The following is a 115,343-nucleotide window of genomic DNA, read 5'->3' as shown; positions in this document are numbered from 1 at the left end:
TCCATGTCGACCTTCGACCAGTCGGCCACCTGCTTGACCTGGGCATAGTCGGCATCGGGCAGCCAGTTGGCCTTGGCTTCGGCGGGCAGGTCGAGGTCGCCGAGCACCCAGCGGATCGGGCGCGCACCGAACTTGGCGAACAGAACCTGACCCTCGTCCGACAGCACGTAGTCGATCAGAAGCTTGGCGACGTTCATCTTGGCGAGGTTGTAGCGGTTGAGCATCAGGGCGGACGGTGCATAGACCGAAACGCCGGGAATGACGACCTGGGCGTTGATGCCCTTCTTCTTCAGCGCGTCGGCGGCGGCGATGCAGTTGAAGTCGTACTTCATCTGGATCGGTGCTTCGCCGCGCTCGAGCGTCTGGGCGTTCTGCGAGGCGGTGGTGTACTGCGGGGCCATCCGCCTGGCGAATTCGACGCCGGGCAAAAGGTCGGTGTCGCTGCCGCCATGGGCAAAGGCCCAGGCGAGGAAGATGGCGATGTCGGTGCCGCCGCCGCCGGCCGCGTTCACCGCGCCAACCTTGCCGGTATATTCCGGCTTCAGCAGGTCGTCCCAGGTCTTGGGTACATTCTTGATGACATCGGCGTTGACGACCATGGCCGGGACGCCGGTGAAGGTGGCGACCCAGCCGCCCTTCTCACCTTTGAGGCCGACCGGCAGCTTGGCGGCGTTCGGCGGCATGTAGTCCGGTACCACGCCCTGGGCTTCGGCAACCTTGCCGAACAGGATGCCGATGTCGGCGGCGATCGCCACGGCATTGTTCTTCTCAGCGTCGAACTTGGTGATCTCTTCGAGCGAACTCATGTCGGTGTCGGCATGTTCGGGGGCAAAGCCATGGGCCTTGCCCAGCGACTGGATGATCTCGCCGTAGTTTGCCCAGCTGTCCGGCATGCCGTAGGTGTTGAACAGCTTGCCCTCTTCCTTGGCCTTTTCGAGGTCCGGGGCAGCGGCCCAGTCGGCCATGTCTGCGGCAAACGAGAGGCCCGGAAGGCCGAGCGAGGCGAGGGCCGCCAGATAGCTGCCGGTTTTCAGCAGGTTGCGGCGCGACAGCGCGGTGGAATTGAGGATCGAATCCATCTTGGTGCTCTTTCGGCAATGGGTTGGCCGGACGCGAAGGCGCGTGCCGGTAATGCGGCTTGGTTTGACTGGGGCGGACGTCCCGGTCATTGGCCACGCGCTCTGCGGGAAAAATCCGATCTGCGCCGGCTGGCCGGCGACTTTCCTAGCCACACTTCGTTGCGGGTGAGCGATGCTTTGATGATCGTTTTGTGAAATCGCCTGCACGCGGCAGATCCCGCGACGCGACGCGCTCAACGCACCGCTCCGTCGATGCGGAGGCGAGATCGCGACCGGCGCAAGACCTCCCTTGACCTTGACGCCCAAGTCGGTGAAACAGGTTGCCGCGCGGGCGTGGCGAAACTGGTAGACGCAAGAGACTTAAAATCTCTCGGCCTCGGCTGTGCGGGTTCGATCCCCGCCGCCCGCACCAAGGCTCCCGATATTCCACTGCCATGGCAAGCTCTACCTCCTGAAAATACTGAATTGAACCAATGGTCTACGTCTCTTGTTTGGACGCAGGAAGTCACCGGTTGCGGCATCCGCTGCTGAACGCAACACGTCAACGGGCGTAACCACGACGTATCACACGAAATTCCGCTGGCAGGTTGGCAGGGCTGATCACGGGTCTGACATTCTGCCTCGCACCCGCGACCATGGAACGCTATGGGGGCGCAGCTTCGTCGACTGGCTGCTGCGGATCGACGGAACAGACAAAGCCTCCGCTGTCATGGTGTGAAATTTCGGCCATCGGGAGGCTGCAAATTCAGCCCGCCGGTGAGCCTGGGGTGGCGATTGCCGAGTAGGGATGGATATCCGGTTCGGAGAACTGTTCGGTTTCAGCCGTTCTCCGAATCTGGCTGCTTTTAGCTCTGGCCGAGATTGGTCCGCTGCGACGTGTCAGTTTGCACGCGAATACAAGTGTCATGCACGCAACGGCATTTACTCCAGTCCGCTCGGCGCGCTACTCTGCCGTATGGGTATTCGCGCCTGTGACCCGCCTTGGCCATGGCGTGCTTTTGCTGGCGCCCGCAACGGGTCCACTCTCGGGAGATGATCGTGTCCAAGGTCGGTGAAATGAACATTCTTTCCCAGGCGCTCTGTCCGTCGGAAGCGGTCATCCGCGTCGAGCGCTATCCGGCGACGTCGCGCATTCTTCACTGGATCGTGGCGTCGCTCGTTCTTGCGACCTGGCCGCTCGGCTTGTTCATCCAGTTCACCAAGAAGGAAGTGTCGCTGGATTTCTACATGGTCCACGAGAGTTTTGGCTTCCTGGTGCTGTGGCTGATGCTGCTGCGTGTTGGCAACAAGCTCATCGCAAGACCGCCGCACCCGCAGGGGCCGGCGATCGAGCGGTTCGCGGCGTCCGCCGTCCACGGCCTGCTCTATGTGTTCCTGATCGTCATGCCGGTCAGCGGGTTCCTCGCCACCAACGCGCATGGCTTTCCGCTGGTCTGGTTCGGCCTCGTGCCGGTCTGGAGCCCGCTCGACAAGGCGCCCGACATCGCCGGGACGCTTTCGGCGATCCATGGCTGGAGCGCGTGGATCCTTTTGCTACTATTTGCGTTGCATATCGGAGCCGTGCTGCTTCATCATGTGATCAAGCGTGACAACACGCTCTACCGGATACTTTAAGGCCGACGATGCGCAGCATGGAGATCACCGAGACGACGTGGGAGCGGCTGCTGGCCCTTAGCCGCGGAGCCGCCGACATTGCGGCCTCCGATGCCGCCTATGGCCTCTATTCGCCGATCGCCGGCGCGCGCGGGCAGTTCGTGCTGGCGCAGGTGGGGCAATCGCTCTGCGGGCGCATCGCGACACCTGCGGGTGATGCGCGCGTTATCTCCGGGCCAGACGGCCTTGCGCATCTTCATCGATGCCGGGCGCTGGTCGATGCCGTCATCGTCGGCGTGGGAACGGTCAGGGCCGACGATCCGAAGCTCTCTGTCAGGATGGTCAAGGGGCCGGCGCCGGTGCGCGTGGTGGTGGACTGTCACGCGGTCCTGGAGGGTGATGAAAGCCTGTTTCATGATGGCGGGGCGCCCGTGATCGTGTTCCGCGGCGCGAATGCCAGGGGTAGGGCGCTGCCGACGGCGGAGGTGATCGATCTTGAGCCCAAGGCCTGCGGGCTCGACCCGCAGGACATTCTCGATGCGCTGGCAAGACGGAACCTTTTGCGGGTTCTGGTCGAAGGCGGCGCGCGCACGATCGCGCGGTTCATCGATGCAGGCCTCGTCGACCGGCTGCATGTCGCCATTTCCCCGATCATCATCGGGTCCGGGCCGAGCGGGATCATCCTGTCGCCGATCGAGCGGCTCGCCGGCGCGCATCGCCCGGTGACCGAAGTCTACAGTCTGGGCAGCGACATCCTGTTCGACTGCCGGCTGGAGCGGGGCCGTGCCTCAGACCGGCAGGGCCAGGAGGTCCGTGTGGCCAACCAGGCATGAGCTGCCCGGTTCGCCGATCGCCGAAAGACGGTATTCCAGCCAGCCGGCGACGGTTTCCTCGGACAGTTCGGACATCTCCAGAAGCGGACGGCGCAGGCCGTTCAGCAGCTCGACCTGCAGGGCTGTCGAACCGGCGTCCATCCGCCATGGGCTCTCGCCGATCCTGACGCCGAAACCGCGTGCCGCGAACTGGCGGGCGAGGCAGGCCGTGACGTCGGGGCCGAGCGCCGGGCCGAACCCCTTGTCGGTGCGCTGATGCCGGTTGAACAGGTCCACCATCGGTTCGTCGAGCGGGTGGGGCAGCGTCCAGCGCATGATCCCGTCATAGTTCAGCGCCGCGTAGAGGCCGCGGCGCGCCGATGCGAGCCGGTCGGCAATGGCTTCGCAGAAGCGCTCCGAACACAGATCGAACAGCGCGGACGCGGTGACGACATCAACGCCTTCCAGTGGCAGGCCGTCGATGTCGTTGAGATCGTGCCGGCGAAACCCGACCCTGCCGTTCGCGCCGATCCGGCGCTCCGCTTCTTCCAGCAGGAGGGGGTCGTAGTCGAGCAGCTGCCAGTATACCGCGCCGGGCAGTCGACCACCAAGGCTGCGCCAGGTCGAACCCGTGCCGCAGCCGATGTCGAGAATGCGCGCCTCCTGCCTGCCGGCGAGATAGTGCGCCAGGTCGTCCACCAGTCCAGCATGGCGGGCCGCCTGATCGGCGGGCTCGCGCAGTGCCAGCCAGTCCTTGTCGAAGCCGCTCATCGAAGGGCCCCCAATGCGGTCGAGATGATGCCGGACGTCATTGCCCAGCCCGGCAATTTCGCGCCCGCGCACCTTGCCGCTTCGGCCTTCGTGCGACGCAGGGTCTCGTCAGTCAGAAGGCTATGCAGGGCTTGGGCGAAGGCGCCGACGTCATCGACAGGCACCAGTAGGCCGGCCTCGTCCGGAACGACGTCGGGCACGGCGCCTGTCCGGCAGGCGACGATCGGCAGTCCCTGCGAAAGGGCTTCGGCGAAAACCATTCCATAACCCTCGAAGCGGCTGGCGAGCGCGAAGATGTCGGCGCCCGCGAGGAGCGCGCGCGGATCGTCGCATTCGCCGGCAAGCGAAATCCGGGCAGCAAGCCCAAGGGCTTCGACCTGCCGGCGCAGAAGCGTGGCTGTCGCAGGATTGAGGGTTTGGCTACCGACGATCGTCGCCCGCCACGGCAGGTGCTCCACCTCTTTCAACGCGGCGATGAGGACGTCGTGACCCTTGCGCGGTGTCAGCGTGCCGATGGAGAGGATGTGCGGCGGATCGCCGGTGCCGGCGGCGATGGGCGCTGGATCGGTGCCCGGAATGGCGACCGTGATCCGGCGCGGAGGCACCCCGTAATGGGCATCCAGCTCGCGCGCCGTCATCGGCGAGGTGACGATGACATGCCTGGCGAAGGACAGCGCTCGGCGCTCGCAGGCGTGGAACCGGCCCTGCTCGTGCATATCGAGGCCGGTCTCGAGCGCCAGCGGATGATGGACGAGGGCGACGATGCACAGGCGGCGGGCCTCGCGCTTGGCCCATTCGTCCAGCACGCCGAAGGCAAGGCCGTCGATGACAACAAGGGCGCCATCCGGCAGTGCCGACAGCAGGCGTTCGGCCTCGCGCTTCACCTCGGGGGCCGGGGCGGGAAAGCCTTCGCCCAGCGGCAGCCGTTCGATCGACCAGCCGATTTCGGAGAGGCCGGCGATCACCCGGCGATCATAGGCATAACCGCCCGTGTTGAGGTTAAGGTCGCCGGGATAGGCGAAGGTGACGCTGAGGCTCAAAGGTCGGCCTCGTACCAGCCGCGGGCGGCGTGGGACTCGTGGAGCGTCACCTTCAGCCGACAGATGCGGTGGCTGCCCGGTCCGAGCTTCTTGTCGGCGACCGCGCGCGCGAGCGCGTCGAAGATATGCTTGGCGATCACCTCCGTCGTCGTGATTTTTCCAGTGAAAATGGAGAGTTCATCGAGATTCTGGTAGTTGAGCGGCTTCAGCACCTCGCCAAGCACGGTGGTCGCCGCCCCGATGTCGACGGCCAGGCCGTCCTCGTCGACATCGCGGGTGAAAAAGGCGGCATCGACCACGAAGGTTGCACCATGCATCCCCTGGGCGGGACCGAAAACGGGGCGGGGCAGGCTGTGGGCGATCATGATGTGATCACGGACTTCAACGGCGAACATGGGCTCTCACTCTTTAACGTTGGTCTTGGTAGCGGATACGATGACAAAGGGTTTGTGGATCGGCGAGGATGGCCGGGTAGGCGCTCTCAAGCTCGGCGAAGCGGGTCTCTCCGGAGATCAAGGCGTCGAGGCGGTCGTCGCGCAGCAGGTCGAGGGCCTTGGCAAGCCGCCTCGCATAGGTCCAGCGCGCGCGCCGCGACGGCGGCACGGACCCCACCTGGGAACTGACGATGGACAGCCGCCTCGCATGAAAGGCGCCGCCGAGCGGCAGGCTGACGGCTCTGTCTCCGTGCCAGCTCGCCTCGACGATGCGCGCCTCCTGCCCGGCCAGTTCGATGGCCCGGGCGAGAGCTTCGGCCGAACCGGACGCGTTGACGGCCACGTCGAATTCGCCACTCACCTCGTCGGGCGCGGCAAAGGCAAGGCCGAGACGTGTGGCCAGGATCTGCCTTGCCGGGTTTCGCTCGATGAGCAGGACTTCGGTTCCCACGATCCGTGACGCGAGATAGGCGACAAGGGCACCAACGACGCCCGCGCCAAACACGGCGACCCGATCACCCGGCAGGATGCGGGCGTCCCAGACGATGTTCAGCGCCGTCTCCATATTGGCGGCCAGTACGGCGCGGGCCGGTGGTAGTCCGTCGGGCAGCACGGTCACGGCGGCCTGGCTGACGTTGAAAAAATCCTGATGCGGATGAAGGCAGAACACGGATTTGCCGACAAGGGTGGCGCAGCCTGCCTCGATCTGTCCGACGGCCGAATAGCCGTACTTGACCGGAAAGGGGAATTCGCCGCCCATATGGGGGCCGCGCATGCGATCGAATTCGCTCGAAGGAACGCGGCCGTTGAAGACGAGGTTCTCGGTGCCGCGGCTGATGCCGCTGAACAGCATGCGCACCAGCACCTCGCCCTCGACAACGGGCGGAATGGTCTCGTCGCGCAATTCGCAGGTGCCGGCGGCCGGAAACCATAGGGCGCGGGCATTCCCGACGCCTGCATTTCCTGTTGCCCTGGTGTCCAGATTCATTCGTCTTCTCCTTGGCGGCCAAGATGCCTCGAATTCCCAGATTGCGCCACGGGGTTCTCGCCGACCGGTTTGTTCCGGTATCACGGTTGATCGCGCCACGCCGCAAGGAGCGATTGCGCGGGCGTGCAAATTTCTTGTCATTCCGTGCGGGGAGCCGGGTTTGGCATGGCGGTTGGTCGGAAAATCCTGCAGACGAAGGCCAATTTGAATGATCCGGCTTGGGCTTCCACACGTAAGGCTGCTTGCGGAACATTTGGGAGAATCGCAATGACTTCGTCTGTCGACCACGGTTTTCAGTTTGCCACGCCTGCGATGCAGGTGGAACGCGCAGTCGCCGAATTGCGATTCGGCCGGCCAGTCATCGTCGGGGAGGGGGCGCACCGGCTTGCCGTTCTGGCGCTCGATAGCGTGGCACCCTCCGTCTACGATCAATTCGCCGCCGCCGTTGAAGGCAGGCATTCGCTCCTCCTGACCTCGCACCGGGCGGCGCGACTGTTGCCGGGAGCATGCGGCGACATTTCGGTCCCGCTCGACGGGGTCTCGTTTGCCGAGGCGTCGCGCCTCGCCTACGGACTTGAGGTGCCAGCGCCGGAGTGCTGGCGAAATGCCGATCCGTTGACGACGTTATCCGCAGAACTCGCGCGACATGCACTGCTTCTGCCCGCCATGGTGTGCGCCGAGATCGATGGCTTCGAAAGCCGCTTCGCCGCCTGCTGCCGCCTTGAAAGCTCGCTCCTTGCGACCGCCGGCGCAGCGCGGCAGAGATTCAATATCGTCGTGCGCACCCGCGTTCCGCTTCGCGATCTCGGCAATGCTGAGTTCGTCGTTTTTCGCGGCGGTCTGGCGCAGAAGGATCAGGTTGCCATCGTGGTCGGCCAACCCGATTTCTCCGCCGCGGTGCCGATCCGCATCCACTCCTCGTGCATCACCGGCGATCTCTGTGGCTCGCTTAAGTGCGATTGCGGCGACCAATTGCGCAGCGGTCTTGCAGAGATGAAGGCGATGGGTGGGGGCGTGCTCCTCTATCTCGACCAGGAGGGGCGCGGTACCGGCATCGGCGCGAAGATGCGAGCCTACGGATACCAGCATCTCGGGCTGGACACGATCGATGCCGATGCCGAACTCGGCTATGGCAGCGACCACCGCCGCTACGAGGCGGCGATCGCGATGCTGCGCCTGCTCGGCATAGCCAAAGTCGTGATATTTACCAATAATCCGTCCAAGATCGCCGCCCTTTCCGAGGGCGGTGTCGAGGTGGATAGCCGCGTTCCGCTCACGGGCGAGACAACGGTCGAGAACGCCCGCTATCTGTTGACCAAGAAGGCGCGTGCCGGCCATATGCTGGACATCGAGGCCCTTCTTGCCGCGGAGTAGGTGAACCATGCTGTCGAAGGAACCATCAGTCGCGCAGGCGGCCGTCGCGGGCGGGGGAGTATCCCCGGCGCTAAGGGCCAGCGCGCTGATCGTTCTCGGCAGCATTTTCGCCGTAGCACTTGTCGGCTATGGGCTGGCGGCCGTCCACCTGTCGCTCGGCCGCGACGCGATCGTCGCGGCGTCGGTCCTGCTGCTGTTCATCTTCGCGCTCGTCGTCAACGGATTGCATCACCACGGATTCGAGCGCTTCGGCTTCGCCAACGCGGTCACCGCCGTTCGTGCCGCAATCGTCAGCATGATCGCCGCAGCGGTCTTTTTTCCGGGCGTGCCGGGGGGTGTCGAAAGCGCGCCCTGGGCATTCGTCGCCCTCGTACTGGTGGCCCTCGCGCTCGATGGCGTCGATGGCTATCTGGCACGCTTCTATCAACATGAGTCCGTGCTCGGTGCGCGTTTTGACATGGAAATCGATGCGCTGCTGATCCTCTGTCTGTCAACCGCTGCATTCCTGCTCGGCAAAGCAGGGCCATGGGTCCTGCTGATCGGTCTGATGCGCTACGGCTTCGTGATGGCGCAATATGTGGCGCCGCGCCTGAAGGCGCCGCTACCGCCGTCATTCAGGCGCAAACTCGTCTGCGTGGTGCAGGTTGCAGCGATGTGCCTGGTGCTTGTGCCGGGCATCGTGCCGCCTGTTTCGTCAGGGCTCTCGGCCATTGCGCTCTTGCTGCTTGCCTATTCCTTTGCAGTCGATTGCCTCTACCTCCTTCGCCAGGCGGAGGCCGACCAATGAGCGCCACAGACAGCGTCGACACTGCGATCGGTGTCGCCCGCTCGCTGCTGATCTATTATGGCCAGCCATGGCGTCGGCGGCAGCTCAGGCGCTTCTACGGTGGACTGATCGCGCCCGGAGACCTCGTTTTCGACATCGGCGCCCATGTCGGCAGCCGCAGCAGGACGCTGCTTTCGCTCGGCGCCGCGGTCGTGGCGGTCGAACCGCAGCCGGTTTTCGCCGATATCATCGATATGCATCTGGCCCAACGACTGAAGGGTTTCGAGCGGGTGGCGGTCGGCGCCAGCGAAGGCGAGGCGGTGCTCCGTATTTCAAGCCGCCATCCCACGGTCACGACCATATCCGACCGCTTCATCGAGGGCGTCAGCCATGCCGCTGGATTTGAGAACGTGGTCTGGGACAGGGAAATCCGGCTGCCGATGACGACGCTCGACCGGCTGATCGACAAATACGGACTTCCGGCCTTCTGCAAGATCGACGTCGAAGGGGCCGAGAGCGATATATTGCGGGGTCTGTCCCGGCCGATCGGGCTCATCGCGTTCGAATATATTCCCGCCTTGCCCGAGATTGCCCGCGAGGCGATCGACCGGCTCCGGCATCTCGGCAATTATCGTTTCAATCGGGTCGTCGGTGAGAAACATCGCTTCGTCGATGCCGAGTGGACCGATGCCGATGCCGTTTTGCGCGACCTCGCAGCGCTGACGCCCGAAAGCCGATCCGGCGACATTTACGCCCGGTTGAAGCCGTGAGCCGCGCTCCGGCCCTATTTGCCGCGGCGCAGCCCGCCGAGCAGGGAACCGGCCAGGACCACCAAGCCGGGCAGGGCGGTGCCCGCGAGCGAGAACATGCCATACAGCAGGCTCGCGGCGAGGCCTTCAGCGCCGCTGAAACCGAAGAGCGGCCAGAGAGCGGCGGCGGCGGCTTCCCGCGTTCCCCAACCGCCGATGCCGATGGGGACCAGCATGGTCAGCAGGCAGAGCGGCACCGCGGTGACCGCCGCAATCGGCGGCAGCGTCGCGCCGACCGCATCGGACGCAATCAGGAACGTCAGGACATAACTGGCGACGATGAGGGCGCTGAGCCCTGCCTGCACGGCGAGCGCCCCGTCCTTCCAGAATGCGGCCTTGAGGTCGGGGCCAAATTGGCCAAGCCAAGCCCGGAGCGGCGCGCCGAACCATGCGACCGCGCCACCGATCATCGCAACAAGGGCCACCACGATCCAGATCGCGGGCGCAAGATCGACCGGCAGCCGCCCGGGAAGCAGGATCGGCCATGCCATCAGTCCGAGGCATGTCAGCAGGAAAAAGGCGAATTGACCGGACAGGCGCTCCAGCACGACAGCGGTCGCCGCCCGCTTCCATCCGCCGGAATTCCTGTGGCTGGTGCGGTAGACGCGCGTGGCATCGCCGGCGATGCCGCCCGGCAGGGTCTGGTTCAGGACACTGCCGAGATAGTATTCGCGGACCGCGATCGGAACCGCTATAGGATGACCGAGCCGGGCGGCGGTGAAGCGCCAACGCAGCGCGGACAGCACGATCTGCACCTGGACCACCAGCACGGCCGCCAGAATGTATCCCGGTGGCACCCGGCCGAGCGCTTCGATCACACCCGCGGGATCAACCGCGAAAAGGACGACCGCCAGGAGCAGGAGGCCGGCGCCGATGGTGAATGCCTTCAGCTTGCGCATCGCGGTCTCATTTTGCGGCGATCGTTCAAAACCATAGTCCAGTCTGTAGGAAGGAGAGCCGCGTGACGCAATACGGATCGCAGGATGGACGCCGGCATGTCTGCGGATGGAAGGCCGTCCTGTCTGTCCTGGTCTTTGCCGTCATCGGCCTTGCCGCCTGCACGATGCCGGACGATCCGGGCGCCTTCCATGCTTCGGCCTTTCTGCACCTGCCGGTCGAGGTTCCGCTGGTCGCGCTCGCCTTGCTGCTGCTGCCGAGGCGGATGGCTGTCGCCGTCGCGCTTCTTGCCACGGCCATCGCCTTTTGTCTTCTGTTTCTCAAACTCGCGGATATCGGCGTGATCTCCGCCTTCCAGCGGCGCTTCAATCCCTATCTCGACATGAAGATGCTGCTCGACGGCTGGAATCTGCTCTCCGGGGCGGTCGGCACGCTTGGCGCGGTTGCCGTGATCGGCTTGGCTGTGGGAGCCCTGGCCGGGCTGATTGGCGCATTCTGGTGGGCCTGCATTCGGATGACCCGGTTTGGTCGGCAGGCCCGTCGAGCAGCCGTCGCCGGCTCTGCGATCATCCTCGCCCTTGGTCTGGGCCTGCTGGCGACCGGCTCGCAGGCTGGGCTGGGGGATATCGCCGGTTTGCGGGTGGCTCCCTATCTCGGTGAGCGACTTTCCCTCGTGATCCGCTCGGTCGCCGAGATCAGGGCCTTCGAAGGAGAACTCGCAGCCGATACGGCACATGTCGGCGGCGACGATCTCTTCGCCCGCATCAGGGGACGCGACGTGATCCTCGTCTTCGTCGAATCCTACGGGCGAAACGCCATCGAGGATCCGCGCTATGGTGGACTGATCAAGCCGCGCCTCAACAGCGTCGAACGGCAGTTGCAGGCGGCCGGTTTCTCTGCTGCCAGCGGCTGGACACGCTCCCCGACCGTCGGGGGCCTCAGCTGGCTTGCCCACGGCACGCTGTTGTCGGGCCTGTGGGTCGACAGCCAGGCGCGCTACGACCTTTTGATGGACAGCGACCGGGCGAGCCTCAACCGGCTCTTTCGCGAGGCGGGATGGCGGACCGCCGCGGTCATGCCCGCCATCACCATGGATTGGCCGGAGGCCGCCTATTTCGGATATGATCAGATTCTCGCGGCGAAAGATCTCGGCTATCTCGGCAAGCCCTTCAACTGGGTGACCATGCCGGATCAGTATACGCTCCTGGCCTTCGAACGTCTCGCCCGTGGACCGGCCGGCAATGACGGCAAGCCCGTGATGGCCGAGATCGCCCTTATTTCCAGCCATGCGCCATGGACGCCGGTGCCGAAGCTGATCGATTGGGGGGCTGTGGGTGACGGCACTGTTTTCAACGACCAGGCCGAAAGCGGCGACTCGCCGCAGGTGGTCTGGGCCGATCATGATCGCGTCCGCCGACAATATGTCGAGACCATTGACTACACCCTGGAGACGCTGGGGGACTACATCGCCCGTTTCGGCCGCGACGCCGTCTTCGTTGTTCTCGGCGATCACCAGCCTGCCGCCCTCGTCACCGGGCCAGATGCCTCGCGCGCGGTCCCGATCCATATCGTCAGCAGGGATGCCGCGCTCGTTGAAGGTTTCCGATCGGATGGCTTTGCGATGGGCATGACCCCGGACCCGCAAGCCCCGGAGCCATCGATGGACAGCATGCGCGCGCGCCTGATCAGCCATTTCAGCGCGCCGTGAGGCGGAGCTGCGGCGGACGGCGCCTGACAATGGCCGACTGAACCGCATCGACTTTTGCGGATGACGTTTCGATTGGTAGTGCGGCTACCGGAGTTCGCACCGCTGGTGCTCCCGATAGTCGGTACGCACCAGCCTCGCGCTATTTTTCCTTCACCGTGAAGGTCTGTTCGAACGAGGTGAAGTGGCTGCTGACATTGTCGTTGATCGTGTATTTCAGCACATAATCGCCGGGTTCGGCACCGGTGATGTCGAGCGTCAGGTGGGTGAAGATCTCCTGGTTGCGCTTGAGGCCGGTGAAGGTGAACTCGCCGAACTTCTTCTGGCTGGCGAGAACCTTGCCGCCGGCTTCGGAGATCTCGAAATCGACGCTGAAACTGGATTCTTCCAGCCCGTCGCCCATCGGCTTCCAGTTGAGCCCGATCAGTTCGACATAGGTGATCAGCACCTCGCCCGGCTTGAATACCGCATCCGGCTTGGCCGCATAGGCGCCGTAGGCCTTCGGCTTTTCGGTGACGAACAGCGCCTTGCCGACGCTGAACGGCAGCGTCATGGAAAAGGCGCCGAAGGCGTCGCGGATCGTGTCATAGGCGCCAACCGCATCGCCTGCGGCGGCCTTGCTTTCCGCCTCGCGGGCCGCATCGAGAAGCGGACCGGCCCTGGCCGCGGTTGCAGCGGATACGGCCGCCAATGCGGCGGCGAGAAGTGCTGCGGTTATCCGTTTGCCCATGATTGCGGCCCGTCCCTGCATCGCGTCCCCCTTTTCAGCCCTTATGAGCACACTCTGAAAAATTGGGGAGAGTCGTCAAGCGGTCTCGTCAGGTCCGCCAGAAAATCGGCATCAGCAGCACGAGCACCGAGAGGACTTCGAGGCGGCCGAGCAGCATCATCAGCGACAGGAGATAGAGCGCCGGCTCGTTGAGCGTCGAGAAGTTGCCGACCGGGCCGATGATGGGGCCGATGCCGGGGCCGACGTTGGAAAGGCACGTCACGACGGCCGACATGGCTGTCTCGATGTCGTAGCCGAAGAGGGTCATGGCGATGCTTCCGAGCACCCACAGGAAGACATAGGCGGAGAAGAACAGAAAGACGACGCGGACCGTCTCCTGATCGACCGTCTGTTTGCCGTAGCGCACCGAATAGACGGCGTTCGGGTAGATCAGGCGTTTCAGCCCCGTGTTGATGACGCTGAAGATGATGACGAAGCGATAGGCCTTGATGCCGCCGGCGGTCGAACCGGAGCATCCGCCGAGGAAGGTGGCAAACAGCGCCGCCATGGTCGCGAAGGGTCCCCACAGCGTGTAGTCGATGCTGGTGAAGCCGGCTGTGGAAATGAGCGATGTGAAGTTGAAGAAGCTGTGCGCCAGGGCGTCGTCCAGCGCCGTGCCGTTGCGAAGATGGTGATAGACGGCGACGGACATGGCGATTGCCGTGAGATAGGCGAGGAACACGCCGATCTGCGGATCGCGCAGGGCATCCAGCCGGCCGCGCACGACGAAGACGATCAGGATCGAGAACGGCAGGCAAGAGATCGTCATGAAGAAGGTCGAGACCCACAGCAGCGTATTGCTCTGAAAGAAGCCGAAGGATGCGTCGTGCGTCGAATAGCCCGCCGTGGCAACGGTGGTCATGGCGTGGTTGATGGCGTCGAAATGCCCCATCCCGGCAAAGTCATAGGCTACGGTCGCGGATAGGGTGATGCCCACATAAATTGCGATGAAAGCACGCGTAAACGTGGCGAGCCGGGCAAACGGCTTGTCGTTGGTGTCGGACGATTCCATCTTGAAGAAGGACATGCCGCCGACGCGCAGGAAGGGCAGGACGAAGAGCCCGAGCGCGACGATGCCGATACCGCCGAGCCAGCACAGCAGGGAACGCCACATCAACAGTCCGGGCGGCATATGGTCCAGCCCGACGATGACTGTCGAGCCGGTGGTGGTGATGCCGGAAATCGATTCGAACAATGCCTGGGCGAAGGTGAGGCTGGATTGGGAAAACATGAACGGAATTGCACCGACGACGGAAAAGACCGCCCACAGCACGTTGACCAGCAGGAAGCCGAGCCGCTTGCTGAAGGTGGGTGGTGGCCCGCGCGTTGCCATGGCCGCCATCAGCGACAGTCCGCCGACCATGAAGGCGCAGGTGGCGAAGACCCGCCAGTCAGAGTGACCGTAATAAAGGTCGACCATGGCCGGGACGAGCATTGCTGTCGAAAGATAAAGACCGCAGAGAGCGGCGATATAGACGACCGAACGGAGGAGGCTGGCGTTCAAGGAAATGTCCCGGTTTGTTTACCGCGCAAAGAAGCTTTGTCTCCGCCACGTCTCTATGCCATAGCGGGAGCGAGATCAAAATTCAACGGATGGACGACGTGACGAAGATGGACGTAGAGGCTGCGGTCGATGCTCTGCGGGAGCTTTTCCCCGCGACCCCGCTGCAGCTCAACGAACATCTGAGCGCCCGCTACGGCGCGCAAGTCTACCTCAAACGCGAGGACCTGACGCCGGTCCGCTCCTACAAGATCCGCGGCGCCTTCAACTTCCTGCGCAAGGTCGTCGCCGACGGGACGGGGGAAAAGACCTTCGTCTGCGCCTCGGCCGGCAATCATGCCCAGGGTTTTGCCTTCGCCTGCCGCCATTTCGGCGTGCAGGGCGTGGTCTTCATGCCGGTGACGACGCCGCAGCAGAAGATCGACAAGACCCGCACCTTCGGCGGCGAATTCATCACCATCCGCCTGTTCGGCGACATTTTCGACCAGTGCTATGCGGCGGCTCGCGAGCATGTCGAGGCGATCGGCGGCTTCATGGTGCCGCCCTTCGATCATGCCGACATCATCGAGGGGCAGGCGACCGTGGCGGCCGAGATCGTCGACCAGTTGCCGGAGGGCGTGACGCCCGATCTCGTCGTGGTCCCCGTCGGCGGTGGCGGTCTGTCCGCCGGTCTCACCGGCTATCTCGCCGACCGGCTGCCGCCGCAAGCTTTCCTGTTTGCCGAACCGGCCGGCGCGCCGAGCCTGAAGAAAAGCCTCGAGGCCGGCCAGATCGTGACGCTGCCCAAGGTCGACAATTTCATCGACGGCGCCGCCGTCGCCCGCATCGGCGATCTCAATTTCGCGGCGCTGAAGCATTTTTCCGCAGACCAGGTGATGATCATCGCGGAAAACGCCGTCTGCGTGACGATCACCGAGATGCTGAACGTCGAGGGCGTGGTGCTGGAGCCGGCGGGGGCGCTGTCGATCGCGGCGCTCGACCGGCTGGGCCGGGACAATCTTGAGGGCAAGACGGTGGTCGCCGTGGTCAGCGGCGGCAATTTCGACTTCGAGCGGCTGCCGGACGTCAAGGAGCGCGCCATGCGCCATGCCGGCCTGAAGAAATATTTCATCCTGCGCCTGCCGCAGCGCCCGGGTGCGCTCCGCGACTTCCTCAACCTGCTCGGCCCCGACGACGATATCGCCCGCTTCGAATACCTGAAGAAGTCGGCGCGCAATTTCGGCTCGATCCTGATCGGCATCGAGACGCGGGACCGCAAGAGCTTCGCCGATCTCTTCGGCCGGTTCGAGGCCGCCGGCCTCGGTTACGAGGACATCACCGAAAACGAGATCCTCGCCAACCTGATCATCTGATCGGGCCGGCGCCGGAAGCCTCCGCCCATTCGCGGGCGTTTTCGATCCGGTTGGTCCACACCAGGCCGGGAAAATTCCTCGGCACGTCCTTCCACTCTTCGAGACTGTCGATCCCGGCCGAGCCCGGGTCGTCCTTGCCGTAGGGCCCGAGCAGGATGACGTCCGTTCCGGCCGCCTGCATGCGCTCGACGAAACGCACCGGCCAGCCCCACAGAAGCGGCGCATAATTGACCGGCACCGGCAGCAGCCGGTTGCGGCAGCTCGCCGGCACATGGCCCGACCAGCCGGTGGCGAGATAGGACAGCAGGCACTCCTTGGCCGACGTCCTGGTATAGCCGCGAAGGGCGGGCAGGGCGTTGAGCGTCTCGTCCGTCGGGCGACCGCCGCCATAGACCCCGAAGACGGTGGCAAGCGCCTTCGGATCGCGCGAAAGCCGGGCTGCGAGTTCCGTGCCTTCCTCGGCGCGTTCGCTCTTGAAGTTGACAAGGAAGCGCTTGTCCGGGAAGGCCTGGAACACCTGGTCGAGTTCCGGCATCAGGCCGACGCCCTTGCCGCGGAAGGGGAAGGTCTGGCCGCCGTCGGCGGTGTAGCCGTAACCGATGTCGGCCTTGGTCAGTTCGGCAAAGGGCGTGTTTTCGGTGACCCCGGCAAGGTCGGTTCGGCAGTCGAGGGTCCAGTCGTGGAATACGGCGAACTTGCCGTCCGGCGTCAGGTGCACGTCGAGCTCGACCACGGCGGCGCCGGCGGAAAAGGCGGCCTGCATCGAGGCCAACGTGTTTTCGAGATAGGGATGCGAGGGCGGCCCGATTCGGGTCGCGGTGCAGGTTTCGTTGTCGAGCCCGGTGCGGTCGTAGACCTGATGCTGGCCGCGATGGGCGATCACCCGCGGTCCGCTGCCCTCGGGAAAGCGGCTGAACAGGCTGGTGTTCATCAGCCAGACGATGGCGGCGAAGACGACCAGGGCGACGAGGATGCGGCGGATCATGAGCTCTCCCTTTTTGCCGCGGAGGGTGAGGGGCGATTGGGTCATTTCCGCGACCGAATGGCGGCAGGGGCTTCTGTCTTCGGCGCGCCTGTGCTAGGCAGGCGCCATGTCCATCTTGTCCAGCCTCTTCTCGCTCTTTTCCGGCGGCGCCAAGCCGCAGAAGGCTTCCGCCGGTCCGACGGCCGAGCCGCAGGTCCACCAGGACTGCGTGATCCATGCCAGCCCGATCCGCGAAGGCAGCCAGCTGAGGCTTGCCGGGCGCATCGAAAAGCAGGTGAACGGCGAGACGCTGGAGCGCATCTTCATCCGCGCCGACGTGTTCACCTCGGAACAGGATGCTCTGGAATGCACCTTCCGCAAGGCGCGCCAGATCATCGACCAGAACGGTGCGGCGCTGTTTTCCGACGGCGCCAAGTCGCGCAACGTCTGACGCGCCCGAGAGGCGCGTTGCGCGCCTCTCCCACACGCCCGACATGCTGAAAAGTCCGTTAAAGCGATCACCGATTGTTAAGTGATTTTGGCTTCTATGGTGCAGTGCATAATTTCGGGATTTCCCAGTGTTTCGTTATTTGAGGCGCCTTCGACCGTTTGGGTCCGGATGGCTGCGGCCCTTTGTGGGCGCGGCGGCCTGCCTGTCCCTCCCGGGTGGCGCGCAGGCGGAAGACGCCGCCGCCTTTGCCACGGTGCACAGCGTCGACCTCGTCTGGGTAATGACCGCCGCCGCGCTCGTGATGATGATGCAGGTCGGATTCCTGCTGCTCGAAGCCGGCATGGTGCGCTCGAAGAACTCGATCAACGTTGCCCAGAAGAACCTGCTCGACTTCGTCTTCGGCGTCGTCGCCTTTGCCGCGGTCGGCTTCATGATCGCCTTCGGTGCATCGTCCTGGTTGCCGATCGGCATTGACGGCGACTATTTCCTGCTGCGCTCGCTCGACGAGTGGGAGGCGGGTTTCTTTGTCTTCCAGGTGATGTTCTGCGGCACGGCCGCGACGATCGTCTCAGGCGCCGTGGCCGAGCGCATGAAGCTCGTGGCCTATGTCATCGGCTCGCTGGTGCTGTCGGCGCTGATCTATCCGACCTTCGTCCACTGGGTCTGGGGCGCGGCGCTGGCACCCAATTCCGGCGCCTTCCTCGGCAATCTCGGCTTCGTCGATTTCGCCGGCTCAACCGTGGTGCATTCCACCGGCGGGTGGATTTCGCTTGCCGCCTGCATCGTCATCGGACCGCGCCTCGGGCGCTATGACGAAAACGGGCGTCCGGTGCGGATCGCCGGCCACAGCCCGGTGCTCTCCACCACCGGCGCGCTGCTGCTGTTCTTCGGCTGGATCGGCTTCAATGGCGGCTCCACGCTGCATGCCACGGCCGACGTCGCGCCGATCATCCTCAATACGGTGCTCGCCGGCGGCATCGGCACCTGTGTCGGCTATGTGCTTGGCCATATACAGGACGGCGTGGTGCTGCCGGAGAAGTCGCTGTCGGGCATGCTGGGCGGGCTGGTCGCGGTGACGGCCGGCTGCCACATCCTCGAACCGGGCGGGGCGCTGCTGATCGGCGCGATCGGTGGCCTCGTCGCGATCGCCGGAAACGACCTGCTGGAACGACGACTGAAGATCGACGACGCGGTGGGGGCGATCGGCGTGCACGCCTTTGCCGGTGTCGCCGGCACGCTGCTGCTGGCGCTTCTGGCCCCCGTCGAGCGGCTGCCGGCCGGCTCGCGTTTCGACCAGCTCTATATCCAGGTGTTCGGCGCCGGCCTCAATTTCTACTGGTCCTTCGGGCTCGGTTACCTGTTCTTCGCCGCGCTGGACCGGGTCATGCGCATTCGCGTGGCGGCGGAGGTCGAGGAAATCGGCCTCAACGTCTCGGAGCATGGCAGCCGGCTCGGCGTCGGTCATGTCGAACAGGCCCTCGCCGACCTTGTCGGCGGCACCGCCGATCTGCGGCATCGCCTGCCGGTGGTGGCGGGTGACGAGGCGGAAAAGCTGACCGGCCTGTTCAACCGGCTGATGGACAATATCGCTGCTGAGGAAAAGGCGCGCGAGGAGCTTCGCTCGCTGAAGCGCGACCATGAGGAGGCCGAACGCGTCACCGCGCTCGCCAATGCCACCTTCGAGGCGATCGTCATCCATGACGGCGGCATCATCGTCGACGGCAACCAGCAGCTCGGCGAACTGGCGGGCGTACCGTTGGCGGAGCTGCTCGGGCGCTCCATCTACGATTTCCTCCCCGAGCCGGACATGGCCGTGCTCGACCACGTGGTGACCGGCGGCGCCGACCTCAACCGGGAGATCATGCTGCGGCGCGCCGACGGCGAGCTCGTGCCGATCGAGGCGCGGGGCCGCGAGATCGTCTATCGCGGCAAGTCGATGCGGATCGGTTGCCTGGTCGACCTGCGCGAGCGCAAGCTGGCCGAAAGCCATATCCGCTATCTGGCGCTGCATGATCCGCTGACCGGCCTGCCGAACCGGGCGCTGTTCAACGAGAAGCTGGCGGAGAGCGTGCTGACGGCGCCGATGGGCAGGGGCTGCGCGGTCGTCATGGTCGATCTGGACCATTTCAAGGACATCAACGATGTGCACGGCCATCCGGCGGGCGACGCGGTGATCCGCGAGACGGCGCGCCGGCTGCAGGCGATCCTCGGCCGCCACGATGTGGCGGCGCGGCTCGGCGGCGACGAATTCGCGCTCATCCTGTCGAATGTCAATTTTCACGCCCAGGTCGAGGATATCTGCCGTCGGCTGGTGCAGGCCTTTCGCACCCCCTTCGAGATCGACGGCGGCGAGCGGGTGAAATGCGGGGTCAGCATTGGTGCGGCTGTGTGTCCGGAGCACGCCGAAAGTGCGGAGGAGCTGGTCGGCCGCGCCGACATCGCCCTCTATCATGCGAAGAATTCCGGGCGGAATACCTTCAAGCTGTTCAAGGCCGGCATGAACGAGCTGATCGAGAAGCGGCGTGCGCTGGAAATCGACATGGATGCGGCGCTGGCGGGCAACGAATACGAACTGTTCCTGCAGCCGCGCGTCACGGCACAGACCGCCCGCATCGATTCCTACGAGGCGCTGATCCGCTGGCACCATCCCGAGCGCGGGCTGATCAGCCCGGGCGACTTCATTCCCGTGGCCGAGGTTTCCGGCCGGATCATCGCGCTCGGCGAATGGGTCATTCACGAGGCCTGCCGGATCCTCGCCGAAACGTCGGTCGAGCGCCTGTCGATCAATGTCAGCCCCCTGCAGTTCCGCCATGGCGGCTTCCAGCGCCGGCTCGGCGAGATCGTCCGCGCCGCCGGGATCGATCCGAGCCGGCTGGAGCTGGAGATCACCGAGAACGTGCTGATCGACGACGACCGCCGCGCCCTGCAACTGCTCACCGAACTGAAGCGTGACGGGTTTTCCATCGCGCTTGACGATTTCGGCACCGGCTATTCGTCGCTGAGCTACCTCAGCCGCTACCCCTTCGACGCAATCAAGATCGACCGCAGTTTCGTCAGCAATCTCGGCGAGGACGAGAGCGCGGCGGCGATCGTTCATGCGATCATCGACCTTGGCACCCGACTCGGCATGCGGGTCGTGGCGGAGGGCGTGGAGACCATCGAACAGGCCCTGTTCCTGGCGCGCTCGGGCTGCGACGAATTGCAGGGCTATCTGCTTGGCAAGCCCATGGCACTCAGCGAGATCGCCGAGAAAGTGCCGGCGTCCGTCGCCGCCGTGCTCACCGGCTCCGCCGGTCGGATAGCAGAAATGACAGCGTCTCGGGCAAGGGACAGGGTGGTGGTTTGAAATGACCGAAAGCTGGAACCTCATCCTGTTCGTCTGCGAGGCGGTCCTCTATTTCGCTCTGATGACGGCACTCCTGCATCTTCGCCACCGCATCGGCCTCGGCGTCTTCCTGACGGCACTCGGGGTGATGCACTTCGTCGAGACCTATCTCGCCGCCGTCTTCTACGTGTCGCTGCCCTTCGGTGTGGTGTCGCCCGGCTCCTCGGTGTTCTTCGCCGGCAAGCTGATGATGATCCTGATGCTCTACATCCAGGAAGACGCCTCGACGGTGCGTCAGCCGATCTATGGCCTGTTCCTCGGCAATCTGGTGACGCTGGTGATCGCCCAGCTGCTGATGCTGCACCAGACCGTCGAGCCGGCGCCCGGCCAGGTCGCCGACATGGGCTTCCTCAGCGACATGGGCCTGCTGATGCTCTGGGGCACGACGCTGCTTTACATCGACGCGCTGGGAATCATTCTGCTCTACGAGCGGCTCGGCAAATTCCTGCCGCGCTGGACGATCCTGCGTTTCACGCTGAGCGGCGTCGTGATGCTGAGCTTCGACCAGCTCGGCTTCTTTGCCTTGCTGCGGCATCTCTATGACGCGCCGGCCGCCGTCTTCTGGGGCGGCTGGAAGGCCAAGATGGCGGCAGCCGCACTCTATTCCGGCCTGTTTGCCCTCTACCAATTCGTCTTTCGCGGCAATGGCGCGCTGCATTCGCGCCGGCCGATCGGCGATGTGTTCAGCGACCTGACCTTCCGCGAGCGCTACGAGGACCTTTTGGCGCGCACCGGGCGCGACGTGCTGACCGGCGTCTACGACCGCAGCCGCATGGAAATCGAGGTTCCCCGGCTGGTGCGCGAAGCACTGCGTGCGAATACGCCGATCAGCCTGGTGATCGTCGATGTCGACCACTTCAAGTCGATCAACGACCGGTTCGGACATCTGAGCGGCGACGACCTGCTGCGCGAGATCGCCACGGCCCTGCAGGAGGGGATCGGCGGGGACGACCATCTGTTCCGCTATGGCGGCGAGGAATTCGTCATCCTCCTGCCGCTTGCCGGCCACGAGGAAGCGCTGGAGCGCAGCGGCCAGGTGTGCCGGCACATCAGCGACCGGATCCGCAACATGGCGGGCGAGGCGGTGACCGTGAGCCTCGGCGTGGCCACCGCCCCGGAGGATGGCGGCAGCTTCAACGCCCTCCTGGCCGAAGCCGACGAGCGGCTCTACAAGGCCAAGAATGCCGGCCGCAACCGGGTGGTCGGGCGGCCGGCAGGGAACATTTCTTAGGCGGCGCGGGCCAGTTCACGCGCCTTTTCTTCCGCCGCGGAGATCGCCTTTTCGGCGGCTTCCGGGCCGTAGGCGACGCCTTCGATGCGGATCGTCTCGACGTCGGTGATGCCGAGGAAGGCCAGAACAGACCGCAGATAAGGTTCGGCGAAGTCCAGCGTCGTACCCGGGCCGGAGGAGTAGATGCCGCCCGAAGCGATCACCAGATAGGCCTTCTTGCCGGTGGCAAGACCGACGGGACCGTTTTCGCTGTAGCGGAAGGTCCGGCCGGAGCGGGCGACGTGGTCGATCCAGGATTTGACGATCGACGAAATGCCGAAATTGATGAAGCCGGTCGAAATGATGATCGTGTCGGCGGCGAGCAGTTCGTCAACCGCGGCATCGGAGACGGCGATGGCTTCGGCCTGGGCGGGCGTGCGGTCTTCCGGCTGCAGGCGGATGGCCGAGGAGAAGTCGGCGCCGATATGGGGCAGGGGCTCGCGGGCGAGGCCGCGTTCGACGACGGCGGCGCCCCCGGCCTTGGCGGACAGGTCGTCGGCGAGCTGGCGGGCGATCTTGTTGGAGAGCGAATCGTCGCCGCGCGTGCTGCCGGTTACGAGAAGAATGGAGGACATCGAGGTCACCTCTGGGTGTGGAATGGGCTGTCCGCCTGGGACCCTGGGAGCAGGCCTTAGGCGGTTCCTCACAGATAATCCCGGTTCACTATCGATTGAACTGTGATAATATGGATCGAGTTCATCGATGAAGTGGATAGGTCCATGCTTCCCAACCCGACGCTCGACCAGTTGCAGGTTTTTGTCGCCGTCGCCGAGACGGGCAGTTTTTCCGCCGCCGCCCGCCAGCTCAACCGCGCCCAGTCGGTGATCAGCTACACGATCGGCAATCTCGAGGCGCAGCTACAGCTGAGCCTGCTGGAGCGCAGCGGCTCGCGCCAGCCGATCCTCACCGATGCCGGACGGGCGATCCTCGAGGACGCGCACCGGATGATCTCGGACCTGAACAGCCTGCGGGCCCGCAGCAAGGCGCTGACGCAAGGGCTGGAAGGTGAGGTGAAGCTTGCCGTCAGCGCGATGGTTCCGGACAGGCTTCTGGTGGAGGTCTTGCGCAATTTCCAGGAGAGTTTCCAGACGGTGAGGTTGCGGTTGACGGTCGGCAGCCCCTTTCTCGTCAGCCGCCTGCTTGATCAGGGCGCCATCGACGTGGGGATCGGCGGATCGATGGAGATGTCTGCCGATGCCACCACCAGCGAGCGGATCGGCGTTTCGTTCCTGACGCCGGTGGCCGCCGCCGGTCATCGGCTGGCACAGCTCGGACGGCGTCTTTCGCTTGCGGATGTGCGCGACGAGATCCAGATCGTCGTCGCCGATTCGAATGCGCCGAGCGACGGCAAGGATTTCAACGTCTTCTCGCGTCGCACCTGGCGGGTGAGCGACATGGCGACGAAGAAGCAGCTGATCGCCGGCGGGCTCGGCTGGGGCGGCGTGCCGCTGGCGATGATGCGGGACGAGCTTGCGAGCGGGCAGATCGTCCGGCTCGACGTCGATGCCTACGAGACGCTGGACTATCCGATCTTCGCCGCCTGGCCGGCGGCGAGCCCTCCGGGGCCTGCGGCGAAATGGCTGGTGGAGCGGTTCCGCGACACGCTCGGGCTCTGCCCGACCTCGGTGTCCGATGCCATGCAGATGCTTCATGGCGCGCCGCCGCATGGACCGGAACAGAACCGGCTGACCAGGATAGCCTGAACAGGGCCGGCCGGGACGGGGCGCGTTTGCGTCCCGTCACTTCAGCGGTCCGTCGAGGGGTTCAGAGCACCAATCGGAACTTAGCAAAACCCTCGGCGGCGTCGCCGGCCTCCTCGATTTTGGCGCCCTTGATTGCGGACACATATTGCCGGCCGTTCGGCCCGCTCTCGAAAATCGCCGTCGTGCCGGCCATCGGCGCGAACGACCAGTTGCCGTCGGCCGACGGATTGATCTCGCCCTGATCGACGATGTAGCGCACGATCACGTCGCGATTGGTGTCGGGCGCGACGAAGACCACCTTGTCGGTCGCGATCTCGGGGAACTTGCCGCCGCCGCCGGCGCGGTAGTTGTTGGTGGCGACGACGAATTTCTGCGCCGGGTCGATCGGCTTGCCGTCGAACATCAGGTTGACGATGCGGTTCGCATCCGGGTTCACCGCCTTGCCGTCCTTGTCGAACTTCGCCGGCTGGGAAAGGTCGATCCGGTAGGTTACGCCGTCGATCACGTCGAAGTTGTAGGACGGGAAGTCGGGGTTGATCAGCGGCTGGTCCTTGTTCCCCGGTTTCAGCTGGTTGAACATGCCGGCGGACATTTCCAGCCAGTTCTTGACCTGCTCGCCGGTGATCACCACGGCCTGGACGGTGTTCGGATAGAGGTAGAGGTCGGCGACGTTCTTGATGGCGATGTCGCCGGCCGCGACGTCGGTATAGTAGTCCGCGCCGCCGCGTCCGCCGGCCTTGAAGGGGGCGGCGGCCGAGAGGATCGGCAGGTCCTTGTGCGGGCCGTCCTTCAGCATGTCCTTGATGTACCAGATCTGCGCATTGGAGACGATCTGCAACGACGGGTCGTCGGCGACGAGGGCAAAGTAGGAATAGAGCGGCGCCGAGGTCTTGCCGACCGGGGTGCGGACATAATCCAGGGTCGCCGCATGGTCGTCGGTCACCGAGGCGACGACCTCGGCCTTGTCGGTGACGTCGGCGACGATCTTGCGGTTCTCGTCGCGGTGGTAGATCGGCCGGGCTTCGCAGGTGAAGTCGACGATCGTCCAGCCGTTGCCTTCCTTTTCGATCAAAAGGTCGATCAGGCCCATATGCGAGCCCCAGAAGCCGGCCATGACCGCCGGCTTGCCGAGCAACGTGCCCTTGGCCGCATCGACGCCCTCGATGTCGACGAAATCCTTCGGACCGGGGAAGACCAGATGCTGGTGACCGGTGAAGATCGCATCGATGCCGTCCACGCCGGCGAGATAGAGCGAGGCGTTCTCCATGCGCTCGCTCAGGCCCTTGCCGTCGATGCCGGAGTGAGAAAGGGCAATCACGAGATCGGCGCCTTCCTCCTTCATCACGGGCACCCAGGCGCGGGCCGCCTCGACGATGTCGCGGGTCTGGCCCTTGCCCTCGAGGTTCTTGGCGTCCCACAGCATGATCTGCGGCGGCACGAAGCCGATGAAGCCGACCTTGATCGGGTTCTCGCCGCCGGCGCCGTCCTTGATCATCTTCTCGACGATGACATAGGGCTTGAAGTGCAACTCATCCTGTTTCGGATCGCTGGCGAGCTGGCCCTTGGTCAGGTTGGCGCAGACGATCGGGAAATTCGCCCCGCCGAGCGTGTTGAACATGAAGTCGAGGCCGTAGTTGAACTCGTGATTGCCGAGCGTGCCGCAATCATAACCGAGCACGTTCATCGCCTTGATCACCGGATGCAGGTCGCCGGCCTTCATGCCCTTCTTGTAGGCCATGTAGTCGCCCATCGGATTGCCCTGCAGAAGGTCGCCATTGTCGATGAGCATCGAGTTGCCGGCCTCGGCGCGGATCTGGTCGATGATCGAGGCGGTGCGGGCGATCCCCATCGTGTCGTTCGGCTTGTCGGCATAATAGTCATAGGGCATCACGTTGACGTGGATGTCGGTGGTTTCCATCAGCCGAAGATGCGCCTGGGTGGCATTGCCATTGGCGCGCACGGCGAAGGGATGGAGCGTGATGAGCGCCGTCGTGGCGGCGAAACCGCCGAGAAAGGCGCGGCGGGACATGGGGTGGAGATCGATCAGGGACGACATGGGGGGCTCCTCGGGAAAACGGTCTCGACGCCGAGACTAGGTCCGTTTTTCCAGGAGTGCATCCGTAAAATCACAGGGGTGTGTCGGTCACCCCGGCGGCGCGCCCGGCTGTCCGCCGCGCGTCGGTCATTCGTCGGTGAAGGTGGTGGCCGGTGCTAGCGGGAGAGCACCGGCCTGACTTCCTTGTGGTAGTTGCGGAAATAGGCGGACATCTGCGCCAGCGTATTGCTGTTCTGCTTGATCTGCACGCCGAGATAGCCGCTGCGCGACCAGCGCACGGTGCCCTCGATCAGGCCGATGTCGTCGGTCTGTATCAGCACGTTGCTGCCGGTCGAGGCATGCAGGCGGCCCTTGAGCTCGATGGCGATGCCGGTGCGCGAGACATTGAGGATGCGGCCTTCCGCTTCCTGGTTGAGGTGGCGCACCTTGCCGTTGAGACGGCAGCGGCTTCGCTGCGCCTTTCGTACTTCCATCGCGAGTTTGGACTGCATCGCTTCCCCCGTTCGGTCCGATTTGGCACAGCATGGCGCAAAAGCCTTGCCGCCGGCTCAACCGGAAATGTCAAATGCGAGGGATTGCCGCTTTTTGATGCCGAGGCGGAGTGAAGCCCAGCTCAGAGCCCGACATTGGCGCGTTCGATCACTTCGCGCAGCGCAAAGCTCGAATTGATCTTCACCACATGGGGCAGGGCCGACAGCCAGTCGCGGTGGATGCGCTCGTAATCGGAGAGGTCCTTGGCGGCGACGCGCAGGATGTAGTCGTATTCGCCCGACATCAGGTAGCACACCAGCACATTGGGGCACTTTTTCACCGCGGTCTCGAATTCCGACAGCGTCTTGGCGAACTGGCCGGAGAGCGAGATGTGGACGATGGCGATCATCCTGTAGTCGAGCGCCTTCTGCGACAGGCGCGCGTGATAGCCGCTGATCACCCCCGAGCGCTCGAGCAGATCGTGCCGCCGGGAACAGGCCGAAGGGCTCAGTCCCACCTTCTGGGCGAGCTCCGCATTGGTGATCCGGCCGTTCTGCTGGAGCGCTTTGAGGATGGCAAGATCGATGGTGTCGAGGTCAGACATTCGAAGAACCTTCGAAACGAGATCAATTTTCGCAATAATCAGCGAAAATTGGCGCTGCGCAAGCGGAATTTGCAAGGACATTCACGCCCCGCAAATGCTTGAATTCGCGCCTTGACGCAATGACCGGCGGGAAGCCGGCACGAGAGGAACGAAGATGCGCGTAGGATGCCCCAAGGAGATCAAGAATCATGAATATCGCGTCGGCCTGACGCCCGGCGCGGTGCGCGAATATGTGGCGCATGGTCACGAGGTGCTGGTCGAGACCGGCGCCGGCGCCGGCATCGGTGCCGACGACGGCGCCTACATTGCGGCCGGCGCCAGGATCGCCGCCACGGCCAGGGACGTGTTCGACAAGTCGGACATGATCGTCAAGGTCAAGGAACCGCAGCCGAGCGAATGGGTGCAGCTGCGCGAAGGCCAGATCCTCTATACCTACCTGCATCTCGCGCCCGATCCGGACCAGACCAAAGGACTGGTCGACAGCGGCGTGACCGCCGTCGCCTACGAGACCGTGACCGATGACCGCGGTGGCCTGCCGCTGCTGGCGCCGATGTCGGAAGTCGCCGGCCGGCTTGCCATCCAGGCGGGCGCGACCGCGCTGCAGAAGGCCCATGGCGGCTCGGGCATCCTGCTCGGCGGCGTTCCGGGCGTCCTGCCGGCCCGGGTCGCCGTCATCGGCGGCGGCGTGGTCGGTCTGCATGCCGCCCGCATGGCCGTTGGCCTCGGCGCCGACGTGACGATCATCGACCGCTCGCTGCCGCGCCTTCGCCAGCTCGACGATCTGTTCGCCGGCCGCGTTCACACGGTCTACTCGACCATCGATGCGCTGGAACGCGAAGTCTTCGCCGCCGATCTCGTCATCGGCGCCGTGCTGATCCCGGGTGCGGCCGCACCGAAGCTGGTGACGCGCGAAATGCTGTCCGGCATGAAGGAAGGCTCCGTCATCGTCGACGTGGCGATCGACCAGGGCGGCTGCTTCGAGACCTCGCATGCCACCACGCATTCCGATCCGACCTATGTCGTCGACGGCGTCGTCCACTACTGCGTCGCCAACATGCCGGGCGCGGTTCCGGTCACCTCGGCGCATGCGCTCAACAACGCGACGCTGGTGCACGGTCTGGCGCTTGCCGACCGCGGCCTGCGCGCCATCGCCGAAGACCGCCACCTGCGCAACGGCCTCAACGTCCATCGCGGCCGCATCACCAACAGGCCGGTCGCCGAAGCGCTGGGCTACGAGATGCATGCACCGGAGATCGTGCTCAACGTCGCCTGATCGGCGCCCTGAGGTTCGACCGTCTTTCCGTTGCGTCAGGTCCGTCGGCAATGCACAGACACGGTCGAGGGGCCGGCCTTCTCGAAAGGCCGGCCCCTTTTTTATGGCGGTCGCCGTCAGGCCCGGTCGATCCGGCACTGATAGCAGTTGTTGCGCGCCGAACGCACATGCACATAGGCGATCTCGGGCTTCTCCAGCAGTTCGCGGGCCCGGTCCTCGACCTTCTCCCTGAGGGTGACGGCGCCGGTGCCGTAGACGATGCGGTCGTCATGGCCGTAGCCGCGCAGGATGAAGTCCCGGCTCTGCGTCAGCACCGGCGGCAGGACCTCGCTTGCCTCGTAGCGGGCGCAGGGCTCGGCATGCAGGAAGATCGGCCCGGTTTCGGCATAGGGCTGGAGCGCCGGGAAGGGGCGGTAGGCGAGCGTCAGATAGGCTTCGCCGTCGCCAATGAAATCGAGGCAATGGCGGCAGGGATAGCCGCTGCCCTGCGTCAGGCGGCGTTCCGGGGTGAGCCCGTAGGCATCCGGCGCGCCTGCCCGCAGGGCTTCGGCATCGGCAGTCGGAATGGCGGTGAAGGCGATGGTCGTCATGGCTGTTTCTCCTGTGGACGGCGGACCATCGGACGAAGAAGCGTCGCCAGCCACCCGATTCCGGCCACGGAGAGCCCCGATTCACCCAGAAATGGCCTTATCCCGGCAAATGCCGATAGGCTAACTTTGCTGCGCCTTTGCAGCGGCATCAGGCTTGGGGGGATTGGCATGAGGGTAGTTGTGAAGCGGGTGATTTTGATCGGGCTGGCCGTGATCCTGTCCGGCCCCGTGGCGGTGGCGCGCGCGGCGGAGGACAGCAAGCCGACCCCCGAACAGATCGAGGAGGCACGCACCTTCGTCGTCAACAACGCGATCTTCACGCTGTTCCACGAGGCGGGGCACATGCTGATCGCCGAGTTCGGCCTGCCGGTGCTCGGGCGCGAGGAGGACGCGGTGGATGCGCTGTCGTCGATCCTGCTGCTCGAAGGCGACAGCGAGGAACTCGACGTGGCGATCCAGGATGCGGCCGACGCCTGGTTTCTCACCGACGAAGCCAAGGACGGCGGCCTGACCGACACCGACTTCCTCGACACCCACGCCCTCGACCGCCAGCGCGCCTTCCAGATCGTCTGCATGATGACCGGGGCCGATCCAGAATTCTTCAAGAAATTCGCAGACTCGATCGATTTTCCTCAATCAAGACGTGAAGAATGCGCCTTCGAATACGAGCGCACCAAGAACAGCTGGTTCGGGCTGCTGGAACCTCATTATGTGGGCGAAGGACCCGGCTCCAACATGACCGTCAGCTACGAGCCGACCGGCGACGAGAACATGGACTTCTTCGCCGACGTGCTGAAGGAGGCGGGCGTCTTGGAAAGCATCGCGCAGTCGGTCGGCGCCAAGTACAAGTTCGACGATGGCATCAAGCTGACGGCGAAGAGCTGCGGCGTGCCGAACGCCTTCTGGGACCCGCAGGCGCGCGAGATCACCTATTGCTATGAACTGGCGGTGGAACACATCGTCCTGATCGACGGCTATTTCAAGCGCGAACAGACCGCCGAGAACTGAGGCAATCGAACCGGGCGGCCGCGAGTGCCGCCATTGTGTAAGCGGGAAAAGCCCCGGCGGCGCGATGCGCCGGCCGGGTTCAATGCGTCGGTCTCAGAGGGATGCGCCGTCGCGACGGATCATCTGCAGCAGTTCCGATTCGCTGATCGGATCGACGATCGCCTCGAAGGTCTCGACCGGCGAGAAGCCGAACTGCTGGTAGAGCTGCAGGGCGCGCGGATGGTCGAGCGTGTTGGTCATCACGGTGACCTTCTGCGGATTGAGCTGCCAGGCGGTATAGAGCGCCTGAAGCAGGAACCACTTGCCGATGCCAAGCCCGAGCGCGTGTTCGAACAGGCCGAAATACGACAGCTCGACAACCTCGTCGCTTTCCTGGGACAGTTCGAAGAAGCCGGCCGGAGCGCCGTTCACGTAGAGAACGGAAATCGTCACCTTCGGGCTGTGGATGATGGCCTTCAGCTCGCCGTCGGTCATGCGGATGCGCTGATACCAGTGCCAGCGCGCGCCGACCTGGCGGTGCAGGAAGCGGTAGAAGGGCAGCGGGATCTCGTGCGTGCGCATGATGGCGGTCTGGATGTTGACCGGCACGGCGAGGCTGGTCTTCGGCGGCGCGGTCATTTCGAGCCGCGTGACATGGGCGGTCAGCGGGCCGTGCGCCGTCGTGGGCACGGGCTCGGCCGGACCGGTCACCACCGGCGTGTCATCGCGTCCGCCCCATTCCGACCAAGAGCCGTCATAGAGCGAATTGTCGGTATGGCCGAGCGATTCCAGCGCCAGCGTGACGACGGCGGCGGTCACGCCCGAACCGCAGCTGGTGATGATCGGCTGGCTGAGATCGATGCCGGCCTCGGTGAAGATCGAGCGCAGCGTCGGCAGGTCCTTGAGATGGCCGTTTTCCGACAGCGAGGAGGCGGGCACGCTGCGGGCGCCGGGGATATGGCCGGAGCGCATGCCCTCGCGCGGCTCGGGTTCCTCGCCGGTGAAGCGGCCGGCCGGCCTCGCATCGGCGATCTGGCGCACGCCCTTGTCGGCGATGTCGCGCATTTCGTTGAACGAGGTCACGCGGCTGCGGGCGAAATCGAAATCGAAGGTGACGGGCGCCGGTTCCGGCAGGTCGGTCTGCAGCGGCCGGCCCTCGACCTTCCACGCGTCGATGCCGCCGTCGAGCACATAGACATTGCGGGCGCCCATGACGCGCAGCATCCACCAGGCGCGCGGCGCCGAGAAGAAGCCGGGGCCGTCATAGACGACGATCGTGTCGGTCACGGAAATGCCGAGCAGGCCCATTTCCTCGGCGAACTTCGCCGGCGAAAGCAGCGAATGCGGCAGGCCGGTGGTCTGGTCGGCAATCGCGTCCTGATCGAAGAAGACCGCGCCTGGAATGTGGCCGGAGGCGTATTCGACCGCGCCGTTGCGGTTGTGCGCGGGCAGGTACCAGGATGCGTCGACGATCCTGAACTCCGGTGCGCCGAGCTGTTTCTCCACCCAGTCGGCGGACACGACGAAACGGCTTCTCTCCGCAGGCATGCGCTTCTCCCAATACTCTGTCAGGCTGAGGCCTCCGGGGTGCCGAAACGAATGCGGAACCGACGGTTCTCCTTGCCTTTTTTCTCGATTCTGGCGATGTGAATCGCCCCGACCTCCTGGGTCTCGGAGACATGTGTGCCGCCGCAGGGCTGACTGTCAACGCTCGAATTCTCGCCGATGCACACCAGGCTGACGCGGCCCATGCCGATCGGCGGGCGGACATTCTTGGATTTGACGATGCCCGGATTGGCGGCCAGTTCCTCGTCCGTGATCCACTGGACGAAGATCGGATGGTTCTCGCCGACGAGCCGCATGAGGTCGGCCGTCACCTGATCCTTGTCGATGGTCTCGGCCATGTCGAAGTCGACGCGGCTCTCGTCCTCGCCGACGGCGGCGCCGGTAATGGGGTAGGGGCAGACGACCGACAGCAGGTGGCAGGCGGTGTGCATGCGCATCAGCTTGTAGCGCCGCGGCCAGTCGACGTGCAGCACCAGCGTCTCGCCGGGCTGCGGTACCGCCTGGCCTTCGGCCGGCTGGTGCAGGATGATGTCCTTGGTCTCGCCGTGGCGGGTGAGTGCTATCTCGATCTTCGAGCCGTCGGCACGCTCCAACAGGCCGGTATCGCCCGGCTGGCCGCCGGACGTGGCGTAGAAGCAGGTCTGGTCGAGCTCGATTGATCCGTCTTCGTGGATCCGGGTGACCGTGCCCTCCGCAGTGGCGAGGTAGAAATCGTCGCGGTAGAGGGCAGTGGTCGGCATGGGTCTCACTCGGTCGGTTCGAAGGGCACCGCGTAGTCGGTTTTCTTCTCGATCCAGGCCGGTATCGGCAACTGCTTGGAGCGCAGGAAGTCCGGATTGAAAAGCTTGGACTGGTAGCGGTTGCCGTAGTCGCAAAGCACGGTGACGATGGTATGCCCCGGTCCGAGGTCGCGCGCAAGGCGAATGGCGCCGGCGATGTTGATGCCGGACGAGCCGCCGAGGCACAGGCCCTCGTTTTCCACCAGGTCGAACACGATGTCGAGCGCTTCGGCATCGGGGATCTGGTAGGCGTAGTCGGGCGTGAAGCCTTCGAGATTGGCGGTGATGCGGCCCTGGCCGATGCCCTCGGTGATCGAGGAGCCGGACGATTTCAGTTCGCCGTTCTTGTAGTATTCGTAGAGTGCGGCCCCCTCCGGATCGGCGATGCCGATCTTGACCTCGGCTTTCAGGCGGCGAAGGCCCATGCCGGTGCCGGCCAGCGTGCCGCCGGAGCCCACCGCGCAGATGAAGCCGTCGACCTCGCCGCCGGTCTGGTCGAAAATCTCGCGGGCGGTGGTGGCGATATGGGCGTCACGGTTGACGGTATTGTCGAACTGGTTGGCCCAGATCGCACCGTTCGGCTCGCTCTTGGCCAGTTCGGCAGCAAGCCGACCGGACAGCTTCACGTAATTGTTCGGGTTCTTGTAGGGAACGGCCGGAACCTCGACCAGCTCGGCGCCAAGCAGCCTCAGCGCGTCCTTCTTTTCCTGGCTCTGCGTTTCCGGGATGACGATCACGGTGCGATAGCCGAGCGCCTTGGCGACCAGCGTCAGGCCGATGCCGGTATTGCCCGCGGTACCCTCCACGATCACGCCGCCGGGCCGCAGCAGGCCGCGCCGCTCGGCGTCGCGGATGATGAAGAGGGCTGCGCGATCCTTGACGGACTGGCCCGGATTGAGGAACTCCGCCTTGCCGAGGATGGTGCAGCCGGTCGAATGGGACGCGCCCTTCAGCCGGATGAGCGGCGTGTTGCCGATCGCCTCGAGAACGGATGGATGGAATGTCATCGGATCTGCCTTCTCTTTGCCAGAAGATTAAGCGGCGACTTTTCCGGGCACAAGCGGCCATTGGCAAGGAAACGGTTTTCAACCTTTCGACGGCTGGGGGAAAACCATGCCAGACGTCAGCCCGGGTCGCCGGGCGCGGCTGGTCGATAGCGGCGGCGATGACGGTCCGGCCGGCAAGGACATGCAGGAGCTGTGGTGGTTCAGGCCGCGTCGTCCGGCCGCGGCAGCGCCTGGTAGGCCGCCATGGCCCGGTTGCGGGCGAGCTTGTGGTCGACGATGGGCAGCGGATAGTTGCCGCCGAGCGTCACCCCCGCTTGCGCCAGGACGCCTGGCGGCGCGTCGAACGGCTTGTGAATGAAGCTGGCGTCGAGCCCGGCGAGTTCCGGCACGAAAGTGCGGACGTAATCGCCGTTGACGTCGAATTTCTCGCCCTGGCTCACCGGATTGAAGATGCGGAAGAAGGGGGCGGCGTCGGCGCCCGATCCCGCGACCCATTGCCAGCTTGCCGCGTTCGAGGCCGGATCGGCATCGACCAGCGTGTCGCGGAACCAGCGCTCGCCGGCGCGCCAGTCTAGCATCAGGTCCTTGATCAGGAAGGAGGCGACGATCATGCGCACGCGGTTGTGCATCGTGCCGTGCCGCCAGAGCTGGCGCATGCCGGCATCGACGATCGGATAGCCGGTCTGGCCGCGCTGCCAGCGCTCCAGCCGGTCCGGCGCATCCTGCCAGGGAAAGGCGTCGAAGCGCGGGTTCCAGTTCTTCGTGGCGAGGTCGGGGAAATGGAAGAGCAGGTGATAGGAGAAGTCGCGCCAGGCGAGCTCCTTGCGGAAATGGACGACGTCCTCGGCCGGCACCCGGTCGGTGAGCCCGCGCGTTGCGTGCCAGACGCTGGCGGGCGAGATTTCCCCAAGCGCCAGATGGGGGGAGAGCATGGAGGTGTTGGGCAGGGCCGGAAAGTCGCGGTGCGACTTGTAGCCGGCTATGCCGCAATCGACGAAGCGGATGAGCTTTTCGCGTGCCCCCGCTTCGCCCGGCGTCCAGATGTCGGAGAATTCGGCCGCCCAATCCGGCTTTTCGGGCGTCAGGCGCCAGCTTTCGATCCGGTCGCTGCGCGGCCAGCGATCCGGCGTGGCAAGGCGCTGCGGGGCAGGGACGGGCTCCGGCGGTTCGCCGGAGGCCTCGAGCGCGCGCCAGAAGGGCGTGTAGACCCGGTAGGGGCCACCGGCGCCGGTCTTCAGCCGTGTCGGTTCGTGCAGGAGCTGGCTGGCGAAGCTGCGTACCGTGATCCCGCTGCGGATCAGGTCTTCCTTCAGCGCGCAGTCGACGGCGATGCCGGGCGGATCATAGCGGCGGTTCCAGAATACCCTGTCGGCTTCGGTCTCGGCGATCAGCGCACCAAGGACGGCGTCGGCCGGTCCGCGCTTGAGGATGAGTCGGCTACCGACCCGCTCGAGGGCGTGGTGAAGGGCTTGCAGGGAATGGTGCAGCCACCAGGCCTGTGCGGCACCGAGCGGGCCGTTGCCCGCCTCAGAGGGCTCCAGGATATAGACGGGGATGATCGGCCTGCCGCACTCTGCCGCGCAGGTCAGCGCCGCATTGTCTTCGAGCCGCAGGTCCTTGCGGAACCACAAGATGATGGGTGTGCTCCCGGAATTCGTCATCATACTTCACCATGCTGCATGCGTCTTGAAAGGCCTTACGTTTGAAAGCCCCCTCAGGATCACGTTGCAGCCCGACAAAGTGCATAGGTCAGTCGGCCGAGGAGTGAAAGCCACCCCGGCTCGGGCCGGTCGCGCGCGGCTGGAGAAGAGAATGCCGACGCAGAGAAAAATATCGAAATATCGCAATATTCGCGAGTCCTTCACCTTAGGGAAACCTGACCCGCGCTAGACTTTGCCGAATGGGCATGGCGCCGGGATGCGCCGGGCGGTTGGAATACCCGGGAGGTGAGGATGGTAATCCCCAACATATCCGACGAGTTCATGCGGATCGCGCTCAGGGAGCTCGAGCAGGCCTCGTACCACCACGAACAATGGGCCGAAAAGCTGCACGGCACTCTCATCTGCCGGGCCGTGCCGGAAGAGGCGGACCTGGGGCCCGATGCCCACTGCCGGTGCCGCTTCGGCCAATGGTATTACCAGACCGGATCGATCGCCCTCAAGAACCATCCCGGCTTTCACGAGATCGGCATCGAGCATGAACGCATGCACAAATGTGCGGCACACCTGCTTCGATCGTCAACGGACGGCGGCGTGGTGGCGCGTGCGGATTACGAGCGGTTCGTCGGCGCGCTGAAGCGCATGAACCTCGAAATGTCGAACGTCAGGGACGAGCTTCAGAGAGCCTTGTTCAATCTCGATCCCCTGACGGGAGCGCCGAGCCGCATCGGCATGCTGACCGCCCTTCGCGAGCAGCAGGAATATGTCCGGCGCAGCCATCACTGCGTCGTCGCCATGCTCGATCTCGATCACTTCAAATCGATCAACGACAATTACGGCCACATGGTCGGCGACACGGTTCTGGTCGAGGTCGCGCGCTGGGTCATGGCGCACCTGCGGCCCTACGACAAGATATACCGATACGGCGGCGAGGAATTTCTCATCTGCCTGCCGGAGACCGACGCTGCGACCGGCTACGACATCCTCAACCGCTTCATCGCCGGGATCGCCGCCCTGCCGTTTTCCGTCGAAGGCAAGGATGGATTCCGCGTCACGGCTTCCGTCGGTCTCGCCGATCTCGGCGCGCACATGCCCGTCGAGCGGTCGATCGAACGCGCCGACCGGGCGCTGTACCTCGCCAAGGGGCAGGGGCGGAACCGGGTCGTGCTGTGGGAAGCGTCCATGGACGAAATGCCGGCCGAGCGCGAACGCTCGGCCTAGGCACGGCGCGCGCAGCCTTGCCGTCGGCCATGCCGCGGGGGCTTGCGACGAGAGCAAGCGGCGGCAGGCGCCGCCGCACTTTACTGTTGGAAAGATGAGAACCGCCGGTCGATGCCGCCGTCAGGAGGCGGCGGCGATCTTCGGCGACGGTCTGGTCTCGCCCTTGATCATCTGCATGATCTCGGCGGCACTTTCCCGGACATAGAGGCGGTGGAGTTTTTCGGCGACGGGCGCCGTCGTCAGCAGGCAGGTGTATTTCTCACGCTCGTACCAGCGGAAATCGACGACATTGTCCATGTTCACGAAGAAAGGGAAACCGTCCCCGTCATGAAGCTGGAGCCACATATGAATTTTCTCCTGATCGCAATCAATATCCGGGCTTGATATCAGGCAAAAATGAAGAGCGGGTTTCGCCGGGGCACAAGACCTGACGACGGGCAGGGCAGAATACGAAAAAGGCCCGCGCTTGTTCAGCGCAGGCCTTTGAATGAGATGGCTCCCCGGGCCGGATTCGAACCGGCGACCTGTCGATTAACAGTCGAATGCTCTACCGCTGAGCTACCAGGGAACAGCCGCTTGCGGCGGTGTGAGCGGGGTAATACAAATGCCCGGTCGATTTGCCAAGCGATTTTTCAAAAAAAATGTGACACGCTTGTTTTATCCTGTGGGGATCCCATCTTCTGGCGGATCGAAAAGCGAGCCGGGGCCCGGATTCGCAAGGGATTTGCATGACCACGCCCAAACGCAAACATTATATCGACGCCAAGCGCGGACGCATCGTTCTCGGCCGCTTCGAACTGCCGTTTCCGCGCAGCAAGCTCGGCCGCGTCGCCACCGGTTCCGCGCTGGTCGGCGGCGGACTTCTCGGCTTCCTGCCCGTCCTGGGGTTCTGGATGGTGCCGCTCGGGCTCTTCGTCCTCTCCCATGATCTGGCTTCGGTGCGCAGGCGGCGCCGTCGCCTGGCGATCTGGTGGCGCAAGCGCTATCCGGCGGTCAACCGCGCCGGCAAGCATTGAGGCGGCATCGCGCACGGGGTGCGAGCGCATTCATGGCGCGCCATTCGCAAAAATTAGAGGGCGAAGGCGGCAAGCCCCTTGCGCTCCTTCTCGATCCGTTCTAAACGCCGCCCACCACTCGCTTTTTAAGCATACGGACGGCCTCGTGGCGGAGTGGTTACGCAGAGGACTGCAAATCCTTGCACCCCGGTTCGATTCCGGGCGAGGCCTCCACTCTCCCCCTTCCACAAGACATTCCGGCCCGGCTCAGCGGCCAAAACTGTGCCGATCGCCCTTGATGGCGGTATAGACACAAATTTGGCCGATCCGGCCCGTTGCGTACGCCCGGCGCTCCGCTAAAGCGGCTCCATCATCCCACTGGAGGAGCCCATCCATGCGCCATTTCGCTTCTTTCGCCCTGATTGCCGCCGCCGTTCTTGCGCCTGTTACGGCCAGCGCCGAAAACCTGACCTTCAAGCTGGAGAACAAGACGTCCTACATGATCGTCAAGTTCTACGCGACGCCGGTCGGCGGCAATGGCAAGCGCGTCGAGCTTCTGAACAAGAAGGGCCTGTGGGCCGGCAAGTCGCGCAGCTTTACGCTTGCCGATGACGGCGATGCCTGCGTCTTCACCACCCGCGCGGTGTTCGAGGACGACAGCTTCTACGACGTGACCAACAAGGTCGATTTCTGCGAGTCGGACGTCTACACCATCGAGGAGTGAGGTCGGCGGGCGAAGGGGCAGGGACTCTGCTCGACCTTCGTCGTGGCGATATTCTGTTGCCATCGCCACGACTCTTCTTGAAAGCCGTCCTGTGGCCAATTAAGACAGCTGACACAAACCGGCCGGAAGTGGGACGACTGACATGATGGATTTTGCCGCAGCACGCATCAAGATGGTGGACAACCAGATTCGCACGACCGACGTCACGTCGCACTCGGTGCTGAACGCATTCCTCTCGGTGCCGCGCGAGGCCTTCGTCCCGGCGAACCTGCGTCCGCTCGCCTATATCGACGAGGACATGCAGATCGCGGAAGCCGCCAACGGCCAGCCGGCGCGCTACATCATGGAGCCGTCGCCGCTCGCCAAGCTGTTGCAGCTCGGCGCCATCACCAAGGACGACCTTGTCCTGGAAATCGGCTGCGGCGCCGGCTACACCGCCGCCCTCCTGTCGCAGATCGCCGGGTCGGTGGTCGCCGTCGAATGCGACGAATCGCTGGCCGCCAAGGCGACCGCGACGCTCGCCGACCTCGGCTACGACAATGTCGCCGTCGTCACCGGCGATCTGGAGAAGGGCTATGCGGCCGAAGCGCCCTACGACCTGATCTTCATCAATGGCGCCGTCGAGGAGATCCCGCAGGGCCTGCTCGACCAGCTGCGCGAAGGCGGCCGTCTGGTCGCCGTCGTCGGCTACGGCAATGCGGCCCGCGCCCGCGTCTACATCCGCCACGGCGCCAACGCCTCGTTCACGGAATTCTTCAACGCCGCTCTGAAGCCGCTCCCGGGCTTCCGCAAGGCCGCCGAGTTCGTATTCTGAGCGCTTGAGCCTGCGGCATTTTATCCGGGGACGGCGCTGTCCCCGGAATTGATTTAATCAGTTGCGAATGAAAATGTTGCCGTTGAGCAACGTCCAGGCGGTTTCGCCGGTGCGGATCGGCCTTGCCGTTGCAGCCGAAGCCGCGCCGGGTCATCTAGTATCGGGAAGTGTCAACGCATCCGCATATGCGTTGTTCCAAAGGGCGGACTGCAGTCAAAGCCGAACCGGCCCTATCTAGATGTGGAGTGACTTGTGTCGATCATTCGGAAAACCGTTCTCGCCGCCGCAATCGCGCCCATGCTCATCCTGCTCGCCGGGCAGGCTTCGGCGGAGACGCTGTCCGGCGCCATGGCCAAGGCCTACGAGAACAATCCGGATCTCAATGCGGTCCGCGCGGCGCTGCGCGCCACCGATGAGAACGTCACCATTGCCAAGGCCGGCATGCGGCCGCAGATCTCCGGTTCCGCTTCGGCCAGCAGCATCCGCATCACTGATATCACCGCGCCGCCCAGCCCGGACTTCGGCTACAACACCCAAAGTGTCGGCATTTCGATCACCCAGCAGATTTTCGACGGCTTTCAGGCGCTGAACAATGTCCGCGCTGCCGAGGCCGGCGTTTACGCCAGCCGCGAGAGCCTGCGCGCCCAGGAAATCTCCATCCTGCTCGCCGCCGCCCAGGCCTATGCCGACGTGGCGCGCGACCAGCAGATCGTCGTGATCCGCAAGCAGAACCTGGCCTTCCTCCAGGAACAGCTGAATGCCGCCAACGCCCGCCTGGAAGTCGGCGAGGGGACCCGCACCGACGTCAGTCAGGCTGAAGCCCAGCTGGCCGGTTCGCAGGCGCTGCTCGCCGCCGCGATCTCTCAGCTGAAGCAGAGCGAAGCGACCTATGTGCAGGTGGTCGGCGAGGCGCCCAAGGGGATCAAGCAGCCGTCGCCGGCGGCCAAGGCCCTGCCGCCGAGCGTCGATGCGGCCATTGCCATCGGCATCCGCGAACATCCTTTTGTCCTGGCGGCGCTCCATGCGGTCGACGCCGCCGGCTACCAGGTGAAGTCCGCCGAAGGCACGCTGCTGCCGGGCGTCGTGATCCAGGGCAATGTCTCGCGCAACTGGACGAACGAGCCGCCGTCCTACTCGAATTCGGACGCGACTTCCGCCACCGTCTCGGCCCAGCTGAAAATCCCGATCTATCAGGGCGGTGCGGAATACGGCAACATCCGCAAGGCCAAGGAGACGCTCGGCGAACAGCGCATCAAGGTGGATTCCGCCCGCGCCAGCGTGCAGCAGCATGTGACCTCCGCCTATGCGCAGATGGAAGCGGCCACCTCGGCGATTTCTGCTGCCCGAAAGCAGCTGTCCGCCGCCAATCTGGCGCTGCAGGGCGTGATCGAGGAGCGCAATGTCGGCCAGAAGACCACGCTCGACGTGCTGAATGCCCAGCAGACCGTGCTGGACGCCAAGGAGAGCCTTGTCAGCTACCAGCGCAATTCGGTCGTGGCGAGCTACAGCGTGCTGGCCGCCTCGGGCCGGCTGACCATCCAGAGTCAGGGGCTCGACGTGGCGGAATACCGCTCCGAGGACCACTACGAGGCGGTCAAGGACGCCTGGTTCGGCCTGCGCACGGTGGATGGCCGGTAATTCGCCGAGCGTCCAACAAAGCTGTGTACCAGTCGGAATTAGTTGGTTCGGCGTGATTTTTTTCAACGAGCGAGTATCCTAAGGTGATTCGAAATCGGCCCGGCTTTCTGCCTTCGGCCGCTTATCGGGGATCAACGGGGATGAATATGGCCCAGCCAAGTGTAGCGCGTGAACCGTCCATGGAAGAGATCCTGGCCTCGATCCGCCGGATCATCGAAAGCAATGATCCGGGCGGCAATCAGTCGGTCTCCTCCACGCTTCCTCCGGTCTACGACGATGAGGACGAGGTCGACGGCGATATCCGGCTGACCATCGATGACGAGGATACCTATGCGGCCGCCGAAATGGTGGCGGCAAACGACGCCGGCCCCGCCAATGCGGCAGCAGCCATTGCCGCATCGGTTGTCGCCGATCCCGAAAAGGCCCGCAACATCTCGCTCGCCGATCTCGCCGCACGGGTTCGCTCGGCGTCCGAACGGGTCGAGCGGCCCGCTCTTTCGGACGTCGCTTCCGCCGAGATCTCTGCGCCGGCCCCGCGTGCCGAAAGCCCGATGATGACCGGCCGCATGGCGGAACTGCGTGCCGCGATGCCGCGCCCGGCCGAACCGCGGGTCGAGATGCCGGTCATGCCGCAGCCGGAAGCCTCGATCGATGACGAAGAGTTCGAAGCCGCCGCCATGGCCGATGTCGAAGCAGCAACCGCGTTTGCCCCGCAGGCCCCCGCTGCACTCGAGCCTGTGTCCGCCGGACCGGCTCGCGCCGAGCATGGCCAGGACCTCAAGGCGCTGGTCTCTGCCGCGACGATCGAACAGGTGTCGCGCTCGTTCGGAGAACTGACCGCCGCCATCGACGGTCAGCAGCGCCGCTCGCTCGACGAGATGGCCGAGGAAATGCTGCGGCCGATGCTGCAGGAATGGCTGGACGACAACCTGCCGACGCTGGTCGAACGCCTCGTGCGCGAAGAAATCGAACGGGTGGCGCGCGGTCCGCGCCGCTGATTTCACACACCTCCCGGCACATGGGCCGCTCCGTCGCCGGGGCGGCTTTTTTATTGACTCACAATCGGCCATCCTATTTACCAAGCTGCAACAAGAACCCCGAAGTGTGGTCCAAAATGCTCGAAAAGACCTACGATTCCGCCGCCGTCGAACCGAAAATCGCCAAGGCCTGGGAAGAGGCGGACGCGTTTCGCGCCGGCGCCAATGCCAAGCCCGGCGAGGATACGTTCACCATCGTCATCCCGCCGCCGAACGTCACCGGTTCGCTGCACATGGGGCATGCGCTCAACAACACGCTGCAGGACATCATGATCCGCTTCGAGCGGATGCGCGGCAAGGACGTGCTGTGGCAGCCGGGCATGGACCATGCCGGCATCGCCACCCAGATGGTCGTCGAGCGCAAGCTGATGGAGACGCAGCAGCATCGGCGTGCGATGGGACGCGAGGCCTTCATCGAGAAGGTCTGGGAATGGAAGGACGAATCGGGCGGCCTGATCTTCAACCAGTTGAAGCGCCTCGGCGCCTCCTGCGACTGGTCGCGCGAGCGCTTCACCATGGACGAGGGCCTGTCCGAGGCGGTTCTTGAAGTCTTCGTCACGCTCTACAAGCAGGGCCTGATCTACAAGGACAAGCGCCTGGTCAACTGGGACCCGAAACTGCTGACGGCGATCTCCGATCTGGAGGTCGAGCAGGTCGAGATCAATGGCAATCTCTGGCATCTGCGCTATCCGCTGGAAGACGGCGTGACCTACCAGCATCCGGTCGCCTTTGACGAAGAGGGCAAGCCGACCGAATACGAGACGCGCGACTATCTGGTCGTTGCGACGACGCGTCCCGAAACCATGCTCGGCGACACCGGCATTGCCGTCCATCCCGACGACGAACGCTACAAGGCGATCGTCGGCAAGCATGTCATCCTGCCGATCGTCGGGCGCAAGATTCCGATCGTCGCCGACGAATATCCGGACCCGACCGCCGGCACCGGCGCCGTCAAGATGACGCCGGCCCATGACTTCAACGACTTCGAGGTCGGCAAGCGGGCAGGGCTGCGCGCCATCAACGTGCTGACCATCGAAGGCCGGGTAGCGATCGTCGGTGACGAGGACTTCCTTGAGGGCCTTTCGCCCAACCGCGAGCACGAAATGGTCTGGGCTGAGCTCGAGGGCATGGACCGCTTCGCCGCGCGCAAGAAGGTCGTCGAGATCCTCGAAGCAGAAGGCCTCGTCGACAAGATCGAACCGCACAAGCACATGGTGCCGCATGGCGACCGCGGCGGCGTGCCGATCGAGCCGCGGCTGACCGAGCAATGGTATGTCGACGCCAAGACGCTGGCCAAGCCGGCGATCGAGAGCGTCCGTTCGGGCCGCACCAAGTTCGTGCCGAAGAACTGGGAAAAGACCTATTTCGAATGGATGGAGAACATCCAGCCGTGGTGCGTCTCGCGCCAGCTGTGGTGGGGTCACCAGATCCCGGCCTGGTATGGTCCGGACGGCCAGGTCTTCGTCGAGAAGACCGAGGAAGAGGCTCTCGACGCCGCCGTCCAGCATTATCTGGCGCATGAAGGACCGTGGAAGGCCTGGGTCCAGGAAAAGCTCGAAAATTTTGCTCCCGGCGAGATCCTGACCCGTGACGAGGACGTGCTCGACACCTGGTTTTCCTCGGCGCTCTGGCCGTTCTCGACGCTCGGCTGGCCGGGCGACACACCGGAACTGGCAAAATACTATCCGACCGACGTTCTGGTCACCGGTTTCGACATCATCTTCTTCTGGGTCGCCCGGATGATGATGATGGGCCTGCACTTCATGAAGGACGAGGCCGGCAATCCGGTCGAACCCTTCCATACCGTCTATGTGCATGCGCTGGTCCGCGACAAGAACGGCCAGAAGATGTCGAAGTCGAAGGGCAATGTCATCGATCCGCTGGAACTGATCGACGAATACGGCGCCGACGCGCTGCGCTTCACGCTGGCCATCATGGCAGCGCAGGGCCGCGACGTGAAGCTCGATCCGGCCCGCATCGCCGGCTACCGCAATTTCGGCACCAAGCTGTGGAACGCCACGCGCTTCGCCGAAATGAACGGGGTGAAGAGCGATCCGCACTTCCTGCCGGAAGCGACCACGCTCGCCATCAACCGCTGGATCCTCACGGAACTGGCGCGCACCGAGCGCGACGTGACGGAAGCAATCGCCGGTTTCCGTTTCAACGAGGCCGCCGGCAGCCTCTATCGCTTCGTCTGGAACGGCTTCTGCGACTGGTATCTCGAACTGCTGAAGCCGGTCTTCGCCGGCGAGGACGAAGCCGCCAAGACTGAAGCCCAGGCCTGCGCCGCCTATGTGCTGGACGAGACCTACAAGCTGCTGCATCCGTTCATGCCGTTCATGACGGAAGAGCTGTGGGCGCATACGGCGGGAGAGGGCAAGACGCGCGACACGCTGCTGTGCCATGCCGCCTGGCCGGCGCCCGACTTTGCCGACGAACTGGCGGCGGCGGACATCAACTGGCTGGTCGATCTCGTGTCGGGCATCCGCTCGGTGCGCTCCGAGATGAACGTGCCGCCGGGTGCCGTCGCCCCGCTGGTCGTCGTCGGTGCAAACAGCGTCACGCGTGATCGGCTCGTTCACCACGAGGCCTCGATCAAGCGTCTTGCCCGGGTCGAGAGCATCACGCTCGCCGACGAAGCACCGAAGGGTGCTGCCCAGATCGTCGTCGGCGAGGCGACCGCCTGCCTGCCGCTCGGCACGCTGATCGACCTCTCCGCGGAGAAGGCCCGTCTGGAAAAAGCGATCGCCAAGGTCGAGCAGGAAATGGGCCGCATCGCCGGCAAGCTCGCCAACGAGAAGTTCGTCGCCAATGCCAATCCCGAGGTCGTCGCCGCCGAGCGCGAGCGCTACCAGGAACTGGAACAGCAGAAGGCAAGCCTGGATACCGCATTGAAGCGGGTCGTCGAGGCCGGCTGACGCAAATGCGGTGGCGCCTCGGGGGCGCCACCGCCTTCACCTGCCTCGCGGGTGATTCCTGGCGGAAATCGCCGATTCCTTGCTATCTAGGACTGTATTCGATCCGTGCTCGGCGGGCCTTTCGGGGCCTTTTTGGCACTTCTGGGGCATCGATTTCATCTATGCCGGACATTGTGACGTTGCACACACAAATTGATTTTTGTGGCATTCCTGCAACGGAGAATGCAGGAAATGGCAAACTATTCTATTTCTCTGCGATTTCTGTGCGAAAATCAGGAAAAATAATCCGAAAAGTGGCGCATCTTACGTGCGCGTAAGAGTGTTTACGTAAAAATTGAGACACATACCCGTGATTGGGGGTGGCGTCGCAAGATTGTCATTCCGCACGACGCAGCTACACTGCAAATCAGTGTTTTGCCAGAAATTGGGGAGAGAGATGGCAATGTATCTCAAGAAGACGGCTATTCTGTGTTTGCTCGGCGTAAGTGCGCTGGCAACGTCCGCGCATGCAGGCGGCTTCAGCCGAGGCGAAGCGGACACGGACATCCTTTATGAGGATGGCGATTATGTGATGCGGGCCGGTGCGGTCTATGTCTCGCCGAAGCGCCAGTTCGCGACGATCAACGGTGCGGACGCCACCGACGACCGCTACTCGCAGGATTACTGGATCCCGAGCCTGGCGGCGAAGTTCAAGGCAAGCGACAACTTCGCCTGCGCCTTCACCTATACCCAGCCCTTCGGTGCAGACGCCGACTACGGCGCCCAGGCCCAGATGGCGAGCCTGCTGGCCGGCGGTTCCGGCGCGAGCCACAAGGACTTCGTCACCAACGAATACGGCGCGACCTGCGACGTGAGCATGCAGGCCGGCAAGGGCCGCATTCATCTGCTGGGTGGCGTGTTCCTGCAGGATTTCGAATACACCGCGAACGCCTATGCCGGCGACCTGCATCTGCAGGACCATGCCGCTTACGGTTATCGCTTCGGGATCGGCTATGACATCCCGGAATATGCCATGCGCGCCCAGCTGATGTATCGCTCCGCCGTCGAGCACGATGCCGACGACGGTTCGTTCGACTGGAATCCAGCCGTGGCACCCTTCGGCCTTCAGGACGCCTTCGGCAGCGGCACGCTGCCGCAGTCCGTCAAGCTCTCCCTGCAGTCGGGCGTGGCTCCGGGCTGGATGGTGTACGGTTCGGTCAAGTGGACCGACTGGAGCGTCATGGACTCGCTCAACTACAGCATCGGCAATCCGATGGCCCCGGGCGGCTATCTGCCGCAGGAAGACATCTACAACTGGAAGGACGGCTGGACGATCAATGCAGGCGTGGCCCACGCCTTCAACGAAAAGATCGCCGGTACGGCCAGCGTTACGTGGGATAGCGGTGTCGGCACCGGCGCCGACATCTACAGCGACACCTGGACCTTCGGCGCTGGCGTTTCCGTCAAGGCCGGCCCGGGCGAACTGCGCTTCGGCGGTGCCGTCAGCTACCTGACTGAAGGCAGCCAGTCGACCGCGGACGACGCCGTCTACAACGCAACGGCAGATGGCGACTGGGCCTATGCCATTTCGGCGAACTACCGCATCACCTTCTGAGATCGATCGATCGAAGAGACTTTACGAGGGAGCCCGGCATGCCGGGCTCTTTTCGTATGGGGTGAGGGCTGCTCGCGAAAATGTGACGGATTTGCAACAGAAATTGAATCCTCGCTGGTGCCACGCTCAGCGGCCAATTTTGTCCATTTCCCGCCACAAACGAAGCGCAGCGATCATTGCATGAAACGTAGGGTGTCGTTTCGAGTAAGCGTGGCGTGAGTGGGCATGGGGCAGGTCGTCAGGAATTATCTCCAGAAATCAACCGCAACGGGTGTGCCCGAACGTTCGGGGGCGGCAAGTGACGCGTCCGGCGGCCGGAATTGGGGAATAGTCGCAGTCTTGCCCGAAAGCTCTCCTAGGCTCGATCTCGTTGCCGCTGATGAAGTGCTTGCCCTCGGCAAGGCGAAGGGCACCCGATCGTGGCGAAGCGATGAACCGGTTGTTCACGGTTTCGCGCTCAAATGTCTTACAGGCAAGGCTATGCCTTCTGTGTCGAACGGATGGATCGGCTGATGTCTGCGGTGTTGTGGAAGAAATACGGAATTATGCAGACAACAGACTGGAAGTCTCCGGCGACATTGCTTCTCTCCGCGTTCCTGCTCGTCATGACGGGCACCGCCGGACACGCCTTCGATATCAATTCCGGCGTGAGCAAGGAATCCGGCCCTTTCGATCTCTTCAAGTTTGGCTTCAAGGCTTACAAGAATGGCCAGAAGCAGGACGCCGTCGAAGCCTATCGCTACGCCGCCGAAAAGGGCCACACCGGTTCCCGCTGGGCGCTTGCCAACATGTATGCCGACGGCGATGGCGTGGTCGAGGATGATTTCGAGGCCTTCAAGATCTATGCCGAGATTGCCAGCCAGGGCGTCGAGCCCGGTTCCGAGGATACCGGCTTCTTCGTCAATGCACTGCTGTCGCTCGCCCGCTACTACCGTCAGGGCATTCCCGGCAGCCCGGTGAGCAGCGACCTCACCCAGGCCCGCCAGCTCTATTTCCAGGCGGCCTCGACCTTCGGCGTGCCGGAAGCGCAGTTCCAGCTGGCGCGTATGATCCTGGCCGGCGAGGGCGGCAAGAGCAATGTCCAGCAGGCCAAGAAGTGGCTCAATCTCGCCCGCAAGAGCGGCCATCCCGGCGCCATGTCGGTGTTCGGCAACGTGTTGTTCCAGGAAGGGCAGACCGTGCGCGGGCTCGCCTTCCTGACCGCGGCGCTGGACAATTGTCCGCCCAAGGATTGCGGCTGGATGCAGGAGCTGCAGGAGCAGGCCTTCTCCATTGCCAACGAGGAAGACCGCCGCGTGGCTGTGGCCCTTGCACCGCAGGTCTACAGCCAGACCGAATGAACAAGGACCGGCGAAACGCCGGACGTCCAGGGATCGATGAAGGCGCCGCTTGGGCGCCTTCGGCATTTCTGGCGGATCGTCAGGCGGCGCTGTCGGCCGTCGTCGCCGGCCACGTCACATAGACATAGGTGCCGTCGACCGTGACCAGGCTGGCGCTCTCTCCGCTCGCCTTGTCGATATGTGCGCCGGCCTTGGTCAGTTCGTAGCCGCCGCTCTTGTCGCGGCTGAGCTGGGTCTTGAGGAAGCTGGACCAATCGCTGCGGCTGGTCTGCTCGGCGGTGCGGTCGGCCTTGTCGTCCGCGACGTCCCAGGCCTTGATCTTGCGGCCGTTGACCGCGTCGGTGACGGTGAGCGTGCCGGCTTCGAGCGCCTCCAGCATTTCCTTCGCCTTCAGCGCCCCGTCGCCCGAACTCTTCATTTCCACGAGCTTGGCCTTCAGGCCCTTCATGAACGAGGCGGTCTGGATGTCGTCCGAGATCGGCGCTTCCTCTTCGGTGCTGTCGTCCGCGCCGCCGGCGGCACCGATCGCGCGCAGCAGGCTGGTGTCATAGGTCTCGCTCTCCGCGTCGTCGCCTTGGCCGTAGTCGCGCATCAGGTTGTTGAGGGCGGAGGCATAGTAGTCGTCATTGCTGCTGCTGCCACTGGCCTGCTTCTCTTCCTTCAGGACCCTGAGGAAAATCTGGGTGCTCGCAAGCTGAGCTGAATTGATAGATGAAACCATTGAAATATCCCGCTTTGATCGTCGCCGGCGGGACGGGCGGCAGGACATGACTGTCCGTCGCTCGATTTCGAGACTCCCGCAGAGGCACGCACCGACATCTAGCGTCGGCGACTTGCCCAGACCTTGCCTTTAAGCGGGCTGCGTCGTGTGCAGTCGGCCGACGCGGGAGCTCGGGCCTCCGTCAGAAGGCGAAGACAGCCGCGACAGGGACGTGGTCCGATGGTTTTTCCCAACTGCGGACATGCTTTTCGATCGAAGCCGACAGCAGCCGGTCGCTGGCTTCCGGCGACAGCATCAGGTGGTCGATTCGGATACCGTTGTTCTTCTGCCAGGCACCGGCCTGATAGTCCCAGAACGAGTAGAGCAGCGGATCGTCGCTCGTGGCGCGCACCGCATCGGTCAGGCCGAGATTTTCCAGTCGGCGGAACGACTGGCGGGTCTTCGGCAGGAACAGGGCGTCGCCTTCCCACAGCCGCGGATCGCGGCAGTCGTGCGGTTCGGGAATGACGTTGTAGTCGCCGGCGAGGATCAGCGGCTCCTCGAGCGCGAGCCGGTCCTCGGTGAAGGCTTTCAGCCGTTCCATCCAGGCGAGCTTGTAGGGGTACTTGACCGGATCGTCCGGCGGATTGCCGTTCGGCAGGTAGAGCGAGCAGACCCGCACGACCCCGCCCTGAACGGAAAACACGGCCTCGATGAAGCGTGCCTGTTCGTCGCTTTCGTCGCCCGGCAGGCCGCGGTTGACCTCGTCCGGCTTGGCTTTGGACAGGATCGCCACGCCGTTGAAGCCCTTCTGGCCGTGCGTTTCGACATGATAGCCGAGCGCCTCGATCTCGAGCCGCGGAAAGCCTTCGTCGACGGACTTGATTTCCTGCAGGCAGACGACGTCCGGCGTCGAGCTTTTCAGCCATTCGCAGAGATTGGCGATGCGTGCCTTGACGCCATTGATGTTCCAGGTCGCGATCTTCATGGCGTTCATCCCTTCGTCTAGCCTCTACATAGCCGATGGCGCGGATTTTGCCATCGGCTTTTGCCGGCTTTTCGTCCGCGGCACTTTGACAACTCATGGTTTTGCGCATCATTCTCGCCGTGTGGGCCTGTTGGGGAGGGCGGGTCCGCGCATCAAGAAAAAGGGGACCAGCTCAATGTCTGAAAATACAACCAAGACCCACCCGGTCGACGAGGTGCTGCCGCTTTCGCGGCTTGCCGCACTCGGCCTCCAGCATGTTCTCGTCATGTATGCCGGGGCGATTGCCGTACCGCTCATCGTCGGACGCGCGCTCAAGCTGCCACCGGAAGACGTCGCCTTCCTGATCTCCGCCGATCTCTTCGCCTGCGGGATCGTCACGCTCATCCAGTCGTTCGGGCTCACGCAGTGGTTCGGGATCCGGCTGCCCGTCATGATGGGCGTGACCTTCGCCTCGGTCGGTCCCATGGTTTCCATGGCCAACGTCAACGGCGGACCGGACGGTGCACGCCTGATCTTCGGCTCGATCATCGGCGCCGGCCTTGTCGGCATTCTGATCGCGCCGCTGGTCAGCCGCCTGCTGCGATTCTTTCCGCCCGTGGTGACCGGCACGATCATTCTCGTGATAGGCGTGTCGCTGATGCGCATCGGCATCAGCTGGATCTTCGGCAATCCCGTCGGGCCGACGGCGCCGAGCATTCTTGACCCGACCCATGCCAAGTGGCTCGAGGATGTAAAGGCGCTTGCCGCGACGGGGGCGGGGGGCATTCCCGAGATCCCGACCAAGCTCGCGCTCGCACCGAGCGTGCCGAACGCGGCCTATGCCCCGCTTTCGGGCATCGCCGTCTCGGCGATCGTCCTCGTGTCGATCCTTCTCATCGCCCGGTTTGCCAAGGGTTTCGTCGCCAATATCTCGGTTCTCCTCGGTATCGTCATTGGCGGGATCGTCGCGGCTGCCGCCGGCATGATGCATTTCGAAAAGGTGGCGAGTGCCGCCTGGTTCGCACCGATCATGCCCTTCCATTTCGGTGTGCCTATCTTCGATCCGGTCCTGATCGTCACCATGACGATCGTCATGGTGGTGGTGATGATCGAGTCGACCGGCATGTTCCTGGCGCTCGGGGACATGACGGGCAAGACCGTCACGCGGCCGATGCTCGCCGCAGGCCTGCGCACCGACGGTCTGGGCACCTTGATCGGCGGGATCTTCAACACGTTTCCCTATACGAGTTTCTCGCAGAATGTCGGCCTGGTCGGCGTGACGGGCGTGCGCTCACGCTTCGTCTGCGTGGTCGGCGGGGTTATTCTCGTGGTGCTGGGCCTGTTGCCGAAGATGGCCGCCCTCGTCGAATCGCTGCCGACGGTGGTTCTCGGCGGGGCCGGCCTGGTCATGTTCGGCATGGTCGCGGCAACCGGCATCCGCATTCTCTCGGCCGTCGACTTCAAGTCGACCCGCAACAATCTGTTCATTGTCGCGGTGTCGATCGGTTTCGGGATGATCCCGCTGGTCGCGCCGAACTTCAAGCAATGGATGCCGCACGCCATCCATCCGCTGATCGACTCCGGCATCCTGCTCGCCTCGATCGCGGCGGTGCTGCTCAACATCTTCTTCAACGGGGCATCGAAGACCTCGGATGCGGAGGTCCGTGAAGCGGCACTGGCTGCCGATGGCGGTCACTGAAGACGAAACGGCCGGCCCGGGCGCTTGCCTGGACCGGCCGGCTGAACAGGCGGGCGCAGCGTTTTCAGACAGAGAAGCTGGTGCCGCAGCCGCAGCTGGCGACCGCGTTCGGATTGTTGATCTGGAAGGACTGGCCGAGCAGGTTGTCGACGAAGTCGATCTCCGAGCCGGCCATGTAGACCAGCGACATCGGGTCGATCAGCAGGGTCGCGCCGTCGCGGCTCACCACCAGGTCGTCGGATTGCGGCCCCTGGTCGAGGTCGAACTTGTAGGAAAAGCCCGAACAGCCGCCGCCTTCGACGGTGACGCGCAGGGCGCTCTTGTCGGTTTCGCTGGAAACGATCTGGGCGATTCGCTTCGCCGCGGCTTGGGAAAGGGTGACGGTCTCGATGCTCATCTTGCCTCCTGACGGGTTCAAGGCCCGTGGAAAACTTCTGTAACGCCAGAAAATTCAACGTTCTGACACGTATGGGCGATAGATCGCCGTGGATATTGCCGGATGCCGGTCGCGCTCATGCTATAAGAGGCAAACCTTGCGGCATCGTTCGCTATAGGTATGAAGGCGAACCGGTGGCGTCAATGGGGAGCGGACAGGCGCGAAATGACGATTGACAAAAGTGCATTGGGTTTCGGTTCGGGCGAGCGGGCGATTTTTGCGACCGACCCCTGGACGACGCGCGGGCGGCTGTTTCCGGAGGGCGGCAGCCCGACGCGCTCCGACTTCCAGCGCGACCGCGACCGCATCGTTCATACGACGGCCTTCCGCCGGCTGAAGCATAAGACACAGGTCTTCATCGGACCCGACGGCGACCACTATCGCACACGCCTGACTCACACGATCGAGGTGGCGCAGATCGCCCGTGCGCTCGCCCGTGCGCTGAAGCTCGACGAGGATCTCGCCGAGGGCGTGGCGCTCGTGCACGACTTCGGCCACACGCCGTTCGGCCATACCGGCGAAGACGCGCTGCACGAGGTGCTGGCGCCCTATGGCGGCTTCGACCACAACGCCCAGTCGCTCAGGATCGTCACCAAGCTGGAGCGGCGCTATGCCGAATTCGACGGTCTCAACCTGACCTGGGAAACGCTGGAGGGGCTGGTCAAGCACAATGGCCCGCTGCTCACCAAGGCGGGCGAGGGGGCGCGCGGTCCGGTTCCGCAGCCTATCCTCGACTATTGCGAGCTGCACGACCTGGAACTGGCAAGTTATGCCGGCCTGGAGGCCCAGGTCGCGGCGATCGCCGACGACATCGCCTACAATACCCATGACATAGACGACGGCCTGCGCTCCGGCTATCTGAGCTTCGACATGCTGGAGGACGTGCCCTTTCTCGCCGGTCTGATGAAGGAGGTGCGCGATCGTTATCCGCATCTCGAACCAGACCGGTTCACCCACGAGATCATGCGCCGGCAGATCACCCGCATGGTGGAGGACGTGATCGGGGTCGCGCAGGCGCGTCTCGCCGCGCTCAGGCCGCAGAGTGCCGCCGATATCCGCGCCTCCGACCGGACGGTCGCGACCTTCTCCGACGAGATGGCCGAGACGGACCGGCAGATCAAGAAACTGTTGTTCAGCCGTATCTACCGCCATCCAGACATCATGCGCATTCGCGCCGGTGCGGCACAGATCGTCACCGACCTGTTCCACGCCTACATGGCTGATCCGGCGCTGATGAAAAGCCATTACTGGGTGAACCATATCGCCGGCCTGAACGAGCCGGCCAGGGCGCGCCATGTCGGCGACTATCTGGCGGGGATGACCGACACTTATGCGGTGCGTACCCACAGCGAGCTGTTTGACCGGACTCCCGATTTGCGATAGGCAGCGCAGCAATTCCACTCCATTTGCTGGCTTTGACAGCCGCTTGCGCGGGTACCACGACATGAACCTCTTCGCCGACTTCGAAACGAGAATCAAAAACGCGCTCGAGCAGATCGACAGCATCAAGGAGAAGCGCTCTTCGCTCGATTTCGGCCGTATCGTCGTCGAGCCGCCGCGCGATCCGAGCCACGGTGATGCCGCGACCAATGCCGCCATGGTTCTGGCCAAGGCGCTCGGCACCAATCCGCGGGCGCTGGCCGAGGTGATCGGCGACAAGCTCAAGGAAGACGGCGACATTGCCGAGGTGAGCGTGGCCGGCCCCGGCTTCATCAACATCCGCCTGTCGACCGGCTACTGGCAGCGCCTGCTGGCGACGATCATCACCGAGGGCACCGATTTCGGCCGCTCGACGCTCGGCAAGGACCGCAAGGTCAATGTCGAATATGTCTCGGCCAATCCGACCGGCCCGATGCATGTCGGCCATTGCCGTGGCGCCGTCGTCGGCGACGCGCTCGCCAACCTCCTCGCCTTTGCCGGCTATGACGTCGCCAAGGAATATTACATCAACGATGCCGGCGCCCAGATCGAGGTGCTGGCGCGTTCTGTGCTCCTGCGTTACCGCGAAGCGCTCGGCGAAAAGATCGGCGAGATCCCGGCGGGTCTCTATCCGGGCGACTATCTCGTGCCGGTCGGCCAGGCGCTGGCCGAGGAGTTCGGCACCCGGCTGCACAACATGCCGGAAGAGGAATGGATGGCGATCGTCAAGGAACGCGCCATCGACGCGATGATGGTGATGATTCGCGACGACCTCGCGACCCTCAACGTGCATCACGACGTGTTCTTCTCGGAGCGCACGCTGCACGCCAATGGCGCCGCCAAGATCCGCACCGCGATCAACGACCTGACCTTCAAGGGCCATGTCTATCGCGGCACGCTGCCGCCGCCGAAGGGCCAGCTGCCCGAGGACTGGGAGGACCGCGAACAGACGCTGTTCCGCTCGACCGAAGTGGGTGACGACATCGACCGGCCGCTGATGAAGTCGGACGGCAGCTATACCTATTTCGCCGCCGACGTTGCCTATTTCAAGGACAAGTTCGATCGCGGCTATTCCGAGATGATCTACGTGCTCGGCGCCGACCACGGCGGTTATGTGAAGCGGCTGGAAGCCGTGGCGCGGGCCGTCTCCGAAGGCAAGACCAAGCTGACGGTGCTTTTGTGCCAGCTGGTCAAGCTCTACCGCGACGGCGAGCCGGTGAAGATGTCGAAGCGTTCCGGCGACTTCGTCACCCTGCGTGAAGTGGTCGAGGAGGTTGGGTCCGACTCGGTTCGCTTCATGATGCTCTATCGCAAGAACAGCGAGCCGCTCGACTTCGACTTCGCCAAGGTGACGGAACAGTCGAAGGACAATCCGGTCTTCTACGTTCAGTATGCCCATGCGCGCTGCATGTCGATCTTCCGGCAGGCGAGGGAAGCCTTCCCAGACCTGGACCTCGAGGCGACCGATTTCGCTGGGGCCGTGGCCGGGCAGATCACCGATCCGACCGAGCTTCAGCTGATCGGCAAGCTCGCCGAATACCCGCGCGTCATCGAGGCGGCGGCCCAGTCGCAGGAGCCGCATCGGCTTGCATTCTACCTCTACGATCTGGCAAGCTCGTTCCACGCCCATTGGAACAAGGGCAAGGATTTGCCCGAATTACGCTTTGTTAACGATAAACAGAGACAATTGAGTATTGCCAGGCTTGGGCTGGTGCATGCTGTCGCCTCCGTTTTGAAGTCCGGTTTGTCTATTACCGGCACTGCAGCTCCGGTCGAAATGCGATAGTATCGTCACCATTTACCCACAATGCACTGGCAAGCGTCGAGTCGCGTAGGGTGAGTGGATCAAGTAATGGTACAGAAGCAGGCCGCATTCAGCAGTCGATTGGGGAGCGATAGTTTCGCGGACGATGATCCGTTGGCGGAGCTTGCCCGGATCGTCGGCTTCGAGCCGCCCGTTGCGCGCGAACCTGCGCCGACGCGTCCCACGGCGCCGGAAGAGCCGCATTTCAACCTCGAAGACGAGCTTCTGCGCGAGTTCGAGGTCTATGATGCACCGCTTCGGGCGAGCGAAGAGCCGCGCGCCGCCGAGCCTGCCATCGCCTCCCAGTCCCGTTCGCCGGTCGAAGAGATCGAAGAGCTGGAGGACGTGTTCTATCCCGAGTCCTTCATCGAGCCGGTTGCGGAAGCCCCGTCGGCACGCGTCGAACCCGTTTTCGAGCCCGAGCCGCGCCAGGAGCCGTCCTTCTCGGTCGATCTGGCCGACGAGCTGGAGCTGGCCGTGTCCGAGCAGGAGGAGGCGTCCGCCTGGTCTGCTCCCGCGCCCGAGCCGAAGCTGCGCCTGCCGCTTGCCAATTTTGCCGCCCAGCCGCCGGTTCGCGCCGAGCCGCAATTCGTAGACGAGACGCCGGCCGAACCTGCGCCGCAGGTCGAGCCCGCGCATTATGCGGCAGAGCCGGGCGAGGCCTCGTCGGTCGACGACTTCTTTGCGGACGAGGGTTTCCAGTGGAGCGAGACGGTCTCCGGCCCCGCTTCGGCTGTTCCGGCCGCATCGCTCGAGCGACCGGCCGATCCGTTCGGCTTCGACGATCTCGTCGCCGAGGCCGGCGACCGTTCGGGTCGTCCGCCGGAAGTCGCGGTAGCCGCACCGGTTTCCCGCGCCGAGCCGTCCTTTGCCTTTTCCTTTGCCGACGACCTGGCTGCGAGTGAGGAGTTTGACCACTCCGCACCGGCGGCTGTGTCCGCCGAGCCTCAGGCTCCGGCCGCGTCTTACCCGAGCCCCGCAGCCTCGCAGGCGGTCGACTATGCCGCGCCGGCCGGCGATTTGCGTCCGGCTATCGAGGAAGAAGAGTTCGATCCCTTCTCCGAAGGCGAGTTCGACCTGCAGCTCGAAGATCTGGAGCTCGATCTCTCCGACATCGAGGTGGATTTCGACGAGCCTGTAGTCGCACCGGTCATCCCGGCCGCACGGCCGGCTCCCGTCTCTCTCGCAACGCCGGTTCTGCCCGCCGCAGCGCCTGTCGTGACGTCGGCTCCGGCCGCCTATGTGGCCCCGGCGGCCTATGCAGCTGCGGCACCCGTGGCGGTATCGCCGTGCGTGGCGCCGGCGGAAGTGCGCGCCGCGCCGGCAAAGCCCGTCCCGTCCGAATTCGACTTTACCGACGAGCCGCTGGCTTTCGATCCCGCCGAGATTTCCGAGCAGGACGATCACCTCGAATCGATCGCCCACATGGACGTGCCGGAAGTGCCGGTGCCCGACAGCAAGCCGGCGCCGGTCGCCTACGCACACGACTACGATCTCGACATCGACGGCGAACTGGCGACCTTGTTCGACCAGCCGTCGACCACGCCGGCCGCCGCCGTCGCGGCTCCGGTGGCCGTCGCCATGCGCCAGACGCCTTCGCTCGCAACCCCGGTCGCGGCCCAGGCCCCGGTTCAGGCAGCAGCCCAGCCGGCGAATGCGCCGCTGCCGCCGATGGACGATTTCGACGCCTTCGAACGGGCGCTGGAGGAGGATTTCCGCCACACGCTCGACCGGCCGTCGGACTATGCGGCCGCCAATGCTGGCCGGATCAACATCCCGATGGAGCCCAAGGGCCTGTCGCGGTTCGGTTCGCGTGGCCTGCTGATGGCGGGCACGGCCGTCATCGTCGTGCTTGTCGCAGGCGGTGCGCTCTATACCTGGCTGACCGGTACCGGCCCATCGATGATCTCGTCGGGCGAGCCGCAGGTGATCGCCGCCGACAAGGATCCGGTGAAGATCCTGCCCGAGAACCCGGGCGGCAAGTCCGTGCCGAACCAGGACAAGGCCGTCTATGACAGCGTCGCTGGCGCCGCAGTCGAGGATCCGAAGCAGGAGAGCCTGATCTCCTCGAGCGAGGAACCCGTCGACGTCGTGCAGAAGACGCTGATCCCTGAAACCCTGCCGCTCGAAGACGAATCGGACGCCCAGGCGCTTGGCACGCCGGTCGGTGAAACCGAGGATCCGCGGCTCCTGCCGGACCAGAACGGAACCGCGCAGCCGGCCGCCAATGGTGCCGCAGAACCGGCGACGATCACGCCGCGCAAGGTGCGCACCATGATCGTGCGTCCGGACGGCACGCTGGTCGCCCAGGAAGCGCCGCCCGAGGCCGCTCCCGCGCCGACGCTCGAAGCGCCGGCCGTGACGGAACCGACAGCAGCGCCGTCCGGCGACAAGCCCGCCCTGGCGGCTCCGTCCACCACGGCCGAGACGCCGTTGGCCACCGCTCCGGCCGATGCGCCGAAGGGTCCCCTTCCGACCGCACGGCCTTCGACGCCGGCCGAGACCGCCGCAGCACCGGCGGCCGCCCCGCAGGCGCCGGCACCCGCCGCACAGCCGGAGCCGGCCGCACCCGTTGCCGAAACCGCACCAGCTCCGACGCCGGCCGCTGCCGCGCCCGAGCCCGCTGCTCCGGAACCTGCGGCCGCCCAGCCGGCACCTGCAGCCGGCGGCTATTACATCCAGGTCGCGTCGCTGCCGTCCGAGGCGGAGGCGGAAAAGTCCTACAAGAGCATTTCCGGCAAGTTCGGCAGTGTCGTCGGCGGTCGTGCCTACGAGATCAAGCGGGCCGAGATCGCCGGCAAGGGCACGTATTATCGCGTGCGCATCTCGGCCGGCACCAAGGCCGATGCGGCAGCCCTTTGCGAGCGCTACAAGGCGGCCGGCGGCAGCTGCCTCGTCACGAAGTAGGCAACGCATCCCAGAGACCACGAAAAAAGAGGCGGGAACCTACGGTTTCCGCCTCTTTTCCTGTGTATGACCCGAACCCGTCGCTTCGGCTTTGATCCCACCCCTCTTATGATTCGGCCATGACCCAGACATCCATGCCCGCAAAAGCAATGATCCTCGGCTGCACCGGCCTTGCCCTGAGCGCCGACGAGAAGGCCTTCTATCGCGACGAGCAGCCATGGGGCTTCATCGTCTTCGCCCGCAATCTGAGCGAGCCGGCGCAGATCCGCGATCTGGTCGCCGAAATGCGCGAAACGGTTGGCGGCCGCAATGCGCCGGTGCTGATCGATCAGGAGGGCGGCCGGGTGCAGCGCATTCGCGAGCCGATCGCCCCGCGTTATCCGTCTGGCGCCGTGCTCGGCGAACTCTATCGCCGCGACCGGGAACTCGGCCTGCGCGCCGCCTGGCTGATGTCGCGCCTGCACGCCTTCGATCTCATCCGTCTCGGCATCAATGTCGACTGCCTGCCGGTGCTCGACGTGCCGGTGGAAGGCGCCAGCAACGTCATCGGCGACCGCGCCTATGGCAATGACCCGGAAACGGTCGGCGCGATGGGCGAGGCGGCGGCGGCGGGCCTGAAGTCCGGCGGCGTCCTGCCGGTGATGAAGCATGTGCCGGGCCATGGCCGCGGCATGGCGGATTCGCACCACGAGCTGCCGGTCGTCACCACGCCGCTGGCCGAGCTTGAGGCGCATGACTTTCCGCCCTTCCGGCGGCTGCGCAACGAACTGATGGCGATGAGCGCGCATGTGGTATACTCGGCCATCGATCCGGATCACCCGGCATCGACCTCGCGCAAGGTGATCGACGAGATCATCCGCGGCTATATTGGATTCGACGGGCTGCTGATGTCGGACGACGTGTCGATGAACGCCCTCAAGGGCACGCTCGGTGAGCGGACGGCGGCGATCGTCGCCGGCGGCGGCGACGTCGTGCTTCATTGCAACGGCCTGATGGACGAGATGCGGGCGGTCGCGGCCGAGGTGCCGCTGCTGAAGGGCAAAGCCCGGGCGCGGGCGGATGCCGTCGAGGCGGCCTTCGGTAGGGCCGACACAGCCGAAGAAGTCGCCATCCGTGACGAGTTTGACGGCCTGAGGGCGACCGCCTGATGTCGCCCGTGTCCGCCACGCCCCCATCGCCCAAGCGGCCGGCATCCGGCAATCCGGCAACGCCGATGGACAGCCTGTGGCAGGACACGGCCGAGGAACGCCTGACCGGCGAACCGGCCTTCGTCATCGACGTGGCAGGCTTCGAAGGACCGCTCGACCTTCTGTTGTTCCTCGCGCGCAACCAGAAGGTCGACCTGTCGCGGATCTCGATCCTCGCGCTGGTCGAGCAGTATCTCGAATTCATCGAGAGCGCCCGCCGCATCCGTCTGGAGCTGGCGGCCGACTATCTCGTCATGGCGGCCTGGCTCGCCTATCTGAAATCGCGCCTGCTGATCCCGCAGCAGGCCAAGGACGAAGGCCCGTCGGGCGAGGAAATGGCGGCGACGCTCGCCTTCCGGCTGAAGCGGCTGGAGGCGATGCGCGAGGCGGCGACGCGGCTGATCAACCGCAACCGTCTCGGCCGCGACGTGCACGCGCGCGGTGCGCCGGAGCATGTGCCGACCCGCGTCGACAATGCCTACGAGGCCTCGCTCTACGATCTTCTGACCGCCTATGCCTCGCTCAGGCAGCGCCAGGCGACCACCCAGGTGACGATCGCGCGCCGCCGCGTCTGGTCGCTTGCCGATGCACGCGCCATCCTGACGCGCATGATCGGCGAGATCGGTGACTGGACCGCGCTCGACCATTTCCTCCTGCGCTACCTCACGACCCCTGCCGAGCGGGTGAGCGCGATCGCCAGCGCCTTTGCCGCGTCGCTGGAGCTGGTGCGCGAGGGCCGGCTGGAGATCCGCCAGGAGGGCGCCTTCCAGCCGATCTACCTGCGCAGCGGCCCGCGCGCCGGCGAACTGGCGGCGGTGGAGTAGCGCGATGGCGGAGGTGCGGGACGGCGATTTCTTCCCCGAGGGCGAGGCGGATCAGGCAGTCGTCGAGCGCGACCCGATGCTGGAGCGCGCCGAGCGCGAGGCGATCCGCATCGCCGAGGCGCTGGTCTTCGCCTCCGCCGAGCCGGTGTCGGAAAACTTCATCGCCGACCGCCTGCCGCGCGGCATCGACGTCAAGGCGATCATGCACCGGCTGAAGGAGGACTACGCCCCGCGCGGCGTCAATCTGCTTCAGGTCGACGAGCACTGGGCCTTCCGCACTGCTGCCGATCTCTCCTTTGCCGTCCGCAAGGACGAGGCCGAGGTCAAGAAATTGTCGCGCGCGGCGCTCGAAGTGCTGGCGATCATCGCCTATCACCAGCCGGTGACCCGCGCCGAAATCGAGGACATTCGCGGCGTGCAGACGTCCAAGGGCACGCTCGACGTGCTGATGGAGGCGGGCTGGGTCCGCTTCCGCGGCCGCCGCCGCACACCCGGCCGCCCCGTGACGCTCGGCACGACCCGCGATTTCCTCGATCATTTCGGCCTCGAAGAGCTGCGCGACCTGCCGGGCCTCGACGAATTGAAGGGGGCGGGACTGCTCTCCGGGCGCATTCCGGCGAACTTCAACATTCCCCTGCCCATGACCGGCGACGAACTCGCCGAAGACGAGGATCCGATCACCCAGCTCGATCTCGAGGAGCTTGGCCTCTTGACTCCGGGTGGAGAAGCGGACGAATAGCATCAGGTTTATAACGGTAACCGGGCGGTGTTCGGATGTCCTGCGTGGCGCGCTCGTGCCCCGGCATCCGTAACAGCCGGCCATGCGGACGGTGGAATGAGCGCGCTAACGATGCAAGGCGACAATTCGAGGCGCACGGCTGGCGTTACCTTTGCGGCGCGGTTGAGCTTCGAGGACATCCGCCACGGCTATCACAATCGTGAGACCCTGCGCGGGGTGTCGCTGACCGCCGAGCCTGGCGAGGTCCTCTGCCTGCTCGGACCGTCCGGCTCCGGCAAGACGACCCTGCTTCGCATTGCCGCAGGCATCGAGGCGCAACTGTCGGGCCGCCTGCTGCTGAACGATCGCGAAGTCGCCGGCCCTTCCGTCTTCGTGCCGCCGGAACAGCGCGGCATCGGCCTGATGTTCCAGGATTTCGCCCTTTTCCCGCATATGAGCGTGGTCGAGAACGTGCGCTTCGGCCTCACCGCCATGCCGGCGCGCGAGGGCGTTTCCGAGGCGATGGCGGCGCTGGAGCGCGTCGGGCTTGCGCACTGTGCGCAAAAATATCCGCATGCGCTTTCCGGCGGGGAGCAGCAGCGAGTGGCTCTCGCCAGGGCGCTTGCGCCGCGTCCGGGCGTTCTTCTGATGGACGAGCCGTTCTCCGGTCTCGATTCTCGCCTCAAGGACACGATCCGCGCCGATACGCTGGCGATCCTTCGCGAAACGCGGGCGACCGCGGTCGTCGTCACGCACGATGCGGAGGAGGCGATGCGCATGGCCGACAGGATCGCGCTGCTGCGTGACGGCAAGCTGGTGCAGGTCGGCAGCTCTGACGATCTCTATCGCCGGCCGAGGGACCTGTTCACCGCGGCATTCTTCTCCGAGATCAACGAGTTCTCCGGCATCGTGCACAACGGCCATGTGGCGACGCCGCTCGGGGTCGCCGAAGCGCCGGGCATTGCCGAGGGCAGGGAAGTTTCGATCGCCGTGCGGCTCTCCGGGGTCGGCGTCAGCGAGGATAGCGGCGTCATTCCGGCCCGCATCCTGTCGCGCCGCTTCCTCGGCGTGGTCGAACTGCTGGAACTCGCAATCCCTGGAAGCGAGCGGCCGGTACGTTCGCGCATGCGGGCGGACATCCTGCCGCCGGGCTTGCGCGATGCGACAATTGCGGTCAATCCGCACGACATTTTGGTGTTTGAAAAAGACTCTGAAACCCCTTACATCGGGGAAACAGAAAACACGGAGTGACTGGTATGGGTTCTTTTAGCATGTGGCACTGGCTGATCGTCTTGGCCATCGTTCTGTTGCTGTTCGGCCGCGGCAAGATCCCGGAGCTGATGGGTGATGTCGCAAAGGGCATCAAGAGCTTCAAGAAGGGCATGTCCGACGACGAGACCGACACGGCGGCCACCGGCAAGTCCGTCGATCACAAGGCCGACGAAACGAAGTAACCCTGGCTCGGTCGCGTCGCGACCGCTGAGGGATACCAGGCGCCCCGTTGGATCGGGGCGACCTTCTCCCATTCGGGACAAGGGGATGTGCGGCGTATCGCCCATGATGCGCGGTCCCCGGAATAAATGGCTTCAGGAGCCCGTTGAATGCTGGATATTGGCTGGACCGAGTTGCTCGTCATCGCGGTGATCCTGATCGTTGTGGTCGGTCCGAAGGACCTGCCGCCGATGATCCGCGCTTTCGGCAAGATGACGTCGCGGCTGCGCCGCACGGCCGGTGAATTCCGCGCCCAGTTCGACGAGGCGCTGCGCGAGGCGGAACTCGACGACCTGCGCAAGTCGGTCGACGATGTCCGCAACCTCAATCCGAAGAACGCGCTGCGCGACGCCATCAACCCGCTGCGCCAGATGGGCAACGAGATCAAGGCCGACCTGCAGAAGGCGACGACAGCGGATGCCAAGGCCGCAGCCGGCGTTACGTCCACTGAACCTGCACCCGCCGCTTCCTTCCCCGAAATGCCGTCGCCTCTGGTCGGTGTGCCGGGCGAACTCGCCCAGCCGATGCCGGATCCCGCACCGGCGCCCGCCGCTAAGCCCGCCAAGGCGGCTGCGCCCCGCAAGGCCAAGGCTGTCGCGGCCGCCGCTTCGGCCGCCGAGAGCCCCAAGCCGGCAAAGTCGCCGGTCGCCGCCAAGACGGTGAAGTCGGGCCGCTCCAAGCCCGTCGCCGTGGAGAGTGAGACCGCCAGGCCGGCCGCTCCGAAGAAGCCCCGCAAGCCGAAGACCGAGGAGTCCGCATGAGCGGCGACATCGAAGACAAGCCACAGCCGCTCGTCGAGCATCTGATCGAACTGCGCTCCCGCCTGATCTGGGCGATCGGCGCGTTCTTCATCGCCTTCATCGGCTGTTTTGCATTCGCCAAGCAGCTCTTCAACATCCTGGTCGTTCCCTATAAATGGGCGGTCCTGTGGGCCGGGCTCGATCTTGCCAAGGCGGAGCTGATCTATACCGCGCCGCAGGAGTTCTTCTTCACCCAGGTGAAGGTGGCCATGTTCGGCGCCGTGGTGATCGCCTTCCCGGTGATCGCAGCGCAGATCTACAAGTTCGTGGCACCGGGCCTCTACAAGAACGAACGGGCGGCCTTCCTGCCGTTCCTGATCGCTTCGCCGATCCTCTTCCTGCTCGGCGGCGCGCTCGTCTATTTCTTCTTCACGCCGATGGTGATGTGGTTCTTCCTCGCCATGCAGCAGGCGCCGGGCGAGGGCGAGGTGGCCATTTCGCTGATGCCGAAGGTTTCGGAATATCTGAGCCTGATCATGACGCTGGTGTTTTCCTTCGGCCTGGTCTTCCAGCTGCCCGTCATCACGACCCTTCTGGCCCGCGTCGGCATCCTCGAAAGCCAATGGCTGGCCGAGAAGCGCAAGTACTTCATCGTCGTCGCCTTCATCGTCGCGGCGGTGCTGACCCCACCCGATCCGATCTCCCAGATCGGCCTTGCTTTGCCGACAATCCTTCTCTACGAGGTAGCCATCTATGCTGCGCGACTCGTGGAGCGTCGCCGGGCCGCCGAGACTTCGGTTGTCGCGGACGAGGCGAGCGAGCAGGACAGCGCCTAAGCTGCGCCGTTCGTCCTCCTCCACTCCCGGGCATGCATCCATGGGGCCGGACAGGGCACCCGCCAGGTCCGATCCGACGATCACGAGAGATGACCTGGAACGACGATGCTTGATATCAAATGGATCCGTGACAATGCCGAAGCCCTTGATGCCGCGCTGGCCAAGCGCGGCGCCGAGCCCCTGGCCGCAAGCCTGATCGCCCTCGACGAGAAGCGCCGCTCCGTCGTCCAGTCGCTGCAGGACATGCAGTCGCGCCGCAATGCCGCCTCCAAGGAGATCGGTGCGGCCATGGGCAAGAAGGACATGGATCTCGCCGAGAAACTGAAGGCCGAAATCGCTCACCTGAAAGACCTCATGCCGGCAGCGGAAGAGGAAGAGCGTCAGGTATCGGCGGACCTCACCGACCAGCTGTCGCGCATCCCCAACATTCCGCTCGACGACGTGCCGGTCGGCAAGGACGAGCACGACAATGTGGTGAAGCGCGTCGTCGGCCAGAAACCCGGCTGGAACCACGCGGCCAAGGAGCATTACGAGCTCGGCGAAGCGCTCGGCTACATGGACTTCGAGCGCGCCGCCAAGCTGTCCGGTTCGCGCTTCACGGTCCTGACCGGCCCGCTCGCCAGGCTGGAACGGGCGATCGGCCAGTTCATGCTCGACCTGCATACCACCGAGCACGGCTATACCGAAGTGTCCTCGCCGCTGATGGTGAAGGACGAGGCCATGTACGGCACAGGCCAGCTGCCGAAATTCGCCGAGGACCTGTTCCGCACCACCGATGGCCGCTGGCTGATCCCGACGGCGGAAGTGACGCTCACCAACCTGGTTTCGGGCGAGATCCTCGAACAGGAAAAACTGCCGCTGCGCTTCACCGCGCTCACCCCGTCCTTCCGCTCGGAAGCGGGTTCCGCCGGCCGCGACACCCGCGGCATGCTGCGCCAGCACCAGTTCTGGAAGTGCGAACTCGTGTCGATCACCGATGCCGAAAGTGCGATCGACGAGCATGAGCGCATGACCGCCTGCGCCGAGGAGGTGCTGAAGCGCCTCGGCCTGCATTTCCGCACCATGACGCTCTGCACCGGCGACATGGGCTTCGGCTCGCGCAAGACCTACGACCTTGAAGTCTGGCTGCCGGGCCAGGACACCTATCGCGAGATTTCCTCGTGCTCGGTCTGCGGCGATTTCCAGGGCCGGCGCATGAACGCCCGCTATCGCGGCAAGGACGGCAAGGGCACGACCTTCGTCCACACGCTGAATGGTTCGGGCACGGCCGTCGGCCGGGCGCTGATCGCCGTCATGGAGAATTACCAGAACGAGGACGGCTCGATCACCGTTCCCGACGTTCTGCTGCCCTATATGGGCGGCCTGAAGAAGATCGAAAAAGCGGCTTGAGGGCAGGGGGATCGGATGCGCATTCTCCTGACCAATGACGACGGCATCCACGCCGAGGGCCTTGCGGTTCTCGAGCGCGTTGCCCGTACGCTCTCCGATGATGTCTGGATCGTGGCGCCCGAGACTGACCAGAGCGGCCTTGCCCACTCGCTGACGCTGTCGGAGCCGCTCAGGCTGCGCAAGGTCGCCGACAAGCGCTATGCGCTGCGCGGCACGCCGACCGACTGCGTCATCATGGCGATCCGCGAGATCCTGCCGGAAAAGCCGGACCTGGTCCTGTCCGGCATCAATGCCGGCGGCAATGTCGCAGACGACGTGACCTACTCCGGTACGGTCGCCGGCGCCATCGAGGGCACGTTGCAGGGCGTCCGTTCGATCTCGCTCAGCCAGCTCTACGAATATTCCAACGGCGGCCGGGTCATCCCTTGGGAAGTCGCCGAAGCGCTGGCGCCCAAGCTCCTGGCGCAGCTGATCGAGATCGATCTTCCGCCGGGCACCTTCCTCAACATCAACTTCCCGCGCTGCGCGCCGGCCGAGGTCAAGGGTGTCGAGGTGACCTCGCAGGGCAAGCTCGATTTCGGCCTGGAAGTCGAGGAGCGCGCCGACGGCCGCGGTTTCCCCTATTACTGGCTGCGTTTCGGCGATCGCGGCAGCACGTTCCGCAACGGCACTGACCTGCAGGCGCTGAAGGAAGACAAGATCTCGGTCACGCCGCTCAAGCTCGACATGACCGACTACACCGTCCAGGACAGCATCGCCCGGGCACTTGGTTTCGGAGCGGCCGATTGAAACCGGGTATGGTCGAAAAGGAGGGCTTTGCCGCGCTGGTGCTCAGGCTCCGGGCGGAAGGGATTTCCGACCTCGATCTGCTGACCGCGGTCGAGCAGACGCCGCGCTCGCTATTCGCGCCGCCGCAATATTCCGACCACGCCTATTCCAGCCGGTCCATCCCGATCGAATGCGGCGCCTTCATGGAGGGGGCCGATCTCGCGGTGCGGCTGCTCTCCCACCTGCATGTGAAGCCCGGCCAGCGCGTGCTGGAAATCGGCACCGGCAGCGGTTTCATGACCGCCGTGCTTGGCCGTCTTTCCGAGCGGGTCATGTCGATCGAGCGCTACAAGACGCTGATCACTGCTGCCCAGCGCCGTCTCGACAGCCTGTCCTTGCGCAATGTCGTGCTGCGGCAGGCCGACGGCAGCCACGGGCTGACGGGTGAGGGCACCTTCGATCGCATCCTGGCCACAGCGTCCTTCCCCACCATGCCGCGCTTCCTCGCCGAGCAACTCGTCTCCGGCGGCGTCCTGCTTGCCCCGCTGATCACCGGGGAGGAGACCTGCATGATGGTTCGCCTGACCAAGACGGGCAGCCGTTTCGACCGCGAGGATCTTTTTGAAGTGCCTTATCTACCGCTGGTGCCGAAGATCGCGTCCTATCTCTGAGGGCGTTTCCGATACCCGCTGAAGTGCTCGAATGTGCGACTTCTCGAAAATAGTTCACGGCGATTTGGTGCGATTAACCCGCCAGTAACACTAACACGCTTTAATCATACCCACATCAGGTTGCGTAATATGTGGGTCGAGTTATGCGTATGAGTGTATCGCCAAAAACCAGACTGCCGGTCGCCCGTCTCCTTGTGGCGATGTTGCTTGCCAGTGCTGCCACGGGCTGCAGCTCGGATGCGTCGCGGTTCAGTTCCGTATTCTCCACCGACAATCTGACGACGGCGTCCATTCCGCGGCGCAATGTCGTTGCCTCGCCCGTGCCCTCCGCCGATGTCGGCGGCATGCAGTCGGCGAGCCAGGCGGACTACACGAACCGCCAGCAAGCGGTAAATCAGCCCTATCCGAGCCAGCCGTCCTACGCACCGGCTTCGGCGGCACGCGCCGCGGCGGCGCCGGTCGCCGTCCAGCGCGCCGAATTGGCGGCGCCCGGTTCCAGCAAATCCGCCGAACGCGCCGCCGCGCTCGCTCAGCCTTTCCCCGCCGCCCCGGCGGAAAGGCAGACCGCCATGCTCGCGCCGCCGACTTCCGGCGATGCGCTGACCACCGGCTCGACCAAGTCGACCGGTGCCTGGAGCAAGACCAATGCGGCCCGCGTGACGCTTCGTCCCGGCGAGAGCATCGCGACGCTCTCCGCCCGCTATGGGGTGCCGGAGAGGGAGATCCTCAAGGCGAACGGGCTTACCCATTCAAGCGATGCGGCGCCCGGCCAGCTGGTGCTGATCCCGACACTCGGCGGTCAGGCCAATGCCGCCCGCGCCGCAGCCGACGCTTCCGTCCTGCCGGACGGCAGCAAGAAGCCGACCCTGCCGCAGTCGCCGGAACAGAACGTTGCCGTCCTGCCGACTGTGCCGACCTCGCGCGACAAGTCGCAGGCCAACCCTTCGAGCGCCACCGGCAAGGCCGTGGCCGGCGCCGGCGAGGGGGCAGCTCCCGGAACCTACGTCGTCAAGCCTGGCGACTCGCTCAACAAGATCGCCAAGGCGACCGGCACGCCGATCGACAAGCTGAAGGCCGCCAACGGCCTGACCTCGGCCAACATCCGTATCGGCCAGTCGCTGAAGATCCCCGCTGGCGGCGCCGTCGCAGCAGCGCCCGCAACCGACTCGCTCAAGACCGCGACGATCCCGGCCTCAAGCAGCGACGCAAGTGCGCCTGCCGCCTACAAGGCGCCGGTCGCCACCAAGTCCGTCAGCGAAGTGGCATCCGCCGATCCGAAGGAAACCGCGCCCGAGGCGACCGGCATCGGCAAGTATCGCTGGCCCGTTCGTGGCGCAGTGGTCGCCGGCTACGGCGCCAATGTCGACGGCAAGCGCAATGACGGTATCGACATCTCGGTTCCGGAAGGCACGCCGGTCAAGGCGGCCGAGAACGGTGTGGTCATCTATGCCGGCAACGGCCTGAAGGAACTGGGCAATACGGTTCTCGTGCGCCACGACGACGGTACCGTCACGGTCTACGGCCATGCCGACGCGCTGTCGGTCCAGCGCGGCCAGAAGGTCCAGCGCGGCCAGCAGCTCGCCACCTCCGGCATGAGCGGCAACATCAAGCGCCCGATGCTGCACTTCGAGGTCCGCAAGGATGCGAGCCCGGTCAACCCGATGACTTTCCTGGAATAGGTATTGCGTCCCAGGCAAGCGATGAAAAGGTCCGGTATCCCCGGGCCTTTTCCCGTTTCAGGCCCGGTCCGTCGCGATCCTGAGCCGGCCGGCGAGATCCTGGATATATTGCCAGGCGACACGGCCCGAGCGTCCGCCGCGGGTCGTCGCCCATTCGAGCGCCTCGCGGTGCAGGTCGCTCCGTTCTAGCGGCAGGTCGAAATGGGCGGCGTAGCCGTCGATCATCGTCAGGTAGTCGTCCTGGCTGCATTTGTGGAAACCCAGCCACAGACCGAAACGGTCGGAGAGGGAGACCTTCTCCTCGACCGCCTCCGACGGGTTGATCGCCGTCGACTGCTCGTTCTCCATCATGTGGCGCGGCAGGAGGTGGCGGCGGTTCGAGGTCGCATAGAACAGCACATTGTCCGGGCGTCCCTCGATGCCGCCGTCGAGCGCCGCCTTCAGCGACTTGTAGGCCGTGTCGTCGTGGTCGAACGACAGGTCGTCGCAGAACAGGATGATGCGGTGTGGCGTGTCCTTGAGCAGGTCGAGCAGGGCGGGCAGCGTGGCGATGTCCTCGCGGTGCACTTCGACTAGCTTGAGCGAGACCCCGGTCTGGGCGCGGATGTCGGCGTGCACGGCCTTGACCAGTGACGACTTGCCCATGCCGCGCGCCCCCCAAAGCAGCACGTTGTTGGCCGGATAGCCCTCGGCGAAGCGCAGCGTGTTCTCGTGCAGGATGTCGCGCACATGGTCGACGCCGCGGATCAGCGACAAGGCCACGCGGTTGGGTTTCTTGATCGGCTGGAGATGGCTTCGCAGCGGCGACCAGACGAAGCAGTCGGCGGCCGTCCAGTCGTTTTCCGCCGGCGGCGGGCCGGCAAGCCGTTCCACCGCCGCGGTCAGGCGACGCAGTTCCGCGAGCAGCAACTGGTTTGCGTCTTCAGTCATCGGACCCTCCTCGGCACGCTGCCGCCACGCGCGGCATTTTGCCCGGCGGTAGCATGGCCTTTTGCAGGCCGAAAGGGTAAGAGGCTGTAAAACGGTACTGGCCGGCGCTGTTTGTGTTGCATTCGAACGTCTCGGCACTATATTCCGGCAACCTGAAGCGGGGGCGAGGCTGCCCGCAAACATCGCAGTCTAGGGAGTTATTCCATGTTCTTTACGCAAGCCTTCGCCCAGGACGGCGCCGCCGCAGGTGGTGCATTCGGTTCAGGCCTCGAGATGCTCTTCCTCTTCGCGCCGCTGATGCTGATCTGGTACTTCCTGCTGATCCGTCCGCAGCGCCAGCAGCTCAAGAAGCGCACCGAGACGCTTGCTTCGATCCGTCGTGGCGACCAGGTCGTCATGGGCGGCGGCATCATCGCCAAGGTCAGCAAGGTCATCGACGACAACGAACTCGAAGTCGAGCTTGCCGATGGCGTCAAGGTCCGCGCGCTGCGCAGCTACATCGCCGAAGTCCGCGTCAAGGGCGAGCCGGTCAAGACCGACGCCGCTGCCTGATACCATGCCCTACTGTGCGGTCGGCGGTGCCGGTCGCATTTTTTCTTCTGATGGCAACCATCTGAATTCGAGAGTTTGATGCTGTATTTTTCGCGCTGGAAGACATTCTTCATCTGGTTCACCGTTCTGGTGAGTGTCCTGGTGGCCATGCCCAATCTGCTCAGCGACGAACAGCTTGAGGCTCTCCCGTCGTGGATGCCGAGCAAGAAGGTCACCCTGGGTCTCGACCTGCAGGGCGGCTCGCACATCATGCTCAAGATCGAGAAGGCCGACATCGTCAAGGAACGGCTGGAAACGACCGTCGGCGACATTCGCGCCGCATTGCGTGATGCTGGCATCCGCTATACCGGCCTTTCGGGCGTCGGCCAGCAGGTTCAGGTCCGCATCACCGATGCCGACAAGGTCGAGGCAGCCAAGGAAGCGCTTTCTTCGCTCACCGCCCCCGTGAGCGTCGGCGGCCTGACCGGCGGTTCCATCCAGGAAGTGACCCTGCAGGAAGACGGCACGCTGCTGCGCTTCAACCTGACGGATGCCGGTATCGACTACCGTGCGGGTTCGGCGCTCACCCAGTCGATGGAGGTGGTGCGCCGCCGCGTCGACGAACTGGGCACCACCGAACCGATGATCCAGCGTCAGGGCAATGACCGCATCATCGTGCAGGTTCCCGGCCTGCAGGACCCGCAGCGCCTCAAGTCGCTGCTGAACCAGACCGCCAAGCTGTCCTTCCACATGGTCGACATGAGCATGCCGGTGACGGAAGCGATCAACGGCCGTCCGCCGGCAAACGCCGAGGTGTTGTATTCGCAGGACGATCCGGCCGTACCTTATCTGGTCGAGAAGCGGGCGCTGGTCTCGGGTGAAAACCTGGTCGACGCACAGGCAAGCTTCAACCAGCAGACCAATGAGCCGGTCGTCACCTTCCGCTTCGACAGCAAGGGCGCCCAGCGTTTCGCCCAGGCGACGCAGGAAAATGTCGGCCGTCCCTTCGCCATCGTTCTCGACGACCAGGTCATTTCCGCGCCGGTCATTCGCGAGCCGATCATCGGCGGCTCCGGCCAGATCTCCGGCAATTTCTCCGTCGAGGGTGCAAACGACCTGGCCGTGCTGCTGCGCGCCGGCGCGCTGCCCGCGACGCTCACCGTCGTCGAAGAGCGCACCGTCGGTCCGGGCCTCGGCCAGGACTCGATCAATGCCGGCATCTTCGCCAGCGGCATCGGCGCCATCTTCGTCGTGTTGTTCATGCTGGGTTTCTACGGCTCCTTCGGCGTGATGGCGAACATCGCGCTGACTGCCAACATCGTGATGATCCTCGCTGTCCTTTCGTTGATCGGTTCGACGCTGACGCTGCCCGGCATCGCCGGTATCGTGCTCACCATGGGCATGGCGGTCGATTCGAACGTTCTCGTCTATGAGCGCATACGCGAGGAGGCGAAGAGCGGCCGATCCCTTGTCCAGTCGATCGAGATCGGCTTCAACAAGGCCTTCGCGACGATCGTCGACGCCAACCTGACGACGCTGATCGCGGCGGCCGTGCTGTTCTTCCTTGGTTCTGGTCCGGTCAAGGGCTTCGCCGTGACGCTCGCCATCGGTATCATCACGACGGTCTTCACCGCCTTCACCATGACCCGTTGGCTGGTGGCCGTGTGGTTCCGCTGGCGCCGTCCCAAGCACCTGCCCAAGGGCATTCGCACCGGCATGTTCGACGCGCAGAACATCCGCTTCATGGCGATTCGACGCTACACCTTCGGCATTGCCGGCGCCCTCGCTCTCGCCTCGATGGTCGGGTTCTTTACCGTCGGCCTCAATCTCGGCATCGACTTTCAGGGCGGCTCGATCATCGAGGTCAAGGCCCGTTCGGGTGCGGCCGACATCGGCGAGATCCGCGACCGCTTGAGCGAGCTCAATCTGGGCGAAGTCCAGGCCCAGGGCTTCGGCGATCCTTCGAGCGTGCTGATCCGCATCCAGGCGCAGGAGGGCGGCGAGAATGCCGAGCAGTCGGCGATCACCCTGGTGCGCGGTGAACTGGAGGATGCCTACGAGTTCCGCCGAGTCGAGGTGGTCGGTCCGGCCGTGTCCGGCGAGTTGACGCAGACCGCGACGATCGGCGTTGCCGTCTCGCTGCTCTTCATCCTCGTCTACATCTGGTTCCGCTTCGAATGGCAGTTCGCGGTCGGTTCGATCATCGCTACGCTGCACGACGTGATCCTGACGCTTGGCCTGTTCGTTCTGCTGGGGATCGAGTTCAACCTCACCAGTATCGCGGCGATCCTGACGATCATCGGCTATTCGCTCAACGACACCGTCGTGGTCTATGACCGAATGCGCGAAAACCTCAGGCGCTACAAGAAGATGCCGCTCGACGTGCTGATCGATACCTCGATCAACCAGACGCTGTCGCGTACCGTGCTGACCGGCTCGACGACGCTTTTGGCCCTGCTGGCGCTCTACCTGTTCGGCGGTGAGGTCATCGCGTCCTTCACGCTCGCCATGCTGTTCGGCGTTCTCGTCGGTACCTTCTCGTCGATCTATATCGCCGCGCCGGTGCTGATCGCCTTCAAGCTGCGCCCGGAAACCTTCCAGGAGCGGGATGCCGAGAGCGCCCGGCCCGTGTCCGGCAAGGTCGAGGCCTGAGGCCGGTGTCGTCCTTCGGACCGACCGGCAAGGGTATCGTCATCCGGGAGGCCCATTTTCCGGGGCGGGCCCAGATCGACGCCTACGGCAATGGCGGCTTCCGCTTTGCCGACATGTCGCATCGGGGTTCGCTGCTGTTGCTGCCCTCGGGCATCTACGGCTGGGAGATGGACGAGACCATGCCGCTTTCGGTCGAGAATTTCCGCCGCGTCCTCGACGATGCGGCGGATATCGAGGTACTTCTGGTCGGCACGGGCGCCAAGCTTCGCCCCCTTCCGGCCGAACTGAAGGCTGCCCTCAAGGCAAGGGGCATCGCCAGCGATCCGATGGGCACGGGTGCAGCCATCCGCACCTTCAACATCATGCTCGCCGAGCAGCGGGCGGTTGCCGCCGCCCTGATCGCCGTCTGACGGCCGGGATGAACACCGTGAGCGATGCCGAGACAGGAAACCGCATTCTCGACATGTCGGGTCTGCGCGACAGTGATCGCGACCGCTATCTGGCGAGCCTGCTGACTCCGGCAGCCCGCCGCGGCGCGGTCGCCGCGCTCTATGCCTTCAATGCCGAGATCGCCCGCATCCGCGATGTGGTGCGCGAGCCACTGCCGGGCGAGGTCCGCCTGCAATACTGGCGCGACCTTCTGGAGGGCGCAGCACACGGTTCGACCGAGGCCAATCCTATCGCGGCGGCACTCCTGGACGCCATCCGCATCCACCGCCTGCCGATCGCCGCCCTGTCCGGCATGATCGAGGCGCGCGTCTTCGATCTCTACGACGATCCGATGGAAACGACGGTGATGTTCGAGGGCTATGCCGGCGAGACGGCAGCGGCACTCGTGCAATTGGCGAGCCTCGTGCTCGATCCGGACGCCGCGGCCGGGGCCGCCACCATCGCCGGTCATGCCGGCGTCGCCCAGGCCATCGCCGGTGCGCTGCTGCTGATGCCGACGCACCGGGCGCGCGGCCAGCTCTATCTGCCGCTGGAAATTCTCTCGGCGGTCGGGCTCGATCGGGAAACCTTCCTCGCCGGCGACGACAAGGCCAGGGTTTCGGCCGCGATCGAAGCTTTTGCCGGGCTCGGACGCGACCACCTGCGCAAGGCGCGTGAAGCGGGACGGCTACCCAGAAGCCTGGTGCCGGCTTATCTGCCGGTATCGCTGAGCGAACCGGTTCTGATCGCCGCCCAGCGGCGCGGCGCTGCCATCCTCGACGGCACGATCAGGCCGCCGCAATGGCGTCGCCAGCTGCGCATGCTGCGGGCCGCGGTGACCGGCAGCTTCTGAACCACCAAATTCGCGCAAGCCTCGGCTGCTATCGACTCGCGGTGAAAGGTCGGACGATGTCCGGCTGCAACGGGAGGTGAGGCGTGGCTTCGATTACCTGGATTGTGATTTTGGCACTGGTGGCCCTGTTCGCCTACTATTCGACGCGAATTGCGAAGCGGACGAACGAGGACAGTCTTCACGATACAGGACTGGCGCTTCTCGAATTCGGCCGGGCCTTTCCCAACGAAGCCATCCGCAGTCTCCACACGACGGAAGACGGCAATGCGGTCTTCGTGCGTCTGCACGACAACAAGGCCGGCTTCATGCGCAACATGCGCAGCCACTATGCCTGCCATCTGATCGAGCCGGGTACCGTGCGGGTGCGCGACCTGCGCAACGGGCGCGGCTTTGCCATCGAATTCCTCGACGCGCCGTTCCACAATGGCGAATTCACCTTCGCCTCGCCCCTGGAGGCCGCGGAAGTGTCACTCTGGCTACTGGGCAATTACGTGAGCAGTGCCGAGCGGGATGCGCCGTCGGGCGCGATCCCGACGGCCTGAGCGTCCGTCACGGCTGGGCGAGTTCGGAGGCTAGCCAGGCCTTGCAGTCGGCCAGGGCGCGCTCGGCCACCAGCTGACGCTTCATCACCGTCTTGTCCTTGCCGCGGAAGCGCTTGACGCCCTCCGGCTTGACGATCGAGCCCGGCGCCAGTTCCGGAAACAGCCCGAAATTGATGTTCATCGGCTGGAACGACCGCTTGCCGGGCTCCTCGTGGCTGACCAGATGCCCGCCGGTGATGTGGCGCAGCAGCGAGCCCATGGCCGTCGTCTCGGGCGGCAGGGAGATGATCTCGCCCTTGCGGTCGGCGGCGGCGAAGCGGCCGGCCAGCAGGCCGATCGATGCACTCTCGACATAGCCCTCGCAGCCGGTAATCTGGCCGGCGAATCGAAGGCCCGGCCGGCTCTTGAGCTGCAGCGACGGATCGAGCAGCACCGGTGAGTTGATATAGGTGTTGCGGTGCAGGCCGCCGAGACGGGCGAACTCGGCATTTTCCAGGCCCGGGATCATGCGAAAAATCTCGGATTGCGCGCCGTAGCGCAGCTTGGTCTGGAAGCCGACCATGTTGTAGAGCGTGCCAAGCGCATTGTCCTGGCGCAATTGCACCACGGCATAGGCCTTGACGGTCGGATTGTGGGCATTGGTCAGCCCCATGGGCTTCATCGGCCCGTGGCGCAGCGTTTCGCGGCCGCGTTCGGCCATGACTTCGATCGGCAGGCAGCCGTCGAAATAGGGCGTGCCTTCCCATTCCTTGAAGCCGACCGTGTCGCCGGCGATCAGGGCATCGACGAAGGCGTTGTACTGGGCTTCGTCGAGCGGGCAGTTGATATAGTCCTTGCCCGTGCCGCCGGGACCGACCTTGTCGTAGCGCGACTGGTACCAGCAGATGTCCATGTCGATCGAATCGCGGTGGATGATCGGCGCGATGGCGTCGAAGAAGGCCAGCGCGTCTTCGCCGGTCTCAGTGCGGATGGCCTCGGCGAGGTCGGGAGAGGTCAGCGGGCCGGAGGCAATGATCGCCGGACCCCAGTCCTGGGGCGGCAGGCCGGTGACCTCTTCGCGCACCACGGTGATCAGCGGATGCGCATGGATCGCCTGGCTGACGGCGTCGGAAAAGCCGTCGCGGTCGACGGCGAGCGCGCCGCCCGCCGGAACCTGGTGCTTGTCGGCGCAGGCCATGATCAGCGATCCGGCCAGCCGCATCTCGGCATGGATGACGCCGACGGCATTGGCCGTCGCATCGTCCGAGCGGAAGGAGTTCGAGCATACCAGCTCGGCAAGGCCGTCTGTGCGGTGCGCATCCGTGCCGCGCACGCCGCGCATCTCGTGGAGAATGACCGGAACGCCGGCCTGCGCGACCTGCCAGGCGGCTTCCGAGCCGGCAAGTCCGCCACCGACGACATGAATGGGGGAGGGAGTGGTTTTCATCATGGCGTGCTGCTTATCACGGGACGGTTTGGCGGCCAATCCTTTCCCGTCCGCCGCGGGCAGGGCACGCCGTACGGAAGGGGCCAGAATCGAAAACGGCACCCGAAGGTGCCGTTTTCCACTGCTCTGCTCAACCTGCGCTATTAGCGGAAGGAGCGGGCAGCAATATTGCGGATTTCGTAGCGGGTGATGCCGATGTCGGACAGGGCCTGGTTGGACAGGTTGCCCAGTTCGGCGATGGTGCGGCGGTAGCTCATCCAGTTCTTGGCGATGCGGATCGGGTTCATGGTCGTTTCCTCGGGGTCAATCTTGTTCCGCTGATCCTGTGGTCTCGTCCACATCAGCGATTGACCGCTTTATACGCCTGTAAAACAATATTGTGCAGTGCAAAGAATAAGCGACTGCTATGCAAATGTGCATGGTGTGCTGCAATAAAAGGCAATTATCGGGAGGCGGGCATCGGCGCCTGAAAAAGCGGCAAAGAAAAAGCCTCCCGCAAGGGAGGCCTCTTGGCATGCAGAATATCTCGTCAGGATCAGCTGGCGACGGCGTGACGTGCCACGCGGCGGATGTCCTCGCGGCCAATGCCGAGGTCGCGAAGTTCGCGATCGGACATGCGGCCGAGTTCGTTGACGGTCTGACGATACTTGCGCCAGTTGTTGAGCGAGCGAGCGATGTTCATGGTCTTTCCTCTTTCCGGTTGCGGCTCCCCGGGGGCGGGTGCCTGCTTGAATTCGATGACCGGAATATATGCTGCGCTGCGAAAAAGCGGAAGTGACATCGCCGTATGACTCCTATGCGGTGGGCGCATAGAGGCATGGTTAACATGCGGTAAACTGGCGCATTTTTCGGCGCTTGGTCGCGCAGCGCGGAGCCTCGGGAGCGGGCTTGCGCGCTGCACTATGGGAAATCGGCCGGATTGGGAAGAGGGCAAAAAAATAACGCTCACCGGGGGAGGAGGATCCGGTGAGCGCCATTTTGAGAGACCGACGACTGGGAGGAGGAGTGTCGTCAGTCAGTTCGACGCTGCGCTGGGAGGAGGAGTGCGCAGGGTCGAAGGTCGTATCGGCGGAGGACCGCCGCGTGAGTGAAAACGAAGAGACTTCGTCCGCGCTCTGTTGAAAATCACATTAAGCTGAAACTCCGATCTTGTGCAGTGCAATATCGTCATGGAAGCCATGCGCCGACTGCATGATGGGTCGACTGCATGATGGACGGAGTGCAGATTGTCGCACGGGCGCGGAGCCCCCGATTGTCTTTTGCCGGCGTTCGGCTCAAGAATGGCGCAAACGACGGGACGGCGCCCGTGCCAGGCGGCACGAGGCGCGCCGAACCGGGGCTGGGGACGGAGAGTTCATGTATCGCGGGCGGTTGAAACGAGACCTCGACATCTGGGTGGGCAAGGGCCTGATCGGGCAGGGCGTTGCCGACGCGCTGCTGCAGGAACATGATTCCCGCCGATCGTCTTTCAGCATCGGCGGCGTGCTGATGATTCTGGCGGCCGTGCTGATCTCCGCCTCGATCCTGCTGCTGATCGCCGCCAACTGGGAGGCGATCCCGCGGCTGGTCAAGGTTGGCGGCATCGTCGCGCTGATCTGGGTCTTCCATCTGCTCGCAGCCCTTGCCTTCGGCCGTGGCGCCGACCGCCTCGGCGGCGCTTTGCTGGTGCTCGGAGCCGCCTGTTTCGGCGGGGCGATCGCGCTGATCGGCCAGCTCTATCATCTGTCGGGCGATGCCTTCGACGCCATGCTCGTGTGGTTCGCCATGACCGCCGTGTCGGCGGCCGCTTTCCGCTCGGGGGCATTGACGGCCATGGCCGGCATCCTGTCCTTTGCCGCTTTCGCCGCCCTGCTCGAACAGTTCAACGCCGATTGGCACATGCTCTACGGCTGGTGGCCGGTGTTTTCCGGCCTCGTCATCGGTTTGCTGTCGCTGTGGACCGGCGCCGACCGGGCGCGGCATTTCGTCTATTGGCTGCTGCTCGCCTGGTTCGTCTGGATCTATACGCTGTCGATCGAGGTCGAGACGGCAACCGCCTATGCGGCGGCCGGCACGATCGCCTTCCTGGTGGCCACCCTGCCGATGTCGCCGGTGGCGAAATTCCTGCGGCGGTTCGAACCGGCCTTTGCCTTCTATGCGCTGGTGCTGGCGCTTCTCGGCCTTGGCCTGCTGCATGCCGAATGGACGGATGGAGAAGCGCTCGCCCTGCTCGGTATCGCCACGATCGCCCTGGCGCTTGCCGCGCTGGCGCTCGAAGGGCGGGACAATGGCGCGGTGCGCTTCCTCGCCTATGCCGCCTTTGCCGGCGAAGTGCTCTACCTCTCCTATGTGACGATCGACTCCATGCTCGGCACCTCCGCCTTCTTCCTGCTGGCCGGTCTGGTCGTCGCAGTGCTGGCGGGCGTGGTGGTGAAGCTTGAGAAAGTGTTTGCCCGGCGGGCCGTGGAGGCAAGGACATGACTGTGGAAACCCGGAAACCGAACACTATGCGCTATCTGGCCATCGCACTGGGGCTCACGGTTCTGCAGACCGCGGTGCTCGGCTGGATGATCGAGAGCCGGGCCGGCATTTTGCGCTCCGGCGAAGAGATCCTGCTGAAGACGATGCCGGTCGATCCGCGCGACCTGCTGCGCGGCGACTATGTCATCCTCGCCTATGACGTCTCGACCATCCCCGCGACGCTCATCACCGGCGATCGTCCGGACGGTCCCGGCTGGCAGGTGATGCAGGTGCGGCTGAAGCCCGGCGTGGATGGTTTATGGACGGTCGCGGAGGCTTCTTTCGGCGCGCTGGCGCCGGAGGAGGGCAGTGTCGTGCTCCAGACGCAACGCTTTTACTATTACGGCGCGGTCGATGCGGGCGACAGCCTGAGGGTCGACTACGGCATCGAGCGCTTCTACGTGCCGGAAGGCGAGGGGCACGAGATCGAGACGGGTCGCAATGCGGGCGAGGTCACCGTGGTCGTCCGCGTGGGCAAGGCGGGCCGCGGCCAGATCCGCGAGCTGCGCATGGATGGCACGGCGCTGTACCAGGAGCCGTTGTACTAGCCGTTCGGCTGGCGGGCTCCTTGGCCGGCGTTCGCCCCGGCGGCCGGAGGAAGCTGCGTTAACCGGCACCGTTTCCGGTCAGCAGACCGTTGATCTGTCCGGCGAGTGCTTCGATCTCCTCCTCGGCGTCGATCGGCACGACGCCGACCACCGAACAGAGATCCGAGACATAGCCGTTGATCGTCTGCCGCACGCAGCTCAGATAGCGGTCGGGCCGCACGCCGGCGGCGATCATCTCCTCTTGCGTCACCGGATAACGCGGCGAAAGCAGCCTGGCATTTTCGATCTGCAGCCCGGCTGTCGGACCAAAAGAGCGGAAATTGCGCTTGTAGTTGCGCGCGACGATCAGCGCGCCCGGCCTCGGTCCGAGGCCGGCGGCGTGGAGACGCCGGCTGGCGATCCAGATCTCGGCGAGCCGCCGGGAGATCGGCGTGGCCAGAGCTTCCTTCCACACCGAAATGGGATAGCGTCCGCTGAACGCGGCTTCGTCGATCTGCGACAGTTGACGGTCCGTCGGACGGCTTCGCGCAGTCGAATCGATCTTGCCGGATCGGACATGGAAGTATTTCTCCTGTCGCGCCGGATTGTAGAACATCCACTTGCCCAGATGAACGTCATAAAGCCGGCCGTCGATACGACAGCGCTTCGTCAAGGTGTTGAGAGAGAGGGTCGAATAGACCACGCAAGGAGGGGGAGATGCCATTGGCGACTTTCCCGATGGTTGCTTGTGACGGTTTTATGACGAAAATGCCGATATACTCGCCGATGTAAAGATGGAAATTGAGCGCCGCAGGGTTGCAGTGCGCGCCGGGCGATCCACCGACGCCGGATGCCGTGGGGCGGTCGACCGACTGCACACGGCTTTCGGCGCGCCATCCGCCGCCCGCGCCTTTCCGTGTGTGGGCGGCGGAGAAGGCGTCATTTTTCCTTTGCGCGCGTAAAAACGGGTGATATAGAGACGCGCGCTCCGGAGGGGCCATGCGCAAGGGCTGCATGCGTTTGCTTTGGACGCGGGTATGGTGAAATTGGTAGACACGCCAGATTTAGGTTCTGGTGCCGCAAGGCGTGGGAGTTCAAGTCTCTCTACCCGCACCAGATTGCCGAGCGGGGCGGTGCGAGACGGACCGGGTGACGATCCCGCTGCTGTTATCACCGTTTTGCCTGGCAGGAATGCTTGAAGACTGCGCCGCAGCCACGTCCGGGAACATAGGATTCCGGCGTCGTGCTCAGGGAAACAACCGGCTGTCCGAGCACGGCCGCCACGACATGAAGGTAAGAACATGCAGGTTATCGAAACGCTCGCTGAAGGGCTGAAGCGCGAAATCAAGGTCGTCATTCCGGCCAAGGACATGGAAGCTCGCATGAATGAGCGCCTGGCCGAGACCAAGGACAAGGTCCGCATCAACGGCTTCCGCCCGGGCAAGGTTCCGGTCGGTCACCTGAAGAAGATGTACGGCAAGTCGATCATGGCCGAACTGGTCAACGAGATCATCCGCGAACAGCCGTCCGCCATCCTGTCGGAGCGCGGCGAAAAGTCGGCGACCCAGCCGGAAATCGCCATGACCGAGGACGAGGCCGAAGCCGACAAGATCCTCACCGCCCAGGCCGACCTCGAGTTCACGCTCTCCTACGAGATCATCCCGGCGATCGAGCTGAAGTCGGTCGACGGCCTCAAGGTCACCCGCGAAGTGGTCGACGTCTCGGATGCGGAAGTCGTCGAGCAGATCGAGAAGATCGCCGAAAACGCCCGCACCTTCGAAACCAAGAAGGGCAAGGCCGCCGAAGGCGACCGCGTCACCATGGATTACCTCGGCAAGGTCGACGGCGTTGCCTTCGACGGCGGCAAGGACGAGGATGCGGAACTGGTCATCGGTTCGAACCGCTTCATCCCCGGCTTCGAAGACCAGCTCGTCGGCCTCAAGGCTGGCGATGAAAAGGTCATCACCGTGAACTTCCCGGCCGACTATCCGGCCGCCAACCTTGCCGGCAAGGAAGCCACCTTCGACATCACCGTCAAGGAAGTGGCCAGCCCCGCCGCCATCGAGCTCAACGACGAACTCGCCTCCAAGCTCGGCATCGAATCGCTCGACAAGCTGAAGGAAATCGTCCGCGGCCAGATCGAGAGCCAGTACGGCAACGTCACCCGCCAGAAGGTCAAGCGTCAGATCCTCGACCAGCTGGACGAGCTCTACCAGTTCGACACGCCCTCCAAGCTCGTCGACGCCGAGTTCGAGAACATCTGGCGCCAGATCAACACCGATCTCGCCCAGTCCGGCAAGACCTTTGCCGACGAAGACACGACCGAAGAAGAAGCCCGCACCGAATACCGCACGCTCGCCGAGCGCCGCGTTCGCCTCGGCCTCGTTCTGTCGGAAATCGGTGAAAAGGGCGGCGTCGAAGTCTCCGAGGACGAAATGCAGCGGGCCCTGTTCGCCCAGCTTCAGCAGTTCCCGGGCCAGGAAAAGCAGATCCTCGACTTCTTCCGCAACACGCCCGGCGCTTCCGCTTCGCTGCGCGCCCCGATCTTCGAAGAGAAGGTCATCGACAAGCTGCTGGCTGAAATCGACGTGACCGACAAGAAGGTCTCCAAGGAAGAGCTGCTGGCCGACGACGAAGCCGAAGAAGGCGACAAGCCGGCCAAGAAGGCAGCCCCGAAGAAGAAGGCCGCCGCCAAGGCTGACGACGCTGCCGAAGGCGACGACGCCGCTCCGAAGAAGAAGGCTGCTCCGAAGAAGAAGGCCGCCGAAGGCGACGCCGAGTAAGCTTTGGGTTGTTGATTGGAATGTGGAAAGGCCGCCCGGTGGGGCGGCCTTTTTGCGTTTGGGGGGAGGGGCTATGGGGCGGCTGTGGGGCCGGGAGCTGTGAGGCAGCTTCTGGGAACGAATCGGGGGAAGCAGACATTCGGCAGTGATTGCCGGTCGTCGCTTCCGGCCCTTTGCGGACACTCAGAAACCCTTCACATTCTGCGCCGCTGCCCTTCATCGCTGCCTTTCGTTTACTGGGATTCGTCCTGCAGAAAAATTGTAAACACGAACGCTGCCGTATTGTGGTTGTGGCAGATGAACTGTCTTTGTATTGTTCGTCGAAGAGCTGAAGGGGAAGACGATCTAATGGGTGGCTCAGAGGCATTGATTGGACAGTGGAAGGCCTCCGGCGGCGACGAGATGGCAAATTTGCAGTGTTTTTCCTTTGGCATCCGGCGCGACCTATATGACCAATTGGCGCGTCGCCTTATACGCGCTAGGAAAACCAGTAAGCAGCCGTTGTTGGATAGTCTGGCGGCATTGGGGCGGGCCAAAAAGGTGGAAAATGGAAGGCTAGCTGCGTGAGTGCCAATCATCCACCAAAGCGAACATTAATGATTCTCGACCAAGAGGCTTTTCAGAATGCAGCAACAGCCGCGGGGCTGCAATTTAAAGTTTTTCTTGCGGGACCTTACGTTGAAACCACCGGGCGAAAACCAGGCCGGGGCGCCGTCAACAAGGCGAAGCGTCTAAGGTTCGCCCTTTACCATCGGCTCACGGAGTTTGGTTGGGTCGTTACGATGGGGGAGTATCCGAATTTAATCGAAGCTGCCAATCCGCTTCTTGGTGCCCGAAACAATGCTGCCAGCGCTGAGTTGTTACACGCAAAGCATTCGACCGATGCTATCGTAATGCTTCCTAGCAGCCCCGGATCTTTCCTGGAGTTGGGTGCTTTCGCTTTGCATGCCGATGTATGTCAGAAAATGCTGATAATTATAGACAAAAAGCACGAAAACGACAAACCCAACTATCTTAATACCGGTCCAATTCCGGGAGCCAAAAAGAAGGGTGCTGAGGTCATGTTCATCGACTATGACGATCAAGACTCCTGTTGGGCTGCCGTCGAGAACTTCGTCATAGATCAGGGTAACCGGGTCGCAGAAAGCAAGATGCTCGCGCCATGAAGAAAATAGACCCCCTCTTTGCCTATTTTTCGATCCTAGCTGTCATTCAACCAGCCAGGATTCAAGATATTGAGGCGAGCGCGCGGCAGCTTTTGAGTCCGGCGTACGCAAATGAATTGGTTGAAGGTGGACATCTTCGCAAAGCGCACGAAATCGCTCGCGAAAACGAGATGGTTCTGACGGTCAGAAAAGGCGTCTACTTCACAGCGCCAAAGGCGCGGCATTTAGTTCGACGTGCTGGTTTGGAGCGTTCAATTGATAATCGGCGATTTTTCTTGATGAAGTCGCAGAGGCGGTGGTATAAATGATAAGCGAGTTGGTATCGCGTTCAGCTTGTTCGCTGTTTCGGCGAGCCGGTGTTCAGGTTCGGTTTGAAGTTGCTCACGGCCTAGATCGAAGAGGCATTTTGCCTCAGGTCTTCGCCAAAATTCCTCTTCGACCTAGGCCGCGCGCTCAAAGCAGTCTTACATTCAGAGACTGGAAGTTGCTGTAGATGCCAACTCGCTCATATTACTTTCCCAAAGATTTTAAGCACTTGGAGCAAATTCTCTGGGCTGAACAAGATGGGTTTTCAGAAGAGCAGGCCATGCACTTCAGAAATCTTGGACTTCCTCCCATACCCACCGTTGGTTCACTGCCTCTTTTTCTCGGCATAAGTCCAAAAACAATTTTTTCAATCCGAGGCAAACCAAGGAAACACTATCGTTCATTTCCTATAAGGAAGAAAGATGGAACCCCTAGGTACATCGATACACCAAGAACGTATCTCAAAGTGATACAGTGGTGGATATTGGACAATATTCTAAACCACGTACAAATTGCGGATAATGTATTTGGATTTGTTTCTGGCCGAAGCGCGGTCCAAAACGCCGAATTTCACCTTGGTGCAGCTCATATGCTGAACATAGATATTGAACAATTTTTCCCATCGATCACGATTGACCAAATACGCGCGATTTATGGTTCCTTGGGCTATGGGGCAGAGGTAGCGAACTTGCTTGCGGAGTTATGCTGTCTCGACGATCGCGTGCCGCAAGGTGCCCCCACAAGTCCTGCTTTGGCAAACCTTGTGCTCCGCGATCTGGACAAAGAACTGTCCAGACTCGCTTTGCAAACAGGCCACAAATATTCCCGTTATGCGGATGACCTTACTTTCAGTTCTTCACACCGGATTGAGACTGAATTCCTTGACGCCGTCCAGACGGCAGTTGAGCAGGAGGGATTCAATCTCAAGCCTGGAAAAACAAGGTTTTCAGGGTTGGGAGGGCGCATGGAAGTCACAGGTGTCGTCATCAACGAGAAGACGCAACCCAGTCGGGTCTGGCGCAGACGAACTAGGGCTACTCTACATAAACTGGGGAACAGCCCCAGACTGACTAGGAAAAATGTCTCCTATCTTCTTGGCATCAAGGGGATGGCTAAGCAGTTTCAAAATAGTCCGCAAATGCAACGCTTTTCGCTCGATGTTGAACAATTACTGGAAGCTAAATCTCAGACTGTGATCGGCAAGGGTACGCGGCCAATTCTTCCGAATAGGCTGACCATTCGCCAAGCAGAAACGCTTGCCGCATTGGCTCCGCGAAGAACCAATATGGAAATCGCCATGCGACTTGAGACGACCGAAGCGGCCGTCAAAAAAAGACTTCAGGAGGCATTCAAAAAAATTGGAGTCGTGGATCGAACTGAGGCTCTGAATTGGGCAACTCATAATCTCTGATTCCAGCGGCCGCTACTGCAGATGGTGGTTCAAGTCTCGCACCTAAATGAAGGTCCACTTCCGGCCCCGTCAGGACCTTCGTGCGGAGTGCAGCGAATGGCTGCTTTCGGGAGTTGGATCCAAGACCGTGAATGACCGATTTGAAGGCGCAAGCCAGCCACCCCTCACGCTCCCTGCAGTTCCCCCATACGGTTCCACGCATCCAGCCCGGCGATCTTGTAGGCCTCGGCGAGGGTGGGATAGTTGAAGGTGTTCTCGACGAAATATTCGACCGTGCCCTTGAGGTTCAGCACCGCCTGGCCGATGTGGACGAGTTCGGTGGCACCTTCGCCGACGATGTGGACGCCGAGCAGGCGGCGGACTTTCGAACGGACATGTAGAAAGGCCGCCCGGTGGGGCGGCCTTTTTGCGTGATGGACTGTCGTTGTCCTTGTCAGAACTCCAGCAGCAGGGGGCAGTGATCGGAGACTTCCGGCGTGCGCACGACGTCGAAGCGCTTCACGTCGACTTCCGCCGTCACCAGCAAATAGTCGGCGAAACGGCCCTCTTTCTTGTAGAACGAGGTGCGGGTATCCCGGTGGCCGCGCGACGTGATCAGGTCCTCAAGGCCGAGCGTGCCGAGCGTTTCGAATGTCGCGCTGCCCGGCAGGAGATTGAAGTCGCCGCAGACGACGAGCGGTTCGTCGGGTCGCCAAACGCGTTCGATCAGCGCCTTGAAGGCCGCGGCCTGGGCCGCCCGGGCGGGCGTGTCGCCCTTTCCGGCGATGTCGCGCAGACCGTGGATCTGGGCGACGCTGAGGGAACGGCCGGCCTCGTAGTCGAACAGCCGGACACAGTGGGCATTGCGCGATCGCGGATGCGGGCCGAAACCTTGCGGAGAGAACGAGCCGTGGACGAAGTCCATGGCCTGGCCGATGACCGGCAGGGAATTGCGCACGAAGGTCGCCAGGCCGAATTCCTGCCAGCAACTGGCCTCGCCGTCGAACAGTTCGCCGCGTGCGGTGGGGCAGAAGACGCCGTCATGGCCGGGCAAGGCCGCACGGATCTCGTCGAACAGATTGGCGCGCTGCTGCAATTCCACGCCATGGTCGCGATAGCTCAGCCACTCCGACCGGCTGGACGGCGCGCGCGGCACCTCCTGCAGGCAATAGATGTCGGCATCTGCCTCGACGAGATAATCCATCAGGGGCGCATGCAGCATGCCGCCCCAGACATTCAGCGATATGATCCGCATCGTGCTTCTGCCTCTGACCCTCTAAGTCCGTCATGGTGCCGGCGGGATTGAACACGCAACCGCGCCGCTCCGCCAGAGGTTTTGATGGCGAAGAGGACGCGCGGCATAACGGTGCAGGGCGCTTGGCCCCGCGGCCACGGGCGCAGTCACGCGATGACCGTGCGATGGTTTTCGTCCGGCAGTGGGGCGCGAGCGGCCGCCTGTCAGCGGTGGACGGGCAGGCGGCGCGTCGCGACGAGCGAAATGGCGGCCAGCAGCAGCACGCCGCCGCCATAGGCGTAGCTTGTGCCGGCAAGGCCGAGATAGGGGGCGGTGAGGCCCGCGACAATCGCCGGGAGCGAGAAGGCGAGATAGCTTTCGACGAAGAAGGCGGATAGCAGGGCTGCCCGGTCATCGGCATCGGCCAGCGGCAGCACGATGCGCAGAATGGCGGAAAAATTGGCCCCGAATCCGATGCCGACCACAGCCGTGCCGGCAAACAGCAGCACGACATTCTGCAGGTGGATGCCGGTCAGGCTGACGACCACGCCGATCATCAGCGACAGCGTGCCGATCACCATGATCCGGCTGGCCGCCAGACCCCGTAGGGTCATCACCGAAAGGCTCGCGACCAGCATCAGCATCGAGACGACCGATGCGCCGATCAGCGGCGAGCGTATGCCGGTGGCGACGCTGACCAGGCTCGGCATCAGCGAGAGGTAGAAGCCGGCGAGAGCCCAGCCGGCAACATTGACCGGCGTGGTCATCAACACGGCGGCCAGCGCCTTGGCGGGAATGCGGACGGCGGGTCTAAGCGAGGCGAGCGCGCCGGGCTTGCTCTGCGTCGTTTCCGGCATCCGCGTGAGGAGTACGATCTCGACGAGGGTGACGACCAGCAGGACGGCATAGACCAGATGCAGCGGGGCCGGCGCGAAGGTCACCAGCAGGCCGGCGAGCAGCGAGCCGGCGAACAGGCCGATGAAGGGGGCAATGCTGTTGAACAGCGAGCCGCGGGAGGGATCGCTGTCCATGATGGCGGCGCCGAGGGTGGGGATGGCAATGCCGGCGGCTAGGCCCTGAACCAGCCGCGCAGCGATCAGCAGGCCGAGCGAATCGGCAAAGGCAAAGAGCAGCATCGCGCCGGCATTGAGTAGCAGCGCAGCCAGAATCACCGGCTTGCGGCCGACATAGTCGGAGAGACTGCCGACGGTCAGCAGGGCGGCCAGAAGGCTGAACGCGTAGCAGGCGAAGATAATGGTCACGTCGAAGGGCCGGAGATGCAGTACTTCCTGGTAAAGGTGGTAGAGCGGCGTCGGGGCGCTGCTGCTGGCCGGGAATGTCATCGAGGTGAAGAAGCCGTAGACCGTTACGGCTCCCCGGCCGAACCGAGGCCTCGAGCTGGAAAAAGCGCTGTCCATTGACATTGGGCGTCCTAAAGCGAAATAATTGCGTTAACGCAATTTAGGCGAAGTTCGGCATTAATGCAATTCCTTTGCGTTAATGGATCGCAAGAATGATGGAAGGCGGCGCGATCTTCAGCGTAAGCCCTCCGGGAAAGTGAATGAGATGGCAAAGGAACTGGTGCGGCAGGGCGGCCGCAGCGCCCGCATTCAGACGGCGGTCCATCAGGCCGTGGAGGCCCTGCTTGAAAAGCATGAAAGGACCGAGCTGACGGTACCGTTGATCGCCGAACAGGCGGGCGTGACGCCGTCCACGGTCTATCGCCGCTGGGGCGATCTCTCCGACCTGCTGGCCGACGTCGCCGTGCGGCGGATGCGGCCCGTCGCCGATCCGGAGGACACCGGCGCGCTGAGCACCGACCTCGAGACCTGGGCGCTGCAATTCATGGAGGAAATGTCGTCTCGGGTCGGCAGGGAACTGCTGGGTGACATCTTTGCCACGAGCGGCGAGGGGATTTATCCGCTGCGATGCTGCAATTACACCTATGACCAGCTCGGCGTGCTGCGCGAGCGTGCCATCCACCGCGGAGAGGCGTCATTCGAGGTGGGCGAGGTGATCGATCGGGTCGTCGCGCCGATCGTTTATCACATCCTGTTCGGCGACCGGGACCTTACCGACGACTATTGTCGCGGTCTTGTCGCCGGGCTGCCCTTCCTGTCGAAGACCGCATAGCCGGGGATCGTCACCCGGCGGCGGCGGCTCTTGAGAGGGCTTTTACGCCCCCTGCAATTCCCCCATCCGGTTCCACGCATCCAGCCCGGCGATCTTGTAGGCCTCGGCGAGGGTCGGATAGTTGAAGGTGTTCTCGACGAAGTATTCGACCGTGCCCTTGAGGTTCAGCACCGCCTGGCCGATGTGAACGAGTTCGGTGGCGCCTTCGCCGACGATGTGGACGCCGAGCAGGCGGCGGGTCTTCAGCGAGAAGATCATCTTCAACAGGCCGCTGTCGAGGCCCATGATATGGCCGCGCGAGGTCTCGCGGAAATGCGCGACGCCGCATTCATAAGGAATGCCGCGCTGCTGCACTTCCTCTTCGGTCAGCCCGCAGGTCGAGATTTCCGGCACGGCATAGATGCCGTAGGGGAAGAATTGCGGCGGCTCCTGTGCCGGCGCGCCGACCGCGTGGCGGGCGGCGATGCGGCCCTGTTCCATCGAGGTCGAGGCAAGCGAGGGGAAGCCGACGACGTCGCCCGCGGCATAAATGCCGGGAACGGCGGTCTGGAACGTGTCCGGATCGACCTTGATGCGGCCGCGGCTGTCGGCTTCGAGCCCGCAGGCGGCAAGGTCGAGGCTGTCGGTCGCGCCGACCCGGCCGGCGGCGAACAGCACCATTTCGGCGATCATCGAGCGGCCGTTCTGCAGCGTCACGCGACACTTGCCGGTCTGGTCCTTCTCGACCTTTTCCACCGTCTGGCCGAAGACCAGCTTCATGTTGCGGTCGCGCAGCTGGTAGGCGAAATCCTCGACGATCTCCTTGTCGAGGAACTCCAGCATGCTGTCGCGCGGCTCGATCACGGTGACGGCGGTGTCGAGGGCGGAGAAGATGGTGGCATATTCGATGCCGATGACGCCGGCGCCGATCACCACCATCGAGCGCGGCAGGTCCTTGATCTCGAGGATTTCGTCGCTGTCGATGATCTTGTCGCCGTCGAAGGGGATATGGGCAGGGCGATAGGGCCGCGTGCCGACGGCCAGCAGCACGGCTCCCGCATGCACCCGGATGATCTCGCCATCCTCCTTCTCGACCTCCAGCGTGTTCTTGTCGATGAAGCGGGCATGGCCGCGAAGCTGGGAAACCCGGTTGCGGGCAAACTGGTGCTCCAGAACGTCGACCTCGTGGTCGAGCGTGATCAACAGGCGGCGGCGCAGGTCTTCCGCCGAGATCTCCTGCTTGACGCGGTAGGAGCGGCCGTAGAAGCCGCGCTCGCGCCAGCCGGTCAGGTTGAGGGCCGTCTCGCGCAGGGTCTTGGACGGGATCGTGCCGGTATGCACGGAGACGCCACCGACGCGCGTGCCCTTCTCGATCACCAGGACCTTCTTGCCGAGCTTGGCGGCCTGGATGGCTGCCCGGCGTCCGGCCGGTCCGCTGCCGACGACGACGAAATCATATTGGTTCATGCCTGGTATCCCCGAATGTCGGACGCAAGTCTGGTCGCCCCGCGCGATCTGCCCCGGGCGGCACGATAGCAGGCCATCCTAACCGTTTCGTTATCGGTTTTCGCATTGCGGCAAGAGAGAGGGCTGCGGGCGCCGAAGACCGCAAAGCACGGGCCGACTTCAGATCAGCCGCAGTCCTCTGAGGCTCGCATGGCCGTCGCGGCCGATGATGATGTGGTCGTGAACCGCGATGCCGAGCGGCTTTGCCGTGTCGACGATCATCTTGGTCATGTCGATGTCGGCGCGCGACGGGGTGGGGTCCCCCGACGGATGGTTATGGACGAGCAGCGGAGTTCTCGTAACGCGTTGTAATGAAATAACTATTGGCGGTGACGCCGATGGCTGGGATCTGCAGCCGGGGCAGCAGATCCGCAGCGTTTGCGAACTTCACGGCCGATCATCAATCGGCATACGGGAGCTTTTCGCATCACGGCATTTGACCTTGTTCTTCTGATCCCAAGCTTCAAGTTCGTAGAGCGGATACAGAACCGCCTTGCCGATCTTGACGAAGTTGGGGCCGATGCGCAATGCGCGCCAGTTTCTCAGTGTTCCGACGGAGATGCTGCCGCGATACCGATCGGAAACTTCTTCAGCGGTGAGGTACTTAAAGCTGTCCACGTGACACTCCTTTGTTCAAGTTTGCTACAGCACGACGCGTTGAGCAAAGAGCAATGAAAGCGAAGGCGAGAAGCATGCGAGCTCGAAAGAAGATCACAAAAATAGGGTCGTGCTAACTCGCAGATTTGCGACTCGAACCGGGCTGATCGAGACGCCCCAGTCTTTGTTGACTGTACCCCCACTCCCACCGGACAGTCGGCAGGCTCAAGCACATATGCCACGTTCCTTGAAAGGGTCGGACGCCTCCAATAGGCCGGCGGCAACTACCGTCCTGGTAGAGGAGCTAGACCTGTTTGCCGTGCACAGGCGGGCCAAAAGCCCGTGATCGTCTTTTGGAGTGTCGCTTTCCGCCGACGGCTTCGATTCTGCCGGTCAGCACCAGGATCGAGCCCAGGACTCTGAGCTGCGATTGCGAGTTGGAGATCGGAGCCGGGGCGATGTTGTGAGTGCAGTATTCCGAAATATTGTCCGTATTTGGTGTAGTTAAATAGTCGAGTGCGGATCCTGTGAATCCGACGTCGACTAGATACTAAATAACTGAGATTAATAAAGCTCCAGGATATGAGGCGTTTTGGAGCGCAGGTGTTTGAAAGTCTATAAGGGGTATTTATAGATGGTTATAGGATTAACCCGTAACCATACCATGTGAGGAACTGCAATATTTAGATATATGTTCCGTAAGGAATGATGTACAATGAATTCAATGGCTTGTGATTTCGCGAAAATCAGCATAGCAACCTATATGCGGTCGGCTTTCGACGCCGGTGTCGCTCTCACCCGGCTCGACGAGAGCATCGCCCGTTCGCCGGTCGACCAAGGATGGATCGATCGGTCCCATTTCACAGACGCTTGCGCCTCGCTGTGGATCGACCGCGAACTGGTCTATCTCGAAGACCTCGTCCTCCACGACGCTACCCGCGATATCCGCACGCCCACCCACGAACTGACAATTGCCCGCGACGTCTTACGCACCCGCCGGCGCATCGCTGCGCAGTTGCCGGGCTGGGCGTTGTCGACCGACGGGTTCGTGCGCTGAGGCAGGCGTCAGATCTAACGGCGGTCAGCGCAGACTCCGCAGAGGTGCTTGGCTCCACCAGACGTGCGATCCCGACCGATCCGGAAGGGGAGGATGTCGACGCCATCGAAAACCTTCCTGGCGCCGACTATGCCGCCATTGATGCGGTGCTCGCGCGATCGGAGGCCGCGATCAAGAACGTAACACGGCCCGGTCGCTCCGACGCGGCGGAAAAAGATCCGCTGGTGTGTGATCTCGACTGGGACGAGGATGCGCGGCTTGACGAATGGCAGAGCGTGCAGCGGCACGCCGAGAACTTGCCGGCTGTGCTGCAGGCCATCGTCGTCCTCGATGCCTGGAACGAACTTCCCGTCCTTCAGCACGCGCCCTGGCTTGGCCGGCTGTTTTCCGCATCCATCCTGCGCTAGGCCAGGGTCACCACCGGTGACCATCTCGCCGCCATCAATCCCGGCCTGAAAACAATTCCCGTCGATTGGCGCAGGCATCGTCATCGGGAGACCCGATTGCTCGCCATTGCTCACGGCCTGATCGCGGCCGCCGAGCTCGGCCTGAAGGAGCATGACCGGTTGGCGTTGGCGCGCACGATGTTCGAGCGAAAGCTGGGCGGATGCCGGACATCTTCAAGGCTGCCGGAGTTGGTCTTGGCAAAACCATTGGTGTCGGCCGGGATGGTGGCTAAGACGCTCGATGTGACGCCGCAGGCGGCGCGGCGGATTGTTTTGGAGCTCGGCCTGAGGGAGATGACCGGGAGGGGGAGGTTTCGGGCTTGGGAGGTAATCTGAACTATCCAACTCGACTATCGAACGAAGCATACTGTCTAGGATCATACGCCAGTAAATTCGTTCATCTCAACGCGGAGACGCGAGGACGTGAATGCCAACGAGTTGGCAATCGCCAAATTAACACTGGCAGAATGGCAACCTAGCGGTGCAACACGTCACTTCTACGCGAGACAGGGTCAAAGACTCCCAATAGACTATCTTCGACACTCGAGGGGGAGTTATGTATGAGAATCAAGTTTGTTGAGGTCTCTAATTTTCGGAAACTGAAGTCGACCCACATTGATTTCGACAAGAAGACCACGATCTTCGTAGGGGCCAATAACAGCGGAAAGACTTCCGCCATGGTTGCCCTACGATATTTCCTCCTGTCTCCGACCCGGCTCGCGTTGCGAGACATCACGATCGCGAACTGGACCAAGATCGATGCGCTGGGAGAGGCTTGGGAAGCCGAAGCGGAAACCGATATCAATCTCGATGACCTCCTCCCTGCTCTAGATGTCTGGCTAGACGTTCCCCTTTCGGAGATCCAGCACGTCGTCCATGTCCTTCCAACGCTTGATTGGAGTGGAGGCCTCCTTGGCGTGAGGCTGAAATATCACATTGAGGATATCGACAGCCTCAAGGCCGAATACCTGCTCCAGCGCAGCGCCGCTCAGGCCGCTGTCACGAAGGGCCCTGGCGGCGAAGTGGTTAAAATCCAGATCTGGCCGAAGAGCCTGACCGATTTTCTGGAACGCCGCCTTCGTGCTCATATCGGAATCGAGGCATTCGCGCTCGACCCCTCCGCGGTCGTCGCTCCGGCGAAAGGACTGGCAGCACCCCAGATTCTGCCCACCACCGCTTTGCCGCTCGATAAGGCACCGTTCAAAAACCTCATCAAGATTGACGAAATTGCCGCGCAGCGAGACTTTGCGGATTCCCATGAAAAAAGTCAGAGCGGCGACGAGGGTTCGGAATCCAGCACTCGCCGCTTTAAGCGCCGACTTTCCGACCAGTTGCGCTCCTACTATGATCGCCACCTTGACCCGGCAAAAACGCCATCAGAGCAAGACTACGAAGCCCTTGGCGCGATTCAAACGGCCGAGCGCAATTTCGATAAGCGACTGGAAGTCGGGTTTGCTGCCGCCTTCGAAGAGCTTGAAGACCTTGGCTATCCCGGAATGGCGAATCCTAAACTTAAGATCTCTACTCTTTTGCAAGCCATGGATGGGCTGAAGCACGGCTCGGCCGTGCAATATCAAGTCGCAGACCCCAGCGGAGACGGCACCAAGGCACTGAAGCTGCCTGAAGACTACTCGGGGCTGGGTTATCAGAACCTGATCGCCATGGTTTTCATGCTCATGGGCTATCGCGACGAGTGGATGCGCGTCGGTAAGGCATCCTTGGATAGCGAGGGCGGCATACAGGAGCAAATTCAGCCTTTGCACCTGGTGCTCGTTGAGGAACCTGAGGCTCACCTTCATGCGCAGGTGCAACAGGTTTTCATCAACAAGGCCTACAATCTCCTTCGCAAGCACGATCAGCTTGGCGATAAGACCACTCACTGTACGCAGTTGGTTGTCAGCACTCATTCGAGCCACGTTGCGCACGAGGCTGACTTCGCCAACCTGCGTTATTTTCGGCGACGACCGGCACCCTCAATGGGCGATACGCCCACCACCACCGTTGCGAATTTGTCGTACATTTTCGGCGAAGGCGACGAGACGAGGCGTTTCGTTCGGCGTTACCTCAAGGCTACGCATTGCGATCTCTTCTTCGCCGACGGCATCATCTTCGTTGAGGGGCAGGCCGAGCGCATTCTCGTTCCCCATTTTATACGCCATCACTTTCCTGACCTTTCGCGTCGTTACGTGACGCTGCTTGAGCTTGGTGGCAGTCATGCTCATAGTTTTCGTGAACTCGTCGATGAGTTGGGCCTTGCGACCCTGATCATCGCCGACCTTGACGCCACCGTCGCGATCAAGGTCCCGGTCAAGGGCGGAGGCGAAGCCATTCGATGGAAAGCGGCGAAACCAAAGCGCGGGGCTGAACAGAAATCCGCAAACCAGGTACTCAAGGAGTGGCATCCGTCAAAAGTTCTGATCGATGAACTGATCGCGCTCGATCCTGCTGATCATCAATCTTCCGGTTCGGACGGCTACGAGCTATATGTTGCCTATCAGAAGCCCGTCAGCGTTTCAGCTCCTGACGGTAAAACTCAGGAAGTCATTCCTCGGACCTTTGAGGACGCGCTTATCCTTGAAAACCTGACTGTCGTCGCAGATGTTGAAGGATCGACGACCAGCGCCAAGATTAAAGCTATCGTGAATGATAACCCCAATGGCGAGGAGCTTGAAGATGAACTTTTCGAGCTACTGAAAACAGCTGAGAAGGCGGCTTTCGCCCTCGACTGCTTGATGTTGAACGACCCCACGGCGCTCAAGCCACCCCAGTATATTCGGCGAGGTCTGGAATGGTTTGAGCGCGCTGTCGGAAAAGATATCGCGGCGAGTGAACCGAAGGGAGCCACCACATGAGTCCCCTCGCCATCGAACTGGGTGCGCCTGATACCGACCGCGACGCCGATCTCGCGATCAGCGCATGTTTGAACCCAAACGATCCGAAAAGTTTCTTTCTCTATGCAGGAGCCGGTTCAGGTAAGACGCGCTCGCTCAAGGAGGCGCTCCACGGCTTCCGCGATAAACATGGGGTCGAGTTTCGGCAAGCCGGGAAAAAGGTCGCCGTTATCACATATACCAATGCGGCAGCCGATGAGATCGCTGCACGCGTTGGCCAAGACACCCTGTTCCCGATATCAACCATACATAGCTTTTGCTGGTCGCATATTGGCACTTACTACACCGATATTCAGGCTTGGCTGCTGGCAACGCTTCCCAACGATCTTGCCGACTTACGCCAAAAGCAGTCCAAAGGGCGCGCTGGCAAGGCTTCGGACGACCGCGAACGAGCAATCGCCGCGACGATCAAGCGGCTCGAATGGCTTAGCATCCCTCGGCGTTTCACCTACAGTCCCAACGGCGATAACTTCGGAGCGGATTCACTCTCCCATTCCGAGGTTTTAAAAATTACGGCGGCGTTCATCCTGGAAAAGCCGGCAATGCAGGCCGTGCTTGTGAATAAGTTTCCATTTTTGCTGATCGATGAAAGCCAAGACACCAACAAAATACTCATCGACGCTTTCTTCGCTTTGGCGGCTGCAAACAAGGGCAAGTTCGCACTCGGTCTCTTTGGAGACACGATGCAGCGGATCTACGCTGACGGTCTCCCGGATCTCGGACGGAACATTCCTCCAGATTGGGCTAGGCCTTTAAAGCGCATGAATCACCGGTCTCCCCAACGTGTCGTGCAATTAGGCAATTCGCTGAGGTCCGCCGTAGATAACCAAATCCAACTAGCGCGGAACGACAGCATTGTTGGCACCGTTAGGCTCTTTATTGTTGCGGCAGATGCAACCGACAAACCGAACAAGGAACGAAAGGCGCGCGAGCGCATGGCAGAGCTCTGTGGTGATGCCGGTTGGAAAAAGGATGGCACCGTCAAGACACTCACATTAGAACATCATATGGCGGCGGCGCGTCGTGGCTTCGTGCCGATGTTCCAGGCCCTAGACAAGGATTCCCGGCTCTCGACGGGTCTAAGGACCGGCGAACTCGCAGGACTGCGTCTTTTCACCGAGCGCGTCGCACCTCTGCTTGCGGCATCGACCGCCGGCGACGAGTTCGCCGTCATGGCTCATCTCCGCAAGAACTCCCCCCTTTTAAAACGGTCGGTGCTGGCCAATAGCTCGACCCCGGACGATCCACTCCTGCCTGCCCGCGCAGCAGTTGGGGCGCTTCTAGCACTAGGTGCGGAGAACCCTTCGACACGGCTTCTCGATATTCTCGAGTGTGTCGCGGAACATCGATTGTTCGAAATCCCGGCAGCGTTGCGTCCGTTTATCGAGGCTGAACCAGTGCCAGTTGCGCCTGAAACGACTGTTCAAAATCCCGAGGATAATGAGACCGAGGGGGAAGCCGAGGCATCCCCTTCTAGTTTGCAGGCATGGCGGGCCTTCCTTGAGACGCCTTATGATCAGATCGCGCCATACGCCGAGTACATCAGCAATCGTGGTCCATTTGGCACACACCAGGGCGTCAAAGGGCTTCAGTTCGACCGCGTGCTAGTCATCCTCGACGATAGCGAAGCGAGAGGCTTCCTATTCTCATACGAAAAACTGTTCGGTGCCAAACCACTCTCAGACCAAGACCGTAAGAATGCCGCCGAGGGCGCCGATACAGGCATCGACCGAACCAGACGACTTCTCTACGTCACTTGTACGCGCGCCGAGAAGAGCTTGGCCCTCGTTGCCTATACAGAGAGCCCCGACACGCTTGCTGCTGCGGTGGTCAAACAAGGGTGGTTCAGCGCCGATGAACTTGAGCGGCTGTGAAGGTCTCTCGATCAAAATGCTCTGATCCCGGCTGGGAAAAGGAGCGGAAGCATGAAGGCATCGAAGCTCTCGGACGCCCAGAAGGCGTCAACCTAAAAGATGTTACGACCCGAGTTTCCGTTATAGATGATTATCCTTTCTCGCGTGCGAAAGCGCTTGGAGTTGCCGAAGCGGCCACGGGTTGTTGCGACTTTACGGGCAAGGTATCTTTTCCCCGTCAGACTGATTTAAGAGCTCCACCAGCACTTCACGGATAGGAGCTATTTTTGCCGCGGCGCCTGGCGCTGCGGCGAAAATCAATCGGGTAGCTCCCCCAAGGGTTCTGTCGTTTTGAGCCAAACATGATTCGATTGGAGGGACATTGATGCTTGGTGCTTTCAATCGAAAACGCTGATCCCGAACGATCCGCTCCCAACTTTCGAAAATCCAGTTGACGACTGATTCGTTCAAGCACTGCCGCAAATTCGAGCTGCGAAGATGGATCAGCATCCACGCGCCGCTCCACCAGATTTCAAGTGGCGCCACGACGGCACCCTTCCCCAAAAGATGGATCGTACTTGCTGCACCTTCCCGATCGCTTCTAGCTTCAATTGTCACTGTCCCGGCCATGCGCTCTAGGAGGGGATGTAGACCGGCGATTTCCTGAGTTTGCAGGCCCGCGGTTGCTGCGTGGCTTACGGCGCCGATGTTGCCAGCAATGACAGCCGCGAACATGAAAGTAATGAGGTAGTCTTCAGCGACCATGAGCAAGCTTGCCGGCGCGGAAATTAGATCGAAAGGCTCGATTGATCCCCGCGTTGGATTTGCCAGATCTTCGTCGTTTGACCCAGGAACGTGCTTTGTCATGAAATCGTTAAGCGCGACGTGGCGACGGATGCGCCAAACGATATTTGAAGTGTCATGCTCGGCTATCGCGCGGCAGTCTTCGCTGAAATTGCGTTTTATCTCGTAACTTAAGATGGGGCCGCGATTGAGATAACGACGGAACTCCCGGTGAAAACCGGTGGGGTTGGAAAGGAGCTCGTCGACGTCTGCGAGAAGGTAGAACGCGAAATCAATATCGCCCAATGGATGAGTGCGAATTGCTTCATTAGGTTCGGGATTGCTAGCGCAACCAGCGGTGTAATGTGTCGCTTGGAAAAGACTTACGCGGCCGCCTGTCAATTGATCATATATCCAAAGCACCGCGTGCCGGATTATCCGATGGCAGTATGCTTCCGAAAGCGAGCCGTCAGCATCGAGCTGTTGAACCTGCTGAAGGGCATCCTTCAGTTTGGATACAGCTATATTCGGCTCCCCGGCCTGATATGCCGCATGAGCACTATCGGCAATTAGCCCTATCGCCATAGCTTTCACGACCGGAAGATCAATGCCGGCAGCAGCCGTACGAGCGCGCTCAAACCAAGTCCTTGCGTTCGCCCATTCGCCCAGTTCCGCCGCACTGATGCCCGCTTCACGCGCGATGTAGGCTCGTTCGATCTGGTCCTGGCCGCCTTGGTCTGCTGCTGCAGACAGAAGTGGTAAAGCTGCGGCATGATCTTTGCGACGCCATAGAACCTTTGCCTTTGCGCGTACGATGGCGATGTCGAAACCAAATCGACGGTCGGCATCCTCCAGGCAGGAGATCGCGAGGTCAGGGTCACGGCCATTTTCATCATAGCAAATCGCTTGGGCGATTGCACATCGCGTTGCGAGCATTCTATTCTCCCAACTGAAGGCGATTTTTGCAGCCGCTGCGTAGAGGTCAGCGGCTGCGGACCAATCGAATTCCGGATCGCGTCCCTCCTTCATCCAGCCATAGTTGACCAAAATCGAGATATCGCCTCGGCCCGGTTGATATGAGGACAGGAAACGATCTCGACGTTCCGCTGGCTCTCTGTCTAGCTGAATCATTAGCTGGTGGAAATCGGCCACTCGCCGGATGTTCTGCATCTGACAGGCGAGAAGAATGCCACAGACGTGTGGGTCTATTCCCGTTTTTGATTGGACGATCTGCCGCATACCCTCTAATCGGCCAGCCAAGTTCGTCAGGTCATCCAAGCGGACAAGAAGGTCAATCCAGTTCGGAAACAGCTCGCCGGCTCTTGGATGAAGCAAGACCTTCGTCAGCATCGTGCGTTCGAAATTGCCGTTTTCATCAACTTCGCCGCGCTCCTGCTCAAGGACTGCAAAGCAAGCCTGAGCTTCGGCGGCAGATCCGTATGGCAGTAACGCAAGTAGCTGTGCGAGCCTCATCATAACAGATAGCGTCGGCTCGCCTGGTGAGATCGGAAAATTTAGACTGAACTGTGCAATGTCTGCTATAAATGGCGCTAACAAATCCAGTGTTTCGACACCACAGGTGATCACGCTCGTCGCAAAAGCGAAAATCAAACTGGGATCAGCACTCCCCAGAGCGTGATGCATTAACATCCCACTGTCCAGAACTGAGATACTGTCTCGTTCTAACAGCGACGTAGCAATGAAAGAATGGATCGCTTTCTGGTCAGGAACACTAAAGACCTTCTCAGCTGTGCCCGAAAGAAGCGGGGAAATGCGGAACCGGTCTTGTCCGATTACCTCGATCCAAGGACCAATAAGGCGATCAAGCACCAAGCCTGGAAAGGCAACGACCGGAAGAATTGCGCCAAGTGCAACGCCCAGGTCGCGATCGAAGGATCCGTGGATCACACTGGCCCTAAACAACAGATGTTGTGCCTCGGGTGGCATTGCCGAAAGAAGGCGTGAACGAACGGCGTCGCGTTCGGCATCTATCTCCTCAAAAACTTGCTCAGTGAGGATTTCCGAGATCGCTTTCCTAGACCACCCCACCGATGAAAGATACATGACTGCAGCAATTGTTAGTTGCGGATGGCCACGGGAGGCAACGCGGAAAACCGGTCCAGCATATTTTGGATCGCCGCCTGCCAACTCCACAAGTTCCGCAACTTCTGTTTCGTCGAAGTAAGGAATTTCTACAACTGCGGAAACGTCACATCCGAGCCGGTGTAAGACCGACGCCGGCGGCGCGACGTATGATGTGAAGACGATTGTCACATCCCTCCTTCGCGCGAGAGCGATAACGCGGGTGAGGAGATCGCGGACTATCGGAGCGTTCGCCTCGTTGAGGTCATCAAGTATAAGATTCTTGGCTGGTCGGGAGGCAAGTTCGCCGATCAGAAGTGACAAACGAGCTGCTGTCTCATTCGCTGTTAAATCCCGAAAGTAGACGATGCCCCAGTTTATGTCATCCTTCCCTGCCAACAGCTTTGCTGCGAAAGACTTGCCGAGCCCAGCGGCTCCGCACGCGAAAACAAGGCCTTTTGCCCGCCTCGTCGCGTTGAGCACGTTCACTAGCTTTGGTCGTGATGTGACCAGCGATGGCAGCGGTACGTCGTGTACATCGGTAAGAACATTGGACTTGGAGAAACCCCCGGTCGCCATCTGGTTTTGGAGACCGGATGTCAGCTGTTCCAAAGGGACTGATACAAGAGCTGCTGCGTCAATCAGCGAAAGCAGATCGGCACGGCGCAGTGAACGATGTTCAATATGTGTCGCTGTTCCAAGTACATGTTCGACAATCGCGGGAACTAGAGCTCGCCCAACGCTGCTGGACAGTCTGCGGGCCGAGGCAACATATTCTATCATGCCAGCTTCGAGATCGCTGCGGACGCCCAGTATATCTGGTGCACCGCATTCCCAATGAATGCGTGCCAGAAAATCACCGCGAAGCGCGTCATCATCCAGGCCCGCAATATAGCTGAGAGTTTCTGCCTCTAATTCCAGGCTCAGTAGCAGTTTGCGTAAAGGAGCAACATCTGCGCCAGCGGCTGCACGCCGCCAATAGTGAAGGGACGGCTCAGACCCTACACGCTGATCCTTGGTTCGCTCGGCTCCAATTTCGGATGTAGTGAGATAGTGGAAAAAGACCACACGGTTAGGGTTTCGATTGACCAGATCGACGAATGAATCCAACGCTTTTCTTACATATGAGGATTGTAGTGTAATCGATCCGCTGCCCGCGGTGTCTCTTACTTGAGTCCCCCTAAGTGCATCGGCCGTAACGATTGCGTAGTCCTCAGCGACTTCAAGATGGAGTACCTCATGGTCCGACAGGCGGAGCCAGGCAAGCCCAGAAGCATACAGCTGGTAGCCATAGCCGCGGAGAGCTGCTATCGCTTGGGTTTTTGCGTCACCTATGGGTTCGGTGAGGCGGGGTCCCGATTCAAAGGCTGTCATGAGTTAGAACTATCACAGCATAGCGTGTTCCGGAGCTTGGATTTGCAGCTTGGATGTGTTGATCCCCAGAAAAGAGGCGGAATACTACTTGGCCACTCTTTACGCTGCTACCTGAAACGAGCGTCGGCATCGGTTATTGGTGCCCCCGATCAAATCTAAGACCTTTCAATAGGTTATGGTTCGATAAAAGGGTACGACGGTCGTTTCCCATCAAGGCGCAGGTGGCCCGGCGAAATAGGTGCGGCTTGTGGCGCGAGCCAATTTCGCATCAGCGGCTTCAATCGATTTCGTCTAACGCACCCTTGGCTTCCTACCTGAAGGGAGAGGCAAGGGCCTCGATGCTGAAGCATCGAATCCGCTGAAAAGGTCTGCGACGGGAACGTCGAGGACAAGCGCCAGCGTTTCTAACGCGGAAACCGTGACGTTTTCCGTCCCCCTCTCAATTCTCCCCACGTATGAGCGATCAATGCCCGCCTCCAACGCAAGCCTTTCCTGAGAGAGGCCTTTCGCCACCCGAAGTCTTCGAATGTTCCAGCCGATGATTTTTTTGGTGTCCATTAGGACAGCATGCGCTATTGAACGCTTGACAATCGACGGACTAGCAGTCCCCAATTAGTCTAGCAGTCTGAGCGCTGTTTGCCTTGATCTGATCGGTATGACTGCTCCGCAACGGGGAGACTGATGATGGAAATCCGCCAACTTTCCTACTTCGTGGCCGTCGCCGAGGAGCTGCACTTCGGACGTGCCGCCATGCGGGTGAACATCGCCCAGCCGGCATTGAGTACGCAGGTGCAGGCGTTGGAGAAGTCTCTGGGCGTGCAACTGCTGCTGCGCTCGACCAGGCGAGTGGAGCTGACCAGAGCAGGGGAGGTGTTCTACGATCGCTGTGTCAGGATGCTGAGCGATCTGGAACTGTCGGCCGAGATGGCCCGCTCCGTTGCCGGCAAGACGGTGCGCGAGATCAGGATCGGGACGATCTATCCGGCCACCACAGGTGTGCTGCCGGCGTTCCTGTCGCGCATCGGCCGGAAATATCCCGACATCCGCCTGCATGTCTCCAACGGCTCGACCAGCGATATCATCCGCCAGCTTGAATGCGGGCGCATCAATCTCGGCTTCATCCGGCCGGTCGAGAATATCGGCTCGCTGCGCTTCTTCTCTATTGCCCATGAGCGCTATCTGCTGGCGGTGGGAAGGGACAATCCGTTGGCCGAACTCGAGGAGGTGTCGGTTTCGGATCTGCGGGATCACAAGATCATCGGTTTTCGTCGGCAGAACCTCTCCTTCACCGAGCGGTACTTTGCCGAGAAGTTCGAGGAGCACGATCTGACCGGCAATGTCGCTTACACCTGCGACGACACCTTCGCGTTGATCTCGCTGGTGTCGGCCGGACTTGGTGTCGGGTTCGCGCCGGAATGGACTTCTGAGCTTCCTGATCGCGATATCGTCCTGAAGAAGGTTCGGGGCATCGATTTCAAGATCGGGCTTGGGGTTGCCTGGAACAAGGAAGACCCGACGGCGGCGCGTGACGACATCATTGACATTGCACGGTCGCTTGCGCGGCCGGGGCGGTGAGGGGAGGGCGGTCCCTGGCGGTCCCTCCTATGGTCCCGCGCGCCGGGGGCTGTCGGTCCCGCCTCCCGACCTACGGTCGGCGCTATGCTGAGGCTCCTGCGGCAACCCGTTTAACCGGTCTTGCGGGTGGCGAACGGCTTTCGCGGGCCTGGCCCGCTACAGCTGGTATGCCCATTTTCCTGTTTGCTGATGGTCGCCATTCATGGCGACCTTCCAGGTTGGACGGCAGCCGGGCTGCCGGCCTTGCTTTGCCCGCCTGTCGCAGGCCGGTGCTTGGGGGTCTCCCCCCGGCGCGGTGTCAAGGGATCGCTGGCGCTCGAAGGGGCCGGTATCCCCGACCTTCCTCTCCTTCGGTTCGTGCAGGCCGGGCGATACCCCTCCGGCCCCTTCGCCCTTGCACCTTGCACCCCCCGGTCTCGGCGACGGCCAGGGTTGCAGCGCAGCGCTGCGCTCCAACCCCGTCCAACAAGGAGGATCAGGATCATGACCTATCAACTGGCCACCCGCTTTGCCCGCTCCGCCCACCAGATCAGCGGCCGCGAGGCGCTCGACAATGAGGCGCTCTTTCGCCACGTTCCGTCGATCTTCGCCAGCGAGCCGCATGACAGCCGTTCGCATCGTTATGTCTATGTGCCGACGATCGACATCGTCGAGCAGTTGCGGCGGGAAGGGTGGTTTCCCTTCTTTGCCGTCCAGGCGGTTCCCCGCGATGGCGATCGTCACGGCCATGCCAAGCACATGCTGAGGATGCGGCGCGATGATGGGATCGGCAAGTCGGAAGCGGCGGAAGTCATCATCGTCAACAGCCATGACGGCACCAGCGCCTATCAGATGTTTGCCGGCATGCTGCGCTTCGTGTGCACCAACAGCATGATTGCCGGCGAGCGCTTCGAGGAAGTGCGCGTGCCGCATAAGGGCGGTATCGAGGACAAGATCATCGAGGGCGTCTATACCGTGGCAAAAGACTTTCCGCGGCTGATCGATGCCGCCGAGGGTATGAAAGAAACCAGGCTCTCGAGGGACGAGCAAAACGTTCTGGCGAGCGCCAGCCTGATTGCCCGCTATGGCGAGGAGAAGAGCTCGCTTCGCGCCGCTCAGATCGTCACGCCGCGGCGCCCCGAGGATGCCGGCCAAAGCCTGTGGACGACCTTCAACGTCATCCAGGAAAACCTCATTCGCGGCGGATTGCCGGGCCGGCGTCAAACCGCCCATGGCCAGGTTCGGCGCAGTCGCACCCGGCCGATCAACGGGATCGACCAGAATGTCGGTTTGAACCGGGCCCTCTGGACGCTCGCCGAGGAGATGCAGCGGCTGAAGTCGATGTGAACAGGCGCACCGGAGCGCCGAGGGCAGGTGCCTTCGGCGCGGTTGCCGGTGTGGTGCATGGAAGTGAAGGTCGCCTTTGGGGCCGTTTGCAGAATGTCGGGTTGCGGGCGACGAAAGACATATAGCTGCCATTCAATCTACTAGTCAGCGATAGCAGCTTGCGACCAAAGCCCGCCTTTCGTGAAAGTCCGCATGCGACAGAAGCAGTCATTTGTGTGACAAGGTGAAGCTGATATTCTGAATGTCAGGACATTGTAGCGCAAGCGCGCGGGGGGACTATCGCGTGATCTATGCTTGGATTGATGGCGTAAAGCGGCAACCGATCGCCAAGGGCGAGCGCACCGTCTGCAAGGATTGCGGCGGGCGAATCACCTCAGTCATGCCCGCGCAGAACGTCAAGCACTGGCGGCACAAGGCGGGCGATTGCGACCGCTGGAGCGAAGGCGAAGGCCCCTGGCATCTGGGCTGGAAAGAGCAGTTCGACATGGAATGCCGCGAAATTGGCCTTTATGACGCCGCCGCCGGTGAGTGGCACCGCGCCGATGTGCTGTGCGGTGCCGGCACGCCGATCCCGACCGTGCTGGAGCTGCAACACTCCAGCATCAGCGAGCAGGAGCGCATGGAGCGCGAGGCCTTCTACCGCCAGAAGCATCGCATGTTCTGGCTTGTCCACCTGCACGACGAGCATAGCTTCACCGGCACTAGCTTCCGCCTGTCGCTGGGCCTCGGCGCGCGCACGGCGGCCGTGGACGGCCATAATTTCGAAATCGTGCACTTCGCGTCGCGCAGCAGCCAGTTCATCGAAAAGTGGAAGCGATCGAGCGCGCACGTCTTTTTCGATTGTCAGGGCCACATCTTCTACCTTGCCAATGAGAGCGTGGCAGCGCGGGCAAATGGCGGTCTTCCGCTGAAGAAAGGCTATTTTGCCTATTCCCGGTTATCGCAGGAAGACTTCATCCGTGCCGTGCACGGGGCGGGCTGACACCATGACCGACCCTAACGGCGGCCTGATGGTGGAAATGGGCAATGGCCTCGAGAGCTATATGGCTGCGGCCGACGAAACCGCGGCTGAGCTGCTGCAAGGAGACAACGGCCTCGTGGCCGCGCTCAGGCGCTATGATGATTATCTGCGCCGCGGCCTCTGGGCGCATGTGGCACGATCGTCTGCCATCGGCTTCATCCTGCAAATGAACGCCTATATGGCGTTTCTCGCTGGCGTCCGGATGGCCTTGAGCGGCCATCCGGCCGCAGTCTTTCCACTCGTCCGCACTGCCCTGGAATCCGCTTCCTACGGCCTGCTGATCGAGCGCGATCCCGCCCTCGCCGACGTATGGACACACCGCCATCGCAGCGAGGCCGACAGGAAGGCCTGCCGCAAAGCCTTCACCTTCGACCAGGGCATCGTCCACCTGAAGGACACGGCACCCGACGTCTATTACCTCGCTAAGCTCGCCTATGAAGACGCGATTGCCTTCGGCGCGCATCCGAATTTGATGGGCGTCGCCAGCCACCTCTCGATCGACGAGAACCGTCCGGACGGCATGACCGCCGTTACCCTTGCTAGCTTGTATGGATCGACGCACGTCGAAACCGTGCGCGGCCTATGTGCCTGCCTCGATTTCGGGTTTGCGATTATAGGCATGATCGCCCTCGCCACGCCCGATCCCGGCGAGGATCGGGTAAAGCGACTGATCGAGGAATTGCAAGCGCTCAATGACCTGAAGAACGATGCCGTTGCGCCCTATCAGCGCCCCTAATAGCTTTCCGCACGCCGCACGCCGCACGCCGCACGCCGCACGTTTCCGTTGGCCTGTCGGGGTGGTACCACCGATTTGCCCAACGGTCGGAACTGGTTCGTTAAGTGACCGGCAGGATGGGGCCGAGAGGGGACTGTCCGATGACTGCATGCCGAACGGTGAAGCGGACATCCACGCATGCGATTATGCGGTCCGCGTTCGGCCCAAATCCGTCATTGAAGGTCTATCTGTTTGGGCCCGGCATTTGAAAATTCATTGTTCAAGCGGGAATTGAGGGATGAGCTATGGGGTTAAAGCATCAAGACGCGTACTTGTTAATCTCATCGAAATAAAGTCGTTCGCTGTCGTCTTTGAAGGAAGATTTACTATCAGCGAGCGAGGATAGTTTCTGGTAAATGTGAGTGTAAACGATTCGGTGGACTTCATTATGCAGATTTCCTTCGTCAGGGGCATCCATTTGGACATCACCCTCAAGAAATAAATCCAGCAGAGAAAGTAGCCCATCTTTGTCAATCTCGTCAATTTTGCGCCACTCTTCGGAGCTTTGCACCCAAAAATGTCCGCACCCCTCTTCAATCTTTAAGATTTTCATAGGTAGAACTCCGTTCTTCATAGGTTTTCACCCCTGCTTCCAGGTTTCCAAGAAGTATGTCTCTTGTATTCACCTCAAATCCATCTGTAGAGACAAGCCTCTTGCTTGTTGGTGACCCGGAAAAAACTCGCCATTTGATCGTTGAGTCCTCTATTCTTTTCTGAGTGTAGAGGAGGTAATCCGGGCGGATCGAGACACCGACAGTGTTATTGTGCGTGACTACGACAACGGGCATCTTCCTAGACATTTCTTTTATAATTTCATTAACTTCAGACTTCAGGAAATGGTTGTCAAATGACGATTCTGGTTCATCTATGAGGAGAATATCTGCAGAATTCGCGCCCTCAATCTGGTCTAGCAAGAAAAACTCCGACCGCTCACCTCCAGATGCAACGAGCCCATCTCTATTCAGAATCTTATATTCAACCTTGACTAGGTATCTGCTGAAATCAGCAGCTTCAACTGGAGACCCAATATTTCGGAGTTCTTGTAGGAATTCATAGGGCCTATCATACTTTTTGAAGGCGGAACTGAAGGCTTTTTGCGATCTGGAAAGCTCTTTTAGTTCGCCGCTGCCGGTAAATGGGCCGACCTGCGCAACAATGTCAAAACTACCTTTCTTCTTACGAAGCGGTATCTTTGGCTTTCGAGCGGCTTTCACCAGTTCTTCGAATTTGGCTACAGCTCTTTTGTTAGTCGCGACTCGCAGAAGATCAACGTTCGTCACACTTGTCGTAGATGACTTTCTCTGAAGCTTCGTTTTGATGTCATTAACGACACTGTTTACCCAATCCCTTTTTAGATTACCCTCAGTCTGGGTCCCGTATGAAATCATCAGCTCAACATACAACGCTCGGAGTGCGTCCAGCGGAATGTGCTTATCAATTAATGATCTATACTCAACATTGCTGACGAGGCGTTTTGTGGACTGTATCAGCGTTTCCAAGCCAGTTAGGTTTTTTTGTTGAAATGGCTCCTCGTTGTAAATGGTAGCTTTCGAGAACGCGTCGTGGCGACTTGTGTCTCGCGCATAAGTCAGCAAAGAGGAGACGTACTTCTCCACGGAGTCCAGGTCCGATTTTAGGTCGATTTCGAGCATATGGCCAACCGCATCTTGCAGGCCTGCCAAATATTCTCTGGAGAAAAGGCTTGTTTTCGAACTAAGAAAATCTTTGAATTTTCTTTCATCTTCCACATCATCGCGAGCAACAAGATCGAATTGCCGTATATATCTAGTGTTCTCCGCGCCGAACCACTCGCATATTCTTTGAAGCGTATAAGATTTTCCAGAAGACCGATCGCCCAGCACCACATTCAATCCAGTCGAAAGCTTCTGTCCGTCGGGAAATATTTGGAAGTGGCTGTACCCGCCAGCGCTCGACAAAGACACCTTATCTCTGTCCTTTAAAACCTGCCTCAGGGTACCGAACGTTAGCTCCTCACAGTCAACATATGTCTGTTTGGTAGGGAGATCGGTAAGTCTGTCACTGATTCGGCAGTCGCTAAAAAACACTGGGACGAGCTTTTCGGGGTCTTTGTGGCAAGCCATGAATTTCTTAGGGCTACTGACTTCGCCGCAGTGAATAAGACCTTCGAATTTCTCCAAGGTTTCAGGACTTATACCTGGCTCCTTCAGATAATGTGGAATGATGATGTAATGACGGAGGTCGCCCAAAATAGACTTGAAGTCTTCATACCGCAGCGGCGACCCGCTCTCTCGCCATCTTTGCTCGACCAAATTGCATACACCAGCGAATCCATCTAGGTCTCGTCCGTCGGCCAAGACCAAGATGTGACATTTTTCAACATCGATCTCTATTCCCGGAAGAACAGGAATATCTAGAATTGACGTGATTTTCTCGAATTGCGCCCTATCAAATAGATTATGGTTTGTAATCGCAATGCAATCTAGTTCAGCATCCCGCACATAGCGCTTGAGATTGTCTTCGCTGAACAGAAAATCTTTATCCTGAGAGCTAGTCTTTGTGTGGATGTGTAAATCTATTTTTTTCAAGCAAACACCCCTCCATCCCGCAACAATCTAATATCGGATTTGGAAGGAGGAAACCATACGATGAATGTTAGTTGTACTTTTTTCTGCGAGGCAACCTAGTGCTCCGCTATCACGAATATCCATTTCTGTCCGACGGTAACCTACAACCTGTCGGTGACGAGAGGGTCCTAATTGGGCAGGACCTGTCGTAGAGCGAATATGCGTTCTTTGCGCACACGCGCCATGACGACGCTTCAGAGGTATGGCCGCTTTTGGGCATCTCACCAGCTTGCCTTTACGTCCTACTTGAAGGCGCATATCAGCGACACCTTCCAGTGCTTATGGCAATGATGCACCAGACGAATGAAGCTACCGACGTTGTATAGCGGGGCTTGGTAGGAGAGAACGGGATGGACGAACACCGCAACCTTGTGTTCAGCGAAGAAGATATCAAGCTGTATAGCCGGCTCGATATCGCCTGCAGAGACTTGCTCGATGCGATGTCGTTCGGCGCCTTCATCCTGAAGAAGGGCTGGAAAGCAAAGCCGTGGAGCCGCGGCTCCACCTATCTGCAGCAGTCGGCCTTCGTCACCAGCATGGTCGTATCCTATGGGCGGGCGTTTTCGAACAGCAACGGCTGGGGATACTTATCGAAAGCCATGCGGGCATCCTTTGACCCCGACGAAGCCAGTCTGCATGATCGCTTGATGACAGATCGAAATCAGCTTTACGCTCACTCGGACTCTATTCACTACCCTTTGACGCCCTGGGCCTCCAGTTATCACTCGGATGTCATGCACTTCCAGGAGCGGGCGGTATTTCCTGGTGACATCTTGAAGCTGCAGGATATGTGCCGGAAGGTCATTGCGGCCTGCCGCGCAGAGCAGGCACGAATCAAAGCGAAGTATCAATGCCGCCGGTTTCGTCGGCCTTATGAGGCATGGTGACGACCATGTGGAGCGCCTTACGTCCGGTCATTTACTCCGTCAGACGAAAGCCGCCGGTCCGCTTTCCACCCCAGGTCAGTCATTCTGTCCGACTAGACGGACGGCGGCTAGCTGAAAGTTCAAAGGAAAACCCGGACGATCGAAATGAAGGCGGATTGCCGATTGAGACTTGTCGACCCCATTGCTGCCATTGAGATTGCGCAGGCATTGTGACGACGTCTGGCCTTGGCAGACGGAGTGGGGGTAAGATACGGCTAGTTCTGAAATTGACCCGCGCAGAAGGCATAGTTCTCGGCCGCTGCGCGATAGCCAGCGGCCTCAAGGGAGTTGCCGTGTCGCGAGAAGTGGCGGTCTGACTCCCCGTTGAAATGCGCCGCCATCCCGGCACTGCCGAGGAGGGCGAAGTTATCCGCCAGGTCGCTCTCGATCTCAACGAGCAGCCTGGAGGCGCGTTCTTGAAAGCGCCGGTCAAGCTCGAGTGTTGCAAAGTGATATGCGAGCCTACTGGCAAGATTGCCATGGAGCGCGGCGTCCAATTCGACCCGGTACCGGAGCACGGGCCCACCGGCTTCGAAAATGAGATCCGCGAACAGCCAGCGTACCGCAGGTAATACATCAAAATAGGGATGCAGGAGATAGTGTGCCGAGTCATGCGGCTGATCAACCAGCTTGATATGATTGCAGGCATGACAGATGGGCACGAGGTTGGCCGGACAGACATTTAGCTCGCGGTAGGCAGCCTTGTGAAGGAAATGGTCTACCTCGTACACTTCACCAAACGTGCAGTATGGGCAGTAGCGGGCAGAGTTTCTTATCTTGTCATAGGCCCATCTCCCAGTCCCAGCGGCATCCACGAGACGCTTGTCGTAGAGCGCACGGACCAGTTTGTCTTCTGGATCGGCTAGTGCGATCGGCGCGAGGGCGGCCAGCCCGCCTACTGTCGCTGCATCTACATAGGCCACGCCGGCCGCGGCCACGCGGTCGCCCAGAGCCACAAGTAGGGCCCGTTCCGTATTTCTCTGAGTCTGGCTGACGCATTGATCGTAAAGGCTTCGGTGGTTGATTTGAGGTATTGCCAGGGAGAGCAATTTAGTCCTCCCTAGTGACGAGGGCCCGCGTCAAAGCGCGACCCTCGCTTCCAATCTGATCGCCGAACTGCGCCACAACAAGCTCGTAGTTCCGACCCGGTGCCGCCTCCTTCAAGAGTTTGTAAAAGCCGCTCTGTTCGAGCTCGAGCCCGAATACTTTCCGCGTGAGCACGCTCACGTTCTCAGCAAAAGTTTCGTCCTCGGGGCGCAGAACCCGCAAGCTCTCGCCGGAGCGCATAAGCATCGAAACACAGCTGGCCGGCACTTCCTGCAGCACCACAGGTGAATGAGTCGCGACGATTGCGACCGCATTTCGGGATGTGAGGAGATTGGATAAGGCGCGAACGAACGAGCCTAACAAGGGCGGATGCAGGTGTGTTTCCGGTTCGTCCATCAGCACTAAAGATCCGTCACTGATGTACTCGACAAGCCGCGTCAGAGTCAGCAGGACAACCTTGTGGCCCGAACTCATGCGGGCGAAGCCGTTCGATATCTGCGCCGCTACCGCTGCCGTTTCGCGGGAAACGAACAGTGCCTCTACATCGAGGTCGCCGATGCCGGGATCCGATGACACGATGCGCATTGCATCAAGCCAGCGCTCCAGTCGTTGTGGGTTGGCCGCGACATTGTTGATCGAGTCCCGGAACTCGCCGTCGAGATCGTCGGACGACTTTATGGTCGCACGACCGGCCGCCTGCGCTCCCGCAGCTTTGATGCCTACGTAGTAATAGGGCAACGTGGTGTCCGTGCGCGCATGGCCCGAAGGGATGGGGTCGAACCGGTCGAAGGCGCTAAAGGACACGATCACGAGATTGAGGAATTCGTTCGGATGCGCCTCCGCTCCGTTGAAGATGAACTGTCCATGGATGCCAATTGTCCCATTCCGGTTATCCATGAGGGCGTCGGCCATACCAGCGAGCAGACGCGTTTTCCCGACGCCGTTGCGGCCGATAAGCACGTGAATATTGGTGGGGGGGCGCGAGTCCGGCTGAACCTGGAATGCACATCGCTCTACACCCGGCAGCCCTGGAGCTCCGGGAAAGTCAAAGTAGAAGCTGTAGGGTGTGAGGCTGGCGTCCCCACGAAGAATGCGCGGAAAACTCCTGGTGACATCGGTCGAAGACACGTCGCGCAGCAAAGATGAGCGCATTGCTTGCTGGCCGCGGAAGGACTCGAAGATGGCAGGATCGGCAGCACAATCGCGTAGCGCCCCCAGATGTCGGCGGCGAAGGGGCAGCGTGAGGGCGGACAAAGCGATGTAGTACTCCCGCCCGCTCCCAAGCGAGCAGTAGCTTTCGTCCAGAGCGTCGAAGGTTGCCGGCAGCTGCACATAGCCGCTGCTCATGCCGGCTTGCATGATCCTGATAGTACCCAGGTCATGCCGTTCCGCCGCATCGTCGAACAAGACAACTTCGAATAGAGTCTTGAATCCAAAATCATCCCAGCTATTGCGGATGAGGTAGCAGGTGTCGGACGCAACAAAGTCATCTCCGACCCGTCTTTCAACAACGTGATACTGCATGTGACCGGCCTTTCCCTGACGCTAGTATTTGCGAACCGCGGGACGGGAGCAAGCTTGCTAGAGCTGAAATTTCCATAATCGGGCCGGATTCTAGTTGGCTGGGTACAGAAAGAGGCGCAGCCATGTCGTGGGGGCCAAAATCTGGTATAGGCTATGCGCTGCTCCCAGAGGATTTCGGAGGGTTGATATGGCAGTGATTATACTCATACGGCGTGTTGTGCGCCCCGAGCGACTAGAAGAATTCAAGACGAAGTATGTCGCCGAACGGCCCGATCATCCCGGCTTCATCGCCGAGTATCTGACGCAGGTAAACTTTTCAGAGGAGCTTCCGCCCGGACTTCGCAGCTTGGCCTTGGTTGCCGGGAATGGTGTGACGTTCGTGAATGTTGCCTTCTGGAAGAGTGCCCAAGATTTTGACAACCACTTCTCGCCCAAGCCCTTCCACGATCCGGAGCTGGAGCTGGAGGATCGGGTGCGGGTAGTGCTCGACATTGCTGATGCGGTGGGAGACTTAACCGCCGCCTTGGTGAAGCGGCAGTCCTAATTCGCTTCTTGTCGTCTCAGCAAGAAGCTCGTCAATGACCGGTAAAAGACCGGGCGTAGGCACGAACTTCAATCAATGAAGGATTGTCTGCGTCACGCTGCTTCCGGCCCGAACAGAAATCTGGAAGCGCCCAGCACTGCGGCAGCTATCCCTATCCGCCCTGAATTGGACGCTACGCCAAATGCTGGCAATGTCCGCTTCTGAGAACCGGCCAGTTATGGCTGAACGGTCGGAACGAAGGCGAAAGCGGAGTAGGTCACTCGGTGCCTTCAGAGGATTGACCAGTTCATCGGGCGAATTTTTAACCGATAATGAATGCTTGGAGTATTTGCACAGAGCCAAGTTTCATGGTTTCATCCCCGAGCAACTAGAGAAAAGTGCCGTAGATGAGTGGCTTCACTGCAGAAGAGATCAAAGCCGAGCAAGACCGACGAGCAAAAGCGCGTACGCACGGTCAGATCATCGAAACGACTGGAAAGGGTAAAGACACGACCTGCCTGCATTGCGGCAGCCCCATGCATTCTTGGGACGCGAGTGATCCTAGGAACCCGCTTTGCGATCTTTGCCTCTAGCAGTTGATGCGAAGCGAGAACGTGAGACCGAATCTGCCGCGGTCGCGACTTACCACCATCATAGCAGACTGACGGCTTTCATGAACTCAAGCGGGCGGCTTGGATGACCGATTCGGGGCGCAAAGCAGAAATCACTTCCGCTATTGGCCCCAAGCAGTCATACCGTGTCCTTCTGTGCCGCGCAGACCGTCTTGGAAATGAAAGCACTTTTCTCCAAGGTATAGCGATCACCGTCATACGGGAACTGCTCCGCAAGGCGGCGTTTCAGGGTCGAATATGCCAAGGCCGCATCGTCGTGTTGGCGGAGATAATTTCGGAAAAGCACCCTCCTCTCATGCGTCTGGTTGGTGGGCGGGCAGAGGTAGACCCTTATTTGGGGTGAAGGGCATTTCAAAAGGAATGCCCATACATCATCATCATGCCGGTTGCCGCGAGGCTCAAAGCCAGCGCGGATGAGGGCCGCGCTTGCATCGGGTATGTCGCCGAGGCCTGATACTATGACATCTACGTCAAGGATCGGCTTTGCGGCCAATCGCGGCACTGCGGTGCTACCGATGTGCTCGACTGCCACGACGCATTCCCCGAGTGTTTTTCTCAAGAGGCCTTCAGCCGTCGAAAAGTCATTTGCCCATTTTGGATCGTAGGGAACAAGTTCAACCAAGGTCGGCATCAGCGCATCCGTGATCGTGGAGGACAGACCGATATTAGCCTATCCAGCCAGCGAATGTCTCCTCTTGTCGCGGCGCGAAAGACGGCCTCCGGCCCCAAGCGGGTGACGTTCAATGAACAGTGGTGATTGGAGCGAACACGCGAGTAAGGAAATCGCGGAGTATGGGAGCGACCTGCTCGCGGGGAAGGCGATGGCCACCCTCAAGAGTATGAAGGCTTACAGGAACACCTTCCCGTGCGAGCGCCTCAGAGAATCGTTCGGCCTGATCGACAGATGCGCGATCATCATATTTGCCGTGAAGAAGTAGGGTTTCTGATTTGATGTCATGCGAATGATAGAGTGCGGACCGATCCAAGAAATTCTTGTCTGAGATACCTGCTTCCTTCTGGATGGCTTGTTGCAAGCCTCGCGAACTGTTTTTATAGGCGTCTCTCAGGTCATAGACGCCTCCAGTCAAGATGATCGCTTTAAGATCGACCACCTTAGTTGCCACCATGGCAGAGGCGACAGCCCCACGGCTGTTTCCATAAAGGACGATCCGCGTTGGATCGACCGATGGCTGTTGCTTGAGGAAATCCAATGCCGAAATTATCGATTTCTGAGTAGCCGGCCCGCAAAAGTCCGAAGGGCCGTCCGATGCGCCGAAGCCGGGCTGTGATACAGCGGCCGCCGTAATTCCGAGGCGAGAGGAAAACCTGACAAGCGACCCGTCATCGACGGCTTCTCTCCCACCAAGAAATAGTCCTCCCTGATTGCCGTGGACGAACAGTATCGCTCCATTTTGTTCATCTGACGCACGAACCTGAAACAGCTCAACGCGAAGGCCATCGCCCCGGTCTATTATATGCTGTGTTACCTCAGGCATGGCAGTACCCCCCATTGCAACTGCTGGTGAGGATACGATGGCATGTCCCACTGTCAACGGCCGCTGTTGGCGCTTCCGCGCCATGACGGTCCTCGGCCCTAACCGGACAGAAAGCCTCCGATGGCCGAGTTCAGGTGATAGAAAGAAGGCACCGTTTATCGATGCCTCCCTCATTTGTGGTCATCGGATTGCCAGCCAGCAGCCGCGCCTCACCGTAGTCGTGCCAGGTATTCCGAACGGTCGAACGGATTGGCACTCATGCGGCGCCGCATCGGCGGCGTTCCCACCAGCGCAGCATGGTGATCGAAGACTGTTTCCATGATGCCTGCACCGCTGGAAAGTCCTGGCAGTTGCTGGCGGATGTTTTGTACCTTGGTTGAAGGGATCACTCCTTCCAGCCGAGCGACACCGCTATCGATCTCGGTTGCCCGCACCGCGCCGCCCGATTTCGACAAAAGCACATGCAGTGTCGGAAGCACGGCAAGCGGAACCTCGACCTGAAATCGCTCGAACGGTTCACAGACGACCGTGTCTGCAGCGACAAGAGCGCGGGCCAGAACAAGCGGCGTCAGGGATCGAAAATCGACTGCCGTGCTCGAAGGCGAACTATGCTTCAGCGCGGTGACCGCCACATGGCAATCGATCACTGGCCAGCCGTAGAGACCTGCCTTCAGCGTTTCTGACACCGCTGCCTCAACGGCACGGTAAAAGCTCGCCGGCATCTGCCCGACATCGACTTCCAGAGCAAATGTATTGCCTGACCCTTCGGAACTGGGCTCGATACGCAGGCCGAAAGTGGCCAGGAATGGATTTGGCTCCTTGAAGATGACTTCGATTGCTTCTCCGACACCGATCGGCCGCTCGGCATGGATGACGGTGCTCTCCTCAAATACCGCGTCTACACCGAAATCGCGCAGCAACGTTGCTTGGATCACTTCCTTCTGTACCTCGCCATAAAGCGAAAGAAACATCTCGCTGGCATCGGCATTGGTTCGCAGGTTGATCAGCGGGTCCTGTTCCGACAATTGCTGCAAAGCGGTCCAAAGCTCTCCGTTCTCGGACGGGTTGCCGGAGAGGATGCGCGTTTCCAGGGTTGGAGCGGCAAATTGCGGTGCGAACGGACGCAGGGCAACCGTACCGAACTGGTCTCCGATCCTTGCAAAGCTGAGGCCGCTGACCTTGACGATCTGGCCTGCGCGAGCCTCGGCCTGTTTCTTCAGCGCACCGTCGTCAAAGACCTGAATGCGCGTGACCTTGCAGACACCACCCGGCAATTCGATCTGGCTACGCTCCAGAAGCGAACCGGCTGTCAGGTTGAGATAGGCGATCTTCTCGCCACCCCATCCTCGCTCTATCTTGAATATGTTGCCTGAAAGGGGCGCCGCCACATCCGGCGTTCGGCTCGGCAGCAGATGCTCTATGGCGCCGATTAGATCGGTGACGCCTTCGCCCGTCATCGCGATCCCGCAATAGGCAGGGTGCAGGAGGCCACCAGCCACCTGAGCCGCAAGCGCGGATCGAAGCCGGTCGCCGCTGATCCTGTCGGGAGCCAGAACATAATCGTAGAGCAGAGCTTCATCATTGGCAGACAGCGCCTCGCTGATAGCCGAAAGGCCGGGATCGCCAGTGAGATCGACCGGTGTGACGACCGCATGCCTGCCGCCGGCATCCCGCACAGACGACATTGCAAGAGGCCGGATTCCGAGCTTGCTCTCGAATTCGGTAAGCAGCTCGCAACAACGGGCACCGGGCCGGTCTATCTTATTGACGAAAAACAGGAACGGGATGCAGAGCCGTTGTAAAGCCCGTACCAAAACGCGAGTTTGTGCCTGCACGCCTTCGACAGCCGAAACGACGACGATCGCCGCGTCGAGCATTCTCAGCACCCGCTCGACTTCGGCTATGAAATCCGGATGTCCAGGCGTGTCGATCAGATTGACGGAGAGATCGCCGATCCGAAACGACACGACGGCCGCAGCAATCGTGATGCCACGCTGCCGCTCGAGCTCAAGGCTGTCGGTCTGGGTATTGCCGCCGTCGACGCTGCCAAGTTTCGCAATCGCGCCGGTATCGAAAAGCAGTCGCTCGGTAAGGCTAGTTTTTCCTGCATCCACATGGGCCAGAATGCCCAGATTCAAAATACGCATATCGAATCATCTTCTCAAAATTTCCGTTCTGGGTTTCTTGAGAAGGGACTCGGCGCATCGGGGCCTCACTGGAAAAAGAGATAAACTATATGCTGCGCTCGCAAGCACACTCGCCTTTGTAATTTCTATACGTTCAGACAGTCAAGGTCACCAGAATAGCTGGACGGGGGCATTCTGCACTCAGCTTCCTGGTCGAATGTCTCCTTTTGGCGCTTTGCGGAATTGAGAAGCGGACAGTCTGCTCCTCGGCATCTGCCTAACCTCGTGTCCGAAAAATCGGCAGCAGGCCAATCATCGATATTGCCAGGTCGCTCGCACGGCCGGGAAGGTGAGGCCGAGCCTGGATGGGGGAGGGCGGTCCCTGACGGGACCTCATATGGTCCCGCGCGCCGGGGGCTGTCGGTCCCGCCTCCCGGCCTTCGGCCGGCGCTATGCTGAGGCTCCTGCGGCAACCCTTTTAACCGGTCTTGCGGCTGGCGAACGGCTTTCGCGGGCCTGGCCCGCTACAGCTGTAACCGGTGTTCAGGTCCCACGTTGCTCGTTGCCGCCTGATCTGGGATCGACATTCCATGGATCATGAACGGGAGTTTCTCCATGGAGACCTCA

97 protein-coding genes, 4 tRNA genes and 3 pseudogenes (1 of these 104 running past the window's edge) are annotated in these 115,343 nt (G+C 62.2%); 61 read left to right on the top strand and 43 right to left on the bottom strand.

The window, feature by feature from the left end:
* On the bottom strand, window positions 1–1,079 hold the 5' portion of the coding sequence (locus L867_RS0104940) for an ABC transporter substrate-binding protein (RefSeq protein WP_051438829.1). Its footprint begins 43 nt before the window's first position; the window shows 1,079 of its 1,122 coding nt (coding positions 1–1,079); it begins with the start codon at window positions 1,077–1,079; the stop codon falls past the left edge of the window.
* 327 nt (window positions 1,080–1,406) lie between these two features.
* Here L867_RS0104940 and L867_RS0104935 point away from each other — a divergent pair.
* From L867_RS0104935 to L867_RS0104925, 3 genes are all read left to right on the top strand, one after another.
* Window positions 1,407–1,491, top strand: a tRNA-Leu gene (locus L867_RS0104935).
* 644 nt (window positions 1,492–2,135) lie between these two features.
* Window positions 2,136–2,693, top strand: coding sequence for a cytochrome b (locus L867_RS0104930; protein WP_051438868.1), 558 nt, complete (start codon window positions 2,136–2,138; stop codon window positions 2,691–2,693).
* Between the two features lie 17 nt (window positions 2,694–2,710).
* Complete coding sequence (locus tag L867_RS0104925; RefSeq protein WP_232363891.1) at window positions 2,711–3,505, top strand: RibD family protein; 795 nt, start codon at window positions 2,711–2,713, stop codon at window positions 3,503–3,505.
* Here L867_RS0104925 and L867_RS0104920 read toward each other — a convergent pair.
* Genes L867_RS0104920 through L867_RS0104905 form a run of 4 tightly spaced genes read right to left on the bottom strand, consistent with a single transcriptional unit; the run spans window position 3,461 to window position 6,717 of the window.
* Window positions 3,461–4,255, bottom strand: coding sequence for a class I SAM-dependent methyltransferase (locus tag L867_RS0104920; protein ID WP_028735845.1), 795 nt, complete (start codon window positions 4,253–4,255; stop codon window positions 3,461–3,463). The genes L867_RS0104925 and L867_RS0104920 overlap by 45 nt on opposite strands.
* A complete protein-coding gene (locus tag L867_RS0104915; RefSeq protein ID WP_028735844.1) occupies window positions 4,252–5,295 on the bottom strand; it encodes a glycosyltransferase family 4 protein in 1,044 nt (347 codons plus the stop codon). Before L867_RS0104915 ends, L867_RS0104920 begins: the two co-directional genes overlap by 4 nt.
* Window positions 5,292–5,690 carry a 6-pyruvoyl trahydropterin synthase family protein gene (locus L867_RS0104910; RefSeq protein WP_028735843.1) on the bottom strand — a complete coding sequence of 133 codons (399 nt, stop codon included), beginning with the start codon at window positions 5,688–5,690 and terminating at the stop codon, window positions 5,292–5,294. Before L867_RS0104910 ends, L867_RS0104915 begins: the two co-directional genes overlap by 4 nt.
* Before the next feature lie 13 nt (window positions 5,691–5,703).
* Window positions 5,704–6,717 carry a zinc-dependent alcohol dehydrogenase gene (locus tag L867_RS0104905; protein WP_028735842.1) on the bottom strand — a complete coding sequence of 338 codons (1,014 nt, stop codon included), beginning with the start codon at window positions 6,715–6,717 and terminating at the stop codon, window positions 5,704–5,706.
* A gap of 165 nt (window positions 6,718–6,882) precedes the next feature.
* On the opposite strand from L867_RS0104905, the gene ribA reads away from it, so the two are divergent.
* Genes ribA through L867_RS0104890 form a run of 3 tightly spaced genes read left to right on the top strand, consistent with a single transcriptional unit; the run spans window position 6,883 to window position 9,627 of the window.
* A complete protein-coding gene (gene ribA, locus L867_RS0104900) occupies window positions 6,883–8,091 on the top strand; it encodes a GTP cyclohydrolase II RibA (RefSeq protein WP_232363890.1) in 1,209 nt (402 codons plus the stop codon).
* A gap of 7 nt (window positions 8,092–8,098) precedes the next feature.
* The gene (locus L867_RS0104895) at window positions 8,099–8,878 is read left to right on the top strand and encodes a CDP-alcohol phosphatidyltransferase family protein (RefSeq protein ID WP_028735840.1); all 780 of its coding nucleotides are present in this window, start codon (window positions 8,099–8,101) and stop codon (window positions 8,876–8,878) included.
* Window positions 8,875–9,627, top strand: a complete 753-nt coding sequence (locus tag L867_RS0104890; RefSeq protein WP_028735839.1) for an FkbM family methyltransferase — start codon at window positions 8,875–8,877, stop codon at window positions 9,625–9,627. The genes L867_RS0104895 and L867_RS0104890 overlap by 4 nt, the downstream gene beginning before the upstream one ends.
* Window positions 9,628–9,641: 14 nt before the next feature.
* Here the strand turns inward: L867_RS0104890 and L867_RS0104885 are convergent, their stop codons facing one another.
* The gene (locus L867_RS0104885; RefSeq protein WP_037172628.1) at window positions 9,642–10,565 is read right to left on the bottom strand and encodes a lysylphosphatidylglycerol synthase transmembrane domain-containing protein; all 924 of its coding nucleotides are present in this window, start codon (window positions 10,563–10,565) and stop codon (window positions 9,642–9,644) included.
* Window positions 10,566–10,627: 62 nt separating this feature from the next.
* Between L867_RS0104885 and L867_RS0104880 the strand changes: the two genes are divergently transcribed.
* Entirely contained in the window at window positions 10,628–12,271 is a 1,644-nt protein-coding gene (locus L867_RS0104880) for an alkaline phosphatase family protein (RefSeq protein WP_051438828.1), read from the top strand.
* Window positions 12,272–12,410: 139 nt separating this feature from the next.
* Here L867_RS0104880 and L867_RS0104875 read toward each other — a convergent pair whose 3' ends face one another.
* Both L867_RS0104875 and L867_RS0104870 read right to left on the bottom strand, forming a co-directional pair.
* On the bottom strand, window positions 12,411–12,998 hold the full coding sequence (locus tag L867_RS0104875; protein WP_028735836.1) for a hypothetical protein: 588 nt from the start codon (window positions 12,996–12,998) through the stop codon (window positions 12,411–12,413).
* A gap of 88 nt (window positions 12,999–13,086) precedes the next feature.
* Window positions 13,087–14,541: a TrkH family potassium uptake protein gene (locus tag L867_RS0104870; RefSeq protein ID WP_028735835.1), complete on the bottom strand. Its 1,455-nt coding sequence runs from the start codon at window positions 14,539–14,541 to the stop codon at window positions 13,087–13,089.
* A 98-nt stretch (window positions 14,542–14,639) separates the two neighbouring features.
* On the opposite strand from L867_RS0104870, the gene ilvA reads away from it, so the two are divergent.
* The gene (gene ilvA, locus L867_RS0104865) at window positions 14,640–15,890 is read left to right on the top strand and encodes a threonine ammonia-lyase (RefSeq protein WP_028735834.1); all 1,251 of its coding nucleotides are present in this window, start codon (window positions 14,640–14,642) and stop codon (window positions 15,888–15,890) included.
* On the opposite strand, the gene L867_RS24610 is transcribed toward ilvA, so the two are convergent.
* Window positions 15,883–16,875 (bottom strand): glycerophosphodiester phosphodiesterase family protein, encoded by a 993-nt coding sequence (locus L867_RS24610; RefSeq protein ID WP_051438827.1) that lies wholly within the window; start codon window positions 16,873–16,875, stop codon window positions 15,883–15,885. The genes ilvA and L867_RS24610 overlap by 8 nt on opposite strands.
* 106 nt (window positions 16,876–16,981) lie before the next feature.
* On the opposite strand from L867_RS24610, the gene L867_RS0104855 reads away from it, so the two are divergent.
* The 3 genes from L867_RS0104855 to L867_RS0104845 all read left to right on the top strand — a co-directional run bounded on the left by L867_RS0104855 (window position 16,982) and on the right by L867_RS0104845 (window position 21,921).
* Window positions 16,982–17,305 carry an HlyU family transcriptional regulator gene (locus L867_RS0104855; RefSeq protein WP_028735833.1) on the top strand — a complete coding sequence of 108 codons (324 nt, stop codon included), beginning with the start codon at window positions 16,982–16,984 and terminating at the stop codon, window positions 17,303–17,305.
* A 184-nt stretch (window positions 17,306–17,489) separates the two neighbouring features.
* A complete protein-coding gene (gene amt / locus L867_RS24605) occupies window positions 17,490–20,651 on the top strand; it encodes an ammonium transporter (RefSeq protein ID WP_232363889.1) in 3,162 nt (1,053 codons plus the stop codon).
* A 1-nt stretch (window position 20,652) separates the two neighbouring features.
* Entirely contained in the window at window positions 20,653–21,921 is a 1,269-nt protein-coding gene (locus L867_RS0104845; protein WP_028735832.1) for a GGDEF domain-containing protein, read from the top strand.
* Here L867_RS0104845 and L867_RS0104840 read toward each other — a convergent pair.
* A complete protein-coding gene (locus tag L867_RS0104840; RefSeq protein ID WP_028735831.1) occupies window positions 21,918–22,535 on the bottom strand; it encodes an FMN-dependent NADH-azoreductase in 618 nt (205 codons plus the stop codon). The genes L867_RS0104845 and L867_RS0104840 overlap by 4 nt on opposite strands.
* A 144-nt stretch (window positions 22,536–22,679) precedes the next feature.
* Between L867_RS0104840 and L867_RS24600 the strand changes: the two genes are divergently transcribed.
* Complete coding sequence (locus L867_RS24600) at window positions 22,680–23,663, top strand: LysR family transcriptional regulator (protein ID WP_051438826.1); 984 nt, start codon at window positions 22,680–22,682, stop codon at window positions 23,661–23,663.
* A 61-nt stretch (window positions 23,664–23,724) separates the two neighbouring features.
* Here the strand turns inward: L867_RS24600 and L867_RS0104830 are convergent, their stop codons facing one another.
* The 3 genes from L867_RS0104830 to L867_RS0104820 form a co-directional block, all read right to left on the bottom strand.
* The gene (locus L867_RS0104830; RefSeq protein ID WP_028735830.1) at window positions 23,725–25,719 is read right to left on the bottom strand and encodes a bifunctional 2',3'-cyclic-nucleotide 2'-phosphodiesterase/3'-nucleotidase; all 1,995 of its coding nucleotides are present in this window, start codon (window positions 25,717–25,719) and stop codon (window positions 23,725–23,727) included.
* 155 nt (window positions 25,720–25,874) lie between these two features.
* Complete coding sequence (locus L867_RS0104825; protein WP_028735829.1) at window positions 25,875–26,210, bottom strand: PilZ domain-containing protein; 336 nt, start codon at window positions 26,208–26,210, stop codon at window positions 25,875–25,877.
* Window positions 26,211–26,332: 122 nt separating this feature from the next.
* Window positions 26,333–26,794, bottom strand: a complete 462-nt coding sequence (locus L867_RS0104820; protein WP_028735828.1) for an Lrp/AsnC family transcriptional regulator — start codon at window positions 26,792–26,794, stop codon at window positions 26,333–26,335.
* 154 nt (window positions 26,795–26,948) lie between these two features.
* Here L867_RS0104820 and ald point away from each other — a divergent pair, with 154 nt between their 5' ends.
* Window positions 26,949–28,067: an alanine dehydrogenase gene (ald, locus tag L867_RS0104815; RefSeq protein ID WP_028735827.1), complete on the top strand. Its 1,119-nt coding sequence runs from the start codon at window positions 26,949–26,951 to the stop codon at window positions 28,065–28,067.
* Between the two features lie 116 nt (window positions 28,068–28,183).
* Here ald and L867_RS0104810 read toward each other — a convergent pair whose 3' ends face one another.
* Complete coding sequence (locus L867_RS0104810) at window positions 28,184–28,657, bottom strand: DUF1203 domain-containing protein (protein WP_028735826.1); 474 nt, start codon at window positions 28,655–28,657, stop codon at window positions 28,184–28,186.
* A gap of 168 nt (window positions 28,658–28,825) precedes the next feature.
* Between L867_RS0104810 and L867_RS26335 the strand changes: the two genes are divergently transcribed.
* A complete protein-coding gene (locus L867_RS26335) occupies window positions 28,826–29,665 on the top strand; it encodes a DUF4344 domain-containing metallopeptidase (protein WP_084638460.1) in 840 nt (279 codons plus the stop codon).
* Between the two features lie 93 nt (window positions 29,666–29,758).
* Here L867_RS26335 and sseA read toward each other — a convergent pair whose 3' ends face one another.
* The 4 genes from sseA to L867_RS0104785 form a co-directional block, all read right to left on the bottom strand.
* The gene (gene sseA, locus L867_RS0104800; protein WP_028735825.1) at window positions 29,759–31,192 is read right to left on the bottom strand and encodes a 3-mercaptopyruvate sulfurtransferase; all 1,434 of its coding nucleotides are present in this window, start codon (window positions 31,190–31,192) and stop codon (window positions 29,759–29,761) included.
* A 20-nt stretch (window positions 31,193–31,212) separates the two neighbouring features.
* Window positions 31,213–31,950 (bottom strand): alanyl-tRNA editing protein, encoded by a 738-nt coding sequence (locus L867_RS0104795; protein WP_028735824.1) that lies wholly within the window; start codon window positions 31,948–31,950, stop codon window positions 31,213–31,215.
* A 5-nt stretch (window positions 31,951–31,955) separates the two neighbouring features.
* On the bottom strand, window positions 31,956–32,996 hold the full coding sequence (locus L867_RS0104790) for a cysteine synthase A (protein ID WP_028735823.1): 1,041 nt from the start codon (window positions 32,994–32,996) through the stop codon (window positions 31,956–31,958).
* A gap of 200 nt (window positions 32,997–33,196) precedes the next feature.
* Window positions 33,197–34,657 carry a cryptochrome/photolyase family protein gene (locus L867_RS0104785; protein WP_028735822.1) on the bottom strand — a complete coding sequence of 487 codons (1,461 nt, stop codon included), beginning with the start codon at window positions 34,655–34,657 and terminating at the stop codon, window positions 33,197–33,199.
* A 291-nt stretch (window positions 34,658–34,948) separates the two neighbouring features.
* Here L867_RS0104785 and L867_RS0104780 point away from each other — a divergent pair, with 291 nt between their 5' ends.
* Window positions 34,949–35,875 (top strand): diguanylate cyclase, encoded by a 927-nt coding sequence (locus L867_RS0104780; protein ID WP_028735821.1) that lies wholly within the window; start codon window positions 34,949–34,951, stop codon window positions 35,873–35,875.
* A gap of 120 nt (window positions 35,876–35,995) precedes the next feature.
* Here the strand turns inward: L867_RS0104780 and L867_RS0104775 are convergent, their stop codons facing one another.
* Entirely contained in the window at window positions 35,996–36,220 is a 225-nt protein-coding gene (locus L867_RS0104775; protein ID WP_028735820.1) for a hypothetical protein, read from the bottom strand.
* Between the two features lie 148 nt (window positions 36,221–36,368).
* Window positions 36,369–36,443, bottom strand: a tRNA-Asn gene (locus L867_RS0104770).
* Between the two features lie 160 nt (window positions 36,444–36,603).
* Between L867_RS0104770 and L867_RS0104765 the strand changes: the two genes are divergently transcribed.
* The 9 genes from L867_RS0104765 (at window position 36,604) to exoR (ending at window position 46,935) form a co-directional block, all read left to right on the top strand.
* Window positions 36,604–36,891: a hypothetical protein gene (locus L867_RS0104765; protein WP_037172625.1), complete on the top strand. Its 288-nt coding sequence runs from the start codon at window positions 36,604–36,606 to the stop codon at window positions 36,889–36,891.
* Between the two features lie 139 nt (window positions 36,892–37,030).
* Window positions 37,031–37,104 (top strand) — tRNA-Cys (locus L867_RS0104760).
* Between the two features lie 160 nt (window positions 37,105–37,264).
* A complete protein-coding gene (locus L867_RS0104750; RefSeq protein WP_028735818.1) occupies window positions 37,265–37,594 on the top strand; it encodes a hypothetical protein in 330 nt (109 codons plus the stop codon).
* A 142-nt stretch (window positions 37,595–37,736) separates the two neighbouring features.
* Window positions 37,737–38,408: a protein-L-isoaspartate O-methyltransferase family protein gene (locus L867_RS0104745; RefSeq protein ID WP_104368032.1), complete on the top strand. Its 672-nt coding sequence runs from the start codon at window positions 37,737–37,739 to the stop codon at window positions 38,406–38,408.
* A 297-nt stretch (window positions 38,409–38,705) separates the two neighbouring features.
* On the top strand, window positions 38,706–40,046 hold the full coding sequence (locus L867_RS0104740) for a TolC family outer membrane protein (RefSeq protein ID WP_051438866.1): 1,341 nt from the start codon (window positions 38,706–38,708) through the stop codon (window positions 40,044–40,046).
* A gap of 146 nt (window positions 40,047–40,192) precedes the next feature.
* The gene (locus L867_RS0104735; protein WP_028735815.1) at window positions 40,193–41,044 is read left to right on the top strand and encodes a PopZ family protein; all 852 of its coding nucleotides are present in this window, start codon (window positions 40,193–40,195) and stop codon (window positions 41,042–41,044) included.
* 116 nt (window positions 41,045–41,160) lie between these two features.
* The gene (locus tag L867_RS0104730) at window positions 41,161–44,001 is read left to right on the top strand and encodes a valine--tRNA ligase (RefSeq protein WP_028735814.1); all 2,841 of its coding nucleotides are present in this window, start codon (window positions 41,161–41,163) and stop codon (window positions 43,999–44,001) included.
* A 436-nt stretch (window positions 44,002–44,437) separates the two neighbouring features.
* On the top strand, window positions 44,438–45,595 hold the full coding sequence (locus tag L867_RS0104725; protein WP_028735813.1) for an OmpP1/FadL family transporter: 1,158 nt from the start codon (window positions 44,438–44,440) through the stop codon (window positions 45,593–45,595).
* A 545-nt stretch (window positions 45,596–46,140) separates the two neighbouring features.
* The gene (exoR, locus tag L867_RS0104720; RefSeq protein ID WP_028735812.1) at window positions 46,141–46,935 is read left to right on the top strand and encodes an exopolysaccharide production regulator ExoR; all 795 of its coding nucleotides are present in this window, start codon (window positions 46,141–46,143) and stop codon (window positions 46,933–46,935) included.
* A 79-nt stretch (window positions 46,936–47,014) separates the two neighbouring features.
* Here the strand turns inward: exoR and L867_RS0104715 are convergent, their stop codons facing one another.
* Together L867_RS0104715 and xth are read right to left on the bottom strand one after the other, a co-directional pair.
* The gene (locus L867_RS0104715) at window positions 47,015–47,656 is read right to left on the bottom strand and encodes a hypothetical protein (protein WP_051438824.1); all 642 of its coding nucleotides are present in this window, start codon (window positions 47,654–47,656) and stop codon (window positions 47,015–47,017) included.
* Window positions 47,657–47,837: 181 nt separating this feature from the next.
* Entirely contained in the window at window positions 47,838–48,623 is a 786-nt protein-coding gene (xth, locus tag L867_RS0104710) for an exodeoxyribonuclease III (protein WP_028735810.1), read from the bottom strand.
* A 175-nt stretch (window positions 48,624–48,798) separates the two neighbouring features.
* On the opposite strand from xth, the gene L867_RS0104705 reads away from it, so the two are divergent.
* Entirely contained in the window at window positions 48,799–50,301 is a 1,503-nt protein-coding gene (locus L867_RS0104705) for a nucleobase:cation symporter-2 family protein (protein ID WP_028735809.1), read from the top strand.
* 64 nt (window positions 50,302–50,365) lie between these two features.
* Here L867_RS0104705 and erpA read toward each other — a convergent pair whose 3' ends face one another.
* Window positions 50,366–50,698, bottom strand: a complete 333-nt coding sequence (gene erpA / locus L867_RS0104700) for an iron-sulfur cluster insertion protein ErpA (protein WP_028735808.1) — start codon at window positions 50,696–50,698, stop codon at window positions 50,366–50,368.
* 204 nt (window positions 50,699–50,902) lie between these two features.
* On the opposite strand from erpA, the gene L867_RS0104695 reads away from it, so the two are divergent.
* From L867_RS0104695 to L867_RS0104630, 14 genes are all read left to right on the top strand, one after another.
* Window positions 50,903–52,120: a deoxyguanosinetriphosphate triphosphohydrolase gene (locus L867_RS0104695; protein WP_028735807.1), complete on the top strand. Its 1,218-nt coding sequence runs from the start codon at window positions 50,903–50,905 to the stop codon at window positions 52,118–52,120.
* A gap of 61 nt (window positions 52,121–52,181) precedes the next feature.
* On the top strand, window positions 52,182–53,942 hold the full coding sequence (argS, locus tag L867_RS0104690) for an arginine--tRNA ligase (protein ID WP_028735806.1): 1,761 nt from the start codon (window positions 52,182–52,184) through the stop codon (window positions 53,940–53,942).
* 66 nt (window positions 53,943–54,008) lie between these two features.
* Complete coding sequence (locus L867_RS0104685; protein ID WP_028735805.1) at window positions 54,009–56,867, top strand: SPOR domain-containing protein; 2,859 nt, start codon at window positions 54,009–54,011, stop codon at window positions 56,865–56,867.
* A 119-nt stretch (window positions 56,868–56,986) separates the two neighbouring features.
* Window positions 56,987–58,015, top strand: coding sequence for a beta-N-acetylhexosaminidase (gene nagZ, locus L867_RS0104680; protein WP_028735804.1), 1,029 nt, complete (start codon window positions 56,987–56,989; stop codon window positions 58,013–58,015).
* Window positions 58,015–58,878, top strand: coding sequence for a segregation and condensation protein A (locus L867_RS0104675; protein WP_028735803.1), 864 nt, complete (start codon window positions 58,015–58,017; stop codon window positions 58,876–58,878). Before nagZ ends, L867_RS0104675 begins: the two co-directional genes overlap by 1 nt.
* A 4-nt stretch (window positions 58,879–58,882) precedes the next feature.
* On the top strand, window positions 58,883–59,617 hold the full coding sequence (gene scpB, locus L867_RS0104670) for an SMC-Scp complex subunit ScpB (protein WP_028735802.1): 735 nt from the start codon (window positions 58,883–58,885) through the stop codon (window positions 59,615–59,617).
* 96 nt (window positions 59,618–59,713) lie between these two features.
* Window positions 59,714–60,847: an ABC transporter ATP-binding protein gene (locus L867_RS0104665; protein WP_028735801.1), complete on the top strand. Its 1,134-nt coding sequence runs from the start codon at window positions 59,714–59,716 to the stop codon at window positions 60,845–60,847.
* A gap of 5 nt (window positions 60,848–60,852) precedes the next feature.
* Window positions 60,853–61,050, top strand: a complete 198-nt coding sequence (locus L867_RS0104660) for a twin-arginine translocase TatA/TatE family subunit (protein ID WP_028735800.1) — start codon at window positions 60,853–60,855, stop codon at window positions 61,048–61,050.
* Window positions 61,051–61,197: 147 nt separating this feature from the next.
* Window positions 61,198–61,848, top strand: coding sequence for a Sec-independent protein translocase protein TatB (gene tatB, locus L867_RS0104655; RefSeq protein ID WP_028735799.1), 651 nt, complete (start codon window positions 61,198–61,200; stop codon window positions 61,846–61,848).
* Complete coding sequence (gene tatC, locus L867_RS0104650) at window positions 61,845–62,663, top strand: twin-arginine translocase subunit TatC (RefSeq protein WP_028735798.1); 819 nt, start codon at window positions 61,845–61,847, stop codon at window positions 62,661–62,663. The genes tatB and tatC overlap by 4 nt, the downstream gene beginning before the upstream one ends.
* Window positions 62,664–62,768: 105 nt before the next feature.
* On the top strand, window positions 62,769–64,052 hold the full coding sequence (gene serS, locus L867_RS0104645; RefSeq protein WP_028735797.1) for a serine--tRNA ligase: 1,284 nt from the start codon (window positions 62,769–62,771) through the stop codon (window positions 64,050–64,052).
* A 15-nt stretch (window positions 64,053–64,067) separates the two neighbouring features.
* Window positions 64,068–64,841 carry a 5'/3'-nucleotidase SurE gene (surE, locus tag L867_RS0104640; protein WP_028735796.1) on the top strand — a complete coding sequence of 258 codons (774 nt, stop codon included), beginning with the start codon at window positions 64,068–64,070 and terminating at the stop codon, window positions 64,839–64,841.
* Window positions 64,842–64,849: 8 nt separating this feature from the next.
* On the top strand, window positions 64,850–65,491 hold the full coding sequence (locus tag L867_RS0104635; RefSeq protein WP_028735795.1) for a protein-L-isoaspartate(D-aspartate) O-methyltransferase: 642 nt from the start codon (window positions 64,850–64,852) through the stop codon (window positions 65,489–65,491).
* Window positions 65,492–65,634: 143 nt separating this feature from the next.
* Entirely contained in the window at window positions 65,635–67,170 is a 1,536-nt protein-coding gene (locus tag L867_RS0104630; RefSeq protein WP_028735794.1) for a LysM peptidoglycan-binding domain-containing M23 family metallopeptidase, read from the top strand.
* A 57-nt stretch (window positions 67,171–67,227) separates the two neighbouring features.
* Here the strand turns inward: L867_RS0104630 and L867_RS0104625 are convergent, their stop codons facing one another.
* Window positions 67,228–68,100 (bottom strand): ATP-binding protein, encoded by an 873-nt coding sequence (locus L867_RS0104625; protein ID WP_028735793.1) that lies wholly within the window; start codon window positions 68,098–68,100, stop codon window positions 67,228–67,230.
* A gap of 204 nt (window positions 68,101–68,304) precedes the next feature.
* On the opposite strand from L867_RS0104625, the gene yajC reads away from it, so the two are divergent.
* From yajC to L867_RS0104600, 5 genes are all read left to right on the top strand, one after another.
* On the top strand, window positions 68,305–68,652 hold the full coding sequence (gene yajC / locus L867_RS0104620; RefSeq protein WP_028735792.1) for a preprotein translocase subunit YajC: 348 nt from the start codon (window positions 68,305–68,307) through the stop codon (window positions 68,650–68,652).
* A gap of 78 nt (window positions 68,653–68,730) precedes the next feature.
* Entirely contained in the window at window positions 68,731–71,283 is a 2,553-nt protein-coding gene (secDF, locus tag L867_RS0104615; RefSeq protein WP_028735791.1) for a protein translocase subunit SecDF, read from the top strand.
* Between the two features lie 5 nt (window positions 71,284–71,288).
* The gene (locus L867_RS0104610) at window positions 71,289–71,693 is read left to right on the top strand and encodes an Mth938-like domain-containing protein (protein ID WP_037172616.1); all 405 of its coding nucleotides are present in this window, start codon (window positions 71,289–71,291) and stop codon (window positions 71,691–71,693) included.
* 53 nt (window positions 71,694–71,746) lie between these two features.
* Window positions 71,747–72,565 (top strand): phytoene/squalene synthase family protein, encoded by an 819-nt coding sequence (locus L867_RS0104605; protein WP_408605960.1) that lies wholly within the window; start codon window positions 71,747–71,749, stop codon window positions 72,563–72,565.
* A gap of 83 nt (window positions 72,566–72,648) precedes the next feature.
* Window positions 72,649–73,107, top strand: a complete 459-nt coding sequence (locus L867_RS0104600) for a hypothetical protein (protein WP_028735788.1) — start codon at window positions 72,649–72,651, stop codon at window positions 73,105–73,107.
* Between the two features lie 7 nt (window positions 73,108–73,114).
* Here L867_RS0104600 and trmFO read toward each other — a convergent pair whose 3' ends face one another.
* The 3 genes from trmFO to L867_RS26720 form a co-directional block, all read right to left on the bottom strand.
* Complete coding sequence (trmFO, locus tag L867_RS0104595) at window positions 73,115–74,536, bottom strand: methylenetetrahydrofolate--tRNA-(uracil(54)-C(5))-methyltransferase (FADH(2)-oxidizing) TrmFO (RefSeq protein WP_037172610.1); 1,422 nt, start codon at window positions 74,534–74,536, stop codon at window positions 73,115–73,117.
* A 140-nt stretch (window positions 74,537–74,676) separates the two neighbouring features.
* Window positions 74,677–74,820 (bottom strand): DUF1127 domain-containing protein, encoded by a 144-nt coding sequence (locus tag L867_RS26725; RefSeq protein WP_084638459.1) that lies wholly within the window; start codon window positions 74,818–74,820, stop codon window positions 74,677–74,679.
* 248 nt (window positions 74,821–75,068) lie between these two features.
* Window positions 75,069–75,215 (bottom strand): DUF1127 domain-containing protein, encoded by a 147-nt coding sequence (locus L867_RS26720; protein WP_084638483.1) that lies wholly within the window; start codon window positions 75,213–75,215, stop codon window positions 75,069–75,071.
* Between the two features lie 674 nt (window positions 75,216–75,889).
* Between L867_RS26720 and L867_RS0104580 the strand changes: the two genes are divergently transcribed.
* The gene (locus L867_RS0104580) at window positions 75,890–76,993 is read left to right on the top strand and encodes a DUF2157 domain-containing protein (protein ID WP_028735786.1); all 1,104 of its coding nucleotides are present in this window, start codon (window positions 75,890–75,892) and stop codon (window positions 76,991–76,993) included.
* Complete coding sequence (locus L867_RS0104575) at window positions 76,990–77,580, top strand: GDYXXLXY domain-containing protein (protein WP_051438822.1); 591 nt, start codon at window positions 76,990–76,992, stop codon at window positions 77,578–77,580. The genes L867_RS0104580 and L867_RS0104575 overlap by 4 nt, the downstream gene beginning before the upstream one ends.
* A gap of 58 nt (window positions 77,581–77,638) precedes the next feature.
* Here L867_RS0104575 and L867_RS0104570 read toward each other — a convergent pair whose 3' ends face one another.
* The gene (locus tag L867_RS0104570) at window positions 77,639–78,283 is read right to left on the bottom strand and encodes a hypothetical protein (protein ID WP_146086583.1); all 645 of its coding nucleotides are present in this window, start codon (window positions 78,281–78,283) and stop codon (window positions 77,639–77,641) included.
* A gap of 307 nt (window positions 78,284–78,590) precedes the next feature.
* Between L867_RS0104570 and L867_RS0104565 the strand changes: the two genes are divergently transcribed.
* From L867_RS0104565 to L867_RS26715, 5 genes are all read left to right on the top strand, one after another.
* Window positions 78,591–78,675: transfer RNA gene (locus L867_RS0104565), tRNA-Leu, on the top strand.
* Between the two features lie 185 nt (window positions 78,676–78,860).
* Entirely contained in the window at window positions 78,861–80,342 is a 1,482-nt protein-coding gene (tig, locus tag L867_RS0104560) for a trigger factor (RefSeq protein WP_028735783.1), read from the top strand.
* 563 nt (window positions 80,343–80,905) lie between these two features.
* Entirely contained in the window at window positions 80,906–81,508 is a 603-nt protein-coding gene (locus L867_RS0104550; RefSeq protein ID WP_146086582.1) for a hypothetical protein, read from the top strand.
* Complete coding sequence (locus L867_RS27275) at window positions 81,505–81,816, top strand: hypothetical protein (protein ID WP_104368030.1); 312 nt, start codon at window positions 81,505–81,507, stop codon at window positions 81,814–81,816. The genes L867_RS0104550 and L867_RS27275 overlap by 4 nt, the downstream gene beginning before the upstream one ends.
* Before the next feature lie 227 nt (window positions 81,817–82,043).
* Window positions 82,044–83,225, top strand: coding sequence for a retron St85 family RNA-directed DNA polymerase (locus L867_RS26715; RefSeq protein WP_169734062.1), 1,182 nt, complete (start codon window positions 82,044–82,046; stop codon window positions 83,223–83,225).
* Between the two features lie 164 nt (window positions 83,226–83,389).
* Here L867_RS26715 and L867_RS26710 read toward each other — a convergent pair.
* The 3 genes and pseudogenes from L867_RS26710 to L867_RS0104535 form a co-directional block, all read right to left on the bottom strand.
* A pseudogene (locus tag L867_RS26710) lies at window positions 83,390–83,590 on the bottom strand (Si-specific NAD(P)(+) transhydrogenase); the annotation flags it as partial.
* A gap of 68 nt (window positions 83,591–83,658) precedes the next feature.
* Window positions 83,659–84,459: an endonuclease/exonuclease/phosphatase family protein gene (locus L867_RS0104540; protein WP_028735779.1), complete on the bottom strand. Its 801-nt coding sequence runs from the start codon at window positions 84,457–84,459 to the stop codon at window positions 83,659–83,661.
* Between the two features lie 203 nt (window positions 84,460–84,662).
* Window positions 84,663–85,862, bottom strand: a complete 1,200-nt coding sequence (locus L867_RS0104535; RefSeq protein ID WP_028735778.1) for an MFS transporter — start codon at window positions 85,860–85,862, stop codon at window positions 84,663–84,665.
* 142 nt (window positions 85,863–86,004) lie between these two features.
* On the opposite strand from L867_RS0104535, the gene L867_RS0104530 reads away from it, so the two are divergent.
* Complete coding sequence (locus L867_RS0104530; protein ID WP_028735777.1) at window positions 86,005–86,571, top strand: TetR/AcrR family transcriptional regulator; 567 nt, start codon at window positions 86,005–86,007, stop codon at window positions 86,569–86,571.
* Between the two features lie 42 nt (window positions 86,572–86,613).
* On the opposite strand, the gene sthA is transcribed toward L867_RS0104530, so the two are convergent.
* The 3 genes and pseudogenes from sthA to L867_RS0104515 all read right to left on the bottom strand — a co-directional run bounded on the left by sthA (window position 86,614) and on the right by L867_RS0104515 (window position 88,674).
* Window positions 86,614–88,017, bottom strand: a complete 1,404-nt coding sequence (sthA, locus tag L867_RS0104525; protein ID WP_028735776.1) for a Si-specific NAD(P)(+) transhydrogenase — start codon at window positions 88,015–88,017, stop codon at window positions 86,614–86,616.
* Between the two features lie 159 nt (window positions 88,018–88,176).
* Window positions 88,177–88,344 (bottom strand): annotated as a pseudogene (locus tag L867_RS26705) (JAB domain-containing protein); the annotation flags it as partial.
* A gap of 99 nt (window positions 88,345–88,443) precedes the next feature.
* Entirely contained in the window at window positions 88,444–88,674 is a 231-nt protein-coding gene (locus tag L867_RS0104515) for a helix-turn-helix domain-containing protein (RefSeq protein WP_028735775.1), read from the bottom strand.
* Between the two features lie 694 nt (window positions 88,675–89,368).
* Here L867_RS0104515 and L867_RS24585 point away from each other — a divergent pair.
* From L867_RS24585 to L867_RS0104495, 3 genes and pseudogenes are all read left to right on the top strand, one after another.
* Window positions 89,369–90,492, top strand: a pseudogene (locus L867_RS24585) (RHE_PE00001 family protein).
* 224 nt (window positions 90,493–90,716) lie between these two features.
* Window positions 90,717–93,008: an ATP-dependent nuclease gene (locus tag L867_RS0104500; protein WP_028735773.1), complete on the top strand. Its 2,292-nt coding sequence runs from the start codon at window positions 90,717–90,719 to the stop codon at window positions 93,006–93,008.
* The gene (locus tag L867_RS0104495; RefSeq protein WP_051438820.1) at window positions 93,005–94,921 is read left to right on the top strand and encodes a UvrD-helicase domain-containing protein; all 1,917 of its coding nucleotides are present in this window, start codon (window positions 93,005–93,007) and stop codon (window positions 94,919–94,921) included. Before L867_RS0104500 ends, L867_RS0104495 begins: the two co-directional genes overlap by 4 nt.
* A gap of 192 nt (window positions 94,922–95,113) precedes the next feature.
* Here L867_RS0104495 and L867_RS0104490 read toward each other — a convergent pair whose 3' ends face one another.
* Together L867_RS0104490 and L867_RS26700 are read right to left on the bottom strand one after the other, a co-directional pair.
* Window positions 95,114–99,139 carry a hypothetical protein gene (locus L867_RS0104490; RefSeq protein WP_146086581.1) on the bottom strand — a complete coding sequence of 1,342 codons (4,026 nt, stop codon included), beginning with the start codon at window positions 99,137–99,139 and terminating at the stop codon, window positions 95,114–95,116.
* Window positions 99,140–99,430: 291 nt separating this feature from the next.
* The gene (locus tag L867_RS26700) at window positions 99,431–99,697 is read right to left on the bottom strand and encodes a helix-turn-helix domain-containing protein (RefSeq protein WP_084638457.1); all 267 of its coding nucleotides are present in this window, start codon (window positions 99,695–99,697) and stop codon (window positions 99,431–99,433) included.
* Between the two features lie 126 nt (window positions 99,698–99,823).
* Between L867_RS26700 and L867_RS0104480 the strand changes: the two genes are divergently transcribed.
* From L867_RS0104480 to L867_RS0104465, 4 genes are all read left to right on the top strand, one after another.
* Window positions 99,824–100,714: a LysR family transcriptional regulator gene (locus L867_RS0104480; RefSeq protein WP_028735770.1), complete on the top strand. Its 891-nt coding sequence runs from the start codon at window positions 99,824–99,826 to the stop codon at window positions 100,712–100,714.
* Window positions 100,715–101,197: 483 nt separating this feature from the next.
* Window positions 101,198–102,040: a DUF932 domain-containing protein gene (locus tag L867_RS0104475; RefSeq protein ID WP_028735769.1), complete on the top strand. Its 843-nt coding sequence runs from the start codon at window positions 101,198–101,200 to the stop codon at window positions 102,038–102,040.
* 379 nt (window positions 102,041–102,419) lie between these two features.
* Window positions 102,420–103,022 (top strand): competence protein CoiA family protein, encoded by a 603-nt coding sequence (locus L867_RS0104470; RefSeq protein WP_232363888.1) that lies wholly within the window; start codon window positions 102,420–102,422, stop codon window positions 103,020–103,022.
* Window positions 103,023–103,026: 4 nt separating this feature from the next.
* Complete coding sequence (locus tag L867_RS0104465) at window positions 103,027–103,797, top strand: hypothetical protein (protein ID WP_232363887.1); 771 nt, start codon at window positions 103,027–103,029, stop codon at window positions 103,795–103,797.
* A 298-nt stretch (window positions 103,798–104,095) separates the two neighbouring features.
* Here the strand turns inward: L867_RS0104465 and L867_RS0104460 are convergent, their stop codons facing one another.
* Together L867_RS0104460 and L867_RS0104455 are read right to left on the bottom strand one after the other, a co-directional pair.
* Window positions 104,096–104,389 (bottom strand): hypothetical protein, encoded by a 294-nt coding sequence (locus L867_RS0104460; RefSeq protein ID WP_028735766.1) that lies wholly within the window; start codon window positions 104,387–104,389, stop codon window positions 104,096–104,098.
* Entirely contained in the window at window positions 104,370–106,403 is a 2,034-nt protein-coding gene (locus L867_RS0104455; protein ID WP_028735765.1) for a PHP domain-containing protein, read from the bottom strand. The genes L867_RS0104460 and L867_RS0104455 overlap by 20 nt, the downstream gene beginning before the upstream one ends.
* Window positions 106,404–106,792: 389 nt before the next feature.
* Between L867_RS0104455 and L867_RS0104450 the strand changes: the two genes are divergently transcribed.
* Window positions 106,793–107,329 (top strand): hypothetical protein, encoded by a 537-nt coding sequence (locus L867_RS0104450; RefSeq protein WP_028735764.1) that lies wholly within the window; start codon window positions 106,793–106,795, stop codon window positions 107,327–107,329.
* Between the two features lie 254 nt (window positions 107,330–107,583).
* Here L867_RS0104450 and L867_RS0104445 read toward each other — a convergent pair whose 3' ends face one another.
* Both L867_RS0104445 and L867_RS0104440 read right to left on the bottom strand, forming a co-directional pair.
* On the bottom strand, window positions 107,584–108,417 hold the full coding sequence (locus L867_RS0104445; protein WP_028735763.1) for an HNH endonuclease signature motif containing protein: 834 nt from the start codon (window positions 108,415–108,417) through the stop codon (window positions 107,584–107,586).
* 1 nt (window position 108,418) lies between these two features.
* On the bottom strand, window positions 108,419–109,939 hold the full coding sequence (locus L867_RS0104440; protein WP_028735762.1) for an AAA family ATPase: 1,521 nt from the start codon (window positions 109,937–109,939) through the stop codon (window positions 108,419–108,421).
* A gap of 187 nt (window positions 109,940–110,126) precedes the next feature.
* Between L867_RS0104440 and L867_RS0104435 the strand changes: the two genes are divergently transcribed.
* Window positions 110,127–110,483 (top strand): hypothetical protein, encoded by a 357-nt coding sequence (locus L867_RS0104435; protein ID WP_028735761.1) that lies wholly within the window; start codon window positions 110,127–110,129, stop codon window positions 110,481–110,483.
* 729 nt (window positions 110,484–111,212) lie between these two features.
* Here L867_RS0104435 and L867_RS0104430 read toward each other — a convergent pair.
* The 3 genes from L867_RS0104430 to L867_RS0104420 form a co-directional block, all read right to left on the bottom strand.
* Window positions 111,213–111,725, bottom strand: a complete 513-nt coding sequence (locus tag L867_RS0104430) for a GrpB family protein (RefSeq protein ID WP_037172593.1) — start codon at window positions 111,723–111,725, stop codon at window positions 111,213–111,215.
* A gap of 109 nt (window positions 111,726–111,834) precedes the next feature.
* The gene (locus tag L867_RS26695) at window positions 111,835–112,590 is read right to left on the bottom strand and encodes an alpha/beta hydrolase family protein (protein WP_084638482.1); all 756 of its coding nucleotides are present in this window, start codon (window positions 112,588–112,590) and stop codon (window positions 111,835–111,837) included.
* Between the two features lie 209 nt (window positions 112,591–112,799).
* Window positions 112,800–114,737, bottom strand: a complete 1,938-nt coding sequence (locus L867_RS0104420) for an elongation factor G (protein WP_028735758.1) — start codon at window positions 114,735–114,737, stop codon at window positions 112,800–112,802.
* Between the last annotated feature and the right edge of the window lie 606 nt (window positions 114,738–115,343).

The sequence above is a fragment of the Paenirhizobium selenitireducens ATCC BAA-1503 genome, assembly GCF_000518785.1.
Classification (GTDB): domain Bacteria; phylum Pseudomonadota; class Alphaproteobacteria; order Rhizobiales; family Rhizobiaceae; genus Allorhizobium; species Allorhizobium selenitireducens.
This window is presented reverse-complemented; position numbering and strand designations above follow the sequence as displayed.

Coding starts and splice junctions, on each gene's coding strand:
- L867_RS0104920 (WP_028735845.1), bottom strand. CDS start 4,255: ATGAGCGGCTTCGACAAGGACTGGCTGGCACTGCGCGAGCCCGCCGAT.
- sthA (WP_028735776.1), bottom strand. CDS start 88,017: ATGAACCAATATGATTTCGTCGTCGTCGGCAGCGGACCGGCCGGACGC.
- L867_RS0104740 (WP_051438866.1), top strand. CDS start 38,706: ATGCTCATCCTGCTCGCCGGGCAGGCTTCGGCGGAGACGCTGTCCGGC.
- L867_RS0104535 (WP_028735778.1), bottom strand. CDS start 85,862: ATGTCAATGGACAGCGCTTTTTCCAGCTCGAGGCCTCGGTTCGGCCGG.
- L867_RS0104790 (WP_028735823.1), bottom strand. CDS start 32,996: ATGACATTCCATCCATCCGTTCTCGAGGCGATCGGCAACACGCCGCTC.
- L867_RS0104665 (WP_028735801.1), top strand. CDS start 59,714: ATGAGCGCGCTAACGATGCAAGGCGACAATTCGAGGCGCACGGCTGGC.
- L867_RS0104575 (WP_051438822.1), top strand. CDS start 76,990: ATGACTGTGGAAACCCGGAAACCGAACACTATGCGCTATCTGGCCATC.
- L867_RS0104450 (WP_028735764.1), top strand. CDS start 106,793: ATGGACGAACACCGCAACCTTGTGTTCAGCGAAGAAGATATCAAGCTG.
- L867_RS24610 (WP_051438827.1), bottom strand. CDS start 16,875: ATGATCCGCCGCATCCTCGTCGCCCTGGTCGTCTTCGCCGCCATCGTC.
- L867_RS26725 (WP_084638459.1), bottom strand. CDS start 74,820: ATGAACCCGATCCGCATCGCCAAGAACTGGATGAGCTACCGCCGCACC.
- L867_RS26695 (WP_084638482.1), bottom strand. CDS start 112,590: ATGCCTGAGGTAACACAGCATATAATAGACCGGGGCGATGGCCTTCGC.
- L867_RS0104735 (WP_028735815.1), top strand. CDS start 40,193: ATGGCCCAGCCAAGTGTAGCGCGTGAACCGTCCATGGAAGAGATCCTG.
- L867_RS0104845 (WP_028735832.1), top strand. CDS start 20,653: ATGACCGAAAGCTGGAACCTCATCCTGTTCGTCTGCGAGGCGGTCCTC.
- L867_RS0104795 (WP_028735824.1), bottom strand. CDS start 31,950: ATGCCGACCACTGCCCTCTACCGCGACGATTTCTACCTCGCCACTGCG.
- L867_RS0104430 (WP_037172593.1), bottom strand. CDS start 111,725: ATGCCGACCTTGGTTGAACTTGTTCCCTACGATCCAAAATGGGCAAAT.
- L867_RS0104495 (WP_051438820.1), top strand. CDS start 93,005: ATGAGTCCCCTCGCCATCGAACTGGGTGCGCCTGATACCGACCGCGAC.
- yajC (WP_028735792.1), top strand. CDS start 68,305: ATGTTCTTTACGCAAGCCTTCGCCCAGGACGGCGCCGCCGCAGGTGGT.
- L867_RS0104570 (WP_146086583.1), bottom strand. CDS start 78,283: ATGGCATCTCCCCCTCCTTGCGTGGTCTATTCGACCCTCTCTCTCAAC.
- L867_RS0104630 (WP_028735794.1), top strand. CDS start 65,635: ATGCGTATGAGTGTATCGCCAAAAACCAGACTGCCGGTCGCCCGTCTC.
- L867_RS0104730 (WP_028735814.1), top strand. CDS start 41,161: ATGCTCGAAAAGACCTACGATTCCGCCGCCGTCGAACCGAAAATCGCC.
- xth (WP_028735810.1), bottom strand. CDS start 48,623: ATGAAGATCGCGACCTGGAACATCAATGGCGTCAAGGCACGCATCGCC.
- surE (WP_028735796.1), top strand. CDS start 64,068: ATGCGCATTCTCCTGACCAATGACGACGGCATCCACGCCGAGGGCCTT.
- L867_RS0104475 (WP_028735769.1), top strand. CDS start 101,198: ATGACCTATCAACTGGCCACCCGCTTTGCCCGCTCCGCCCACCAGATC.
- L867_RS0104715 (WP_051438824.1), bottom strand. CDS start 47,656: ATGGTTTCATCTATCAATTCAGCTCAGCTTGCGAGCACCCAGATTTTC.
- L867_RS0104465 (WP_232363887.1), top strand. CDS start 103,027: ATGACCGACCCTAACGGCGGCCTGATGGTGGAAATGGGCAATGGCCTC.
- L867_RS0104775 (WP_028735820.1), bottom strand. CDS start 36,220: ATGTGGCTCCAGCTTCATGACGGGGACGGTTTCCCTTTCTTCGTGAAC.
- L867_RS0104840 (WP_028735831.1), bottom strand. CDS start 22,535: ATGTCCTCCATTCTTCTCGTAACCGGCAGCACGCGCGGCGACGATTCG.
- L867_RS0104825 (WP_028735829.1), bottom strand. CDS start 26,210: ATGCAGTCCAAACTCGCGATGGAAGTACGAAAGGCGCAGCGAAGCCGC.
- L867_RS0104635 (WP_028735795.1), top strand. CDS start 64,850: ATGGTCGAAAAGGAGGGCTTTGCCGCGCTGGTGCTCAGGCTCCGGGCG.
- L867_RS0104500 (WP_028735773.1), top strand. CDS start 90,717: ATGAGAATCAAGTTTGTTGAGGTCTCTAATTTTCGGAAACTGAAGTCG.
- L867_RS0104875 (WP_028735836.1), bottom strand. CDS start 12,998: ATGGGCAAACGGATAACCGCAGCACTTCTCGCCGCCGCATTGGCGGCC.
- tatB (WP_028735799.1), top strand. CDS start 61,198: ATGCTGGATATTGGCTGGACCGAGTTGCTCGTCATCGCGGTGATCCTG.
- scpB (WP_028735802.1), top strand. CDS start 58,883: ATGGCGGAGGTGCGGGACGGCGATTTCTTCCCCGAGGGCGAGGCGGAT.
- L867_RS0104745 (WP_104368032.1), top strand. CDS start 37,737: ATGATGGATTTTGCCGCAGCACGCATCAAGATGGTGGACAACCAGATT.
- exoR (WP_028735812.1), top strand. CDS start 46,141: ATGCAGACAACAGACTGGAAGTCTCCGGCGACATTGCTTCTCTCCGCG.
- L867_RS0104470 (WP_232363888.1), top strand. CDS start 102,420: ATGCCCGCGCAGAACGTCAAGCACTGGCGGCACAAGGCGGGCGATTGC.
- L867_RS0104705 (WP_028735809.1), top strand. CDS start 48,799: ATGTCTGAAAATACAACCAAGACCCACCCGGTCGACGAGGTGCTGCCG.
- L867_RS0104855 (WP_028735833.1), top strand. CDS start 16,982: ATGTCCATCTTGTCCAGCCTCTTCTCGCTCTTTTCCGGCGGCGCCAAG.
- L867_RS27275 (WP_104368030.1), top strand. CDS start 81,505: ATGAAGAAAATAGACCCCCTCTTTGCCTATTTTTCGATCCTAGCTGTC.
- L867_RS26720 (WP_084638483.1), bottom strand. CDS start 75,215: ATGAACATCGCTCGCTCGCTCAACAACTGGCGCAAGTATCGTCAGACC.
- L867_RS0104460 (WP_028735766.1), bottom strand. CDS start 104,389: ATGAAAATCTTAAAGATTGAAGAGGGGTGCGGACATTTTTGGGTGCAA.
- L867_RS0104885 (WP_037172628.1), bottom strand. CDS start 10,565: ATGCGCAAGCTGAAGGCATTCACCATCGGCGCCGGCCTCCTGCTCCTG.
- L867_RS0104540 (WP_028735779.1), bottom strand. CDS start 84,459: ATGCGGATCATATCGCTGAATGTCTGGGGCGGCATGCTGCATGCGCCC.
- ald (WP_028735827.1), top strand. CDS start 26,949: ATGCGCGTAGGATGCCCCAAGGAGATCAAGAATCATGAATATCGCGTC.
- L867_RS0104660 (WP_028735800.1), top strand. CDS start 60,853: ATGGGTTCTTTTAGCATGTGGCACTGGCTGATCGTCTTGGCCATCGTT.
- L867_RS26335 (WP_084638460.1), top strand. CDS start 28,826: ATGAGGGTAGTTGTGAAGCGGGTGATTTTGATCGGGCTGGCCGTGATC.
- L867_RS0104440 (WP_028735762.1), bottom strand. CDS start 109,939: ATGCAGTATCACGTTGTTGAAAGACGGGTCGGAGATGACTTTGTTGCG.
- L867_RS0104925 (WP_232363891.1), top strand. CDS start 2,711: ATGGAGATCACCGAGACGACGTGGGAGCGGCTGCTGGCCCTTAGCCGC.
- L867_RS0104625 (WP_028735793.1), bottom strand. CDS start 68,100: ATGACTGAAGACGCAAACCAGTTGCTGCTCGCGGAACTGCGTCGCCTG.
- L867_RS24600 (WP_051438826.1), top strand. CDS start 22,680: ATGCTTCCCAACCCGACGCTCGACCAGTTGCAGGTTTTTGTCGCCGTC.
- L867_RS0104890 (WP_028735839.1), top strand. CDS start 8,875: ATGAGCGCCACAGACAGCGTCGACACTGCGATCGGTGTCGCCCGCTCG.
- L867_RS0104785 (WP_028735822.1), bottom strand. CDS start 34,657: ATGACGAATTCCGGGAGCACACCCATCATCTTGTGGTTCCGCAAGGAC.
- L867_RS0104420 (WP_028735758.1), bottom strand. CDS start 114,737: ATGCGTATTTTGAATCTGGGCATTCTGGCCCATGTGGATGCAGGAAAA.
- L867_RS0104605 (WP_408605960.1), top strand. CDS start 71,747: ATGTCGGGTCTGCGCGACAGTGATCGCGACCGCTATCTGGCGAGCCTG.
- L867_RS0104580 (WP_028735786.1), top strand. CDS start 75,890: ATGTATCGCGGGCGGTTGAAACGAGACCTCGACATCTGGGTGGGCAAG.
- tig (WP_028735783.1), top strand. CDS start 78,861: ATGCAGGTTATCGAAACGCTCGCTGAAGGGCTGAAGCGCGAAATCAAG.
- L867_RS0104895 (WP_028735840.1), top strand. CDS start 8,099: ATGCTGTCGAAGGAACCATCAGTCGCGCAGGCGGCCGTCGCGGGCGGG.
- L867_RS0104830 (WP_028735830.1), bottom strand. CDS start 25,719: ATGTCGTCCCTGATCGATCTCCACCCCATGTCCCGCCGCGCCTTTCTC.
- nagZ (WP_028735804.1), top strand. CDS start 56,987: ATGACCCAGACATCCATGCCCGCAAAAGCAATGATCCTCGGCTGCACC.
- L867_RS0104675 (WP_028735803.1), top strand. CDS start 58,015: ATGTCGCCCGTGTCCGCCACGCCCCCATCGCCCAAGCGGCCGGCATCC.
- L867_RS0104435 (WP_028735761.1), top strand. CDS start 110,127: ATGGCAGTGATTATACTCATACGGCGTGTTGTGCGCCCCGAGCGACTA.
- tatC (WP_028735798.1), top strand. CDS start 61,845: ATGAGCGGCGACATCGAAGACAAGCCACAGCCGCTCGTCGAGCATCTG.
- L867_RS0104480 (WP_028735770.1), top strand. CDS start 99,824: ATGGAAATCCGCCAACTTTCCTACTTCGTGGCCGTCGCCGAGGAGCTG.
- argS (WP_028735806.1), top strand. CDS start 52,182: ATGAACCTCTTCGCCGACTTCGAAACGAGAATCAAAAACGCGCTCGAG.
- L867_RS0104910 (WP_028735843.1), bottom strand. CDS start 5,690: ATGTTCGCCGTTGAAGTCCGTGATCACATCATGATCGCCCACAGCCTG.
- erpA (WP_028735808.1), bottom strand. CDS start 50,698: ATGAGCATCGAGACCGTCACCCTTTCCCAAGCCGCGGCGAAGCGAATC.
- ribA (WP_232363890.1), top strand. CDS start 6,883: ATGGCGGTTGGTCGGAAAATCCTGCAGACGAAGGCCAATTTGAATGAT.
- L867_RS0104820 (WP_028735828.1), bottom strand. CDS start 26,794: ATGTCTGACCTCGACACCATCGATCTTGCCATCCTCAAAGCGCTCCAG.
- sseA (WP_028735825.1), bottom strand. CDS start 31,192: ATGCCTGCGGAGAGAAGCCGTTTCGTCGTGTCCGCCGACTGGGTGGAG.
- L867_RS0104750 (WP_028735818.1), top strand. CDS start 37,265: ATGCGCCATTTCGCTTCTTTCGCCCTGATTGCCGCCGCCGTTCTTGCG.
- L867_RS0104685 (WP_028735805.1), top strand. CDS start 54,009: ATGGTACAGAAGCAGGCCGCATTCAGCAGTCGATTGGGGAGCGATAGT.
- L867_RS0104490 (WP_146086581.1), bottom strand. CDS start 99,139: ATGACAGCCTTTGAATCGGGACCCCGCCTCACCGAACCCATAGGTGAC.
- secDF (WP_028735791.1), top strand. CDS start 68,731: ATGCTGTATTTTTCGCGCTGGAAGACATTCTTCATCTGGTTCACCGTT.
- L867_RS0104765 (WP_037172625.1), top strand. CDS start 36,604: ATGACCACGCCCAAACGCAAACATTATATCGACGCCAAGCGCGGACGC.
- L867_RS0104780 (WP_028735821.1), top strand. CDS start 34,949: ATGGTAATCCCCAACATATCCGACGAGTTCATGCGGATCGCGCTCAGG.
- L867_RS0104695 (WP_028735807.1), top strand. CDS start 50,903: ATGACGATTGACAAAAGTGCATTGGGTTTCGGTTCGGGCGAGCGGGCG.
- L867_RS0104810 (WP_028735826.1), bottom strand. CDS start 28,657: ATGACGACCATCGCCTTCACCGCCATTCCGACTGCCGATGCCGAAGCC.
- L867_RS0104530 (WP_028735777.1), top strand. CDS start 86,005: ATGGCAAAGGAACTGGTGCGGCAGGGCGGCCGCAGCGCCCGCATTCAG.
- serS (WP_028735797.1), top strand. CDS start 62,769: ATGCTTGATATCAAATGGATCCGTGACAATGCCGAAGCCCTTGATGCC.
- L867_RS0104930 (WP_051438868.1), top strand. CDS start 2,136: ATGAACATTCTTTCCCAGGCGCTCTGTCCGTCGGAAGCGGTCATCCGC.
- L867_RS0104725 (WP_028735813.1), top strand. CDS start 44,438: ATGGCAATGTATCTCAAGAAGACGGCTATTCTGTGTTTGCTCGGCGTA.
- trmFO (WP_037172610.1), bottom strand. CDS start 74,536: ATGATGAAAACCACTCCCTCCCCCATTCATGTCGTCGGTGGCGGACTT.
- L867_RS0104905 (WP_028735842.1), bottom strand. CDS start 6,717: ATGAATCTGGACACCAGGGCAACAGGAAATGCAGGCGTCGGGAATGCC.
- L867_RS26700 (WP_084638457.1), bottom strand. CDS start 99,697: ATGGACACCAAAAAAATCATCGGCTGGAACATTCGAAGACTTCGGGTG.